The sequence below is a fragment of the Pseudomonas baltica genome (assembly GCF_014235765.1).
Taxonomy (GTDB): Bacteria; Pseudomonadota; Gammaproteobacteria; order Pseudomonadales; family Pseudomonadaceae; genus Aquipseudomonas; species Aquipseudomonas baltica.
Genome location: NZ_JACMYH010000001.1, coordinates 1,427,677 through 1,542,088 on the forward strand (window position 1 = coordinate 1,427,677; position 114,412 = coordinate 1,542,088).

General features: G+C 64.0%; 105 protein-coding genes and 1 pseudogene (1 of these 106 cut by a window edge). 48 read left to right on the forward strand and 58 right to left on the reverse strand.

From position 1 onward, the window contains the following. A protein-coding gene (gene ppnP, locus H7993_RS06320) for a pyrimidine/purine nucleoside phosphorylase (protein WP_185793816.1) crosses the window boundary here: on the forward strand, positions 1–169 show its 3' portion. It extends 113 nt beyond the left edge of the window; the window shows 169 of its 282 coding nt (coding positions 114–282); its start codon lies off the left edge, out of view; the stop codon is at positions 167–169. 34 nt (positions 170–203) lie between these two features. Here ppnP and H7993_RS06325 read toward each other — a convergent pair whose 3' ends face one another. Beyond that, positions 204–1,961 carry an ABC transporter ATP-binding protein/permease gene (locus H7993_RS06325; RefSeq protein WP_280517399.1) on the reverse strand — a complete coding sequence of 586 codons (1,758 nt, stop codon included), beginning with the start codon at positions 1,959–1,961 and terminating at the stop codon, positions 204–206. Positions 1,962–2,102: 141 nt separating this feature from the next. Between H7993_RS06325 and H7993_RS06330 the strand changes: the two genes are divergently transcribed. Next, on the forward strand, positions 2,103–2,282 hold the full coding sequence (locus H7993_RS06330; RefSeq protein WP_122479095.1) for a PA1571 family protein: 180 nt from the start codon (positions 2,103–2,105) through the stop codon (positions 2,280–2,282). 70 nt (positions 2,283–2,352) lie between these two features. On the opposite strand, the gene pdxB is transcribed toward H7993_RS06330, so the two are convergent. Next, on the reverse strand, positions 2,353–3,537 hold the full coding sequence (gene pdxB, locus H7993_RS06335) for a 4-phosphoerythronate dehydrogenase PdxB (protein WP_185793817.1): 1,185 nt from the start codon (positions 3,535–3,537) through the stop codon (positions 2,353–2,355). A 70-nt stretch (positions 3,538–3,607) separates the two neighbouring features. Beyond that, positions 3,608–4,087: a DUF1289 domain-containing protein gene (locus H7993_RS06340; protein ID WP_122479098.1), complete on the reverse strand. Its 480-nt coding sequence runs from the start codon at positions 4,085–4,087 to the stop codon at positions 3,608–3,610. A gap of 381 nt (positions 4,088–4,468) precedes the next feature. Here H7993_RS06340 and acnB point away from each other — a divergent pair, with 381 nt between their 5' ends. Next, the gene (acnB, locus tag H7993_RS06345) at positions 4,469–7,078 is read left to right on the forward strand and encodes a bifunctional aconitate hydratase 2/2-methylisocitrate dehydratase (protein ID WP_163007619.1); all 2,610 of its coding nucleotides are present in this window, start codon (positions 4,469–4,471) and stop codon (positions 7,076–7,078) included. 144 nt (positions 7,079–7,222) lie between these two features. Here acnB and H7993_RS06350 read toward each other — a convergent pair whose 3' ends face one another. Beyond that, positions 7,223–12,082 (reverse strand): NAD-glutamate dehydrogenase, encoded by a 4,860-nt coding sequence (locus H7993_RS06350; protein ID WP_185793818.1) that lies wholly within the window; start codon positions 12,080–12,082, stop codon positions 7,223–7,225. A 268-nt stretch (positions 12,083–12,350) separates the two neighbouring features. On the opposite strand from H7993_RS06350, the gene H7993_RS06355 reads away from it, so the two are divergent. The 7 genes from H7993_RS06355 to H7993_RS06385 all read left to right on the forward strand — a co-directional run bounded on the left by H7993_RS06355 (position 12,351) and on the right by H7993_RS06385 (position 19,794). After that, the gene (locus tag H7993_RS06355; protein ID WP_185793819.1) at positions 12,351–12,701 is read left to right on the forward strand and encodes a hypothetical protein; all 351 of its coding nucleotides are present in this window, start codon (positions 12,351–12,353) and stop codon (positions 12,699–12,701) included. Positions 12,702–12,952: 251 nt separating this feature from the next. Continuing rightward, on the forward strand, positions 12,953–13,912 hold the full coding sequence (locus H7993_RS06360; RefSeq protein ID WP_122479105.1) for an AAA family ATPase: 960 nt from the start codon (positions 12,953–12,955) through the stop codon (positions 13,910–13,912). 4 nt (positions 13,913–13,916) lie between these two features. Further along, positions 13,917–14,861, forward strand: coding sequence for a DUF58 domain-containing protein (locus H7993_RS06365; protein ID WP_185793820.1), 945 nt, complete (start codon positions 13,917–13,919; stop codon positions 14,859–14,861). Then, positions 14,858–15,355 (forward strand): DUF4381 domain-containing protein, encoded by a 498-nt coding sequence (locus H7993_RS06370; protein WP_122479108.1) that lies wholly within the window; start codon positions 14,858–14,860, stop codon positions 15,353–15,355. Before H7993_RS06365 ends, H7993_RS06370 begins: the two co-directional genes overlap by 4 nt. Next, positions 15,348–16,424 carry a vWA domain-containing protein gene (locus H7993_RS06375; protein ID WP_122713125.1) on the forward strand — a complete coding sequence of 359 codons (1,077 nt, stop codon included), beginning with the start codon at positions 15,348–15,350 and terminating at the stop codon, positions 16,422–16,424. Before H7993_RS06370 ends, H7993_RS06375 begins: the two co-directional genes overlap by 8 nt. Then, positions 16,421–18,163, forward strand: coding sequence for a VWA domain-containing protein (locus H7993_RS06380; RefSeq protein WP_185793821.1), 1,743 nt, complete (start codon positions 16,421–16,423; stop codon positions 18,161–18,163). The genes H7993_RS06375 and H7993_RS06380 overlap by 4 nt, the downstream gene beginning before the upstream one ends. Then, on the forward strand, positions 18,160–19,794 hold the full coding sequence (locus H7993_RS06385; RefSeq protein ID WP_185793822.1) for a BatD family protein: 1,635 nt from the start codon (positions 18,160–18,162) through the stop codon (positions 19,792–19,794). Before H7993_RS06380 ends, H7993_RS06385 begins: the two co-directional genes overlap by 4 nt. Positions 19,795–19,812: 18 nt before the next feature. Here the strand turns inward: H7993_RS06385 and H7993_RS06390 are convergent, their stop codons facing one another. From H7993_RS06390 to H7993_RS06420, 7 genes are all read right to left on the reverse strand, one after another. After that, positions 19,813–20,856, reverse strand: coding sequence for an AI-2E family transporter (locus tag H7993_RS06390; RefSeq protein ID WP_122797370.1), 1,044 nt, complete (start codon positions 20,854–20,856; stop codon positions 19,813–19,815). Positions 20,857–20,880: 24 nt separating this feature from the next. Continuing rightward, positions 20,881–21,693 carry a DUF4892 domain-containing protein gene (locus tag H7993_RS06395; RefSeq protein WP_185793823.1) on the reverse strand — a complete coding sequence of 271 codons (813 nt, stop codon included), beginning with the start codon at positions 21,691–21,693 and terminating at the stop codon, positions 20,881–20,883. A 112-nt stretch (positions 21,694–21,805) separates the two neighbouring features. Beyond that, positions 21,806–22,660, reverse strand: a complete 855-nt coding sequence (locus H7993_RS06400) for an alpha/beta fold hydrolase (RefSeq protein ID WP_185793824.1) — start codon at positions 22,658–22,660, stop codon at positions 21,806–21,808. Between the two features lie 3 nt (positions 22,661–22,663). Then, positions 22,664–23,107, reverse strand: a complete 444-nt coding sequence (locus H7993_RS06405; protein ID WP_185793825.1) for a hotdog fold thioesterase — start codon at positions 23,105–23,107, stop codon at positions 22,664–22,666. 18 nt (positions 23,108–23,125) lie between these two features. Next, a complete protein-coding gene (sixA, locus tag H7993_RS06410; protein WP_185793826.1) occupies positions 23,126–23,581 on the reverse strand; it encodes a phosphohistidine phosphatase SixA in 456 nt (151 codons plus the stop codon). Beyond that, a complete protein-coding gene (locus tag H7993_RS06415) occupies positions 23,578–23,919 on the reverse strand; it encodes a DUF4389 domain-containing protein (RefSeq protein WP_185793827.1) in 342 nt (113 codons plus the stop codon). Before H7993_RS06415 ends, sixA begins: the two co-directional genes overlap by 4 nt. A 10-nt stretch (positions 23,920–23,929) precedes the next feature. After that, positions 23,930–24,955 carry an NAD(P)H-dependent glycerol-3-phosphate dehydrogenase gene (locus H7993_RS06420; protein ID WP_185793828.1) on the reverse strand — a complete coding sequence of 342 codons (1,026 nt, stop codon included), beginning with the start codon at positions 24,953–24,955 and terminating at the stop codon, positions 23,930–23,932. A 192-nt stretch (positions 24,956–25,147) separates the two neighbouring features. Here H7993_RS06420 and H7993_RS06425 point away from each other — a divergent pair, with 192 nt between their 5' ends. The 4 genes from H7993_RS06425 to H7993_RS06440 all read left to right on the forward strand — a co-directional run bounded on the left by H7993_RS06425 (position 25,148) and on the right by H7993_RS06440 (position 29,619). Then, complete coding sequence (locus H7993_RS06425) at positions 25,148–27,052, forward strand: ATP-binding protein (RefSeq protein WP_185793829.1); 1,905 nt, start codon at positions 25,148–25,150, stop codon at positions 27,050–27,052. Positions 27,053–27,323: 271 nt separating this feature from the next. Then, entirely contained in the window at positions 27,324–27,839 is a 516-nt protein-coding gene (gene fabA / locus H7993_RS06430; protein WP_122479130.1) for a 3-hydroxyacyl-[acyl-carrier-protein] dehydratase FabA, read from the forward strand. An 11-nt stretch (positions 27,840–27,850) separates the two neighbouring features. Beyond that, positions 27,851–29,071, forward strand: a complete 1,221-nt coding sequence (fabB, locus tag H7993_RS06435; protein WP_122479131.1) for a beta-ketoacyl-ACP synthase I — start codon at positions 27,851–27,853, stop codon at positions 29,069–29,071. A 140-nt stretch (positions 29,072–29,211) separates the two neighbouring features. After that, complete coding sequence (locus H7993_RS06440) at positions 29,212–29,619, forward strand: OsmC family protein (protein WP_122479132.1); 408 nt, start codon at positions 29,212–29,214, stop codon at positions 29,617–29,619. Positions 29,620–29,686: 67 nt separating this feature from the next. On the opposite strand, the gene H7993_RS06445 is transcribed toward H7993_RS06440, so the two are convergent. The 3 genes from H7993_RS06445 to H7993_RS06455 all read right to left on the reverse strand — a co-directional run bounded on the left by H7993_RS06445 (position 29,687) and on the right by H7993_RS06455 (position 32,577). Next, positions 29,687–30,415: a dienelactone hydrolase family protein gene (locus H7993_RS06445; RefSeq protein WP_185793830.1), complete on the reverse strand. Its 729-nt coding sequence runs from the start codon at positions 30,413–30,415 to the stop codon at positions 29,687–29,689. 70 nt (positions 30,416–30,485) lie between these two features. Next, positions 30,486–32,390 carry a molecular chaperone HtpG gene (gene htpG / locus H7993_RS06450; protein ID WP_185793831.1) on the reverse strand — a complete coding sequence of 635 codons (1,905 nt, stop codon included), beginning with the start codon at positions 32,388–32,390 and terminating at the stop codon, positions 30,486–30,488. A gap of 16 nt (positions 32,391–32,406) precedes the next feature. Next, positions 32,407–32,577 carry a hypothetical protein gene (locus H7993_RS06455; RefSeq protein ID WP_163007602.1) on the reverse strand — a complete coding sequence of 57 codons (171 nt, stop codon included), beginning with the start codon at positions 32,575–32,577 and terminating at the stop codon, positions 32,407–32,409. 106 nt (positions 32,578–32,683) lie between these two features. Here H7993_RS06455 and H7993_RS06460 point away from each other — a divergent pair, with 106 nt between their 5' ends. Continuing rightward, positions 32,684–32,980: a hypothetical protein gene (locus tag H7993_RS06460; protein ID WP_122479134.1), complete on the forward strand. Its 297-nt coding sequence runs from the start codon at positions 32,684–32,686 to the stop codon at positions 32,978–32,980. Between the two features lie 138 nt (positions 32,981–33,118). Here H7993_RS06460 and H7993_RS06465 read toward each other — a convergent pair whose 3' ends face one another. Next, entirely contained in the window at positions 33,119–34,786 is a 1,668-nt protein-coding gene (locus H7993_RS06465; RefSeq protein ID WP_185793832.1) for a DEAD/DEAH box helicase, read from the reverse strand. A 387-nt stretch (positions 34,787–35,173) separates the two neighbouring features. Between H7993_RS06465 and H7993_RS06470 the strand changes: the two genes are divergently transcribed. After that, positions 35,174–35,965, forward strand: coding sequence for a crotonase/enoyl-CoA hydratase family protein (locus tag H7993_RS06470; RefSeq protein ID WP_185793833.1), 792 nt, complete (start codon positions 35,174–35,176; stop codon positions 35,963–35,965). A gap of 26 nt (positions 35,966–35,991) precedes the next feature. Here H7993_RS06470 and H7993_RS06475 read toward each other — a convergent pair whose 3' ends face one another. Together H7993_RS06475 and H7993_RS06480 are read right to left on the reverse strand one after the other, a co-directional pair. Next, entirely contained in the window at positions 35,992–36,693 is a 702-nt protein-coding gene (locus H7993_RS06475) for a spermidine synthase (protein WP_192057782.1), read from the reverse strand. Positions 36,694–36,850: 157 nt separating this feature from the next. Continuing rightward, positions 36,851–37,600: a sulfite exporter TauE/SafE family protein gene (locus H7993_RS06480; protein ID WP_185793834.1), complete on the reverse strand. Its 750-nt coding sequence runs from the start codon at positions 37,598–37,600 to the stop codon at positions 36,851–36,853. Between the two features lie 216 nt (positions 37,601–37,816). Between H7993_RS06480 and H7993_RS06485 the strand changes: the two genes are divergently transcribed. Together H7993_RS06485 and H7993_RS06490 are read left to right on the forward strand one after the other, a co-directional pair. Further along, positions 37,817–38,287 carry a MarR family winged helix-turn-helix transcriptional regulator gene (locus H7993_RS06485; RefSeq protein ID WP_185793835.1) on the forward strand — a complete coding sequence of 157 codons (471 nt, stop codon included), beginning with the start codon at positions 37,817–37,819 and terminating at the stop codon, positions 38,285–38,287. Positions 38,288–38,359: 72 nt separating this feature from the next. Next, the gene (locus tag H7993_RS06490) at positions 38,360–39,082 is read left to right on the forward strand and encodes a FadR/GntR family transcriptional regulator (RefSeq protein ID WP_122479140.1); all 723 of its coding nucleotides are present in this window, start codon (positions 38,360–38,362) and stop codon (positions 39,080–39,082) included. A 44-nt stretch (positions 39,083–39,126) separates the two neighbouring features. On the opposite strand, the pseudogene H7993_RS06495 reads toward H7993_RS06490, so the two are convergent. After that, positions 39,127–40,431: pseudogene (locus tag H7993_RS06495) on the reverse strand (MFS transporter); the annotation flags it as partial. A 226-nt stretch (positions 40,432–40,657) separates the two neighbouring features. On the opposite strand from H7993_RS06495, the gene H7993_RS06500 reads away from it, so the two are divergent. Continuing rightward, a complete protein-coding gene (locus H7993_RS06500; protein WP_185793836.1) occupies positions 40,658–44,128 on the forward strand; it encodes a hybrid sensor histidine kinase/response regulator in 3,471 nt (1,156 codons plus the stop codon). On the opposite strand, the gene H7993_RS06505 is transcribed toward H7993_RS06500, so the two are convergent. From H7993_RS06505 to H7993_RS06555, 11 genes are all read right to left on the reverse strand, one after another. Further along, the gene (locus tag H7993_RS06505) at positions 44,099–45,505 is read right to left on the reverse strand and encodes a DNA recombination protein RmuC (protein WP_185794194.1); all 1,407 of its coding nucleotides are present in this window, start codon (positions 45,503–45,505) and stop codon (positions 44,099–44,101) included. The genes H7993_RS06500 and H7993_RS06505 overlap by 30 nt on opposite strands. Positions 45,506–45,687: 182 nt before the next feature. Continuing rightward, positions 45,688–45,981, reverse strand: a complete 294-nt coding sequence (locus H7993_RS06510; RefSeq protein ID WP_122479144.1) for an SEL1-like repeat protein — start codon at positions 45,979–45,981, stop codon at positions 45,688–45,690. 261 nt (positions 45,982–46,242) lie between these two features. Next, positions 46,243–46,989 (reverse strand): fumarylacetoacetate hydrolase family protein, encoded by a 747-nt coding sequence (locus H7993_RS06515; protein ID WP_185793837.1) that lies wholly within the window; start codon positions 46,987–46,989, stop codon positions 46,243–46,245. Continuing rightward, complete coding sequence (gene hydA / locus H7993_RS06520; RefSeq protein ID WP_185793838.1) at positions 46,986–48,422, reverse strand: dihydropyrimidinase; 1,437 nt, start codon at positions 48,420–48,422, stop codon at positions 46,986–46,988. The genes H7993_RS06515 and hydA overlap by 4 nt, the downstream gene beginning before the upstream one ends. A gap of 1 nt (position 48,423) precedes the next feature. Further along, a complete protein-coding gene (locus H7993_RS06525) occupies positions 48,424–49,152 on the reverse strand; it encodes a maleate cis-trans isomerase family protein (RefSeq protein ID WP_185793839.1) in 729 nt (242 codons plus the stop codon). After that, positions 49,149–50,531 (reverse strand): amidohydrolase family protein, encoded by a 1,383-nt coding sequence (locus H7993_RS06530; RefSeq protein WP_185793840.1) that lies wholly within the window; start codon positions 50,529–50,531, stop codon positions 49,149–49,151. The genes H7993_RS06525 and H7993_RS06530 overlap by 4 nt, the downstream gene beginning before the upstream one ends. After that, a complete protein-coding gene (locus H7993_RS06535; protein ID WP_206682968.1) occupies positions 50,528–51,325 on the reverse strand; it encodes an SDR family NAD(P)-dependent oxidoreductase in 798 nt (265 codons plus the stop codon). The genes H7993_RS06530 and H7993_RS06535 overlap by 4 nt, the downstream gene beginning before the upstream one ends. After that, on the reverse strand, positions 51,322–52,320 hold the full coding sequence (locus H7993_RS06540; RefSeq protein ID WP_185793841.1) for an NAD-dependent epimerase/dehydratase family protein: 999 nt from the start codon (positions 52,318–52,320) through the stop codon (positions 51,322–51,324). The genes H7993_RS06535 and H7993_RS06540 overlap by 4 nt, the downstream gene beginning before the upstream one ends. Before the next feature lies 1 nt (position 52,321). Continuing rightward, positions 52,322–53,092, reverse strand: a complete 771-nt coding sequence (locus H7993_RS06545; protein WP_185793842.1) for an ABC transporter ATP-binding protein — start codon at positions 53,090–53,092, stop codon at positions 52,322–52,324. Positions 53,093–53,095: 3 nt separating this feature from the next. Then, positions 53,096–53,956, reverse strand: coding sequence for an ABC transporter permease (locus tag H7993_RS06550; protein WP_122479152.1), 861 nt, complete (start codon positions 53,954–53,956; stop codon positions 53,096–53,098). A gap of 1 nt (position 53,957) precedes the next feature. Then, positions 53,958–54,983: an ABC transporter substrate-binding protein gene (locus H7993_RS06555; protein ID WP_185793843.1), complete on the reverse strand. Its 1,026-nt coding sequence runs from the start codon at positions 54,981–54,983 to the stop codon at positions 53,958–53,960. A gap of 320 nt (positions 54,984–55,303) precedes the next feature. On the opposite strand from H7993_RS06555, the gene H7993_RS06560 reads away from it, so the two are divergent. Both H7993_RS06560 and H7993_RS06565 read left to right on the forward strand, forming a co-directional pair. After that, positions 55,304–56,035, forward strand: a complete 732-nt coding sequence (locus tag H7993_RS06560; protein ID WP_342345034.1) for a GntR family transcriptional regulator — start codon at positions 55,304–55,306, stop codon at positions 56,033–56,035. Between the two features lie 25 nt (positions 56,036–56,060). Then, positions 56,061–56,795, forward strand: a complete 735-nt coding sequence (locus tag H7993_RS06565; RefSeq protein ID WP_185793845.1) for an aspartate/glutamate racemase family protein — start codon at positions 56,061–56,063, stop codon at positions 56,793–56,795. 79 nt (positions 56,796–56,874) lie between these two features. Here H7993_RS06565 and H7993_RS06570 read toward each other — a convergent pair whose 3' ends face one another. Next, entirely contained in the window at positions 56,875–58,311 is a 1,437-nt protein-coding gene (locus H7993_RS06570; RefSeq protein WP_206682969.1) for an amidase, read from the reverse strand. A gap of 322 nt (positions 58,312–58,633) precedes the next feature. Here H7993_RS06570 and H7993_RS06575 point away from each other — a divergent pair, with 322 nt between their 5' ends. The 5 genes from H7993_RS06575 to H7993_RS06595 are packed head-to-tail and all read left to right on the forward strand — an operon-like array spanning position 58,634 to position 63,230. After that, positions 58,634–59,728 carry an ABC transporter ATP-binding protein gene (locus H7993_RS06575; protein ID WP_185793846.1) on the forward strand — a complete coding sequence of 365 codons (1,095 nt, stop codon included), beginning with the start codon at positions 58,634–58,636 and terminating at the stop codon, positions 59,726–59,728. 30 nt (positions 59,729–59,758) lie between these two features. Further along, entirely contained in the window at positions 59,759–60,805 is a 1,047-nt protein-coding gene (locus H7993_RS06580) for an ABC transporter substrate-binding protein (RefSeq protein ID WP_185793847.1), read from the forward strand. A 44-nt stretch (positions 60,806–60,849) separates the two neighbouring features. Further along, positions 60,850–61,707, forward strand: coding sequence for an ABC transporter permease subunit (locus tag H7993_RS06585; RefSeq protein WP_185793848.1), 858 nt, complete (start codon positions 60,850–60,852; stop codon positions 61,705–61,707). After that, on the forward strand, positions 61,704–62,522 hold the full coding sequence (locus H7993_RS06590) for an ABC transporter permease (protein ID WP_185793849.1): 819 nt from the start codon (positions 61,704–61,706) through the stop codon (positions 62,520–62,522). The genes H7993_RS06585 and H7993_RS06590 overlap by 4 nt, the downstream gene beginning before the upstream one ends. Positions 62,523–62,552: 30 nt before the next feature. Next, positions 62,553–63,230: a GntR family transcriptional regulator gene (locus H7993_RS06595; protein ID WP_185793850.1), complete on the forward strand. Its 678-nt coding sequence runs from the start codon at positions 62,553–62,555 to the stop codon at positions 63,228–63,230. A 12-nt stretch (positions 63,231–63,242) separates the two neighbouring features. Here H7993_RS06595 and H7993_RS06600 read toward each other — a convergent pair whose 3' ends face one another. The 10 genes from H7993_RS06600 to H7993_RS06645 form a co-directional block, all read right to left on the reverse strand. Beyond that, positions 63,243–64,151, reverse strand: coding sequence for a polysaccharide deacetylase family protein (locus tag H7993_RS06600; RefSeq protein ID WP_185793851.1), 909 nt, complete (start codon positions 64,149–64,151; stop codon positions 63,243–63,245). 45 nt (positions 64,152–64,196) lie between these two features. Beyond that, complete coding sequence (locus H7993_RS06605; RefSeq protein WP_185793852.1) at positions 64,197–65,069, reverse strand: MurR/RpiR family transcriptional regulator; 873 nt, start codon at positions 65,067–65,069, stop codon at positions 64,197–64,199. 21 nt (positions 65,070–65,090) lie between these two features. Continuing rightward, positions 65,091–66,338 carry a cysteine desulfurase-like protein gene (locus H7993_RS06610; RefSeq protein WP_185793853.1) on the reverse strand — a complete coding sequence of 416 codons (1,248 nt, stop codon included), beginning with the start codon at positions 66,336–66,338 and terminating at the stop codon, positions 65,091–65,093. 37 nt (positions 66,339–66,375) lie between these two features. Then, complete coding sequence (locus tag H7993_RS06615) at positions 66,376–67,110, reverse strand: amino acid ABC transporter ATP-binding protein (RefSeq protein ID WP_122479163.1); 735 nt, start codon at positions 67,108–67,110, stop codon at positions 66,376–66,378. Continuing rightward, positions 67,107–67,784, reverse strand: coding sequence for an amino acid ABC transporter permease (locus H7993_RS06620; RefSeq protein ID WP_122479164.1), 678 nt, complete (start codon positions 67,782–67,784; stop codon positions 67,107–67,109). The genes H7993_RS06615 and H7993_RS06620 overlap by 4 nt, the downstream gene beginning before the upstream one ends. 51 nt (positions 67,785–67,835) lie before the next feature. Further along, positions 67,836–68,612, reverse strand: a complete 777-nt coding sequence (locus tag H7993_RS06625; protein ID WP_185793854.1) for a transporter substrate-binding domain-containing protein — start codon at positions 68,610–68,612, stop codon at positions 67,836–67,838. A 354-nt stretch (positions 68,613–68,966) separates the two neighbouring features. Further along, positions 68,967–69,716: an SMC-Scp complex subunit ScpB gene (gene scpB, locus H7993_RS06630; RefSeq protein ID WP_185793855.1), complete on the reverse strand. Its 750-nt coding sequence runs from the start codon at positions 69,714–69,716 to the stop codon at positions 68,967–68,969. After that, positions 69,713–70,414, reverse strand: coding sequence for a segregation and condensation protein A (locus tag H7993_RS06635; protein ID WP_163007620.1), 702 nt, complete (start codon positions 70,412–70,414; stop codon positions 69,713–69,715). The genes scpB and H7993_RS06635 overlap by 4 nt, the downstream gene beginning before the upstream one ends. A gap of 131 nt (positions 70,415–70,545) precedes the next feature. After that, positions 70,546–71,175, reverse strand: a complete 630-nt coding sequence (locus H7993_RS06640; RefSeq protein ID WP_122479167.1) for an L-threonylcarbamoyladenylate synthase — start codon at positions 71,173–71,175, stop codon at positions 70,546–70,548. Positions 71,176–71,188: 13 nt separating this feature from the next. After that, positions 71,189–72,049, reverse strand: coding sequence for a PHP domain-containing protein (locus H7993_RS06645; protein WP_122479168.1), 861 nt, complete (start codon positions 72,047–72,049; stop codon positions 71,189–71,191). Positions 72,050–72,114: 65 nt separating this feature from the next. Here H7993_RS06645 and H7993_RS06650 point away from each other — a divergent pair, with 65 nt between their 5' ends. The 5 genes from H7993_RS06650 to H7993_RS06670 all read left to right on the forward strand — a co-directional run bounded on the left by H7993_RS06650 (position 72,115) and on the right by H7993_RS06670 (position 75,699). Beyond that, positions 72,115–72,711, forward strand: a complete 597-nt coding sequence (locus tag H7993_RS06650) for a septation protein A (protein ID WP_122479169.1) — start codon at positions 72,115–72,117, stop codon at positions 72,709–72,711. A gap of 1 nt (position 72,712) precedes the next feature. After that, a complete protein-coding gene (locus H7993_RS06655; RefSeq protein WP_122479170.1) occupies positions 72,713–73,021 on the forward strand; it encodes a YciI family protein in 309 nt (102 codons plus the stop codon). 8 nt (positions 73,022–73,029) lie between these two features. Next, positions 73,030–73,707, forward strand: coding sequence for a response regulator transcription factor (locus H7993_RS06660; RefSeq protein ID WP_122479171.1), 678 nt, complete (start codon positions 73,030–73,032; stop codon positions 73,705–73,707). A 153-nt stretch (positions 73,708–73,860) separates the two neighbouring features. Continuing rightward, a complete protein-coding gene (locus H7993_RS06665) occupies positions 73,861–74,298 on the forward strand; it encodes a Spy/CpxP family protein refolding chaperone (RefSeq protein WP_122479172.1) in 438 nt (145 codons plus the stop codon). Positions 74,299–74,364: 66 nt separating this feature from the next. Continuing rightward, on the forward strand, positions 74,365–75,699 hold the full coding sequence (locus H7993_RS06670) for a sensor histidine kinase (RefSeq protein ID WP_185793856.1): 1,335 nt from the start codon (positions 74,365–74,367) through the stop codon (positions 75,697–75,699). A 34-nt stretch (positions 75,700–75,733) separates the two neighbouring features. Here H7993_RS06670 and H7993_RS06675 read toward each other — a convergent pair whose 3' ends face one another. Next, a complete protein-coding gene (locus H7993_RS06675; protein ID WP_122479174.1) occupies positions 75,734–76,297 on the reverse strand; it encodes an NAD(P)H nitroreductase in 564 nt (187 codons plus the stop codon). A 124-nt stretch (positions 76,298–76,421) separates the two neighbouring features. Between H7993_RS06675 and H7993_RS06680 the strand changes: the two genes are divergently transcribed. Then, complete coding sequence (locus H7993_RS06680) at positions 76,422–77,876, forward strand: TrkH family potassium uptake protein (protein ID WP_185793857.1); 1,455 nt, start codon at positions 76,422–76,424, stop codon at positions 77,874–77,876. Positions 77,877–77,894: 18 nt separating this feature from the next. Here H7993_RS06680 and H7993_RS06685 read toward each other — a convergent pair whose 3' ends face one another. The 4 genes from H7993_RS06685 to recQ all read right to left on the reverse strand — a co-directional run bounded on the left by H7993_RS06685 (position 77,895) and on the right by recQ (position 83,107). Beyond that, entirely contained in the window at positions 77,895–78,203 is a 309-nt protein-coding gene (locus tag H7993_RS06685) for an Rdx family protein (protein ID WP_185793858.1), read from the reverse strand. Further along, complete coding sequence (locus tag H7993_RS06690; protein ID WP_185793859.1) at positions 78,200–80,326, reverse strand: FimV/HubP family polar landmark protein; 2,127 nt, start codon at positions 80,324–80,326, stop codon at positions 78,200–78,202. The genes H7993_RS06685 and H7993_RS06690 overlap by 4 nt, the downstream gene beginning before the upstream one ends. Positions 80,327–80,408: 82 nt before the next feature. Next, the gene (locus H7993_RS06695) at positions 80,409–80,846 is read right to left on the reverse strand and encodes a MarR family transcriptional regulator (RefSeq protein ID WP_185793860.1); all 438 of its coding nucleotides are present in this window, start codon (positions 80,844–80,846) and stop codon (positions 80,409–80,411) included. 122 nt (positions 80,847–80,968) lie between these two features. Beyond that, a complete protein-coding gene (gene recQ, locus H7993_RS06700; protein WP_185793861.1) occupies positions 80,969–83,107 on the reverse strand; it encodes a DNA helicase RecQ in 2,139 nt (712 codons plus the stop codon). Positions 83,108–83,365: 258 nt separating this feature from the next. Between recQ and H7993_RS06705 the strand changes: the two genes are divergently transcribed. The 3 genes from H7993_RS06705 to H7993_RS06715 all read left to right on the forward strand — a co-directional run bounded on the left by H7993_RS06705 (position 83,366) and on the right by H7993_RS06715 (position 86,155). Beyond that, positions 83,366–83,953: a UPF0149 family protein gene (locus tag H7993_RS06705; protein ID WP_090356978.1), complete on the forward strand. Its 588-nt coding sequence runs from the start codon at positions 83,366–83,368 to the stop codon at positions 83,951–83,953. Between the two features lie 10 nt (positions 83,954–83,963). Beyond that, positions 83,964–84,404, forward strand: coding sequence for a YbaN family protein (locus H7993_RS06710; protein ID WP_185793862.1), 441 nt, complete (start codon positions 83,964–83,966; stop codon positions 84,402–84,404). 392 nt (positions 84,405–84,796) lie between these two features. After that, positions 84,797–86,155, forward strand: a complete 1,359-nt coding sequence (locus H7993_RS06715; protein ID WP_185793863.1) for a TolC family outer membrane protein — start codon at positions 84,797–84,799, stop codon at positions 86,153–86,155. A 73-nt stretch (positions 86,156–86,228) separates the two neighbouring features. On the opposite strand, the gene H7993_RS06720 is transcribed toward H7993_RS06715, so the two are convergent. After that, positions 86,229–87,191 (reverse strand): zinc-binding dehydrogenase, encoded by a 963-nt coding sequence (locus H7993_RS06720; RefSeq protein WP_185793864.1) that lies wholly within the window; start codon positions 87,189–87,191, stop codon positions 86,229–86,231. A gap of 139 nt (positions 87,192–87,330) precedes the next feature. Here H7993_RS06720 and H7993_RS06725 point away from each other — a divergent pair, with 139 nt between their 5' ends. Both H7993_RS06725 and H7993_RS06730 read left to right on the forward strand, forming a co-directional pair. Beyond that, a complete protein-coding gene (locus H7993_RS06725; RefSeq protein ID WP_185793865.1) occupies positions 87,331–89,412 on the forward strand; it encodes a carboxy terminal-processing peptidase in 2,082 nt (693 codons plus the stop codon). A 175-nt stretch (positions 89,413–89,587) separates the two neighbouring features. Continuing rightward, on the forward strand, positions 89,588–91,351 hold the full coding sequence (locus H7993_RS06730) for a bifunctional diguanylate cyclase/phosphodiesterase (RefSeq protein ID WP_185793866.1): 1,764 nt from the start codon (positions 89,588–89,590) through the stop codon (positions 91,349–91,351). A 4-nt stretch (positions 91,352–91,355) separates the two neighbouring features. On the opposite strand, the gene H7993_RS06735 is transcribed toward H7993_RS06730, so the two are convergent. The 9 genes from H7993_RS06735 to H7993_RS06775 all read right to left on the reverse strand — a co-directional run bounded on the left by H7993_RS06735 (position 91,356) and on the right by H7993_RS06775 (position 102,577). Next, entirely contained in the window at positions 91,356–91,727 is a 372-nt protein-coding gene (locus H7993_RS06735) for a hypothetical protein (protein ID WP_122479186.1), read from the reverse strand. Further along, positions 91,724–92,086, reverse strand: a complete 363-nt coding sequence (locus H7993_RS06740) for a helix-turn-helix domain-containing protein (protein ID WP_185793867.1) — start codon at positions 92,084–92,086, stop codon at positions 91,724–91,726. The genes H7993_RS06735 and H7993_RS06740 overlap by 4 nt, the downstream gene beginning before the upstream one ends. A gap of 117 nt (positions 92,087–92,203) precedes the next feature. Further along, complete coding sequence (locus H7993_RS06745) at positions 92,204–92,650, reverse strand: YkvA family protein (RefSeq protein ID WP_185793868.1); 447 nt, start codon at positions 92,648–92,650, stop codon at positions 92,204–92,206. A gap of 269 nt (positions 92,651–92,919) precedes the next feature. After that, positions 92,920–93,681, reverse strand: coding sequence for a BamJ family beta-barrel-assembly machinery protein (gene bamJ, locus H7993_RS06750; RefSeq protein WP_122479189.1), 762 nt, complete (start codon positions 93,679–93,681; stop codon positions 92,920–92,922). A 158-nt stretch (positions 93,682–93,839) separates the two neighbouring features. Beyond that, on the reverse strand, positions 93,840–94,775 hold the full coding sequence (gene pcaQ / locus H7993_RS06755; RefSeq protein ID WP_185793869.1) for a pca operon transcription factor PcaQ: 936 nt from the start codon (positions 94,773–94,775) through the stop codon (positions 93,840–93,842). An 80-nt stretch (positions 94,776–94,855) separates the two neighbouring features. Next, positions 94,856–95,218 (reverse strand): nitrite reductase small subunit NirD, encoded by a 363-nt coding sequence (nirD, locus tag H7993_RS06760; protein ID WP_122713184.1) that lies wholly within the window; start codon positions 95,216–95,218, stop codon positions 94,856–94,858. Continuing rightward, the gene (gene nirB / locus H7993_RS06765; protein ID WP_185793870.1) at positions 95,218–97,779 is read right to left on the reverse strand and encodes a nitrite reductase large subunit NirB; all 2,562 of its coding nucleotides are present in this window, start codon (positions 97,777–97,779) and stop codon (positions 95,218–95,220) included. Before nirB ends, nirD begins: the two co-directional genes overlap by 1 nt. Positions 97,780–98,048: 269 nt before the next feature. Continuing rightward, positions 98,049–101,828, reverse strand: a complete 3,780-nt coding sequence (locus H7993_RS06770) for a bifunctional nitrate reductase/sulfite reductase flavoprotein subunit alpha (RefSeq protein ID WP_185793871.1) — start codon at positions 101,826–101,828, stop codon at positions 98,049–98,051. Positions 101,829–102,091: 263 nt separating this feature from the next. Continuing rightward, complete coding sequence (locus H7993_RS06775) at positions 102,092–102,577, reverse strand: TlpA disulfide reductase family protein (RefSeq protein ID WP_185793872.1); 486 nt, start codon at positions 102,575–102,577, stop codon at positions 102,092–102,094. A gap of 101 nt (positions 102,578–102,678) precedes the next feature. Between H7993_RS06775 and arsC the strand changes: the two genes are divergently transcribed. The 9 genes from arsC to H7993_RS06820 all read left to right on the forward strand — a co-directional run bounded on the left by arsC (position 102,679) and on the right by H7993_RS06820 (position 109,961). Beyond that, positions 102,679–103,032 carry an arsenate reductase (glutaredoxin) gene (gene arsC, locus H7993_RS06780; RefSeq protein WP_185793873.1) on the forward strand — a complete coding sequence of 118 codons (354 nt, stop codon included), beginning with the start codon at positions 102,679–102,681 and terminating at the stop codon, positions 103,030–103,032. Beyond that, positions 103,029–103,634, forward strand: coding sequence for an NAD(P)H:quinone oxidoreductase (gene wrbA / locus H7993_RS06785; protein WP_185793874.1), 606 nt, complete (start codon positions 103,029–103,031; stop codon positions 103,632–103,634). The genes arsC and wrbA overlap by 4 nt, the downstream gene beginning before the upstream one ends. Before the next feature lie 51 nt (positions 103,635–103,685). Continuing rightward, a complete protein-coding gene (locus H7993_RS06790) occupies positions 103,686–104,426 on the forward strand; it encodes a type I pantothenate kinase (RefSeq protein WP_185793875.1) in 741 nt (246 codons plus the stop codon). Between the two features lie 13 nt (positions 104,427–104,439). Then, complete coding sequence (locus H7993_RS06795) at positions 104,440–105,111, forward strand: DNA-3-methyladenine glycosylase I (RefSeq protein ID WP_122479199.1); 672 nt, start codon at positions 104,440–104,442, stop codon at positions 105,109–105,111. Between the two features lie 322 nt (positions 105,112–105,433). Then, on the forward strand, positions 105,434–106,498 hold the full coding sequence (locus tag H7993_RS06800) for an ABC transporter substrate-binding protein (protein ID WP_122479200.1): 1,065 nt from the start codon (positions 105,434–105,436) through the stop codon (positions 106,496–106,498). A gap of 167 nt (positions 106,499–106,665) precedes the next feature. Next, positions 106,666–107,508 carry an ABC transporter permease subunit gene (locus H7993_RS06805; RefSeq protein ID WP_122479201.1) on the forward strand — a complete coding sequence of 281 codons (843 nt, stop codon included), beginning with the start codon at positions 106,666–106,668 and terminating at the stop codon, positions 107,506–107,508. Continuing rightward, a complete protein-coding gene (locus tag H7993_RS06810; protein ID WP_122479202.1) occupies positions 107,495–108,292 on the forward strand; it encodes an ABC transporter permease in 798 nt (265 codons plus the stop codon). The genes H7993_RS06805 and H7993_RS06810 overlap by 14 nt, the downstream gene beginning before the upstream one ends. Before the next feature lies 1 nt (position 108,293). Then, positions 108,294–109,283, forward strand: coding sequence for an ABC transporter ATP-binding protein (locus H7993_RS06815; RefSeq protein WP_185793876.1), 990 nt, complete (start codon positions 108,294–108,296; stop codon positions 109,281–109,283). A gap of 24 nt (positions 109,284–109,307) precedes the next feature. Next, positions 109,308–109,961: an HAD family hydrolase gene (locus H7993_RS06820; protein ID WP_122479204.1), complete on the forward strand. Its 654-nt coding sequence runs from the start codon at positions 109,308–109,310 to the stop codon at positions 109,959–109,961. On the opposite strand, the gene H7993_RS06825 is transcribed toward H7993_RS06820, so the two are convergent. Then, positions 109,949–110,545 carry a tRNA-uridine aminocarboxypropyltransferase gene (locus H7993_RS06825; RefSeq protein ID WP_185793877.1) on the reverse strand — a complete coding sequence of 199 codons (597 nt, stop codon included), beginning with the start codon at positions 110,543–110,545 and terminating at the stop codon, positions 109,949–109,951. The genes H7993_RS06820 and H7993_RS06825 overlap by 13 nt on opposite strands. A 147-nt stretch (positions 110,546–110,692) precedes the next feature. Here H7993_RS06825 and H7993_RS06830 point away from each other — a divergent pair, with 147 nt between their 5' ends. Next, a complete protein-coding gene (locus H7993_RS06830; protein ID WP_185793878.1) occupies positions 110,693–111,151 on the forward strand; it encodes an FAD/FMN-containing dehydrogenase in 459 nt (152 codons plus the stop codon). A gap of 11 nt (positions 111,152–111,162) precedes the next feature. On the opposite strand, the gene H7993_RS06835 is transcribed toward H7993_RS06830, so the two are convergent. Further along, positions 111,163–112,488 carry an ATP-binding protein gene (locus H7993_RS06835; RefSeq protein ID WP_185793879.1) on the reverse strand — a complete coding sequence of 442 codons (1,326 nt, stop codon included), beginning with the start codon at positions 112,486–112,488 and terminating at the stop codon, positions 111,163–111,165. Beyond that, complete coding sequence (locus tag H7993_RS06840; protein ID WP_122479207.1) at positions 112,485–113,168, reverse strand: response regulator; 684 nt, start codon at positions 113,166–113,168, stop codon at positions 112,485–112,487. Before H7993_RS06840 ends, H7993_RS06835 begins: the two co-directional genes overlap by 4 nt. 374 nt (positions 113,169–113,542) lie before the next feature. On the opposite strand from H7993_RS06840, the gene H7993_RS06845 reads away from it, so the two are divergent. Next, positions 113,543–114,358 (forward strand): TlpA disulfide reductase family protein, encoded by an 816-nt coding sequence (locus H7993_RS06845; protein WP_185793880.1) that lies wholly within the window; start codon positions 113,543–113,545, stop codon positions 114,356–114,358. Positions 114,359–114,412: the final 54 nt, after the last annotated feature.

Sequence of the window (114,412 nt, forward strand, 5' to 3'; positions counted from 1 at the left end):
AGCCCAGAGCGAAATCATGCACGTGGTTTCCGGCGCCCTCACGGTCAAGCTGCCCGATGCCAGCGAATGGACAACCTTCACTGCCGGCAGCCAGTTCAACGTGCCTGCCAACAGCAAATTCCAACTGACCGTGGAAGTGGAAACCGCCTACCTCTGCCAATACCGTTGATGATCGCGGCCCCCAGCCTTGGGGGCCGCTTGCGCTAGCGACCGAACTGCAAGTGGGCCAGGCGCGCGTAGAGCGCATTGCTGGCCACCAGCTCGGCGTGGGTTCCCAGCGCCACCAGACACCCCTCATCCATGACTGCAATACGGTCGGCGTTCTGTACCGTGGCCAGGCGGTGGGCGATGACCAGCGTGGTGCGACCCTGCATCAGCGTCGGCATGGCCTGCTGGATGAGGTGTTCGCTTTGCGCGTCCAGGGCGCTGGTGGCCTCGTCCAGGAGCAGGATCGGGGCATCGACCAGCAAGGCGCGGGCAATCGCCAGGCGTTGACGCTGGCCTCCCGAAAGCCCCAGGCCAGCATCGCCGAGCGGCGTCTGGTAGCCCTGCGGCAGTTGCATGATGAAGTCGTGGGCATGGGCGATGCGCGCGGCGTCCTCGACCTGCTCGGTCGTGGCGTCGGCCCGGCCATAGCGGATATTGTCCTCGACGCTGCCGAAGAACAGCGCCGGGGTCTGCGACACCGTGGCGAACTGCCGACGCACGTCCTGCGGATCCAACTGGCGCAGGTCGATCCCATCGATGAGAATGCGGCCCTGCTGCGGGTCGTAGAAACGCAGCAGCAGATCGAACAGCGTCGACTTGCCTGCGCCCGAGGGCCCGACCAGGGCCAGGGTCTCGCCCGGCCTGACCTGCAGGCTCAGGCCGCGAATGGCGGGTGCCGCGTCGCGCGCAGGGTAGGCAAATATCACCTCGTCGAGCGCCAGCGCCCCGGTGACCCGCGGCGGCAGTTGCTGCAGACCGACGCTGGGCGGCTGGATATCGCTGCGCGCCTGCAGCAGCTCGGCAATGCGCTGCGCGGCACCGGCGGCGCGCTGCAGCTCACCGACCACTTCGCTCAAGGTGCCGAAGGCACTGCCCACGATCAGGCTGTAGAACACGAACGCGGCCAGTTCGCCTGCGGAAATGCGCCCGCCGATCACGTCCATGCCACCGACCCAGAGCATCACTGCGACGGCACCCAGCACCAGCACGATCACCAGTGCAATCAGCCATGCACGCTGGACGATGCGTTGCCGGGCCGTGTCGAACGCCTGCTCCACGGTGACGGCGAAGCGTTTCTGGTCTTCGGCCTGGTGGTTGTAGGCCTGCACGGTCTTGATCTGGGTCAGGGTTTCGGCCACGTAGCTGCCGACATTGGCGATGCGGTCCTGGCTCTGCCGCGACAGACGCCGCACCTGACGCCCGAACATCAGGATCGGCGCCAGTACCAGCGGCAGGGCGACCACCACGATACTGGTGAGCTTGGGGTTGGTGACGAACAACAGCACCACCCCGCCGATCACCATCAACAGGTTGCGCAGGAACATCGACAGCGACGAGCCGATCACCGATTGCAGCAACGCCGTGTCGGTAGTCAGCCTTGACTGGATTTCCGAACTGCGGTTGTTTTCGTAGAACGCCGGATGCAAGTGGACCAAATGGTCGAACACCTGCTTGCGGATATCGGCGACGCAGCGCTCGCCGATCCAGGACACCAGATAGAAGCGCGCGAACGTTCCCGTGGCCAGGGCCAGTACCAGCACCATGAACACGGCGATGGAACGATTGAGCAGGTGTGCCGACTGGGTCATGAAGCCCTGGTCGACCAGCATGCGAATGCCTTGGCCCATGGACAGGGTGATGCCGGCGGTTACCAGCAATGCCAGCAGCGCGCCGATGGCCTGCCAGCGATAAGGGCGCATGAAGCGCCAGGCCAGGCGCAAACCGCGACGCTGACCCGAAGACAATAGCTGCAAGGGAGGTGATCCGTTTTCAGATGATCTGCAAGCCTACACCCAGACGCCCGATCGACTACAGTGGAACTCCAGCAAACGGACAAAGTCAGCTAGGAAGCAGCCCGAAACAGACGGCGCACACATCTGAAGAGGAGACAGGCCATGAGCTCGCATGACGACACGCCTAAACGCATCGACGTGCTACGTGTGAAACCCCAGGAGCCCGTTGGGGGCGCGATCATCGATGAACAGGGGCGTGAAGTACCCATCACCGAAAACATGGTGCAGGACGCCTGCCGCGAACTGGAAGGGCATGTGGTCAAGCCGGTCGGCAAAGACTGATCGACCCAACCGCCCTGCTGCCCACGAGACCCGGCCCTGATGCCGGGTTTCGACGTTCTGGCACCCAGTCTCAGGTGTCGGTCCGGACCAGCACCGCCCCCAGAGCTACGACGATGCGTTCGAGCTCCGGTGCAGGACCGTCGATGCGCACGCGCAGCCCTTCGATTTCGCGACGCGGCGGGTAGTGCTTGCGCAATTGGTCGAAGGCCAGCCGCTGCCGGGCATCGTCGGCTTCATGAGGAAGGTCTTGCGGGCTGTCGACGGCCAGGCTGCGACGCAAATCGGCATCGTCGCGTCGCGGGTCGTAGACACCGCGACAGAGCATGGCCAGCGCCCAGGCCGGATCGCTGTCGGCACTCAGGCTGACCTCGCCGAGCCAGGGCCTGGGCAGCAGGTCACCCAGCTGGACGTCAACACTGCGTCGCAGAAAGTCGCACAACGCCTGATGGATCTGCGCCGTGCCACGACGGCGACCGTCGAGGCTGTAGCCGGCGATGTGCGGAGTGCCGATCACGCAGCAGTCCGCCAGCGCACGGTCGACTGCGGGTTCGTGCTCCCAGACGTCGAGCACCGCCTGCAGGTCTTCGCGTTCGAGCAGCACTTCAAGCAATGCAGCGTTGTCGATCACCGGGCCGCGCGCGGCATTGATCAGCCAGGTACCCGGCTTGAGCGCGCGCAGGCGCGGGCTGTCGAACAGGTGCCAGGTGGGGTGGTCGCCGTCGCGGGTCAGGGGCGTGTGCAGGCTGATCACGTCGCAGTGCTCGACGATGTGTTCCAGGCTGACGAAGTCGCCGCCCTCCCTTGCCGCACGCAATGGGTCGCACACCCGCACATCCCAGCCCAGGCCGCGCAGTACCTGTACCAGCCGCCCGCCCACCTGGCCGCCGCCGACGATGCCGTAGCAGCGTTGGGGCAACGCCAGCCCTTCGATTTCGCTCAGGGTGAGCAGGCTGCCGAGCACGTAGTCGACCACGCCTCGGGCATTGCATCCCGGGGCGCTGGCCCAGTGGATACCGGCTGCGGCGAAGTAATCGAGGTCGAGGTGGTCGGTGCCGATGGTGCAGGTGCCAACGAAGCGTACATTGCTGCCTTCGAGCAGGGTGCGATCGACCTGGGTTACCGAGCGCACCAGCAGGACATCGGCATCGGCGACAGCCGTCCGGTCGATCGCTCGGCCCGGGTAGCGGCGGATTTCACCGAAGCCTTCGAAGAATGCGTCGAGCAGCGGGATGTTTTCGTCGGCGACTATGAGCATGGGGGTGTCCGGGGTTGTGAGGGTGTCAGGGCGGGTCTCTGCCCGCGAAGGCCTCAGCGCAGGGTCAACTTCAGATAATGCGCTGTTCGGTCAGCTCGCGCACGAACGCCGGCGCGATATAACGTTGGTAATGCGCCTCGGACAGAATGAAGAACTCCCGATCGATGGCATCGCGCAGCTGCGGCAGATCCCAGTCGCGGAACTCGGGCAGCAGCACCAGACCGTAAGCCTCCAGGTTGTTGATCACGCGGGCGCCGCGGGCGATCAACTGGTAGGCCCAGCAGTACTCCGACTGGCGCTCGACGAAACGGATCTTGCGTTGTTCCAGTTGTTGGCGCAGTTTCGACGGGTCGAACACTTCCACCTTGGCCACCATCACCTGCACCAGCAACTGCTCCAGACGGATCCACACTGCGCGTTTCTGCGCTTCGTCATAGCCGTTCCAGTGGATGACTTCATGGTGATAGCGCTTGCAGCCCCGGCATACCAGGTCACCGTAGACGGTGGAGCACAGGCCCACGCAGGGCGTCTTGATGGAATGGTTGGACATGGTGGATCGGCACGCTGGACGGTGGAACACCGGGCGCATGTTAGTCCTTTGTCTAACAGGGGTCACCCCAGAAATCGTGGGGCTTAACTTAACTTCCTGCGCGAAATAAAGTAGAATCATGCAGCCTTTTTAGGCGCCAATGTCCATTGGAAGCTGTTTTCAAAGCGTCACGAGCACAGTTGATCCAGTAGAAGGGTGTTGGCACCGCTCGTCCGGTGCCAGCCCTCATCAGATTTCCCTTCTACCGGCGTAAAACTTTGAAAACAGCTTCTGCATGGAACACCTGCCCTCCTGACTGAACGGCCGAAAAGACCGTGCGCATGGATGCAGGCGTTCTCTGGATGAGCGTCCCTTCCGGGACCACTGATGAGGGTAATAACTGTGCTTGAAGCCTATCGCAAACACATCGAAGAGCGTGCCGCCCAGGGTATCGTGCCCCAGCCGCTTAACGCCGAACAAACCGCAGGCCTGGTCGAGCTGCTGAAAAACCCTCCCGCCGGCGAAGAGTCTTTCCTGGTCGACCTGATCACCAACCGCGTGCCACCGGGCGTCGACGAAGCCGCCTACGTCAAGGCCGGTTTTCTTTCTGCCCTGGCCAAGGGCGAAGTCACTTCGCCGCTGATCGACAGCAAGCGTGCCGTTGAACTGCTCGGCACCATGCAGGGTGGCTACAACATCGCCACCATGGTCGAACTGCTCGACGACGCCACCCTGGCGCCGGTGGCTGCCGAACAGCTCAAGTTCACCCTGCTGATGTTCGATGCCTTCCACGACGTTGCGGAAAAAGCCAAGAACGGCAATGCCCACGCTCAAGGCGTACTGCAATCCTGGGCCGACGGCGAATGGTTCAAGAAGCGTCCGACCCTGGCCGACAAGATCAGCCTGCGCGTCTTCAAGGTCACCGGCGAAACCAACACCGACGACCTTTCGCCTGCGCCTGACGCCTGGTCGCGCCCGGACATCCCGTTGCACGCCCTGGCCATGCTGAAGATGGCCCGCGAAGGCATCGTGCCCGACGTGCAGGGCTCGATCGGCCCGATGAAGCAGATTGCCCAGATGTACGCCGACGGTTACCCGGTTGCCTACGTGGGCGACGTGGTCGGTACCGGTTCGTCGCGCAAGTCGGCGACCAACTCGGTGCTGTGGTTCTTCGGTACCGACATCCCGTACGTGCCGAACAAGCGCGCTGGTGGTTTCTGCTTCGGCACCAAGATCGCCCCGATCTTCTACAACACCATGGAAGACGCCGGCGCCCTGCCGATCGAGTTCGACGTGTCGAACATCAACATGGGTGACGTGATCGACCTGTACCCGCACCAGGGCAAGGTCTGCAAGCACGACAGCGAGGAAGTGATCACCACGTTCGAGCTCAAGACCCCGGTACTGCTCGACGAAGTCCGCGCAGGCGGCCGTATCCCGCTGATCGTCGGCCGCGGCCTGACCGACAAGGCGCGTACCGAACTCGGCCTGGGCCCAACCGATCTGTTCAAGCTGCCCGAAGCCCCGGTCGACACCGGCAAGGGCTTTACCCTGGCGCAGAAGATGGTTGGCAAGGCCTGCGGCCTGCCCGAGAACCAGGGCGTGCGTCCCGGCACCTACTGCGAACCGAAGATGACTACCGTCGGTTCCCAGGACACCACTGGCCCGATGACCCGCGACGAGCTGAAAGACCTGGCATGCCTGGGCTTCTCCGCCGACCTGGTCATGCAGTCGTTCTGCCACACCGCGGCCTATCCGAAGCCGATCGACGTGACCACCCACCACACCCTGCCGGATTTCATCCGCACCCGTGGTGGCGTATCCCTGCGTCCAGGCGACGGCATCATCCACAGCTGGTTGAACCGCATGCTGCTGCCGGACACCGTCGGCACCGGTGGTGACTCGCACACCCGCTTCCCGATCGGCATCTCGTTCCCGGCCGGTTCCGGCCTGGTGGCCTTCGCGGCCGCTACCGGCGTCATGCCGCTGGACATGCCCGAGTCGGTGCTGGTGCGCTTCAAGGGCACCATGCAGCCAGGCATCACCCTGCGCGACCTGGTCCATGCGATTCCGTACTACGCCATTCAGAAAGGCCTGCTGACCGTCGAGAAGAAAGGCAAGATCAACGCCTTCTCGGGCCGCATCCTGGAAATCGAAGGCTTGAACGAGCTGACCGTGGAACAGGCGTTCGAGCTGTCCGACGCCTCGGCCGAGCGCTCCGCCGCCGGTTGCACCATCAAGCTGCCGGAAAAGGCCATTGCCGAATACCTGAAGTCCAACATCACCCTGCTGCGCTGGATGATCAGCGAAGGCTACGGCGATGCGCGGACCATGGAACGTCGTGCCCAGGCCATGGAAGCGTGGCTGGCCAACCCGGAACTGCTGAGTGCCGATGCCGACGCTGAATACGCCGAGATCATCGAGATCGACCTGAGCGACTTGAAAGAGCCGGTCCTGTGTGCACCGAACGATCCGGACGATGCACGTCTGCTGTCCACCGTTCAGGGCGAGAAGATCGACGAGGTGTTCATCGGTTCGTGCATGACCAACATCGGCCACTTCCGCGCTGCCGGCAAGTTGCTCGACAAGGTCAAGGGCCAACTGCCGACGCGCCTGTGGCTGTCGCCGCCGACCAAGATGGATGCCCATCAGCTGACCGAAGAAGGCTACTACGGCATCTACGGCAAGGCTGGCGCACGCATGGAGATGCCGGGCTGCTCGCTGTGCATGGGTAACCAGGCACGCGTGGAACCCAACTCCACCGTGGTGTCCACCTCGACCCGTAACTTCCCGAATCGCCTGGGCGATGGTGCCAACGTGTACCTGGCCTCCGCCGAGCTGGCCGCTGTTGCGTCCATTCTGGGCAAGCTGCCGACGGTCGAAGAGTACATGGGCTACGCGGCCAGCATCGACAGCATGGCTGCCGATGTGTACCGCTACCTGAGCTTCGACCAGATCGCCGAGTTCCGCGATGCTGCGGCCAACGCGAACATTCCGGTGGTTCAGGCTTGATGCCACGCTGAAATGAGCTGAACGAAAAAACCCGTCGAATGACGGGTTTTTTTGTGGGCGGTGATCGGGTCAGAGATGGCCGATGACCGCTCCTACAAGCTATCCGTAGGAGCGGTCATCGGCCGCGAAAAAGCCAACCTCGCCTCAGCTGACTTGCACGCCCCCACTCAATGCCAGGTCCATCAGTTCGCGATTCGCCACTGCGTACATGGCGTAGTCGGTACCCGTGGCGGCCTTGATCTCGTCGAGCATGGCACGCCAGCGCTTGACCATCACCTCGTGCTGTTCCAGCCACAGGTCCAGACGCCCTTCGACGTCACCCGGCGCATCCTGCATTTTCAGCACGGAAATGGTGATTGCCCGCTGCTGCAGGTCGATGTCGTCGCGGAAGGCCTCGCGTGCCAGCGCTTGCCAGTTGTTCTCCACCGGCAGGCTGCTGATCTGCTGCAGGTACCAGGTCAGGTCCAGCTTGCTGCCCACGGCGAAGAACGCCTTGGCCACTTCGGCGGCATTCTGGCCGGTGACGTCCGACGCTTCGATGATCGGCAACAGCGTGTACAGGTGGCTGGTGCCGGCAACCATGCGCGCCAGCAGCTCCGGTACGCCAGACTCGACATAACCCTGGTAGCGGGTCTGCCAGCGCTCGCGGGTCGGACCCTCCAGCAGTTCGTCGAGCTTGAGCCCCAACGCCGCGATGTGCGGACCGAAATGCGCCACATCACGACCGGCGTCCAGCTCGTTGCGGCGGCTGCGCAGGAACCAGCGGGTGGCCCGTCGACCCAGGCGCATCAGCTCGTCCATCAGAGCCAGCTGGACATCGGCGGACACCTGGTAGTCCAGCGCCTCGATCTGGCGGAACCAGTGCGGCAGGTGGAAGATGTCGCGCACGATGGCGTAGGCCCCGACCACACTGGCCGGGGTCATGCCAGTGGACTCCTTCAAGCGCTGCACGAAGGTGATGCCCATATTGTTGACCAGGTCGTTGGCGATCTGGGTGCTGACGATCTCGCGCTTGAGGCGATGGCTGCGCATGGCCTCGGCGTACTTGCTGACCAGCGACGGCGGGAAGGCCGTCTCCATGTCGCGGGTCAGATAGACATCGTCGGGTACTGCCGAAGCCAGCAGCGCTTCGTTGAGGTCGATCTTGCTGTAGGAGATAAGCACCGACAGCTCGGCTCGGGTCAGGCCCTGCTTGTTCGCGACGCGCTCGTTGAGCTGCTCCTCGGTCGGCAGGAATTCGATGGCACGGTCCAGCTTGCCACGCGCCTCCAGGTCGGCCATCAGGCGGCGGTACTCGGCCAGTCGCTCGTAGGCCTTGCGCGCCGCCAGGGACAGCGCCTGGGTCTGCTTGTAGTTGTTGCCCAGCACCAGATGGCCGACTTCCTCGGTCATGCTGCCCAGCAGCAGGTTGCGCTGCTTCTCGGTCATGTCCCCGGCCTGCACGGCTTCGTTGAGCAGGATCTTGATGTTGACTTCGTGGTCGGAGCAATCCACCCCGGCCGCGTTGTCGATGAAGTCAGTGTTGGTCGCGCCGCCGTTGAGGCCGAACTCGACACGGCCCAGCTGGGTCATGCCCAGGTTGCCGCCCTCGCCCACCACTTTGCAGCGCAGTTCGTTGCCATTCACGCGCAGGGCGTCGTTGGCCTTGTCGCCGACATCGGCGTGGCTCTCGTCACTGGACTTGACGTAGGTACCGATACCGCCGTTCCACAGCAGGTCGACCGGCGCCTTGAGCAGCGCGTTGAGCAGCTCGGTCGGGGTCAGCTTGTCGGCCTTGATGTCGAAGCGCTCTTTCATCTGCACGCTGATGGAAATGCTCTTGGCACTGCGCGAGAAGATGCCGCCACCGGCGGACATGATCGAGGTGTCGTAGTCGCTCCACGCCGAACGAGGCAGGTCATACAGGCGCTGACGCTCGGCGAAGCTGCTGGCCGGCTCGGGGTTGGGATCGATGAAGATGTGCAGGTGGTTGAATGCCGCCACCAGTTGCAGCTTGTCGGACATCAACAAGCCATTGCCGAACACGTCGCCGGCCATGTCGCCGATGCCGATGACGGTGATGCTGTCTTTCTGCACGTTGATGCCGCGTTCGCGGAAGTGGCGCTGCACGCCGACCCAGGCACCCTTGGCGGTGATGCCCATCTTCTTGTGGTCGTAGCCCGCCGAGCCGCCGGAGGCGAACGCATCGCCAAGCCAGAAGCCGTAGTCGATGGCAATGCCGTTGGCGATGTCGGAAAAGGTCGCGGTGCCCTTGTCCGCAGCCACCACCAGGTACGGGTCGTCATCGTCGTGACGCACGACATTGGCCGGCGGCACCACGCTGCCATCCTTGAGGTTGTCGGTGATATCGAGCAGACCGGAGATGAAGATGCGGTAGCAGGCCACCGCCTCGTTCTGCACCTCGTCGCGGCTGCCGCCCAGCGGCAACCGGCGCGGGACGAACCCGCCCTTGGCGCCCACCGGCACGATCACCGAGTTCTTCACGTGCTGCGCCTTGACCAGGCCCAGTACTTCGGTGCGGAAGTCTTCCTCGCGATCCGACCAGCGCAGACCGCCGCGGGCGACGTTGCCGAAGCGCAGGTGAACGCCTTCGACCCGCGGCGAGTAGACGAAGATCTCGAACTTGGGCACCGGCTTGGGCAGTTCTGGAATCAGCTTGGGGTTGAACTTGAAGCTGAAGTACGACTTGACCTGGCCGTTGGCATCGGGCTGGTAGAAGTTGGTACGCAGGGTCGCCTTGATCAGGTCCAGATAGCGACGCAGGATGCGGTCTTCGTTGAGCACCTGAACATCGTCCAGGGCACTCAGGATGGCCTGTTCCAGGCGTTGCTGCTTGTCGTCCAGATCATCGCCGGCCAGCTTGCGCGCCAGGTAGAAGCGGGTCTTGAACAGCCGCGTCAGTTCCCGGGCGATATCGGTGTGGTTGTTCAGGGTGCTGGCGATGTAGCCGAGGTCGAAGCCCAGGCGGATCTGCTTGAGATAGCGCGCATAGGCGCGCAGCAAGGCGACGTCGCGCCATGGCAGGCCTGCGGTGAGCACCAGGCGGTTGAACGCGTCGTTCTCGGCGTCGCCGCGCACGATGTGCACGAACGCATCCTGCAGCGTGTCGTTGAGCTGCTGGATGTCCAGATTCAGGCCTTCGCTGTAGGTAAAGGCGAAGTCGTGGATCCAATACTCGCGACCACTGCGATGACGCAGGCGGTAGGGGAATTCGCCCAGTACGCGCAGGCCCAGGTTCTCGAGGATCGGCAACACGTCGGACAGCGCCAGTGGCGTGTCGGCGTGGTACAGCTTGCAATGCAGCTGGCGTTCGCCGCCCTGCGCCAGTGGCTGGTAGAAACTCATGACCAGCGGGCGCGATTCGGACAGCGCCAGCAGGTGCTGCATGTCGACCACTGCGGAATGCGCGGCGAAGCGCTCGCGGAAACCGGCCGGGAAGCCTTTCGGGAAATCGGCCAGCACATTGGTGCCGGCGGCCTCGCCGAAGCTTTCGATGGTCAGGCTGGCGTAGTCGTCCTGCCACGAACGGCAGGCCTGGATCACTTCGTTTTCCAGTTGCTGTGGGTCGATGTCCAGACGGCTCTTGGGGTCCACGCGCAGGATCAACTGCACGCGGGCCAGCACGGACTCGGAGAAGAACGTCCAGAACTCGCAGTCGCTGGCCTTGAGGCGCTCCATGAGCACCTGCTGGATCTTCTGCCGTACTTCGGTGGAGTACACGTCGCGCGGCACGTAGGCCAGGCAGTAGCAGAAGCGCCCGTAGGGGTCCTTGCGCAGGAACACGCGGATCTTGTTGCGTTCCTGGATCTGCACGATCGACATGACGGTGCTGAACAACTCGTCGATCGGGGTCTGGAACAGGTCGTCGCGCGGCAGCACCTCGACCACCTGGGCCAGTTCCTTGCCCAGGTGCGCCTTGGCATGGAAACCGGAGCGGCGTTCGATCTCGGCGACCTTGCGCCGGATGTAGGGGATTTCGCGCACGCTCTCGCCATACACCGACGAGGTGTACAGGCCCATGAAGCGGCATTCCTTGAGTACCTTGCCATCGCTGTCGATCTGGCGGATCGACACGTAGTCGGGATACGCCGGGCGATGCACACGGCTGGGGTGCGCAGCCTTGGCGAAGGACAGCAGCATTGGCTCGTGCAGGTACTGCACGGCGTAGTCTTCGATATGCAGGTCTTCGCTGCTCAGGCCGGCACGCAGCAGCCGGGTCAGGCCCAGGAACGACTGCGGGTCGTAGCGCAGCTGGCCACCCTGCGCATCGGCATCGACCACGAACTCTTCGTAGCCCAGGAAGGTGAAGTGGTTGTCGGTCAACCATTCGAGGAACGCCGTGATCTCGGCTTTTTCCTGCTCGTCGCTGGCGAACGCGGTCTGTTCCACCAACGTGATCATTTCGCGAACCTTGGCCTTCATCGGCTCGAAGTCCTGCACCGCCATCCGCACTTCGCCCAGCACCTGCTCCAGCTCCCGGGCCAGCACGCTGAGCTCGGCGGCGTTGGCGCAACGGTCGATTTCCAGGTACATCAGCGATTCATGCAGGACGTCTTCGCCCTGGGCACCCTTGGCCAGCACTTCGAGCAGCTCGCCCTGGCTGCCGCGGCGCACGCTGAGCACGGTGGTCTGCAGGGTGTGGATGCTGTAGCCGCGCCGGTTGAGCTCGGTGCGCACCGAGTCCACCAGGAACGGCAGGTCGTGATGCAGCACTTCGACGGCAGTGTGGGTGGACTGCCAGCCGTGACGTTCGTAATCGGGGTTGTAGACGCGCACCTCTGGCTTGGCATGATCGAAGCGCTGCAACAGGCGCCAGGCCGACAGGGTGCAACCGGCCAGGTCGCTGAGGCGCCGCTGGGTGAGCTCGTCCAACGAGATGATGCCGAAGAACTGATCGGCGAACAGCGCCACTTGTGGCAGTGCCTGTTCGCTGATGTGCTGAGCCAGGGCCGATTGCAGTTGATGCTGGAAGTCGGCTTTGCTGGCTGCGGTGAAGAACGCCATCTGTGGTACTCCGCTTGGGCTTTGTTATTGGGTGAAGCGTCGCAAGTCACCCCGGTTCGGATCAACCATAGCCAATCCGGCGCTGCGGGGCGACATTTCAAGAGGTCCAACGACCTAGCTTACCCAGAGCCCGGCATGCACTCTTGCGGTGCGGCGACATATTCGGTCATGCAGGAGTTGTCGTACGAGACCGCTGGTACGGGCGTTCCAGCCGATCGGACAGTAGTCGGGTATAATCATGGCATATTCATATGACAGGTTCCCCCGTATGCGCATCACCGCCACTCTGCTGCTGGCCAACCCCCGTGACGAGGAAGAAGACGACATGGCGCTGCTGTGCTGCCAAGGCAGCGCAGACGAAATGTTTCTGATGACGCGCTTTCCGGACGAAGAAGAGCTGGAGATCACCCTCGACGACAACCCTTACCTGCTGCGCGACCTCAAGGTCACCTTGAGCGCCGACCGCCTGCTGGTGGCCGTGGCAGCCGGGGATGCCAAGGTGTTCGGTGGGGATGACCTATTGGAGATCGTGCATGCCAGCGACGCGGTAGAGCTGGCGCAGATCGAAGAGACGTTGAGGATTCTGCTGGAGGGTGTGGGTACGCTGGAAATCAGCTGACCCCGCTCTCCGCAGCTCTGTATATCTGTATACGTGTAGGAGCGGCCAGTGGCCGCGAAATGGCCGGCCGACCCAACCGATCTCTCTGGCCGTGCAAGCTTCTTCGCGGCCACTGGCCGCTCCTACGGGACACAGAGGTGCCCGATCGAACACACCGATTTCTCTGCCACCCGCCAATGCATTAAAGTAGTGACCCCCGGCCAAGACGCCCTCACCTGCGTACTCGGTCCCTTTTTCAGGAACCGTCGACGATGGAACATCGTGAAGCGCTGATGGCGCTGCGAACCTTTCTTTCAACGCAGATCCTTGGCCAGGAGAAACTGGTCGAGCGTCTGCTGATCGTGCTGCTGGCGGACGGTCACATGCTGGTCGAGGGCGCGCCGGGGCTGGCCAAGACCAAAGCCATCAAGGAACTGGCCGAAGGCGTCGAGGCTCAGTTCCACCGTATCCAGTTCACCCCGGACCTGCTGCCGGCCGACATCACCGGCACCGAGATCTATCGACCCGAGACCGGCAGCTTCGTGTTCCAGCAGGGGCCGATCTTCCACAACCTTGTGCTGGCCGACGAGATCAACCGTGCGCCGGCCAAGGTGCAGTCGGCCCTGCTCGAGGCCATGGCCGAACGTCAGGTCAGTGTCGGTCGCAGTACCTACGACCTGTCGCCGTTGTTTCTGGTGATGGCGACGCAGAACCCGATCGAGCAGGAAGGCACCTACCCGCTGCCCGAGGCACAGCTCGATCGGTTCCTGATGCACGTCAAGATCGGCTTCCCGGATGCAGCCGTGGAACGGCGCATCCTGCAGCAGGCTCGCGGTGAGGCGCTCAATGGCGAAACCAAGCCCGAGCGGCGTGTCAGCCAGCAGGCCATCTTTGCCGCACGCAAGGAGATCCTCGGGCTGTACATGGCCGACGCGGTGGAGGAATACCTGGTGCAGCTGGTCATGGCGACGCGCACCCCGAGCAAATTCGACGCCGAGCTCGGCGAATGGCTGGCCTATGGCGCCAGCCCGCGGGGCTCCATTTCCCTGGATCGCTGCGCACGCGCCCATGCCTGGCTGGCGGGGCGCGATTTCGTCAGCCCGGAAGACATCCAGGCGGTGCTGTTCGATGTGCTGCGTCATCGCATCATCCTGTCGTTCGAGGCGGAAGCCGCCGGGGTCGATCAGGACCGCGTGATCCAGCGCATCCTCGACGTCGTGGCCGTCGCCTAGCCCCATGACCCAGGAGCCGCGGCCAGAGCCTGGCATTCGCATCAGCCTGGCCGAGCTGATCGAAATGCGCCATCGGGTGCGCGAAGTGCAGCTGTTCTCCACCCCGGCCCAGCGCAGCCCGTTGATCGGCCTGCACCACTCCAAACTGCGCGGCCGCGGCGTGGACTTCGACCAGGTGCGCGTGTATCAGGCAGGTGACGATGTGCGCAGCATCGACTGGCGGGTCACGGCGCGCACCCAGGAGCCGCACACCAAGCTGTTCCACGAGGAGCGCGAGCGGCCCATCTTCATTCTCGTCGAGCAGAGCCGGCGGTTGTTCTTCGGTTCGGGCCAGATGTTCAAGTCGGTGCTCGCTGCCCAGGCCGCGGCGTTGATCGGCTGGGCCGCGCTGGGGCACAACGATCGAGTCGGCGGGCTGGTATTCGGCGACGGCGAGCACTACGAGATCAAGCCCCGACGCAGCAAGCAAAGCCTGCTGCAGTTGCTCAACCGCCTGGTGCGGGTGAACCAGTCGCTGCACACCGAAGCGCTGCCGGAAAAGGACGCGCTGGGCATGGCCCTGCGTCGGGCGCGCGAAGTGTTGCGCCCCGGCAGCCTGGCCATCGTCATCTGTGATGAGCGCGCGCTGACCGATGGCGCCGAGCAGCAGCTCAGCCTGCTGTCGCGCCACTGCGACCTGCTGTTGCTGCCGGTTTCCGACCCGCTCGATCATGCGCTGCCGGCCGCCGGGCTGTTGCGTTTCGCCCAGCGCGGCAGGCAGATGGAAATCAATACACTGAACCCGGAGATGCGCCTGGCCTACCGCGCGTTGAGCGAGGCGCGCATCGCCCGATGGGAACGTCTGGGGCAAAAACTGCGTGTACTGTTGATGCCCCTGAGCACGCAGAGCGAGATGATCGAGCAGCTGCGCGAGTACCTCAACCCGCAGCGGCCGGGCAAACTCAAATGAGTACCCTTGAGCAGTTGCAGCCATTGATCGCGCCGCCGCCTATCGGCCTGTGGCCACCGGCGCCTGGCTGGTGGCTGCTGGTCGTGCTGCTGCCGACCTTGGGCTGGGCTGCCTGGCACTGGCGTCACCGCTGGCGGCGCAAGGCCGTGATGCCGGCCACCGTCGAGCAACCCCTGGATCCGGTGCGCCAAGGCGCGCTGGAAGAGCTGGCGCGCTTGCCCAGACCCTACGATGGCGCCCCTGCCGGAGCCTGGCTGCAGCAGATCAACGGCCTGCTCAAGCGCCTGTGCCGCAACCACTACCCGAACGCCAACAGCCATGTACTCAATGGCCGCCAGTGGCTGGCCTTCCTCGACAACCGCTGCCCGGCTGCCGGTCTGACGCGCTGGATGGTACTGGTCGAAGGGGTCTACAAGCCTGAGTGCAAGCTGGACGACAAGGCCATCGCCGGCCTGCAGCAGTCGGTCGAAACCTGGATACGCAAGCATGTTTGAGTTCGCCTGGCTGTGGGTCTTCGCCCTGCTGCCGCTGCCGTGGCTGCTGCGCGTGCTGCTGCCGGCCGCCGACAGCGGCGAGGCGGCGCTCAAGGTCAGCTTCCTCGATGAACTCGAGGGGCTGGCCGGGCGCCGGGCACGCATCAGCCTGCCGACCTGGCAGCAACAGGCGCCGTACGTGCTGCTGTGGCTGCTGCTGCTGATCGCGGCGGCGCGTCCGCAGTGGCTGGGCGACCCCCTGCCCATCGCTGCCAGCGGGCGCGACCTGCTGGTGGCCGTGGATGTATCCGGATCCATGGACTACCCCGACATGCGTTGGCAGAACGAAGACATCAGTCGGCTGGAGCTGGTGCAGCGCCTGCTCGGTGACTTTCTCGAACATCGCCAGGGCGACCGGGTCGGGCTGATCCTGTTCGGCAGCAAGGCCTACGTGCAGGCACCGCTGACCTTCGATCGACGCACCGTGCGTACCTGGCTCGACGAAGCACGCATCGGCATTGCCGGGAAGAATACCGCCATCGGCGACGCCATCGGCCTGGCGCTCAAACGTCTGCGCCTGCGCCCGGCGCAAAGCCGGGTGCTCATTCTGGTCACCGACGGCGCCAACAACGGCGGTCAGATCCATCCCATCACCGCCGCCCGCCTGGCGGCTCAGGAGCATGTGCGCATCCATACCATCGGCATCGGTGCCGACCCCAGTGCCGATGGCGCGCTGAGCATGCTCGGCCTCAATCCCAGCCTGGATCTGGACGAGCCCTCGTTGCGCGAGATCGCGCAGATCACCGGCGGCCAGTACTTCCGTGCTCGCGACGGCGACCAGCTGCAAGCCATCGGCGCCAGCCTCGACACCCTCGAACCGGTCGACCAGAAGCCCACCCAGGCGCGACCGGCGCAAGCGCTGTATAGCTGGCCGCTGAGCGCGGCATTGCTGCTCAGTGTGTTGCTGGTCGTGCGCCAGAACTGGCCGAACAACCCGCTGCAGCTGTTCCTGCGCAAGCGTCGCTTTCTGCCGACAGCTCCGCAGTGGCGCGAGCGCCTGCAGCGGCTGCAATTGCGGAGGCGCAAATGATCGACGCATGGCCGCACTGGTTCCGCCCCTGGTGGCTGCTGGCCTGGCCAGCTTTGGTCTGGCTGCTGTGGCAATTGTGGCACCGGCAGAAACGCGCGGGGCGCTGGCAATTGCTGCTGCCCCGCCACTTTCACGGAGTCCTGCTGGACGGGGGCAGCGGTCGGCAGAGCAAGGCGCCCTGGATAGTACTGGGCCTGGCCTGGCTGTTGACCGCGGTGGCCCTGCTCGGACCCAGCTGGCAGCGTATCGAACAGCCGGGCAGGACCGTCGTCGACCCGTTGGTGGTGGTGCTCGCCCTGAGCCCGGAGATGCTGGCCACCGATGTCGCACCCAATCGCCTGGAGCAGGCGCGGCGCAAGCTGCTGGACCTGCTCGACGCACGCCGCGATGCGCAGACGGCCATTATCGTCTATGCCGGCAGCGCGCACGTGCTGGTGCCGCTGTCCGACGACCTGGGAACCAGTCGCAACCTGCTGGAGGCGATCAAGCCCTCGATCATGCCAGTCGAAGGCCAGCGCGCCGACCTCGGCGTGCAGCGCGCACTGGAACTGCTCGACCAGGCCGAACAGGGCCAGGGCCGCATCCTGCTGCTGGCATCGCAGCTGTCCGAAGCGGAACGCCGCGGGATTTCCCAGCGACTGGACAATCACTCGCCACAGTTGTTGATCCTGGGTATCGGCACCCGTGACGGGGCGCCAGTGAAGCAGGAAGACGGTGAGTTTCTCAAGGACGAGCAAGGCGCGATTCGCTTGCCGCGCCTGGACAGTGTCGGCCTGCGCAGCTTCGCTGCCGATGTCGGCGGCCTGTACCGACAAGCACGTCTGGATGATCTGGACCTGCGCAACCTCGGCTTGCTCGATCGCCCCACGCTGTTGCGCGGCAACGGCACGACGCAGCAGTTGGACAGCTGGGCCGATCAAGGTCATTGGCTGTTGCTGCCTCTGCTGTTGCTGGCGGCGCTCGCTGGCCGCCGCGGCTGGCTGTTCTGTTTGCCGTTATGCCTGCTGATCGTGCCGCAGCCAGGTTATGCCTTCGATGTTCAGGACCTTTGGCTGCGCCGCGATCAGCAAGGCCAGGCCCTGCTCGAACAGCAGCGTCCTGCCCAGGCCGCACGGCGCTTCGCCGATGCGCAGTGGCAAGGCATGGCGCTGTACGAAGCGGGCGACTACGAAGCGGCCGCCGAGCGGTTCGCCCAGGGCGACAGCGCCCGCGACCACTACAACCGCGGCAACGCCCTGGCGCGCAGCGGCGAACTGGAAGCTGCCCTCGACGCCTATGAGCAGGCGCTGGAGCGCCAGCCGGACCTGCAGCCGGCACTGGACAACCGCACGCTGGTGGAACAGCTTCTGCGCCAGGCCCCGGCCGAAGCTCCCGCCGCTTCCGCAGAACGGCCCGCCCAGCCCCGCGCACCAGGTGCCACGGCGCCGGACGCCGAAGATCCGAACGCGTCCGCGGCGGCCGACGCTTCCCCAGGCAACAACGACGCGCAGAGCAGCCGGGAAAACCCCTCGGGTCAGGCGGGGGGAGAACAGAATCAGGCACAATCCTCGGCACCGGCGCAGCCACCGAGCGACGAATCCACGACCCGGCCACCGTCACGACCAACCCAGGCCACCCTGGATGCCGAACAGCGTCAGGCCCTGGAGCAGTGGCTGCGACAGATCCCGGACGACCCGGCCGAGCTGTTGCGGCGCAAATTCTGGTATGAACAGCAACAACATCAGGACAAGATTCGATGAGTCGCTTCAGCGCCCTCTGCATCAGTGCAACCCTGGCCGTGCTTGGCCAATGTGCGCATGCCGCCACGTTGGTGGCCAGCGTCGATCGCTCGCGTCTCAACTCGGGGGAAACGGTCGAGCTGACCCTGGAAACCAACGACGTCACGCAGTTCGGCAAGCCCGACCTGACGCCACTCGAAGGCTCGTTCGATGTGCGCGACACGCGCCAGGTCAATCGCCTGACCAGCCTGGACGGCGACCGCCAGGCCACCACCCGCTGGATTATCACCCTGCTCCCGCGACAGACCGGCAGCGTTACCATCGCTGCGCTGCAACTGGGCGAACTGCGCAGCCAGCCGATCGTCCTGCAGGTGCTGCACAGCGACCCGCCGTTGCGCGCGAACATGGCCCCGGTGTTCATCGACGCCAGCCTGGATGAAGACAGTGTCTATGTGCAGGCCCAGGCAGTATTGACCTTGCGCATCTATCACTCGGTGCCCCTGTACGACGACAGCAGCCTCACACCTCTGCAACTGGCCGAGGCGCGCATCGAGCCGCTGGGCGGATCACGCACCTTCGAGAAGATCATCGACGGCGTCCGCCACGGGGTCATCGAGATGCGTTATGCAATCTATCCGCAACGCAGTGGCGAATTGATTATTCCCGCCCTGGCATTCACCGCCACCACCGTCGAGCCACCCGCAGCTGGCGACAGCGCCAACAGCACGCCGCGGCCCGGCAAGCTGATGAAGGTGACGTCCGCGCAGATGTCCCTGACGGTCAAGGGCGTCCCAGCGGCCTACCCCGCCGACACGCCGTGGTTGCCGGCACGCAGCCTGAGCCTGAGTGAAAGCTGGAACCCCGACCCGCCGAGCAGCCAGGTTGGTGATTCTCTGACTCGCACACTGGAGGTAAAGGCCGAGGGGCTGTCCAGTGCGCAACTGCCGGCGTTGCCCGGTACCGAAGTGGAAGGCTTGCGACGCTACCCGGATCAGCCCCAGTTGAACAACCAGATCGGTGAACGAGGTTTGATCGGCAGCCGCCAGGAACGCGAGGCGCTGGTGCCGGCGCGCAGTGGCACCCTGCAGTTGCCGAGCGTCGAGATGGTCTGGTGGAACACCCATGAGGACCATCTGGAGCGTACCGGTCTGCCGGCGCGCAGTCTGGAGGTTGCCGGCAACGCCGGGCTGATGGTCGATGCGCCGGTCGGTAACCGTGATGCCGAGCCGGACGTGGCCTGGCCGTGGAAGCTGGTCAGCGTCATGCTGGCGTTCACCACGATGATCGGCTTCGCCCTGTGGTGGCGCGCCCGCGGGCAGCCGGCGGTCCTGCGCGCGGCCCAAAGCGGACCAAGCCCGCGCACTTTGCTCGATGACCTCAAGCGCGCCTGTCAAGCCAACGACCCCCAGGCCACCCGCCAGGCTTTGGATGCCTGGGCCCGGCAGCAGCCGGAGACGCTGGCCGACATGACGGCGCGCTTCGTGCCTTTGTCCGACGCTCTGGATGGGCTCAATGGCGCGCTCTACAGCGAAAGCGGCCAATACTGGCAAGGCGAAGAGCTGTGGCGCGCCATCGGCAGCCTCCTGCGCACCGACCCGCCCCTGGAGCCCTCCGCAGAAAACGCCGGGTTGCCGCCGCTGTATCCAAAATGATCCCTACAGGGTGGGTATCTAGAGTGGCTTGTGTTCGGTATGGGTCCAGTCGTGCAGCAGGCTGTAGGCCACTGCCAGCAGGGTCGGACCGATGAACAGGCCGATGAAGCCGAAAGCCAGCAGCCCGCCGAACACCCCCAGCAGCACGATCACCAACGGCAAGTTGCCGCCGCGGCTGATCAGGTAGGGCTTGAGCACGTTGTCCACGCCACTGATGACGAAGGTGCCCCAGATACCGAGGAATATCGCGTAGCCATAGTCGCCCTGCCACACCAGCCAGGCGGTGGCCGGAATCCACGCCAGCGGCGGCCCCATGGGAATCAGGCTGAGCAGGAAGGTGACGATGCCGAGGACCAATGCCCCAGGCACGCCGGCGATCAGGAAGCCGATCAAGGCCAGGATCGCCTGGGCGGCGGCGGTACCGATCACCCCGTTGACCACCCGCTGCACCGTACCCGCCACCAGATCGATGTAGTACCCGGCACGCTCTCCGATCAGACGTTCCAGCAGCCGCAGCACGAAGGCTGCCATGCGCGGCCCGTCGCGATAGAAGAAGAACACGAAGACCAGGCTCAGCGTGAGTTCGAGGATCCCGCCGCCGATCTGCGCGCTGCGCGCCAGCAGGAAATTGCCGACTTGCCCCAGGTACGGCCTTACGCTGGCCAGGAACGCCGCGCCCTGCTCGTCGAGGGTGTCCCAGATACCGACCAGGCTCGCACCGACCAGAGGAATGCCGGCCAGCCAGTCAGGCGCATCGGGCAGCCCGTCGACCTGCACGTCGCGAATGAACGCCGTCGCATCGCGCACGTGATCGGCCAGGTTGAAGCCCAACCAGACCAGCGGCAAGACCACCAGCAGCATCCAGCAGCCGGTGAGAATACCGGCTGCCAGCGACTCGCGGCCATTGAGCCAGCGGGTCAGCAGCCGCATCAGCGGCCAACTGGCGTAGGCCAGGATCGCACCCCACAGCAGGGCTGAACAAAACGGCGCCAGTACCCATAGGCAGGCGCCAAGCAGTGCCAGCAAGACAATCTGTACCAGCAGGCGATCGTTACTCGGCATCAATGCTCCAAAGGCGACGCAGGCTCAACGAATGATTTCCAGATGCAGCCCCTTGACGCTTTCGGTACCGGTTTCCAAGCGAGCCGCGCGCACACCCTTGGCGACCAGCGCATCGCGCCATGCAGCGGCCGCAGCGTTCGATACACCGGATACGCTCACCCGAATCGAGCTATCGAGTTGCAGGCTGCGGGCCAGCAAGGCCACCCAGGTCTCATCGGGCGTTTCGCCCATGGCTGGGTAATCGAGATCGCCGGTGCTGCGCAATTCGTGCAGCACCGTGGCCGGGGTGGGCAACAACTCGCCCAGTGGCGCATCGGCAACGAAGTTTTCGACGTGCAGATAGGCGCGACGGTTGCCACGGGTAATGGCATAGATGGCTGTGAGGGTGTTGTCGTCTGGAGCGGCCTGGCGCAGCAGCACGAACGCCTGCTGATCGTCGGCCCCCGACAGCCGCGCGCCGTCGAAGACATCGTTGACCCACAGGCTGCTTTCACCGCAGTCGCGCGCCTGGCACCAGTACAGCGTGTGCGCGCCCCCCTGCTGCAGCGCCTCGCGGGCATCGTTGAAGGCTTGTCGCGCGGTCTGGGTTTCGGGAAGTTCATACGTGGTAGCGCTGACCTGGCCTCTGGCGTTGACCTGGCCGTCCATGCGCAGCTTGCCGCTGATCTTGCGCAGCGACCCCAGCGGATAGATGCGCTCCTTGTCGACCGCAGGACGTTGGTCGACGACCTTGGCGTCCGGCGGCGCGGGCAGCTCGGCGGCCATGGCTGAGGTGCTCAGGACGGCGCTGCCCAGCAGAGCGGCGAGTACCGGTAGCAGCCGCTTCGAGGCATTCATGAGGGCAGCAAGGCGTGGTGGCCCGGAGGGCTGTAAACGAGCGTAGCAGCGAGTTCCATCAAGGTCTTCTCCTGTTTCAACCTGACAAGCCTCGGCAGTTGCCTGCTGCAAGTCAAGGTATCGCAAAAAAGCGATTGAAACAGTCTGCGACAAGCCTGGCCCCGGTGTCGTCATTCAGGTGCAGGTGATGGCCTCCGGGCAGCGCCTGCAGGGGGAGCCCCAATCGGGCCAGCAGCGCAGTATTTTTCACCAGCAGGCCCTGCTCGGCGAGGATCAACAGGCTCGGGCAGCGAATCGCCTGCACGTACGCCAGTGCCTGTTCTTCGCTCAAGCGCACCGGCGATGGCAGCGTCAGACGGCTGTCGCTACGCCAGCTGAATCCACCTGCCACCCTTTCAAGCCCTCGCGACGCCAATAATTCGGCAGCCTCGTGGCTGACGGCGATACGACCATGCATGCGCGCAAGCACGGCCCGATTGATGTCGGCATACACTGATTTGCGCTTATGACCCAACGCCTGCTGCGCATGCAGGGCTTCGCCCAGGCGCTGTGGCCCCTCCTCGGCAGCGCCCAGCGGCGGTACCACGCCGTCAATCAGCGCCAGGCGCTCTATTCGCTCGGGCAAGGCACTCGCTAGCAAGGTGGCGACGATCCCGCCCAGCGAGTGCCCCAGCAGGGAAAAGCGCTGCCACCCCAGCTGGTCGGCCGCCTGCAGCACATCGTGGGCGTAATCCCACAGGGCATAACCGGCGCCAACCGGACGATGCCCGGAGTGTCCATGCCCGGCCAGGTCGAGGGCGACGATGCGCAGCCCGGTCAGCTTCGGCGCCAGGCGGGCAAAGCTGTTGGCGTTGTCCAGCCAGCCGTGCAGCGCCAGCACCGGCCTGCCGTCTTCGGATCCGTAGACCTGGGCGGCCAGCTCGATATGAGGCAGCGACAGGCGGATTTCGCGGACCGGCGCAGTCATGACTCAGCGGGCCGGCGGGTTCTGCCCCAGCGGCACCACGGCCACTGTCAGGCGCGAAATGCAGCTGGCTTTGCCGTCGTCGCCCTGCAGGCGAATGTCCCAGACGTGAGTGCTGCGGCCAATGTGCACCGCACGGGCCACGCCCGTCACTCGGCCGCTGCGCAACCCGCGCAGATGGTTGGCGTTCACCTCAAGGCCCACACAGTAGAAACGCTCGGTGTCGATGCACAGAAAACTGGCCAAGGAGCCCAGGCTTTCTGCCAGCACCACCGAGGCGCCACCGTGCAGCAGACCGAACGGCTGGTGGGTCCGGGCATCAACGGCCATGCTGGCGGTCAGGGAGTGCGCATCGAAGCTTTCGAAGCGGATATCCAGCAACTCGCCGATGGTATTTTTCTGCGCCGCATTCAAGCGTTCGAGATCCGGTTCGGTGCGCCACAGGCTCATGGGAGTATTCCTGACAGGTTAGGGATGGTTAACGGCGTGCAGGGACATCAGCCCGGCCAGGGGCCAGTCGCCGTGCAGTTCGGCCAAGCTGGCGGTCTGCATGGGTTCCGGCTCGCGCAAGTTGCCGTGAACCAGCAGGCTCAGCAGATTGCCCACCAGCGGCTGGTGGCTGACCAGCAGCACGTTCTCCAGACCCAGCGCCTGCAAGTGCCCGGCCACCTCCAGCGGATCGCTTTCAGGCGTCAGCCACGGCACGGTCTGCACCGCCGGGGCGCCGTGCAGCACGCCGTGGACCAGAGCGGCGGTCTGCTGCGCGCGTACATACGGGCTGGCGAGAATGGCATCCAGAGGTTGATCGTGCAGGCGCGCCGCGCTGGCCAGCGCCTGTCGTTCGCCCACCGAGGTCAAGGCCCGCTCGGCATCGCTGCGGGCATGGCTGACGGCTTCGCCGTGGCGCAGTACCCAGAGCTTCATGGCTTGGGCTCCTCAGCCACGGGACGAGCCGCGCCTGCGTCATAGGCTGCTTCGCCGTCGGCAGGACGCGCCTGTGGCCAATCGGAAAACGGCCAGGGTTTCTGCTCGGTGTGAAAGCTGCCGAAGCGACCGATCTGGGCCAGGTAGCGGCTCAAGCTGTCGCCGAAGGTCATCATGGCAGCGTTCGGCGCGCCCTGGACCAGGCGATGGATGAGTTGCACCAGCACCAGCGCGCCGAGCAGGAACTGGGCAACCTGCCAGACCAGCACGAACACCAGCATCCAGAGCACGCGCAAAAGGATGGCCTCGCGGCCCGGGTCGTTGAAAGGACGGTTCATGACGTGTTCCTCAGTTGAAGCCACTGGTGGAAATGAAATCGACATCGGTCTTGGGTTCGGCCCGCATCAGCAGCTCGATCACCTGGTTCAGCGTACGCCCTTCGAACAGGATTGCGTGCAAGCCCGCCACCAGCGGCATGTACACCTGAAGCTCCTGAGCCTTGGCCTTGAGCACCTTGAGCGTGTTGACCCCTTCGGCCACCTCGCCCAGGCGCGACACGGCGTCCTCCAGGCTCAGGCCTTCGCCCAGGGCAAACCCTACCTGATAGTTGCGGCTCTTGGGCGACGAGCAGGTCACGATCAGGTCGCCCACACCGGCCAGACCGAGAAAGGTCATGGGGTTGGCGCCCTGGCTGACGGCAAAACGCGTCATCTCGGCCAGGGCACGGGTAATCAGCATGCTTTTGGTGTTCTCGCCCATGCCCAATGCCACAGCCATGCCGGCGATGATCGCATAGACGTTCTTCAGCGCGCCGCCCAACTCGACGCCGAAGCGGTCGCCGCTGGCATAGACGCGGAACGTACGCCCATGCAGCACGGCCTGAACGCGCTCGCAGAGGGCTTCGTCGGCGCTCGCCACCACCGTGGCGGTCAGGGCATGTTCGGCGATCTCGCGAGCCAGGTTGGGGCCGGACAACACGCCGATACGCGCGTCTGGCGCAACCTCTTCGAGAATCTCGCTCATCAGCTTGAAGGTCTGCGCCTCGATGCCCTTGGTCAGGCTGACCAGCATCTTGCCGCTCAGTTGATCGGCATGCTGGGCCAGCACGCTGCGCAAGGCGCTCGAGGGCAGCGCGACGAAGATCAGCGCACTGCCGGCGATGGTCGCGGGCAGGTCGGTGACCGGGATCACCCCCGGCAGGATCTTGATGCCTTTGAGGTAGCGCGGATTTTCCCGGTTCAGGCGAATCGACTCGGCCTGCTCCGGGTCGCGCATCCACTGACGGACCGAATGGCCGTTCTCGGCCAGCAGGTTGGCCACGGCGGTGCCGAAACTACCTCCTCCCAGCACGGCTATCGGCTGCTCTTGAGTCATATCCCATCCATTTGGTCGAGTTGAGGGCGATGAGGGGCATTATACGGAGCCACCTCGACACGACCAGTCCCGGCCTGCGCCCCGGTAACAATACGACTGGAATTGTCGCTCTGACCGGTTAACATGCCTGACTGTTCAACTCGATTCAGGCCCTGTCGTGTCCGCCACTTTCCCATTGCCCTGCGCCCCGACATGAAGTTGCGCCTGAACCGCGACATTCATACACGCACCCAGATCATCAGCGTCGGGCCGGCCCTGCTGTTGACCCTGCTACTGATCGGTTTCTTTACCTTCGTGCGTTTGCAGGACCTGCGCCAGGAACTCAATCACACCGGCCAGTTGATCGCCAACCAACTCGCCCCCGCCGCGGAATACGGCGTGGTCACCGACAATGCCGCGGTACTCGAAGGGCTGCTCGGCGCAACCCTGGCTACCCCTCACGTACGTTTCCTGGAGATTCAGGACCAGACCGACCGGCGTCTGGCCTATGTCGAACAGCGGGTCAGGAACGAGCACCGGTCGGCCCATGTCGAAGTGTTCCAGGCACCGATCCAGATCCGTGGGGCCTTCCTGGAAGACCATCAGGCTCAGGTGCAGCAGCACATGGGCAGTGCCAGCAGCGGCGATTACCTGGGCCGGGTGATCGTCGGCATGTCCGACGACGCCTTCAGCGAGCGCCAGCAGGAAATTGTCCTCAAGGCCGCCGTGCTGGCACTGTTCGCACTGTTGTTCACCTATCTGCTGGCCCGGCGGCTGGCGCGCAGCCTGGCCCAGCCCATCAGTGAAATGAGCCGCGTGGTCAAGGCCATAGGCCAGGGCGAGTTCGACCGGCCGCTGCCCATCGTCGACGACAGCGAGCTGGGGCATCTGGCCGGGCATATCAACAACCTTGCCAGCGCCCTGGCCAAGGCCAGCCACGAACAGCATCAAGCCATGCAGCAACTGATCCAGACCCGCGAGGAGGCCGAGCGCGCCAACAGCGCCAAGTCGGATTTCCTGGCGATGATGAGCCACGAGCTGCGCACCCCCATGAATGGCGTGCTGGGCATGCTGCAGCTGCTCGAAACCACCGTGCTGAGCCATGAACAGCGCGATTACGCTCAGGTGGCCACCGAGTCCACCGAACACCTGCTCAAGGTCATCAACGACATTCTGGATTTTTCCCGCATCGAGCGGGCGGCGATGGAGCTGGAGCACATCGGTTTCGGCCTGCACGAGCTGATCACCAGTTGCGTGCAGGCCTTCCAGCACACCGCCAGGCAACGCAAGCTGGCGCTGGAATTGACGCTGGCCGAGGGCATCGAGGGATTGCAGGTCGAGGGCGATCCGACGCGCATCCGGCAGATCCTGGTCAATCTGATCGGCAATGCGCTGAAATTCACCGATGAAGGCGGTGTGGACATCGGTGTGCGCTGGCAGGTGCTGGATCATCAATTGATCTGGCTGACCTGCACCGTGCGCGATACTGGCATCGGCATCGGCGAAGATCGACTGGAAAGCATGTTCGACGCGTTCGCCCAGGCCGACAGTTCGATTTCGCGCCGTTACGGCGGCACCGGCCTGGGGCTGCCGATCGCGCGTACGCTGGCCGAACGCATGGGGGGTACGCTGCGTGCGCAAAGCAAGGAAAGGCACGGCTCGCTGTTCACCCTGGAAATGCCGCTGGCGCTGAGCCAGCAGAGCCTGGCCCGCCCGGCAGCGGTGCCCAACCTGTCCGGCAACGACGACGGCGTCGGTCACAGTGTCTTGCTGGTGGAAGACAACGCGGTCAACCAGACCGTGATCGAAGCCATGCTGCGCAGCCTGGGCTACGCCGTCGATGTCGTCAGCGACGGCGCAGCAGCGGTCAGCCAGGTGCGTGCGCACCTCTATTCGGCGGTGCTGATGGACTGTCGCCTGCCGGTCCTCGACGGCTACGAGGCGTCGCGGCAGATTCGCCAGATTGCTGGCCGCGCAGAGCTGCCGATCATCGCCCTGACCGCCAACGCGCTGCTGGGCGACCGCGACACCTGCCTGGATGCCGGAATGAACGATTACCTGGCAAAACCGTTCAAACGCGCAGATCTGCAACAGGTTCTGCTGCGCTGGACGAGCTGAACGCGCGCTGTGGAATGGAGGCCGGATGTCCTCGTGACAGCGCCCGTTGCTGGCAAGAAATGCTAAAGTGCGGCAGTCTTGTACATCCATTCGGACAAAGCCTGCTGTCTGGCATTATAATTTCAGTGAACAAGTGTACTTCCGTATCGCTTGCGCTGTGACTTTCACTACAACGCAATAGTCTATGTGTAGGCTGCCGACCCAGGCGTTGATTCTTCTGGTCGGTCGGGAAGATCTGCCCCCTGCCACCAGGGACTATTGAGGAGCTCGCATGACCAAACAAAACGCCTTTACTCGGGAAGATCTGCTGCGCTGCAGTCGTGGCGAGCTGTTCGGCCCAGGTAACGCGCAACTGCCCGCCCCGAATATGCTGATGGTGGACCGCATCACCCATATCAGCGCCGAAGGTGGCAAGTACGGCAAGGGTGAATTGGTCGCCGAGCTGGATATCAATCCGGACCTGTGGTTCTTCGCTTGCCACTTCGAGGGCGATCCGGTGATGCCGGGCTGCCTCGGCCTGGATGCCATGTGGCAGCTGGTGGGTTTCTTCCTCGGCTGGCAGGACCTGCCCGGCCGTGGCCGTGCGCTGGGTTCGGGTGAAGTGAAGTTCTTCGGCCAGGTGCTGCCGACGGCCAAGAAGGTCACGTACAACATTCATATCAAGCGCGTGCTCAAGGGCAAGCTGAACATGGCCATCGCCGATGGCTCGGTCAGCGTCGACGGCCGCGAGATCTACACCGCCGACGGCCTTCGGGTCGGCGTCTTTACATCCACCGAAAATTTCTAAGGGTTATCCGCATGCGCCGCGTTGTTATCACTGGTCTGGGCATCGTTTCGTGCCTGGGCAATGACAAAGACACCGTCTCCGCAAACCTGCGTGCAAGCCGCCCTGGCATCCGCTTCAACCCGGAATATGCCGAAATGGGTCTGCGTAGCCAGGTTTCCGGTTCCATCGACCTCAACCTGGAAGAGCTGATCGACCGCAAGGTGTACCGCTTCGTCGGCCATGCCGCCGCCTACGCGTACCTTGCAATGCAGGATGCCATCAAGGATTCCGGCCTCACCGACGAGCAGGTTTCCAACCCGCGTACCGGCCTGATCGCCGGTTCGGGCGGCGCCTCTACCTTGAACCAGATGGAAGCGCTGGACATCCTGCGCGAGAAAGGCGTCAAGCGCGTCGGTCCGTACCGGGTCACCCGCACCATGAGCAGCACCGTCTCGGCCTGCCTGGCCACCCCTTTCAAGATCAAGGGCCTGAACTACTCCATCGCCTCGGCGTGTGCCACCAGCGCGCACTGCATCGGTACGGCCATGGAGCAGATCCAGATGGGCAAGCAGGACGTGGTGTTCGCCGGCGGCGGCGAAGAGGAGCACTGGAGCCAGTCGTTCCTGTTCGACGCCATGGGCGCCCTTTCCAGCAAGCGCAACGACACGCCTGAAAAAGCGTCGCGTGCCTACGACAGCGACCGCGATGGCTTCGTCATCGCCGGCGGCGGCGGCATGGTCGTGGTCGAGGAGCTGGAACACGCTCTGGCCCGCGGTGCCCACATCTATGCCGAGATCGTTGGCTACGGTGCCACATCGGATGGCTACGACATGGTCGCGCCAAGCGGCGAAGGCGCCATCCGCTGCATGCAGCAGGCGCTGTCCACCGTCGATACCCCGATCGACTACCTGAACACTCACGGCACCTCCACACCGGTGGGCGACGTGGCCGAGATGAAGGGTGTGCGGGAAGTCTTCGCCGGCAAGTATCCGGCCATCAGCTCGACCAAGAGCCTGTCCGGGCACTCGCTGGGCGCCGCTGGCGTGCACGAAGCCATCTACTGCATGCTGATGATGGAAGGCAACTTCATTGCCGGGTCAGCCAACATCGACGAACTGGACCCTGCCGTGGCCGATCTGCCAGTGCAGACCGTCACCCAGGAAAACGTCGAAATCAATACGGTGATGAGCAACAGCTTCGGCTTCGGCGGTACCAATGCCACGCTGGTACTCAAGCGTTGGCAGGGTCAGTAAGGCTCGCAGCCCTACTGAAGGACGGCGCCTGCGGGCGCCGTTTTTTTTGCCTGAAATCGGTCGATTGACTGCGGTTGAACCCCCCGGATGGCGCAACCCTCTATACAGTGTGACTCGAGCACACCAACGAAGGGATTTCCATGGCTATCACCGTGACTACCGAACCTGGCGACGGATTTCGCCACAGCATCGACATCGATGGCCGCCACTCTTTTCACACCGACTTGCCGGAAGCCCTGGGTGGGGCAGGTTCGGCGCCCTCTCCCCATGACTATTTCGACGCCGCACTGGGTGCCTGCAAGGCCCTGACCCTGAAGCTCTATGCCCAGCGCAAGAACATCCCGCTCACGGGTGTGAATGTGGAGGTCAAACGCGATGCGAGCGAGGAGCCCACCGGCAAATACCGCCTGCAGGTTAAGCTCACCTTGCTCGGCAACCTGACGGAAGCGCAGCGTCATGACCTGGACCGCGTGGCCGATCACTGCCCGGTGCACAAGCTGATGACCAGTGCAGTGATCGATATCGAGACGTACCTGGCCGAGGCTTAGCAGCCAGGCACCTGGGTGGCGGTTCGACCCTCTTCGCGGCCACGTACCGCCCCCATGGGCCTGCGAATCAGGCCTGAAACACTTCCTCGAGCAGGTTGTGCATGGCCTGAAAGGCGCGCGCCGAGACCTTGGCATCGTACATCTGCACACCCGGGTTGTTGGCCTCGGTGTCGGTGAACGAATGGTAGGCTCCGCCGTAGCTAATCAACTGCCAATCCACACCCGCCGAGTTCATCTCGGAACGGAAGGCCGGCAGCTGTTCGGCAGGCACCAGGGGATCGGCGTCACCGTGCAGCACCAGGACCGAACCCTTGATGTCATGGGCATCGGCCGGGTTGGGCGTGTCGAGTGTGCCATGGAACGAGACGGTTGCCTTGAGCGCCGCGCCCGTACGTGCCAGCTCCAGCGCACAGCACCCGCCAAAGCAGAAACCGAAGGCCGCCGATTGCGCCGGATCGACAGCGGCATGCGTCTGCTCGTGCAGTTGCTGCAGCGCAACCTGCATGCGCTTGCGCAGCAAGGCACGGTCGTTCTTCAGCGGCATCATGGCAGCCGCTGCTTCATCGTTGTTGCCCGGGTGCACGCCCTGACCATACAAGTCGACCAGCAACACCACATAGCCCTTGGCAGCCACCGACTGGGCAATGCGTTCGGCACCTTCGCTGACGCCCATCCAGTTCGGCGCCATCACCAGGCCCGGACGTGGCGACACGATATCGGTGTCGTAGACCAGGCGGCTTTCGTACGCCTGCCCGTCGATTTGGTAGACAACGGATTGAACGGTCAATGTGCTCACGCTTGCATCTCCAAAAGGTCATGACTGAAAACGAAAAAGCCCGCCGAAGCGGGCTTTTTACCTGGACTGTTTAAACGGACAACTCGACCAGCAGCTTGTTCAGGCGTCGAACGTAACCGGCAGGATCCTTGAGGCTGTCACCGGCCGCCAGGGCCGCCTGATCGAACAGGATATGGGAGAAGTCGGCGAAACGATCTTCGCTCTGCTCCACATCCAGCTTGGCGATCAGCGGGTGGTTGGGGTTGAATTCGAAGATCGGCTTGGAGTCCGGCACCTTCTGCCCACTGGCTTCGAGGATCTGGCGCATCTGCATGCCCAGGTCCTGCTCGCCGATGGCCAGGATCGCCGGCGAATCGGTGAGGCGATGGGAAACCCGCACTTCACTGACCGAATCGCCCAGCGCCGCTTTCAGGCGCTCGACCAGGCCTTCCTTGTCCTTGGCGATTTCTTCCTGGGCTTTCTTGTCTTCCTCGGAATCCAGCTTGCCCAGGTCGAGGTCGCCACGGGCAACGTCGACGAAGCCCTTGCCGTCGAATTCGGTCAGGTAGCTCATCAGCCACTCGTCGATACGATCAGTCAACAGCAGCACTTCGATGCCTTTCTTGCGGAAGACTTCCAGGTGCGGGCTGTTCTTGACTTGTGCGTAGGACTCGCCGGACAGGTAGTAGACCTTGTCCTGACCTTCCTTGACCCGTGCCAGGTAGTCAGCCAGGCCAACGCTCTGCTCGCCGCTGTCGTCGCTGGTGGAAGCGAAGCGCAGCAGGCCGGCGATCTTTTCCTTGTTGGCGAAATCTTCCGCAGGACCTTCCTTGAGGACCTGGCCGAAGTTCTTCCAGAAGCCCTTGTACTGCTCGGGTTCGTTCTTGGCCAACTTCTCGAGCATGTCGAGCACACGCTTGGTCAGCGCCGTCTTCATCGAGTCGATGATCGGATCTTTCTGCAGGATCTCGCGCGAAACGTTCAGGGACAGGTCGTTGGAGTCGACCACACCCTTGATGAAGCGCAGGTACAGCGGCAGGAAGGATTCGGCCTGGTCCATGACGAACACGCGCTGCACGTACAGCTTGAGGCCACGCGGTGCTTCGCGCTGGTACAGATCGAACGGCGCGCGCGCAGGTACGTACAACAGCGATGTGTATTCCAGCTTGCCTTCGACCTTGTTGTGGCTCCAGCTCAGCGGGTTCTCGTAGTCGTGACCGACGTGCTTGTAGAACTCCTGGTATTCCTCGTCCTTGATGTCGGTACGCGGACGGGTCCACAGGGCGCTGGCGCGGTTGACGGTTTCCCACTCCTGCGCCGGTGCCTCGTCGCCTTCGACGGGCGAGCTTTCCTGGGGCAGCTCGATCGGCAGGGCGATGTGGTCGGAGTACTTCTTGATGATGTTGCGCAGACGGTAACCGTCGGCGAATTCGTCTTCGGCGCTTTTCAGGTGCAGAACGATGCGCGTGCCGCGTTCGGCCTTCTCGACGTTGGCAACCTCGAAGTCGCCCTCGCCCTTGGAGGACCAATGCACGCCTTCGCTGGCAGGGCTGCCGGCGCGGCGGCTGTACACGTCAACCTGGTCGGCGACGATGAAGGCCGAATAGAAGCCCACGCCGAACTGACCGATCAGGTGCGAGTCCTTCTTCTGGTCGCCGGTGAGGTTCTTCATGAAGTCGGCAGTGCCGGACTTGGCGATGGTGCCCAGGTGGGTCACTACATCGTCACGGTTCATGCCGATACCGTTGTCTTCCAGGGTGACGGTCTTGGCGTCCTTGTCGAAGCTGATGCGAATTTTCAGCTCGCCGCCACCTTCGAGCAGCTCAGGCTTGGCCAGCGCTTCGAAACGCAGCTTGTCGACAGCGTCGGAGGCGTTCGAGATCAATTCGCGAAGGAAGATTTCCTTGTTGGAATACAGCGAATGGATCATGAGGTGCAGCAGTTGCTTCACCTCGGTCTGGAAGCCCAGGGTTTCCTTTTGAGTTTCCACACTCATGGTCATCAAACTCCAATCAGATGGCAGGTGCCGCCGATGAGCGGCGGGATGACAAGGAGATGGGGCCGCCGATCGGGATTTCAAGGGTGGCTTCGACAGGCGAGCCAGCCAGGGCTCGTGCATCGACCTTTTCACCCAAGACCGCCGTGAAAACCGGGTGGATGCTTGAACGGTACAGCAAGGTCATGGAAAAACCTCATTGCGATCCGATACTTATATATAACCGCAGTGACGGAACTTATATCCGGCGCACACCCTCTTAGCCTCGTAGATACCCAATAAGGAGAAACATCATGCGCAAGACACTCGCTTACTCCCTGATGCTGGCTGCCACCCTTGGTCTGGCTGCATGCGACAAGAAATCCGAAGACAAGGCCCAGGACGCTGCCGAGCACCGTCAGGAAGCGCAAGAGAAAATGGATTCGGCTCAAGACAAGATGAATGACGCCGCCAAGGAAAACGCCAAGGCCAACGAAGCGGCCATGGAATCGAACAAGGCTGCAGCTCAGGAAGCTACCAAGTCCGATTCGAGCATGCCGGTCGCACCAGGTACCACTCCGGCTACCCAAGTGCCGCCAGCCAAGAACTGATTGATCGGCGGTGTCCGCTTCGCGGGCAGGGCCCGCTCCCACAGGAGCGAGCTCGAGCTGGCGATGTACGAGCCGCGATCAAGACAAAAAAATCCCCGAACCAGTCGGGGATTTTTTATGCCTGAAGACTATGGGCAATCAGTCTTCGCGATAGCGACGCAGTTTCAGCTGCTTGCCAGCGACACGGGTGTCCTTGAGCTTGCTCAACAGATTCTCCAGGCCATCTTCCGGCAGCTCGACCAGGCTGAAGCTGTCGCGCACCTGAATGCGACCGATGGCTTCACGGGCCAGCCCGCCTTCGTTGAGGATGGCGCCAAGCAGGTTCTTCGCGGCGATGCCGTCGCGAGCACCTAGGGCCGTACGGCAGCGTGCGCGGCCTTCGCCCAGGGGCATTGGCGCGCGGCGCTCACGGTCACTGCGCTCAGGACGATCACCGCTGCTGGTGCGTTCGCGCGGAGCGCTGGTCGGAACCAGAGGCTGCTCCTTCTCGACCGCATCCAGGGTCAACGCCTGGCCATTGGTGGCCTTGCGCAGCAGGGCTGCGGCCAGGGCGCGCGGGGTGCAACCGATGTCGGCGGTCAGGCGATCGAGCAACTCGCCATGGGTGCTTTCGGCGTCTGCGACCAGCGGAGCGAGGCTGTTGGTCAGCTTCTTGATGCGCGCATCCAGCACGGCCTGGCCGTTGGGCAGGCGAACCTCGGCAACCTTCTGCCCGGTCACGCGCTCGATCACCTGCAGCATGCGGCGTTCACGCGGGGTGACCAGCAGCAGCGCACGGCCTTCGCGACCGGCACGGCCGGTACGACCGATACGGTGCACGTAGGACTCGGGGTCGTACGGCATGTCGACGTTGAACACGTGAGTGATGCGCGGTACGTCCAGGCCACGAGCAGCGACGTCGGTGGCGACGACGATATCCAGGCGGCCATCCTTGAGCGACTCGATGACGCGCTCACGCTGGTTCTGGGCAATGTCACCGTTGAGTGCCGCGGCTTTGTAGCCTTTGGCTTCCAGGGCGCTGGCCAGGTCGAGCGTGGCTTGCTTGGTGCGCACGAAGGCGATCAGGGCGTCGAACTCTTCGACTTCCAGCAGGCGCAGGACAGCCGAGGTCTTCTGGTCGGCGTGAACCAGCAGGTGAGCCTGCTCGATCGCGGTGACGGTCTGAGTCTTGGTCTGGATCTTGACGTGCTTGGGGTCACGCAGGTGACGCTCGGCGATCGCGCGGATCGACTGCGGCAAGGTGGCCGAGAACAGTACGGTCTGGCGAGTCTCGGGCATGGCCTTGAAGATGACTTCCAGGTCATCCATGAAGCCCAGCTTGAGCATTTCGTCGGCTTCGTCGAGCACCAGGTGGTTCACGGTGGCGAGGACTTTCTCGTCACGACGCAGGTGGTCGCACAGACGGCCGGGGGTGGCGACGACGATTTGCGCGCCGTTGCGGATTGCTTTCAACTGCGGGCCCATCGGGGCACCGCCGTACACGGCCACTACGGTAACGCCAGGCATCTGCTTGGCGTAGGTTTCGAATGCAGTGGCTACTTGTAGCGCCAACTCACGGGTTGGCGCCAGGATCAGGGCTTGCGGCTCGCGCTTGCTCGGGTCGATACGATGCAGGATCGGCAGAGCGAAGGCCGCGGTCTTGCCGGTGCCTGTCTGCGCCTGGCCGATCATGTCATGACCGGCGAGAATGATCGGGATCGATTGTTGCTGGATAGCCGAAGGCTCTTCGTAGCCGGTAGCGACTACAGCAGCAACAATGTTCGGATGAAGTTCGAGAGCGGCGAAGCCGCCGATTTCCTGGGTCATGGGTCTGCCTCTAAGTGCATCCGCAAAGACCCATGCTCCAAAGCTGCGCATGCCTTGTAAGACTCGAGAGTCACCCTGGCAGCTTTGTCGGCGGGGATTTGCGAAAACGATTGAATGAAAGAATCGTTAGGGAGAGTCCGCGGAACGGACATGCAGCCGAAGCTGTCTTCGGGGGATTGCGCTACCTAAACGTGGCCTGGTTAAAGACCGGCGCGCACTATACCTGAAAATGGCCGCGACGTGAGACTTTTTTGAACCATCGTGCCGCGTGCACGCCTCAGCCACACGGGCTTTGCGCGAATCGGCGGCGCAGTCTATTTTAGCAGAGGCGCCTGCGCAGGTGCGGCAGCTGAAACCTTTCACTCAAACCATTCCGAGGATGCCGTCATGCCTACCCCCTGCCCCGGCAAGGTCAGCTGCGAGCTGCGCGAGCACGTCATGCTCATAGGCCTGGACCGTACTGCCAAGCGCAACGCCTTCGACCTGCCCATGCTCGACGCCCTGAGCCTGGCCTACGGCGCGTTCGAGCGCGAGCCGGCGGCACGCGTGGCCCTGGTGTTCAGCCATGGCGAGCACTTCACTGCGGGGCTGGACCTGGCCGAGGTGAGCACGCGCCTGAGCCAGGGCTGGCAGGTACCCCCTGGGGGCTGCGATCCCTGGCGAGTCTCGGGTGGGCCGGTGGTAAGCAAGCCGGTGATCGTCGCAGCCCAGGGTTATTGCCTGACCGTGGGCATCGAACTGATGCTCGCGGCCGATATCAACCTGTGCGCGAGCAACACCCGTTTTGCCCAGATGGAAGTGCAGCGCGGCTTGTTCCCGTTCGGCGGCGCCACGCTGCGCCTGCAGCAGATAGCCGGCTGGGGCAACGCCATGCGCTGGTTGCTGACCGGCGATGAGTTCGATGCCCATGAAGCCTTGCGCCTGGGTCTGGTGCAGGAAGTGATGGCCAGCGAAGACCTGCTGCCCAACGCCCTGCAGCTTGCTCAGCGGATTGCCCGACAGGCACCGCTGGGCGTGCAGGCGACCCTGGCGTCGGCACGCCTGGCCGTGAGCGAAGGTGAAGGCGCCGCCAGCCGCCAGTTGGCGGCAACCAGCGGGCGCCTATTCGCCAGCGAGGACGCGCGCGAAGGTCTGGCGGCCATGCAGCAGCAGCGCCCTGCCCTGTTCCAGGGCCAGTAGCGTCGCCAGTGGTGCGGCGCACTGCCTCAGCTGGCCGGGCGCACCAGGTCGATCAGGCCCTGCAGCGAGTAACCCAGCCGGGGCGCGAGGGCCTCGGCACGCTGGCACAGGCCGGCCATGTCCAATACCTGCTCGACATCGGCCGGCACCATGACGATCACGTTGCCCTCCTTGACTGGCAATTCCCAGTAGTGACGCTGGTAGAGCCCGCGCAGCAAGGCGGCCCCGAGCGGCTTGCCGTCGTCACCGGCCCACTGGTTGATGATCAGCCAGCCATCGGGGTTCAGGCGTTGCTGGCACTGTTCCAGGAACCGCCAGGCCAGGTGTGCGGGGGCCGGGCCGTGGTCGGTGTACAGGTCGACGAAGATCAGGTCGGCGGTTTCGGCAGTGGGCAGCAGTTCAAGCGCGTCGCCGACGCGGATGTACAGCCTCGGATCGTCTTCCAGGCCCATGTATTCGATGGCCAGGCGAGGCACGTCCGGGCGCAGTTCGATGCACTCGACGTCTTCCAGGGGCAGGAACTTCAGGCAGGCCTGGGTCAGGGTACCGGCACCCAGACCCAGGAACAGGGCACTTTCAGGTTGCGCATGGCAAAGCGCGCCCACCAGCATGGCACGGGTGTAGTCGTATTCCAGCCAGCTGGGGTCGGCCGTGAACGTGCAGCTCTGTTCGATGGCATCGCCGAATTCGAGGAAGCGGTAGTCGGCGACTTCCAGCACGCGGATCATGCCCCAGGCGTCGTGCACCTCGGCCAATATGCGCTCGGTGCGTTCGCGGGGTTGCAGGGTGTCTTGGTCTTCCACCTGGAGGCTCGTCACGACGTATGAAAGCGCCGATTGTGGCATTAATCCACCCGAGCCGGCACCTTGTGTGGTGGGCCAGGCCTCAGACCTTGAACAGCAGCAGGATGGCGCACAGCAGCAGAAACACGCAGAAGCTGCCGCGCAGGACCGTTTCCGACAGGCTATAGGCGATCTTCACCCCCCAGCTGATGCTCAACAGGCCGCCAATGGCCATCGGCACGCCCATGGCCCAATCGACATGATCGTGCACGGCATAGGTCAGGAGTGTCACACTGGTACTGGGCGCGGCCAGGGCCAGCGACAGGCCCTGAGCCATGATCTGGGTGGTCCCGAAGACGCTGGTCAGCACGGGCGTGGCCAGCACGGCGCCGCCGACCCCGAAAAAACCGCCGATCACCCCGGAAAAGCCACCCAGTACGCCCAGCCACGGCCAGGAATGGCGCATCGCCCCCGTGCCGCTCGCCGGCCGCAGGAACATCTGCGCAAGGTTGTAGATCACCAGTGCCAACAGGAAGGCCACGAAGCCCACCCGCATCGACGCCGGGTCCAGCCCTGCCGCGAGCACCGAGGCAAGCCAGGCGAACACCAGTCCGCCGCTGGCCAATGGCAAGGCATTGCGCCAGGGTATGGGACGACGCTGGTGATAGCGCCATAATGCCAGGAGCACATTGGGCACGACCATCACCAGCGACGTGCCCTGGGCCAGTTGCTGGTCCACGCCGAACAGCACGCCGAGTGCCGGGATCGCGATCAAGCCCCCGCCGATGCCGAACACCCCACCCAGCGTGCCCATCACCGCACCCAAGGCAATGTAGAGCAATGTTTCGAACATACTGTCTCTCTCTATCCGCCGCGCCTCATCCAGCCGTGCATCCTACCAGTGTGACCGCCGCCGAAGGATGTAGAAGTGCTGCACAACCTCGAACGAACTATGCACGGTGTTTGTAGCTCGAAATCAACACCAGCTTCACGAAGGAACGAGCGAAGCGCCGAAACCTGCGAACGGCGGATCGCCTAATGCACTTGCACCATTGGAAAAAGGATCAGCATGAACACCGAATCCACTCACGACGAGGCAGTCAGCGCCGACGACAGCCTGCTGCTGGATAATCAGCTGTGCTTCTCGCTGTACTCGACATCGCTGCTGATGACCAAGGTGTACAAGCCCTTGTTGCAGGCACTGGGCCTGACCTACCCGCAATACCTGACCATGATGGTGTTGTGGGAAAAGAACGGCATGACCGTGGGCGAAATCAGTACTCGCCTGCTGACCGACCCCGGCTCGCTGACGCCGCTGCTCAAGCGCCTGGAAGCCGAAGGCTTGCTCAGCCGTACCCGCAGCAAGGACGACGAGCGCGTGGTCATCGTCGAGCTCACGCCGCAGGGTCGTGCGCTGCGCGAGAAGGCCGAGTCGGTGCCGCTCAACATCGTCAAGGCCAGCTGCCACAGCAGTGCCGAACTGCGCGCGCTGCAGACCAGCCTGCTGTCGCTGCGCAAGAACCTGCAGCAAGGGCTCTGACACCCCGTCCGAAGACTTGGCGCGCAGGTGCTATCATCGCGCATTACCTGCCACAAGGACCGAATGCACCCCATGGATTATCGCAAGCCTTCAGATCGCAAAAGCATGCACTCGCGGATCGTCCAGGAGTTGGGGATGCAGATCGTCTCCGGCCGCTTCAAGCCTGACGATCGGCTGCCCGCCGAAGCCCTGCTGTGTGAAGAATACGCGGTCAGTCGTCCGGTGCTGCGCGAGGCGACCCGTGTGTTGGTGGCCAAGGGCCTGGTGTACTCCCGGCCGCGGGTGGGTTCGGTGGTCAAGCCGCGCCGTGAGTGGCACATGCTCGACCCCGATGTCTTGCACTGGGTGATGCAGAGCACGCCGCAGAACGAATTCTTCGCCCTGTTGACTAGCGTGCGCAGCATCATCGAGCCGGCAGCGGCGGCGCTGGCCGCCCAGCACGCCACCGAGGCCGAGGTGGCTTCGATCGGCGAGGCCTACCAGCGCATGGAGGCGGCCGGGTCGGTCGATGACGTGCTGCAGCCGGACCTGGATTTCCACAGCCGGATCGCCGATGCCACGCATAATGACCTGCTCGCGCACCTGTGCAACATGCTGTCGCTGGCCTTGCGTGAGGCCTTGCGGCATTCCAACCAGCGGCCCAATCTGCATGAGTTGGCCCTGCCGCGGCACAAGGCAATTCTGACGGCCATCGAGAACGGTGATGCCCTGGGTGCCCGGCATGCCACGCTGGTCCAGCTCGACGACGCACGCAACGCGCTCAGCGTGGTGCTGGGACGGCCCGAATCGCTGTAGGCCTGCTCGGTACAGCGGCGGCGCCGCAGCGATCAACCACCCCGCAGCCAGAGCAGGAAGCGCGAAGCGAACTCGGGCACCGCGCTGAAGATGTACGCATTGACGGCCAGATTGGCCAGCGACACCACCAGGAACAGCTGGGGAATGCTCAGCTTCGCCACGCTGAGCAAGAGGATGGACACGATGGCCGACACCACCATGAACAGCGAATTGAGGATGTTGTTGGCAGCGATGACCCGCGCGCGCTGCTCGGTGGCGGTACGTGACTGGATCAGCGCGTACAGCGGCACGATGTAGAACCCGCCAAAGACGCCCAGGCCGAGGATGTCCAACAATACCCACCAGGTCTGATCATGACCCAGCACCGTCAGCCAGCCTTGTGGCTGCGCGGCCTGCACGACGCCGTTGGAATGCCACCACAGCAGCAGCCCGAACAGCGTCAGGCCGAGCGCACCCAGCGGCACCAGGCCCATCTCGACCTTGTGCCGAGACAGCCGCTCGCACAGCATCGAACCCAGCGCGATGCCCACCGAGAACACGGTGAGGATCAAGGTGACCACGGTTTCGTCGCCGTCCAGCCACTGCTGGGCATAGGCGGGAATCTGGGTCAGGTAGACCGCGCCGACGAACCAGAACCAGGAGTTGCCGACCAGCGAGCGCGACACCGCTCGGGTCTGGCCCAGGCCCAGGCGCAGGGTGAACCAGGTTTGCCGGGCGATGTTCCAGTCCAGTACCAGCCCCGGATTGGCAGCGCTGACTGGCGGGATGCTGCGGCTGGCGACATAGCCCAGCACGGCGACCGACAGCACGGCGGTGGCGACGACGCCGGCGTGGTTGGCGGACGACATCATCATGCCCGCTCCGATGGTGCCGGCCAGGATCGCCAGAAACGTGCCCATCTCCACCAGGCCATTGCCCCCTACCAGCTCTTCGGGTCGCAGGGCCTGAGGCATGATCGAGTACTTGACCGGGCCGAACAGCGCCGAGTGGGTCCCCATGGCGAACAGCGCGACCAGCATCAACCACAGTTGGTCGAATGCCAACCCTACTGCCCCCACCGCCATGATGACGATCTCGGCCAGCTTGATGGCGCGGATCAGGCGGTGCTTGGCGAACTTTTCGCCGAACTGACCGGCCAGCGCCGAGAACAGAAAGAACGGCAGGATGAACAGCAGCGCGCAGAGGTTGACCCAGACGCTGCGGTCGCCCTCGATGGCAAGCTTGTAGAGGATCGTCAGGATCAGCGATTGCTTGAAGATGTTGTCGTTGAAAGCACCCAGGGCCTGGGTCACGAAAAACGGCAGGAAACGGCGCTTGCCGAGCAAGGCGAACTGCGACTGCTGACTCATCGATCCTGTACCTGAATGATGCCGCGTGGACTGGGCTCTGGGGAGGGGACGAGGCCGCGGGCAGCGGCGGCATCGTCGGCGCACAGCATAACGCTATACCGCCTATCGCCCAACTCGATGACAGTGGCTGCGACCATGGTCGGCGCTGACGCCATCGCATGCGCCGTGCGAGACTGGCGGGTGCCCGCTTCGCCGGGCTTGCGCCTGCCCCGTTCCGGAGTCACCGATGTCGTTGTCCAGCGGATTGATCGCCACCGTCGCCCTGGCCTACATGGCCGTGATGTTCGCCATCGCCTTCTATGGCGACCGCCGCAGCACGCCGCTGCCGCCCCGTGTGCGGGCCTGGGTCTACAGCCTGTCGCTGGCGGTGTACTGCACCAGCTGGACGTTCTTCGGCGCGGTGGGCCAGGCGGCCGAGCAGTTGTGGGCGTTCCTGCCGATCTACCTGGGGCCGGTGCTGCTGATGCTGCTGGCCCCCTGGGTGCAGCAGAAAATGGTGATGATCAGCAAGCAGGAGAACATCACCTCCATTGCCGACTTCATCGCGGCGCGCTATGGCAAGTCGCAGAGCCTGGCGGTGGTCGTGGCACTGATCTGCCTGATCGGTGTGCTGCCCTACATCGCCTTGCAGCTCAAGGGCATCGTGCTGGGCGTGAACCTGCTGATCGGTGCCGGTGCCGACGCCACCGGCACCCGCGTGCAGGACACCGCCATGGTGGTAACGCTGGTGCTGGCGCTGTTCACCATCCTGTTCGGCACACGCACGCTGGACGTTACCGAGCACCACCGCGGCATGGTCCTGGCGATCGCCTTCGAGGCGCTGGTCAAGCTGTTCGCGTTCCTCGCCGTGGGCATCTTCGTCACCTATGGACTGTACGACGGTTTCGAGGACCTGCTCGACCAGGCCATGCTGGCGCCGCGCCTGGAAGCGTACTGGCAAGAGACGATCAATTGGCCCTCGATGGTGGTGCAGACCGGCGTGGCGATGATGGCCATTCTCTGCTTGCCGCGGCAGTTCCACGTGACCGTGGTGGAGAACACCGACCCGCAGGACCTGCGCCTGGCACGCTGGGTGTTTCCCGCCTACCTGATCCTGGCCGGGCTGTTCGTGGTGCCGATCGCCCTGGCCGGGCAGATGCTGCTGCCCAGCTCGGTGATTCCCGACTCGTTCGTCATCAGCCTGCCGCTGGCCGAAGCCCACCCGGCCCTGGCCTTGCTGGCCTTCATCGGCGGTGCTTCGGCGGCGACCGGCATGGTCATCGTCGCCAGCGTAGCGCTGTCGACCATGGTTTCCAACGACATGCTGCTGCCCTGGCTGCTGCGTCGGCAAAGCGCGGAACGGCCCTTCGAAGTGTTTCGCCAGTGGATGCTCAGCGTCCGCCGAGTGAGCATCGTGGTGATCCTGCTGCTGGCCTACGTCAGCTACCGTCTGCTCGGTTCCACCGCCAGCCTCGCCACCATCGGCCAGATTGCCTTTGCCGCCGTGACCCAGCTGACCCCGGCAATGCTCGGTGCGCTGTACTGGAAGCAGGCCAACCGTCGCGGGGTTTTCGCCGGGTTGGCGGTGGGCATCTTTCTCTGGTTCTACACCTTGGTGCTGCCGGTGGCAGCGCACAGCTTGAACCTGCCGCTGGACGTGTTCCCCGGCCTGGCCTGGATCCACGGCAACCCGTTCGGCCTGCCCATCAGCCCCATGACCCAAGGGGTGGTGCTGTCGCTGGCCGGCAATTTCATTCTGTTCGGCTGGGTTTCGGTGCTGTCGCGTACCCGCGTCAGCGAACACTGGCAAGCCGGGCGATTCATCGGCCAGGAGATCAATGCCGGGCCCCATGGCCGCTCGCTGCTGGCGGTGCAGATCAATGACCTGCTCAACCTGGCGGCACGCTTCGTCGGCGAGGAGCGCGCACGGCAAAGCTTTCTGCGCTACGCCTATCGGCAAGGCAAGGGTTTCAACCCCAACCAGAATGCCGATGGCCAGTGGATAGCCCATACCGAACGGCTGCTGGCAGGCGTGCTGGGCAGCTCGTCGACGCGCGCGGTGGTGAAGGCGGCCATCGAAGGCCGCGACATGCAGCTCGAAGACGTGGTGCGTATTGCCGACGAAGCCAGCGAAGTGCTGCAGTTCAACCGTGCCCTGCTGCAGGGCGCGATCGAGAACATCACCCAGGGCATCAGCGTGATCGACCAGTCGCTGCGCCTGGTGGCCTGGAATCACCGCTACCTGGAGCTGTTCAATTACCCGGAAGGCTTGATCAGCGTGGGCCGGCCGATTGCCGACATCATCCGCTACAACGCCGAGCGCGGCCTGTGCGGGCCCGGCGAGGCGCAGGTACACGTTGCCCGGCGCCTGCACTGGATGCGTCAGGGTCGCGCGCACACCTCCGAGCGCCTGTTTCCCAACGGGCGGGTCATCGAGCTGATCGGCAACCCGATGCCGGGCGGTGGCTTCGTCATGAGTTTCACCGACATCACCGCCTACCGCGAAGCCGCGCAGGCGCTCAAGGACGCCAACGAAGGCCTGGAACAACGGGTGACCGAGCGCACCCATGAGCTGTCCCAGCTGAATCAGGCGCTGACCGAAGCCAAGGGCCATGCCGAGTCGGCGAACCAGTCCAAGACGCGCTTCCTGGCAGCGGTCAGCCACGACCTGATGCAGCCGCTCAACGCGGCGCGGCTGTTCTCCGCAGCGCTGTCCCATCAGCCGGGCCTGTCGGCCGAAGCCAGCCAGCTGGTGCAGCACATGGACAACTCCTTGCGTTCGGCCGAAGACCTGATCAGCGACCTGCTGGATATTTCCCGCCTGGAGAACGGCAAGATCAGCCCGGACCGCAAGGGCTTCGCGCTCAACGAACTGTTCGACGCGTTGGGCCCTGAGTTCAAGGCCCAGGCTCGGGAACAGGGCCTGGACTTTCGCCTGCGGGGCAGCGCGCTGCGGGTGGACAGCGATATCAAGCTGTTGCGCCGTGTATTGCAGAACTTCCTCACCAACGCCTTCCGCTATGGGCGCGGTCCGATCCTGCTGGGTGTGCGGCGCAAGCCAGGTGCGCTGAGCCTGGAGGTGTGGGACCGAGGCCCGGGCATTGCCCGCGACAAGCTGGAAATGATTTTCGAAGAATTCAAGCGCCTGGACAGTCACCAGACCCGTGCCGAAAAAGGGCTGGGGCTGGGCCTGGCGATTGCCGACGGCCTGTGCCGGGTGCTCGGCCATCCGCTGCAGGTGCGCTCATGGCCTGGCCATGGCAGCGTGTTCAGTGTGACCGTGCCCCTGGCCGGCGCAGACACGGCAACCGCCCTGCCCGCCCCGACGCCCATGAGCCAACCGCTGGGTGGTGCACGGGTGCTCTGCGTCGACAACGAAGACAGCATCCTGCTGGGCATGCACAGCTTGCTCAGCCGCTGGGGGTGCGAGGTGTGGACCGCACGCAATCGCCAGGAGTGCGCAGCACTGCTGGCCGCCGGCAAGCGGCCGCAATTGACGCTGGTGGATTTCCACCTGGACGAGGGCGAAACCGGTACGCAACTGATGGCCTGGCTGCGCACCGCGCTGGCCGAGCCGGTGCCGGGCGTGGTGATCAGCGCCGACGCGCGCCCCGAAACCGTCGCCCTGGTGCACGCCGCAGGCCTGGACTACCTGGCCAAACCGGTGAAGCCTGCGGCCTTGCGGGCGCTACTCAACCGGCACCTGGGCCGGCACTGACACGCCGTCGGCGTCGGCCTCGGCGCCGCTGTCCTGATGGGCCTCGGTCATGGCGCGCTCGAGCAGGTCAGGCGGCAGGCTCTTGCTGGCGCGGGCGCCCAGCAGTTTGAGCTGCTCGCTGCGGCTGACCAGGTTGCCACGTCCTTCGGTGAGCTTGTTGCGCGCCGCGCCGTAGGCCTTGTCCAACTGCTGCAGGCGGTTACCGACTTCGTCGAGGTCCTGGATGAACAACACAAACTTGTCATACAGCCATCCGGCGCGCTCGGCGATCTCGCGGGCGTTCTGGCTTTGCCGCTCCTGCTTCCACAGGCTGTCGATGACGCGCAGAGTAGCCAGCAGGGTGGTCGGGCTGACGATGACGATCTGCCGGTCGAAGGCCTCCTGGAACAGGTTGGGCTCGGCCTGCAACGCGGCCGAGAATGCCGCCTCGATGGGCACGAAGAGCAGGACGAAATCCAGGCTGTGCAAACCGTCCAGGCGACTGTAGTCCTTGCCGGAAAGGCCCTTGACGTGATTGCGCAGCGACAGCACGTGCTGCTTCAAGGCCGCCTGGGCAATGGCACCGTCTTCGGCGGCGATGTATTGCTGATAGGCAGTGAGGCTGACCTTGGAATCGACCACCACCTGCTTGTCGCCGGGCAGCATGATCAGCACGTCGGGCTGGAAGCGCTCGCCATCCGGGCCCTTGAGGCTGACCTGGGTCTGGTACTCGCGGCCCTTCTCCAGCCCGGCATGCTCGAGCACCCGCTCCAGAATCAGCTCGCCCCAGTTGCCCTGGGTTTTCTGACCCTTGAGGGCCTGGGTCAGGTTGGTGGCTTCGGTACTCAGGCGCTGGTTGAGCTGTTGCAGGCGCTCCAGTTCCTTGCCCAGGGAAAAGCGCTCGCGGGCCTCGTTCTGGTAGCTCTCTTCAACGCGCTTTTCGAACGACTGGATACGCTCCTTGAGGGGATCGAGCAACTGGCCCAGGCGTTGCTGGCTGTTCTCGGCGAAACGTTGCTCGCGCTCGTCGAAGATTTTGCCTGCGAGTTCGGCGAACTGCGCGCGCAGTTCGTCCCGTGAACCCTGCAGGTCGTTCAGGCGTTGCTGGTGGCTGTCCTGCTGTTCGCGCAATTCGGCTGATAGTCCAGCGCACTGGGCATCGAGGCGACGCAACTCGGTTTCCCGGGTGCTGCGCTCCAGGCTCCAGGCGTGGGCGGCATCGCGGGCATTGTCGCGTTCGTTCTGCAGCAGTTCGACCTCGCGGCGCAGGCCGGCCAGTTCGGCTTGCTTGGCCGAGTTGGCCTGGCTCAGATCGCTGACCTCATCGCGGCAGGCGTCGAGCTGCGCGCTCAGGCCGTCCTGAGCCAATTGGGCGTTACTCAGGCGCTCGTCGAGCAAGGCGACCTGGGCCAGGGCGGCGGTGCTCCTGCGCTGCAGCTGCCAGGCCAGCGCCAGGCACGGCAAGGCGGCAGCCAGCAGGCCGATCAACAGGCTGGTCACGTCCAGGGCCATGGTGTGCTCTCATGCGAATTCGATGAGCGGCAGTCTGAGGCCATTGGCCGCCTGGGGCAAACCGAGTGTCAGTCGCGACGCAGATCGCTCAGTGCGTTCTGTGCGCCCGCATCGCCGGCGCGGGCGGCCTGCCGCAGGAGTTGCTGACCGATGCGCTGGTCACGGGCGTTGCCACAATCGCGGCACATCAACTGGCCGAGGCGGCTCTGCGCGACCACCACGCCTTCGCGCGCGGGCTGCTTGAGCATGCGCCCGGCCAGGTGCTTGACGTTGACCTTGTGGCCCAGGCGGGGGCTGTCGAGCAGCCAGAGGGCGACCTTGAGGGTGAAGCGCTTGGGTGCAGCGGGTGCGGAACTTTTCATGGAAAAACTTTGGGCAGATCGGAAAAGCGCGCCACTCTACTCTTTTTTCCCGGCGAATGCGCGGGGGCAACGACCGGCGCCACACCCCCTCCCCGCAGGAGCGGTCCGTGGCCGCGAAGGGGCCAGCGCAGGCGGCAAGCATACCGCGGCGCAACTTTCGCGGCCGATGACCGCTCCTACGGGAGATGGCGCTCGATCCCCGTGGCAGCGCATGACCACTGTAGGAGCGGTCCGTGGCCGCGAAGGGCGCAACGCGGTGGGTCAGGTGGCGAGGGTTACGGTGCCGATGCCGGGGAAGTCGACTTCGATGCTGGCGCCTGGGGGCGCCCAGTGGATGCCGGTCCAGCTTCCGGTGGCGATCAGATCGCCCGCGCGCAGCGGGTTGCCCAGTGCGACAGCGTGTCGCGCCAGCCACGGCAGGGAGTTCAACGGTTCGCGGAACGGGTGGCTACCCAGCCCACGTACCACTTGTTCGCCGTCGACGCGCAGCGTGGCGGCCTGGGCCGACCAGTCGGGGATGGACGCCAGCGTTACAGGCAGGCCAACGATCAACTCACGGTTGAGCTGCTGGTCGGCCAGTCGCAGCAGGGCATCGGCCTGGATGCCGTCGACCCAGCGCGTATCGCACAACTCGATGCCCGGCATCCAGGCGTCGATGGCCGCATAGGCGGCGGCCAGGTCGGTGTGTTCGTCCAGATCCCGGGACAAGCGCACGAACAGCTCGCCTTCGATACCCAACGCGTGGCAGTGCCCGGGCGGCACCTGCCAACCGGATGCGCGCACGGTACCGGCCGGCACGCCTGCGGCACTGATGAGGCTGCCCGGCGCACCTCCCAGTTTCCAGGCCCGCGCGGGCGCGTGGGCAAACCAGCCCATCGCCTCGGCCACCCGCCGCTGCACGTCATACGCCTGCGCCTCGCTGTCCAGACGCAAACCTTCGACCGGCTGCCGCCGACCCTCGCGCCAGGCGCGAATGAGCCGCTGCGCCACCTGCTCGACCGCGCTCACAGCGGCAACTCGGTGTTGCGCCGACGCACCTGCGCCGGTGCCGGACGCTCGCAGGGCAAAAACTGGCCCCGCCCCGCTTCGCCGCGAGGCTCACCGTCCCATACCACTTCGCCGCGCGACAGGGTGATGGCCGGCCAGGCGCTCAGCTGCATGCCGGCGTAAGGGGTGTAGTCGACGTTGTGGTGCAGCATCTCGTTGCTGATCGACACCGGCTGCCCTTCGTCCCAGATCACCAGATCGGCATCGGCGCCGATGGCGATACTGCCCTTGCGCGGGTACAGCCCGTACATCTTCGCAGCGTTGGTCGACGTCAGCGCGACGAAACTTTGCGCCGTGATGCGCCCGGTGCGCACGCCTTCGGACCACAACAGCGCCATGCGTGTTTCCACACCGGGAATGCCGTTGGCGATCTGGTCGAACGACACGTCTTCGCCGTGGGCCTTCTTGCCATCAGGGCCGTCGTAACGAAACGGCGCGTGGTCGGACGAGAAGATCTCGAACGAGCCGTTTTCCAGCCCGTCCCAGATCACCTGCTGGTTTGCGGCGTCCCGAGGCGGTGGGCTGCAGATGCATTTGGCGCCTTCGAAGCTGTCGTCGCAGCCCAGCGAGTCGGCGGTCAGAAACAGGTATTGCGGGCAGGTTTCGGCATACACCTTCAAACCGTGGCTCTGCGCCCAGCGAATCTGCTCCACGGCCTCGCGACCCGACACGTGGACGATGAGAATGGGCACATCCACCAGTTCGGCCAAGGCAATGGCGCGGTGCGTGGCCTCGCGTTCCACCAGCATGGGTCGCGAGCTGGCGTGGTAGCGCGGCGCGCTGAGCCCGGCCGCCAGCAGCCGCTCGGTGAGCCAGGCGATGCAGTCGCTGTTCTCGGCATGCAACATGACCATGGCGCCTTCGCGACGGGCCACGGACAGGGTTTCGAGAATCTCTCGGTCACCCAGTTTCAGCGCGTCGTAGGTCATGTAGATCTTGAACGAGGTATAGCCCTCGGCGATCAGTGCCGGCAATTCCTCACGCAGGACCTGCGGCGTGGGGTCGGTGACGATCAGGTGAAACGCGTAGTCGATGACCGGCTTGTTGCCTGCCCGGCGATGGTAGTCATCCACTGCTGCACGCAGGGTTTCACCCTTCTGCTGACAGGCGAAAGGAATCACCGTGGTGGTCCCGCCGCAGGCCGCCGACACCGTGCCGCTGAAAAAGTCGTCGGCCATGACCGAGCCGTCGCCGGTGGGTTGGTCCAGGTGCACATGGCTGTCGATGCCGCCGGGGGTCACGTGCCGGCCGGCCGCGTCGATTTCCGCAAGGCCTGGGGGCAGCTCCAGGGCCAGGGCAACGATGCGCCCGTCGCGAATGCCGATGTCACTGGTGAAGGTGTCTGCGGCAGTGACCACGCGAGCGTTGCGAATAACCGTATCGAAAGGTTGCATATCAAGCCTCTTCAAGCAGTAGCCGGCCCCAGCCGGTCAAGCGACGTGTGTCCACGCCGGTCATGTTCAACATGTCCCAGAGCACCGTCGTCACCGTGTCGAACACCGGTACCCCGTGCTGGCGCTCCCAGGGCTCGGCGCGGTGGGCGGCGTGCAGGTTGGTGCAGAAGGTGGAGATGGCCTCGGCACCGGCCGCGACCACCTCGGCCACCTGACGATCCAGGGTGGCCTCGTCCACTTCGGCAAAGGAGAAATTGTCCTGCAGCGACAGGTGGCTTTCGGCGCTGGCATCGATACCCAGAGCGGCATAGTTGGCAACGATCCTTGCCTGTACATTCGCCAGATACGGCGAGACCAGGCCCAGGCGGCGAATGCCGAAGCGCTGCAGCGCCTTGTTCAGTGCCAGCACCGAGGTCGTCGCCGGTATCGCCGTGGCCTCGGTAATGGCCTGGCACAGCGCCACGTCGGTCTCGAAACCCAGCCATCCGGCAGAGGTACCGCTCCAGCCGATGACATCGACATGGGCATCGGCCAGCAAGCGCGCCGCGTCCAGAATCCGCTCGCGCTGGAACTGGCCCAGCGCGTCGGCGCTGAGGGCGATCTGGGTGACACTGAAGCGTGAGAAATGCACGCTGACTTCCGGGAGGCTGGCTATCAACGCCTGGGTCAGCGGCTCCAGTGCAGTGTTCGAGGAAGGCGTAAGCACGCCCAGGCGAATACGGCGGGTCATGCTGGACCTCCAGTGATCGCGTGCGAGGAAGGATAGGCGCGCAGAGGGTTTTCGCAACGTTGCCACAGGTCGCGGCACACGGTGTCGGCTGCGGCACGTACACAGGCTTCGTCGACCTGGGTCGAGCGGCCTTGGTCGATCACCACCCGACCGTCGACGATCACGGTTTCGACGTCGGCTCCGGTGGCGTTGTGCACCAAACTGCCCAACGCATCGATGCAGGGAGTGAGGTGGAGCTGTCGATAGTCGATGATGGCCAGGTCAGCCAACTGGCCGACCGCCAATCGACCCAGATGGTCGCCCCAACCCAGCGCCGCGGCGCCGTTGACGGTGGCCATGCGCAGCACGTCGCGCGGTTGCCAGTCGTCGGCTACCCGCCCGGCACTCAACCGCCCTACCGCCAGCGCCCAGCGCATCACCTCGATCATGTCGCCGTGCATGGTGTCGGTCGCCAGGCACAGGCGCGCGCCGGCCTGCAGCAGGCGACGCGTGGGCGCTACCCGTCCGGACATGGCGTTGCCGACCGGGATGTGCACGACATGGGCACCGGAGGCGCCGATGCGGGCGATGTCCTCGTCATCCACGTGAATGCAGTGACCGGCCAGCAGGCGCGAATCGAGCATGCCCAGCTCATCGAGCAGTTGCACCGGCGAGCGGCCGTGGGTAGCACGCACCCAATCCAGTTCGTCCTGGCTCTGCGCCAGGTGCGTGCTGATCTGCAGACCATGGCGGCGGGCCAAGGCATCGATCTGGCGCAGGAAGTCCAGCGAGCAGGTGTCGGGTGCGTGAGCGGTCAGGTGGGCCTGGATACGTCCGTCGGCCTGCCCTGCCCAGCGTTCGACGAAGGCCTCGGCGTGATCCAGCTGGGCCAGGCCACGCTTCAGGTCGAAGCGCCGCGTGCCCTGCAGCACCGAAGCGAAATCGACATCGGCCAGACGTTGGCTGGCAAACAGCCGCATACCCGTTTCGGCCATGCCTGCCACGGTGCGCTCGGCATGCACGAAGCTGTCCACAAGCGTGGTGCAACCCGCCCGCAGCGCTTCGAGTGCACCGAGGCGGGACAACGCCAGTGCTTCTTCCGGGCTGAGCCATGAAGCCTGTGGCAGGCCGGGGGTGTAGGACGGCGCGAAGCCGCAGTCCGGCGCCACCCCCCGGACGAAATTCAGGCCGGCATGGTAATGGGTATTGACGAAGCCGGGCACCACCACTCGGCCCGGCAAGTGCAGATGCCGCACGGCTTTGGGCGCAGCCTGGTCGGCTGGCCCGACGTGGGCGATGCGTTGGCCACGGATGCCCAGGCTTGCGGACTGCGCAAGGCCGTCGACCGGATCCAGCAGCACGGCGCCGGTAATCAGTAGATCCAGTGGGTTGTCGATCATGCGGCCATCCACCCGCCGTCCACCATCAACGTGGTGCCGGTGATGAAGCTGGCCTCGGCGCTGGCCAGAAACAGCACGGCCTTGGCGACATCGTCGGGATGGCCCAACCGCGGCCAGGGGGTACGCCGCGTGGCCCGCTCCATCACCGCCGGGTCGACTGCCCGGCCACCGGCGCCGGTCTGGATCTTGCCGGGCGCCACCGCGTTGCAGACGATGCGCTGCCCGGCATAGTCGCTGGCGACCTGCCGGGTGAGGTAATCCACAGCCGCCTTGCTCACGCCATAGGCCAAGTCGTGGGGCGCGGCAATCATGCCGTGTTGCGAAGACAGGTTGACGATGCGCCCGCGGGTTTCGCCCACCAGCGCCTGGCCGGCCATTTGCCGCACGGCAGCCCGGCAACAGCGGTAGACACCCCCCAGATTGACGTCCAGGACACGCTGCCAGTCGGCCTCGTCGAGTTCGAGCAAAGGCCGGGCGTGGCGGATGCAGGCGTTGTTGACCAGCACATCGAGGCGCCCGAAGCGCGCCACCGTGGTAGCGAACAGCGTCTCGACCTGCGCGCTGTCGGCGACGTCGGTCTGCACGAACAGGGCCTGGTGGCCAGCGGCGCGAATCAGGTCGGCGGTTGGCTCGCCGCCCTCGATGACAGCCGTGGTGACATCGGCGATGACCACGCAGGCACCGTGGCTTGCCAGGTGCCAGGCAATGGCGCGGCCGATGCCGGAGGCCGCACCGGTGACGATGCACACCTGGCCCGCCATGCTCGATGAGTTCGCCAAAGGGGTGGGGGTCATGGGTTCACCGTTGTCTGGGGGCCTGCCACGTGGGCAAGCCAGTGATGAAAGTCGTGATCGGCAGCGTCGATGTCGAATCGCGGAACGAAACCGCAGTCTTCGCGCAGACGGTCGAGCGCCATGCTCGCCCGGTCGTAGTCGGCGTACAGCTCGATGTTCGGTGTTTCACCCGGCGCCGCCAGACGCCAGCGAAAGTCCGGGAAGCGTGTGGCCAGACGCGTGCACCATTGACTGAGCGGCCATTGGAAACCCGCCGCCAGGTTGTAGAGGGGATATCGCCACTGCGGCTGGTCCAGCAGGCAGCCGATAGCCCGCGCGGCGTCGCGGACATACAGCCAGTCGCGCAGGCTGTCGCGCGCCAGGATCGCCGTGCCGCCACGGCGGGCCACTTGCAACAACTGCAGCGGTGCGCTGAGGGTGTCGCGCACGCCGGTGTCGGCTTCCCAGGGCCCGAAGCAAGTGCCCAGGCGGCCGATGACCAAGGGCAACCCATGCAGTTGGGCAAGGCGCCGCGCCGCGTCCTCGGCGCTGCGCTTGGATTGGCCGTACAGGCCCTCAGGGGCCAGGGCGGAACGTGCTTCGTCGAGCAACGGCGCGTGACGCCCGGTGGTGCCGTAGACCGAGCCCGAGCTGATGTGCACCAGCCGCGACACGCCGCACTCGGCGCTCGCGCCGATGGCCGCAAGCACCCCGCCCACGTTCACTTCGAAGATCGCCTGGGGCGCCAATCGCTCGCGCTCGGCATCGGCGGTGATGGCGGCCAGGGTCACCACTCGCTGGGGGCGATGACGACCCATGACCATGCGCAGGTCCGTCGCGTCACGCACATCACCTCGATGCTCGGTGAACCGCCCCGGCAGTCTGGCGAACGCAGCCTGCGCCTGCGCAGGTATCGGCCCCAGGTCGAAGCCGATCACGTCCTCACCCGCCGCCAGCAAGTGCTCGCTCAACGCCAGGCCGACGAAGCCACTGCTGCCGGTGATCAGCGTCTTCATCTCAGACGCTTTCCCGCACAGGTTCCGGCCGCAGCAGCGACAGGATATGCCGCTTGTAGTCATTGAAGGCCTTGCTGGTCGGGTCGCGCGGACGTTCGAGCTCGATCGGCAGCAGCTCGCGAATGCGTCCCGGACGTGCCGACATCACGGCGACATGGGTACCCAGGGCCAGCGACTCATCGATACCATGGGTGACGAACACGATGGTGCTCTGACTTTCGCGCCAGATCCGGATCAGCTCGGCGTGCATGTCCATCTTGGTCTGCTCGTCCAACGCACCGAAGGGCTCGTCCATGAGGATCACCTCAGGGTTCATCAGCAAGGCTCGGGCAATACCCACGCGCTGATTCATGCCGCCGGACAGCTCGCTGGGGAAGTGATTCTCGAAGCCGGCCAGGCCCACCATTTCGATGAATTTCTGCGCCTTCTCCCGGCGTATCTCCTTGCCCACACCGCGCATCTTCAAGTGGAACGCAACGTTCTCCCAGACCGGCAACCAAGGCATCAGGTTGGCCTGCTGGAACACCACGCCACGGTCTGCCCCCGGTGCGGTGATCGACTGCCCGCCGACACTGACCGTGCCGTGGGTGGGGTGGTCGAAGCCGGCGATCATGTTCAGCAGGGTCGACTTGCCGCAGCCACTGGGGCCCAGCAGGCAGAGAAATTCGTTGCGTGCCACGGTCAGGCTGACATCGTCCAGGGCCACGATGCCGGTGGGTCGCTTGGGGTCTTCGAACACGCGCGAGACGCGGTCGATGGTGATCAGTGCCATGCCTCAGCCCTCCTTCTGCAAAGTGGAACCACGTTGCCAGCGCAGCAGGTACGCACCCACGCGCTTGATCGCATAGTCGCTGAGAAAGCCCAGCAGGCCGATGCTGACCATGGAAGCGATGACGATGTCGTAGCGCAGGAAGTAATAGGAATCCCACAGCACGTAGCCGACGCCGCTTTTAACCGCGACCATTTCGGCGGTGACGGTGAGCATCCACGCCGAGCCGATGGCGATGCGCAGGCCGGAGAAGATGCTCGGCAGCGCCGCCGGGAAGACGATGTAGAGCAATAGCCTACTTGGCGTACCACCGGTCATGGCGCCTGCCCGCAACAGGTTGCGGTCGCAGTTCTTGACGCCGTGAATGGTGCTCAACAGCACCGGGAAGAATGCGCCCATGAACACCAGGAAGATCGCCGGCTTGTCGGCAATGCCGAACCAGATGATCGCCAGGGGAATCCAGGACACCGGCGGGATCGGGCGCAGAATCTGCAGCACCGGCTCGAACAGGTTTTCTGCGGTGCGCGACCAACCGATGGCCATGCCCGCGCCGATGCCCAGCAAGGCGGCCAGGGCAAAGCCTGCGAACACCCGGAACGAACTGGCCGCCACATCGAGAATCCAGTGGCCGCTGTAGCTTTGCGTATTGCCATCGGTGGCAAAGACCCAGTCTGCCCAGGCGATGATGACTTGGGACGGCGCCGGCAGGAGCGCGCGCGGCAAAATCCCGGAGCGGGAAAAGATCTCCCAGCCGACCAGCAGCAACACCGGCACGATGCCGCGTTCGATGCGTTTGTACAGGCGCCGGGCCAGGGACGGGCCATGCCCTCGCCCGACCCCGTGCGCCTTGATGGCGGTACTTTTCATCTCAATACCCCAGCTCGGTTTTCGGCTTGCCGGTCACCGCTTCCAGAAAGCTGTAGTCCAGGTTCTTCTCTACCTGCTCGCTGACATCGGTGCTGATGTACTTGAGGTCGCGCATCATTTGCGCAATGGCTACGGCAGAAGCGCGGTGCATGGCGTAGTCGGGGTAGAGGTTGTCGACTGCGCCGGTGGCGATGGCCTTGTCCAGGCCGGTGACTTTCTGGATGGTGTCGATGAACAGCGGCTTGTCGCTGGCCATCAGGTCATTGACCTTGACGATGGAACGCACGGTTTCCTCGACGCCCTTGCGGTTGTCCTCGATCACATCGGAGCGGGTAACGATCAGGTTGGTCAACTTGCCAGCCGCCTGGTCGTAGGGAAAGTCGAAGAACTTGGCCGCCTTGACCTCGCGGATCTGGGTGGCGAACGGGTCCACCGAAGTGATCAGCTCCACTTCGCCGCGGCGCAGTGCCTGCACGTGGTCAGACGGGTTGGGGATGTTGATGAATTGCACATCCTTGTTGATATCGATGCCGTGCTTGAGGAACGCCCCACGCATATGGATATCCTGCGCATTGCCGCGCGAGGCGGCGACCCGGAACGGCTTGTCTTCGGCCTTGTACTTGTCGATGAGCGCCTTCAAGCCGACCCAGTCGCCTGGCTGCAGCGGCAGGTCGTTGCCCACCAGAATCTGCGAGCCGCCGTTGATCTGCCCGGACACGGCCACCACGTCGAACCCCTTGTCCAGCGCCGTGGCGTAATGCAGGTAGGTGACCTGCGCCACGTCGATGCTCTTGGACAGCAGCGCTGTGAGCACATCGTTGCCGGTGTTGAAGGCAATGGCGTCGAGTTTCACCCCGGTGGCGTTTTGCGGCGTCAGGGACAACGGCGTGCAGTGGGCGCATTTGGCATAACCGAGCTTGACCGGCTTGGCTTCGTCGGCGTGGGACATGGCCATCATGCCGAGGCTCAACAACAAGGCCGAAACGGCACGCTTGAGCAAGGTAGTGGACGAACGAATAGCTGGCATCGGGCTTCTCCAATTGTCACTAAAGGCTGAGGCTTTGTGGCAAAGAGTTTGCAACGGCTATGCCATGTTTGTGGCACCGCTTGAAAACCGCATGGTTTTCCATGGGCGCCCATGGGGTCCAGGCCCTGTACGGCGGGGCTTGTGTGATCGCGCGGTGGCGCTTTCACGTTCGGCGGCGGCTCCCGTGGTGACGAGATGAGCAGGCTCAATAAAGCAGTCCGTAGCGGCGAATGAGTTGCGACGGTGCATGTTTGGACAATCGCTCACCATTTTGTGACAATCCACCATTGACCGTAATCAGGCTGACGAGGATCGCGCACGTGCTCAACTCGGAAACACTTTCTCCTGCACCTCGCAAGGCCCGCAGCACTGGGCAGATCCTGGGCACCGGCAGTACCCGCGATGGAATCTACGAGCGCATCCTCAACGCCGTGATGGAACATCGCCTGATCCCCGGCACCAAGCTGGTGGAAGAGAAGTTGGCCGGGGTGTTCCAGGTCAATCGCACACGCATCCGCGAGGTGCTCGCGCGGTTGGCCCACGAAGGGATCGTCACCACTATCCCCAATCGCGGCGCCTTCATTGCCAGCCCCTCGGTGGAAGAAGCCCGGCATATTTTCCAGGCCAGACGCATTCTCGAGCCCGCGCTGATCCGCAGCCTGGTGGCCAAGGCCGACAGCCAGCAGTTTCGTCGCCTGCACGCCCATGTGGCCGAAGAACGCGCCGCGCGCGAGACAGGCGACAAGCGCGCGGTGATTCGCCTGTCCGGCGAGTTTCATCTGCTGATCGCGCAGATGGTCGACAGCCCGCCCCTGGTCAAACTGATGCGCGAGCTGTCCTCGCTGACCTGCTTGATCATTCTGCTGTACGACTCGCCGAACGTGCCTGCCTGCCCCAACCATGAGCACACCGAAATCGTCGAGGCCATGGAACAGGGTGAGGTCGAGGCAGCCATCGGCTTGATGCTGGGCCACCTCGACCATATCGAGGCCACGCTCGACCTGTCGCTGGAAGATGAGGCCGAGGTCGACCTGCACGCTATTTTCGGCTAACGCCACCCGACCGCCCGGAGTCGCCATGAGACTGCTGATCATCAACCCCAATATCTCCCAGAGCGTCACCGACCTGATCGAGACGGAAGCGCGCCGCACCGCAGCAACGGACACGCAGATCCAGATGGCCACGGCACCCAGTGGCGTGGCCTACATCGAAACCCGCTTCGAAGCCTTGCTCGGCGCCCACGCGGCCGCCGTTATCGCCGGAGAACGTCAGGGCAGCTATGACGCCGTGCTGGTGGCGGCGTTCGGCGATCCGGGCCTGCTCGCACTCAAGGAAGTGCTGGACGTGCCGGTGGTGGGCATGACCGAGGCGGCCCTGATGACGGCCGCGCAGCTGGGCCAGCGGATCTCGATCATCGCCATCTCCCGGCGCATCACCAGTTGGTACCGCGAGTGCGTGGCACAGAATGGCATGCTCGACCGCCTGGCCAGCATTCGTCACCTGGACCGTCCACTGCGTGATGCCGGCAGCGTGCAAGAGGATCATGCCGCGCGTCTTTTGGAGTTAAGTCATCTGGCGGTGAACGAAGACGGCGCCGATGTTCTGATTCTTGCCGGTGCCCCGTTGGCCGGGCTGGCACGGGGGTTGGCCGGACGATTGCCGGTTCCGGTGGTGGATGGAGTCTCGTGCGGCGTGGCCCAGGCGCAGTTGTTGCACCGCCTGCAGGCCGGTCGGGCCACCCAAGGCAGCTTCGCCCGCCCACCCGCCAAACCCAACCAAGGCTTGCCAGCGGGCTTGCAGGCCCTCCTGTAGCAGCGGCGCAAGCCGCGTCCGGGTTCACCGCGGTGTGCCTGCCAAACCGCATGTGCCGCCGACGCGGCTTGCGCCGCTGCTACAGGGGTTGGGGGATACCTTGGTTGCGCAGCATGGGCGCCTCGAACGACAGGCCCAGCACCCGCTCCATTTCCGCGGCGGCCTGAAGCACGCGCCCGTCCATGTAGCGCGGTGCGATCACCTGCAGGCCTACCGGAAGTCCCTGCTTGCCGAACCCGCAGGGCAACGACAGTGCGGGTACCCCGCAGTAGTTGAACACCGGGGTATAGCCGGCATGTCCGCGCGGCCCCGCCGGCTGGCCGCCGATGGTGGCGGGCCCCAGCTGCCCCACGGCCCAGGCTTCTACCGGTGCGGTCGGGCACAACAGCAGATCGTAGTCATCGAAAAACGCGGCCAGGGTTATCGACAACCCATTGCGCAACGCTAGCAGACGCGCGGTTTGCACCCCGGACAACGCTCTGCCCAGCTCTATCTGCGCCAGAATATCCGGATCCAGCTGCTGCAACTGCTCATCCGCCAGCGCACCGAATTGCGCAGCCAGCGCCGTGTGCTGCAAGCCCAGCAGCGCATAGCCTTCCAGGCCGCCTGGCCAGCACGGGCTGGCCAGCTCGATGGACCAGCCATCGCGCTCCAGCGTTGCCAGCGCGGCAACCATCGCACTGGCAACATCGCTGTCCAGTGGCAGGCCCAGCCCCAGATCCGGCGACCAGGCAATGCGCAGCGAGCGCGGCGCTCGCGGCGTCGGGGCTAGCGACTGAGCGCTAAAATGTGGCTGCGACAAGGGGTCGGAGGGGCACCAGGCGAACAAACTGCGGGCCATGAGTGCAACGTCCTCGACATCGCGTCCCAGTTGACCGATCACCGAGAGCAGATGGTTCGGGTCGGCGAACCCCCAGGGATTGGGCACGGCACCCAGGCTCGGCTTGAAGCCGACCAGCCCGGTGTGCGCGGCCGGTCGCCGGGTGGAGCCGCCGGCGTCGGTGGCCAGGGCCAATGGTCCCAACCCGGCCGCCACTGCAGCCACCGCGCCGCCCGACGACCCGCCGGGGGTCAGCTCGAGGTTCCACGGGTTGCGGGTAGTGCCGTGCAGCGGATTGGTGGTGATGCCCTTGCAGGCAAACTCGGAGCAGTTGGTCATCCCGAGCGCCACGCCGCCCAGTTCGCCAAGGCGTTGCACGCACCACGAATCGCGCGGCGCCACGAAGTCGGCAAACACCCTGGAACCGAAAGTCGCCGGTCGGCCGCCCAACCAGAGGTTGTCCTTGACGCTGAACGGTACGCCGGCCAAAGGCAGGTATTGCTTGGCGGCGACCCGCTGGTCGCTGGTACGCGCTCGAGCCAGCACGTCAGCCCGCTGGTAATCGATGAACGCATTGAGCGACGGATTCAACCGCTCGAGACGATCGCACACCGCTGTCGCCACCTCGACCGCGCTCAGCTGGCGGGTGTTGACCAGGTGAGCGATCTGCTGCGCCTTGAGACGATGAATATCCATGGGTTACTCCACTGCGAAAGGCTGATACCGCTGTTTCAGCAAGATCCGCGCCGCCGGACGCAGGGCCCGTAACAGCGGGTGCGGGCAAGCAGGTCAAGGCGGCTGGCGAGCGACATAATGGTGAACATGATTAGATTTAGCACTGATTCAGTGCAATATTTAGTTAACTATTTTGTGCACAATCCTGATACCAAGGTAACCCGTATCCAGCTATCGGTTCATTTAAAACAACGAGTTAAACCGTGGGATGACCGGCTTTATCCTGCTTGGCACATGCATTGCTTCGAGCCAGATAACCTAGTTCAGCACTGCGAGCCACCGCATGACGACTGCAACCGCCGGTTTCGACCTCACCCTGGACGACATCTTCCATCAGTACGCCGGTGCAGCTCCGGCGGTCGACCACATCACCCTGGAAGTAGCCGCCGGCGAACTGGTGGCGCTGCTGGGCCCCTCCGGCTGTGGCAAAACCACCCTGCTGCGCATCATCGGCGGGTTCCAGCCGCAGACCTCGGGCAAGGTGGTGATCGGCGGCAAGCTCATCGACCACCTGCCCCCGCATCACCGCGACATCGGCATCGTGTTCCAGAACTACGCCTTGTTTCCCCACCTGAGCGTGGCCGAAAACATCGCCTACGGTCTGGATGCGCGCGGCGTGCCACGCTCGCGGCGCAAGCAGCGCATCGATGAAATGCTCGAGATGATCCAGCTGGGTCATCTGGCCGACCGCTATCCGCGCCAGCTTTCCGGTGGCCAGCAGCAGCGCGTGGCGCTGGCCCGGGCATTGGCCGTGGAACCGCGCATCCTGTTGCTCGACGAACCGTTCTCGGCCCTGGACAAAAGCCTGCGCATGGACATGCAGATCGAGATCAAGCGGCTCCAGCGCCAGTCGGGCGTGACCTGCGTGATGGTCACCCACGACCAGGAGGAAGCGCTGTCGATGGCCGACCGCGTGGCGGTGCTCAACGCCGGCCGGCTGGAGCAGTTCGCCGCGCCTTCGAAAATCTACGATTCGCCCAGCAGCCTGTTCGTCAATACCTTCGTCGGCAGCGCCAACGTGCTGCCCGGGACCCTGGAAAGCTACGCCGGGGAGTCGGCTCGGATACGCCTGGCCGACGGCAGCCTGCTGGCCTGCCGTACGCCGCGCGACGCCCGGCCCGGCAGCGCCGTGGTGGCGTGCATTCGTCCGGAGAATCTGGAGCTGACAGAGGCAGGCGACGGATTTCCCGCACAGGTCGAACTCGGCCTGCCGCTGGGCCCTTCGATCGTCCACGAAATGCTCACGCCCGGCGGACAGCGGATCAAGATCGCTTCGCCACGCGGCCTGGGTGCCGAGCCATTGAAGCCCGGCACTCAGGTAAGCCTGAGGCCTATCAGCGCCCACGCGATCACTACGTTTACCGCGCCCAGCCTGTAGCCCTGAACTGACCCGCACGAGGAATCGACGATGGATATATCCCGCAGACGCATCATGCAATCCGCCCTGGCCCTGGGTGCACTGCAGCTTTTCCCGCAGTTGACCATGGCCCAGGCGCGCAATCTGGTGTTCGCGACGTTTACCGGCAGCTGGGAAGAAGCACACAAGGCCGTGCTGGTGCCTGCCGCGCTGGAACACATGAAAGACGGAAACATCATTCTCGACCCGATGATCTCTGTCGACCAGATCTCCAAGGTCATGGCCTCCCGTGAACATCCGCCCATCGACGTCATGCTGCACGATCCGGGCCCTGCCCTGACCGCCATCGAACAGGGCTTGATCGAGCCCTACCCGGTGGCGGACAGCGCCTACTACCAGCAGCTGATGCCCGAAGCCCAAGACCCGATGGGGCCGAGCATCTTCTATCAGATCGTCGGCCTGACCTATAACCCGGACACTATCCAGACCCCTCCCGACTCCTGGATGGACCTGTGGAAGCCCGAGTACAAGGGCCGGGTAGGCATCACCAACATGAACTCCTCCCTGGGCACCGGCTTCATGGTCGAGCTGGCCAAACTGCATGGCGGCTCGGACAGCAACATCGAACCGGCCTTTGAACTGCTGGCCAAACTCAAGCCCAACCTGGCCGCCGTCGCCGCCAACCCCGGTCAACTGGCGTCGCTGTTCCAGCAAGGCCAGATCGACATCAGCCCAGGCAACTTCAACGCCATCCAGATCCTCAAGGCCCGTGGCGTACCGGTGGAATGGGTGGCGCCCAAGGAAGGCGCGATCGCGTTCAAGACCAGTATCCATATCGTCAAGAACTCACCGAATCGCGATCTGGCTTTCGCCTTGATCGAGGCGTCGATGTCGCCCCAGGTGCAATCGCAGCTGATGGAAGCGCCGTACCTGGTAGTGCCGACCAACATGCAGGTGAAGATGTCTGGCGAGATAGCCGAATCACTGGCCAAGGATCAGGCAGAAATGAAGTCGCGGTTTCGCTTTCAGGACTGGAAGGTGATCAATCCGAACCGGGCGGCCTGGATCGAGCGCTTCAACAAGGACATCCAGGTCTGAGCCATGCCTGAAGCCATCCCTTCCCGCTGTAAGGAGTGCGGCACGTGAGCGCCCGAAACCATGACGTCACCGTGTACAGCCTGCGCTACGGCCTGCCGTTGGCAGCATTCTTCGTGCTGTTCTTCATCACGCCGCTGTTGTTGCTGGTGCTGGTCAGCCTGCACGACGACACCGCCGTCAGCGTCTGGGGCGTGGCGCAATACGTGAAGATCTTCGGCGAAGGCCTGGCCCTGCGCGTGCTTGGCGATACCTTGTGGCTCGGCGTGCAGGTTACCGTGCTGTGCCTGGCCCTGGGCTACGCTCTGGCCTGGGCCTACGTGCGCAGTTCGCCGACCACCCAGAAGGTGCTGATGATGATCATCGTCATGCCCCTGCTGACCAGCGTGGTGGTGCGCACCTTCGCCTGGGTAGTGATCCTCGGGCGCCAGGGCATCGTCAACGAACTGCTGCTGGGCTGGGCATGGATCGACAAGCCACTGCGCCTGCTCTACTCCCGCGAAGGATTGATCTGGGCCCTGGCCAATGTGCAGTTGCCGCTGATGACCCTGCCCCTGATCACTACCTTGCAACGCCTGGAAAGCAATCTGGAGGATGCCTCCGCCGCCTTGGGCGCCAATGCCTGGCGCACCTTCCGGCGGATCACCGTGCCGCTGTCGCTACCGGGCATCATCGCTGGCAGCCTGCTGACCTTCTCGGCAACCATCACCGCCTTCATCACGCAGTCTCTGGTAGGTGGCGGGCAGATGCTGTTCATGCCGATGTACATCTACCAGCAGGCGTCGGCCCTGCAGAACTGGCCATACGCTGCAGCCATCTCGCTGGTGTTCCTGGTGGCCGTGATCGGCTGCGTGACGCTGTTGAGCTATTTGGGCCGCCTCAGCAAGGGGTACGCGACCACATGAGCATGGGACGTCGAAACGACCTGTCGGACATCGCCCTCAAGGGCATCCTCTATCTGGTGGCCTGGGCCGCCCTTATCCTGTTGCTGGCACCGACGCTGATCGTGCTGATCGTCTCGTTCACCGACAGCTACTCGCTGCGCTTTCCGCCTCAGGGCTTCTCGACACGCTGGTATGTCGCCCTGCTCAAGGCGTTCACCCTGCATTTCGCGGCGTGGAACAGCTTTCTGGTGGCGTCGATGACCACGCTTTTGTGTGTGGTCATGGGCACTGCCGCCTCGCTGGCCATCGCCCGTTCCACGAGCAAGACAGCGCGCTGCCTCGATGCGCTGTTCATGTCACCGTTGATTCTGCCGGGGCTGGCGTTCGGCCTGTCGGCATTGATCTTTTTCAGCGAGCTGGGCGTGCCGGTATCGATGACGACGCTAGTGATCGGTCACACCGTGGTCTGCGTACCCTACGTCATCCGTACCACCTCTTCGGCGCTGATGCAGTTGCCGCCGGCGCTGCTGGAAAGCGCTGCCAGCCTGGGTGCTTCGAGAGCGCACGCGTTGCGGCGTATTACCTTGCCGCTGATTGCGCCAGGCATCGCGGCCGGGGCATTCATTGCGTTCATGTCGTCGTTCGATAACACTGCCGTCTCGCTGTTCCTGCGCGATGCACGCACCGACATGCTGCCGATCCGCATGTGGCAGGACCTGGAGAGCAAACTGGACGTCACCATTGCCGCTCTGTCCAGCGTGCTGGTCATTGTCACCCTGGTGATGATGGTAGTGATGGAAAAATTGACCGGCATCAGTCGGCGCATCCGCGGCTGACCGCGGGCAAGGGTACGTCAGGAAACGGATATGGATCTGAACACACCACAGGATGCCGATGGCATCGCCGAACACATTACCATCGCCATCATGGAGCACCGCCTGCCGCCGGGTATCAAGCTGGCCGAGGAGAAACTTGCGATCGCGTTTGGCGTGGGCCGCAACAAGATTCGCCAGGCGCTCATGGCGCTGGCCAAGGAAGGCTTGGTCAAGCTGCACCCCAACCGAGGCGCGTTCGTCACCAGCCCCACCGTGCAGGAAACCCGTGACCTGTTCGCCACCCGCCGGTTGCTTGAACCGGAGATCATTCGCAATGTCATCCACCGCTCGACCAAGGCCCAGCGCAAGCCTTTACATGCCCACCTGAAAAAGGAGGCCCTGGCGCGCAAGAACCAGGATCGGCGCGCCTTGATCAAGCTGTCCGGGGATTTCCACAGCCTGCTGGCCGAGATCGGTGGCAACAGCTTCATCACTCGCATCATGCGCCAGCTGTGTCCGGTGACGTCGCTGATGCACGCGCTCTACGACGGTCCGCAGATGCATGCCTGCCCCGAGGACGAACACAGCGCGATCGTCGCCGCCATCGAAGCCCAGGACGAAAAACGTGCCATTGCCCTGATGCTGCATCACCTCGCCCACGTGGAAAGCGTGCTGGACCTGAGCCAGGAACAGCACAGCGCGATCAGGTGGGAGAGTGTCTTCGGGTAAAGAGAGCCGCTTTCACACTGCGGCAGCGTCACGCTCCAGCCACGCCTGGGCGATCTGCTCGCGAGTGGCGAACCACACGCCTTCGTGGCCCTGTGCGTACTCGATGAACTTCTGCAAGGCGCGTATCCGGCCCGGGCGTCCGACCATGCGCGGGTGCAGGCCGACGGACATCATGCGCAGGCCGTCTGCAGATTCTTCGTGCAGCACCTCGAAGCTTTCCTTCATGTACTCGAGAAAGTCGGAAGCCTGGGACAAGCCCGGCGAATTCCAGTAGCGGAAATCATTGACGTCACTGGTGTACGGCACCACCAGGCGGCGTTTGCCTTCGACGTCGACGAAGTACGGCACGTCATCGTTGTAGGCATCGGAGTCATAGAGGAAACCGCCCTCCTCGGCCACCAGGCGACGGGTGCGCACGCTGGCGCCATAGCGGCAGTACCAGCCTACCGGGCGCTTGCCGCAGGTGCGCTGGAAGGACTCGATGGCCAGGCGAATGTGCTCGCGCTCCTGCTCCTCGGTGAGGCGGAACACTTCCTCCCAACGGTAGCCATGGCTGCATACTTCATGGCCCAGCTCGACCGCCGCGCGCGCCACGTCGGGGTTCTGCTCGAAGGCCACCGCGCAGGCATGAAACGTGGCCGGCACGTTGGCCTTCTGCAGAATCTGCAGGATGCGCCAGATACCGACCCGCGAGCCGTATTCGTACATCGATTCCATGGCCAGGTTGCGTACGCCATCGGGAAACTGATAGCTGCCCCACTCGGTCATGCTTTCCTGATCGGGATCGCCCATGGCCAGGGACCGTTCGGAGCCTTCCTCGTAGTTGATGACCAGGCTGATCGCCAGCCGGGCGCCATTGGGCCAGGTACCCTGGGGACGTTGCTGGCCATAGCCGACCAGATCTCTTAGGGGTGATGTCACGGTACGGCTCTCCAGCAGGTTGGGCAAAATGCCGGGCCTGGGGCCTCAGCAGTCGATATCTTTCAAAGCGTCGTGGTCGATGCCGCCAAAGGTTTCACCTGCGGCGAAGGCCAGGCCCATGGCCAGTGTCTGGGCCACGCAGAACGCGGCGGTCAACGAGCGAAAGCCAAGCAGTTCGGCGTCGTCGACTTCGATCATCACCGAAGCGCATTGGCCGATGGGGCTGAGCAAGCTGTCGGTGATGGCAACGATCGGCGTACCGGCCGCCACCGCCTGGGTGCAGGCGTCGATGGTTTCCTGGGAATAAGGAGGGAAGCTCACCGCCACCAGCACGTCGTCACCGTGCAGTGCGCCGACCTGCTCGCGCAGGCTGCCGCCCAGGCCGCTGATGTGTACGGCGCGCCGGCCGACACGGCTCAGGGCATAGCTGAGGTAGGCAGCCATCGGAAACGAACGGCGCATGCCCACCACGAACGTGGTGCGCGCCTGTTGCAGCAAGCCGATGGCCTGTTCCAGCGCCTGCACCTGCTGCCCTTCGGCAAGGTGTTCGAGGGAGACGATGTTGGCCCGGCTGAAGGCGCCGAGCATGGCGCCCACATCGGTCGGGTCGTCGAGCAACTGTTCGCCTCGATAGTGGCGAATACGTTCCTTGAAGCTGCCCTGCCCGGCTTTCTCCAGCGGCGCCTTGCACACCCGCTGCAGGTCGCTGAAACCGCCAAAGCCCAAGGCCTGGGCCAGACGAATGAACGCCGAAGCGGGGATCTGCGAACGCGCGGCCAGGGCCGCGACCGTGTTGAGCGCTACATCATGGGGGTGCTCGATCACGTACTGGGCGGCATCGCGCATGCGCGCAGTGAGTTTGTCCTGCCCCACCGCAATAGCGCTGCGCAGTTCTTCAAGGGTGTGCGGTAATGGCATGGTTCAGTGGCTCGATGGCGGTCAGCTGGGACGCAGGTCTGCGATGGCTCGGGCCAGGCATTCCACCAGCCGCGTCATTTCATCGACGGTGTTGTAGTGCGCAATGGAAACGCGTACCACCCCTCCCTGAGGTGCCAGGCCCAGTTCTTCGATCAAGTGACGGGCATAGAAGTCACCAAAACGAATGCCGATGCGTGCCGCGTCCACCTGTCGCACGATGGCCTCGGACTGCACGCCCTCGACGACGAAGCTGATGGTCGGTACCCGGTCGCCCGCGGTCACCCGTGGTTTGCCGATGATGCGTACGCCGTCGGCCTCGCGCAGATAGCCCAGGAGAATCTCGGCCAGGAGGTTTTCCTGCACCTCGAACGCATCGAAGGCCGCCTGCATGATCTGCCGCTCGCTGCCTGCGGTGCCCAGGCGCCGGCCGATGTCCAGCAGGTAGTCACTGATGCCCATGCAACCGTAGGACAGTTCGTAGTTGACGTTGCCCGGCTGCAGCTTGTACGGCAGCACGTCCTGGCCGATGAAGAAATGGTTGAGGCTGGGCAGTTCCAGCAGCAGTTCGCGCTTGCCCCACAGCACCGCGAAATGCGGGCCGAACACTTTGTAGAAGCTGAACACGTAATAGTCGGCGCCGCTGGCCTGCACATCGACCAGACGGTGCGGTGCGTACGCCACCGCGTCCACCACCAGCTTGGCACCGCAGGCGTGCACGCGCTCGGCGACCTGCGCGACCGGGTTGACGCTGCCCAGAATGTTCGACGCGTGGGTCATCGCCACGTAACGCGTGCGCGGCCCGAGAAGTTGCTCGAGGTCGCGCAGCTCCAGCTCCAGGCTCGACGGATCCACCGACCATACGCGCAGGGTGGCCCCGCGCTCTTGGCACAGGCGCTGCCAGGGGCCGATGTTGGCTTCGTGGTCGCTGTGCGTGACGATGATCTCGTCGCCCGCGCTGATCGACGGCGCAATCGCCCGAGCCAGCAGCTGCAGCAACAAGGTGGTCGAACCGGCCATCACACACTCTTCAGAGTGGCGGGCGTTGATCAGCTGGGCCACCGAGGCGCGTGCTTCCAGCACTTTCTCACCGGCCTTGACCGATGGCGCGTACGAGGCGCCCAGTTGCACCGCGTGGTTGAGCAGGTACTCGGTGATGCGCTCGGCCACCGGCTTGAGCACCGCCGAGCCGCCGGCGTTGTCCAGGTAGCCGTAGCCGTCGGCGAGTGCGGGAAATTGGCGACGGACGTAGTCGATATCGAGGGCAGTCAAAGTGAGTCTCCCGTTTGCTTGTTAGGGGTAGAGCCTGTCAGTGGTGCAGGATGGCCTGCAGGAATGCCTGGGTACGGGGTTCCTGGGGCGCGGTGAAGAAGGCCTGGGGATGGTTCTGTTCGATGATGCGCCCGGTTTCCATGAAGATCACCCGGTCGGCGACCTTGCGCGCGAAGCCCATCTCGTGGGTCACCACGATCATAGTCACCCCGGAACGGGCAAGGTTCTGCATCACGTCGAGCACTTCGCCGACCATTTCCGGGTCCAGCGCCGAGGTCGGCTCGTCGAACAGGATCACCCGTGGCTCCATGGCCATGGTCCGGGCGATCGCGACCCGTTGCTGCTGACCCCCGGACAGTTGGCTGGGGTACTTGTCGGCATGCGCGGACATGCCGACCTTTTCCAGCAACAGCCGCGCGCGCTCCTGGGCATCACGTCGGTTCATGCCGCGCACGCGCACCGGCGCCAGGGCCACGTTGGCGAGCACGGTGAGGTGGGGGTAGAGATTGAAGTTCTGAAACACCATGCCCACTTCGCAGCGGATGCCGGCAAGCTTGGGGCCGGTTTCCACGCGCTGCCCGGACACCCGGATGTCGCCACCCTGGTAGGGCTCGAGCAGGTTGATGCAGCGAATCAGGGTGGACTTGCCCGACCCCGAAGGCCCCAGGATCACCACCACTTCGCCCTGGGCGACAGTCAGGTTGATGTCGCTGAGGGCCTGGAATGGCCCGTAGAACTTGTCCAGTCGTTCGATTTCGATGACGTTGCTCATGCGCGCTTGCCTCCGCTGCCGTTGCGACGCTCTACCCAGCTGACCAACTGCACCAGTGGCAGCAGCAACAGGAGGTACATGATCGCCGCCCCCACCAGCGGCGTTGGATTGGCCGACAGCGCCTGGGCCTGGGTGGCCTGCTTGAGCAGGTCGGGCATGGCGACCACTGACGCCAGTGCCGTGTCCTTCATGACGTTGATGCAGTTGCTGGTCATGGGCGGCAAGACGATGCGCATGGCCTGGGGCAGGATCACGTCGCGCATGGTGTTGAAGAAGCTCATGCCCTGGGAAGCCGCCGCTTCGAACTGACCCTTGGGGATAGCCTCGATGCCGGAACGGAAGATCTCCGCCGAATAGGCGCACGACACCAGGGACAGCGCGGCCGTGGCAGCAGCGAAGGACGACAGGCGAATGCCGACGAAGGGCAAGGCGTAGTAGATCAACACCAGCAGGACCAGCAGCGGTATGGACCGCAGCACATCGATGTACACCCGTGCCAGCCAGCGCACGGGGGTGTAGCCGTACAATCTGAGCATGGCCAGCAGCAGACCGCCGGCCAGGCCCAGCACGATACTCACCACGCCGAGCAATATGGTCACGCCAAGGCCGCGCAGCATCAAAGGCAGCGCGTCGACGAACACGTCCCAGTTGAAGAAAGTCTGTAGCAACTCCATGAACGGTTACCTTGGTCGTGGGCCGGTAGCGGGCGGGCCGAAGCGCGGTGCTTATTGCGGAACGTCGACGACTTTCACGGTGCTGGAGTCGTCTGCGGCGGCCGCACCGAACCACTTCTTGTGCAGGTCGGCGATCACGCCGTCTTTTTTCATCTCGCTGATGATCGTGTTCACTCGCGCGCCTTCGGCCCAGCCCTTGGCGTGCATCAGCGAGTATTTCTCGCCGGTGGGAATGCGCGCGACCACGGCATACTGTGGCTTGTCCTTGATGTAATAGAGCACGGCCGGAATGTCGCTGATGTAGCCATCCATGCGCCCGGACGCCAGGTCGAGCATGGCCGGCGACAGCCCTTCGTAGCGCGAGATGTCCTTGAACTTGTACTCGCCCTGATGCTTGGCGGCCCACATGTCCCCGGTCGAACCGGTGTCGACGCCGACCACTTTGCCGCTCATGTCATCCAGGCCCTTGATGCCGGACTTGGTCAGCACCGACAGCGACTGGTCGCTGTCGTAGTACGGCTGCGCGAACCCTACCGATTCCAGACGCTTGGGCGTGATGGTGATGGAAGAAATGGCGATGTCGGCGCGCTTGGACTGCACGGCGCTGAACAGGCCATTGAACGGGATGTTGACGAACTCCACGGTCTTGCCGGCGCGCTTGGCGACTTCCTTCACCACGTCGACTTCAAAGCCGACGATGTCGCCCTTGGCGTCCTGGAACTCCCAGGGCACATTGCCCACGTTGGCACCGACGGTCCAATCGGCAGCCAGTGCCGAGGCCGAAAACGCAGTGGCCACAGCCATGCTCAAAAGTAATTTCACGCTCATGTCCAGCTCCCCGATTCACGTCAGTGCCAATGGCGGCCTGGGTGCTTGCGCAGGCCTGTCGAGAACGAGACTAGGGCCAAGGATCAAATACTTCAAGAAATAAATTTAATGAATTAAATGCTCCACAGGAGGGCAGTACGTGCCCGCATTGGTGCATCTGGCAAACGCAGGAAGCGTACGGTATGGCGGCTGCCGGACGCAGCACACAGGCCAAGGGCGCACCTTGGCAGAGCATGTTCACCCCCCTCCCCCGTAGGAGCGGTCAGTGGCCGCGAAAGCCTCGATGCGGTCCACCTGCCCCACCGCGCCGGCCTTTTCGCGGGCAGAGCCCGCTCCCGCAGGTCTACCTTGCAATCAGCGGTCGTCGTCGGTCGGCGCGGGGTTCTGGAGCAGGTCGTCGAAGTCGATCTTGAGGCCCTGTTCCATGGAATCAAGCTCCACCAGCAACGATCGAAAGCTGGTCTCGTCCTTGGCCGGGGCCTCGCCCTCGGCGCTGGCATCGGCCAGCGCCTGCAGATGAGCAGGCACTGGCGCATCGTCGTCGTGGTCTTCGAGGATGGTTTCAGGTTCCATCTCGCGCAGCACTGCCAATGGCGGCAGCTCATCGAGGCTCTTGAGGTTGAAATGGTCGAGAAAGGCCTTGGTGGTGGCGAACATCGCCGGCCGGCCCGGCACGTCGCGATAGCCCACCACGCGGATCCACTCGCGTTCCACCAGCGTCTTGACGATATTGCTGTTGACCGCCACGCCACGCACGTCCTCGATCTCGCCACGGGTGATGGGCTGGCGATAGGCAATCAGGGCCATGGTTTCCAGCAGCGCACGGGAATAGCGCTGCGGCCGTTCTTCCCAGAGCCGGCCCACCCAGGGCGCGTACTTCTCGCGAATCTGCAGGCGGTACCCCGAGGCGACCTCGACCAGTTCGAAAGCGCGCTTTTCGCAGGACTTGCCCAGCACCTCCAGGGCCTTCTTGAACACCGCCGGCTCCGGCCGCTCGGCTTCCTCGAACAGCTCATGGAGGCGTTCCAGAGACTGCGGCTTTCCGGAGGCCAGCAGAAAGGCTTCGAGCAGTGGCGCCAGATCGCGCGGGTCAGTCAGATTCATTGTTCGGCTCGGGCGCGCACATGGATAGCGGCAAAGGCGTCATTCTGCACCAGTTCGATCAACTGCTCCTTGACCAGTTCGAGAATGGCCATGAAGGTTACCACCACGCCCAGCTTGCCCTCCTCGGCACCGAACAGCTCGACGAAAGGCACGAAGCCACCGCCGCGCAGGCGTTCGAGCACCTGGCTCATGCGTTCGCGGGTCGACAGGGCCTCGCGGCTGACCTGATGGCTTTCGAACATGTCGCTGCGCCGTAACACGTCGGCCATCGACATCAGCAGCTCGTCCAGGCTGACCTCGGGCAGCAGCTTGCGTACCTTGGCCAGAGGTGCATCGAGCTTGGGCACGTAGAGGTCGCGGCCTACCCGCTTGAGGGTATCGATACCTTCGGCGGCGGCCTTGAAGCGCTCGTATTCCTGCAGGCGGCGAATCAGCTCGGCCCGCGGGTCGTGCTCGTCATCCTCGACCACGGCGCTGCGCGGCAACAGCATGCGCGATTTGATCTCCGCAAGCATGGCGGCCATCACCAGATATTCGGCGGCCAACTCCAGGCGTACGGTTTTCATCAGCTCGACGTAGCCCATGTACTGACGGGTGATCTCCGCCACGGGAATGTCGAGGATGTCGATGTTCTGCTTGCGGATCAGGTACAGCAGCAGGTCGAGCGGGCCTTCGAACGCTTCGAGGAACACCTCCAGCGCATCCGGCGGGATGTACAGGTCCTGCGGCATCTGGGTGAACGCCTGGCCGTAGACCAGCGCCAGTTGCAGCTGCTCGGGCGAGCCCTGGGCGAGATTCGCCGGCGGATTGTCGACCGCGCTCAGATCACTCACGCCATGGCCGCGAATGGTGCCGGATCGCCACAGCCCACGCGCACCACTTGCGGATCGCCATCGGCGAGGTTGATGACGGTGGACGCCTCGGTGCCGCCGAAACCGCCATCGATGATCAGGTCGACCTGCTTTTCCAGCAACTGGCGCATTTCGTAAGGGTCGCTGAGCGGCTCCTTGGCGCCGGGCATGATCAGGCTCACGCTCATCAGCGGCTCACCCAACTCTTCCAGCAAGGCCAAGGCGATCGGATGGCTGGGCACGCGCAAACCGATGGTCCGGCGCTTGGGATGCAGCAGCAGGCGCGGGACTTCACGGGTGGCGCTCAGAATGAAGGTGTAGGGCCCCGGCGTGTGCGCCTTGAGCAGACGAAACGCCGCGGTGTCGACTTTGGCGAACAGCCCCAGTTGCGAGAGGTCGCAGCAGATGATCGCGAAATTGTGCTTGTCGTCCAGCTGACGCAGCCGGCGCACCCGTTCCACGGCGTTCTTGTCGCCGATCTGGCAACCGATGGCGTAGGAAGAGTCGGTGGGGTAGATCACGATGCCACCGCCGCGAATGATCTCGACCGCTTGCTTGATCAGCCGCGGCTGCGGGTTCTGCGGATGGATCTGAAAGAATTGACTCACGTTGGCATCCTGTTCAGGCGGAGGTTGACGGGTCGTGCTTGAACCGCGCGGACAACGGCGGCAGGTCGACGGGCAATGGCCGATAGACACCGATTTCACCCCACGTGCCCGGGCCGTGGAAGTCGCTGCCGCCACTGACCATCAAGCCGAATTCGCGGGCCAGGATGGACAGCGTGCCGACCTGTTCGGCGGCCTGCATGCCGTTGACCACCTCGATCGCATGGCCACCGGCCTGGATGTAGTCGCCGATCAGCTTGCGCCGCTTGCTGCGCGTGAAATCGTAGTGCAGCGGATGAGCCAGGCTGATCCAGGCCTTCGCCTCGCGCAATGTGCGCACGGTGTCCTCGAGGGTGGGCCAGTGTTGCTTGACGTCACCCAGCTTGCCCGCCCCCAGCCACTTGCGGAACGCTTCCTGGCGGTCCTTGACGTGGCCCTGCTGCACGAGGAAATCGGCGAAGTGCGGTCGCGCCGGCGCATTGCCGCTGTCGCCCAGACCCTTCTGGATGGCCCGAGCACCGTCCAGCGCACCCGGCATGCCCTTGAGCGCCAGGCGTCGGTCGATTTCCTCGGCACGCAGCCAGCGACCGTGGTGCAGGCTGTCGAGCGCGGCCACCAGCGGCGGTGCATCCAGAGCGAAATTGTAACCGAGCACGTGGATGGTGGCACCGCCCCAGGTGCACGACATTTCGACACCACTGACCCACTGCATGTTCAGTGCTGTGGCCGCCGCACGGGCCTCTGGCAGGCCTTCCAGGGTGTCGTGGTCGGTCAGGGCCAGGGTCTGCACGCCATGATCGAACGCTCGCTGCACCAGAACGGCAGGCGCGAGGGCGCCATCGGAGGCGGTGCTGTGGCAGTGCAGGTCAACATTCATAGTGGCGCTTTCGCAGTCATTGATGTTTGTTATTATGCCGTCACATCCTGCTTCTGGCTGCCATTGTGAAACAATTGATCGATTTCATCCCGCTGCTCCTGTTCCTCATCGTCTACAAGACCGACCCGCACATGGTCGACCTGGCGGGGTACAGCTTCGAACTGGGCGGCATCTTCAGTGCTACCAAGGTGCTCATCGCCAGTTCGGTGATCGTCTATGGCCTGCTGTTCCTCAAGCAGCGCAAGCTGGAAAAGGGCCAGTGGCTGACCCTGATCGCCTGCCTGGTGTTCGGCAGCCTGACCCTGGCCTTCCATAGCGAGACCTTCCTCAAGTGGAAGGCGCCGGTGGTCAACTGGCTGTTCGCCCTGGCGTTCGCCGGCAGTCATTTCATCGGCAAGCAACTGCTGATCAAGCGCATGATGGGCCACGCGCTGACCCTGCCGGACCCGATCTGGGCGAAACTCAACGTTGCGTGGGTGGTCTTCTTCCTGTTCTGCGGCGCCGCCAACCTGTTCGTGGCTTTCACTTTCGAGCAGTTCTGGGTCGACTTCAAAGTGTTCGGCAGCCTGGCCATGACCTTGCTGTTCCTGGTGGGCCAAGGTATCTACCTGTCCCGTCACCTGCATGATTCCGATCGTACAACACCTAAAACCGAGGATTGACATGCTCTACGCCATCATTGCCACCGACACGCCCAACTCCCTGGAAAAGCGCCTGGCCGCACGGCCCGAGCACCTGGAGCGGCTGAAACAGCTGGAAGCCGCCGGGCAACTGGTACTCGCCGGGCCACACCCGGCCATCGACAGCAACGACCCAGGCGAGAGCGGCTTCAGCGGCAGCCTCATCGTGGCCCGCTTCGAGTCCCTGGACGAAGCCCAGGCCTGGGCCGGCGCCGACCCGTTCGTTGCCGCCGGGGTGTACAAGGACGTGCTGGTCAAACCCTTCAAGCAGACTTTGCCTGCGCCCGAATGAAGGTCTAGATGAGCGATCTGCTACTGATCGACGATGACGTCGAGCTGTGTGAACTGCTGAACAGCTGGTTGAGCCAGGAAGGGTTCCAGGTCCGCGCCTGCCACGATGGCAGCAGCGCACGCAAGGCCCTGGCCGAGCTGGCACCGGCGGCCGTGGTGCTCGACGTGATGCTGCCCGACGGCAGCGGCCTGGAACTGCTCAAGCAGCTGCGCAGCGAACACGCCGAGTTGCCAGTGCTGATGCTCTCGGCGCGGGGCGAACCGCTTGATCGCATCCTGGGCCTGGAGCTGGGCGCCGACGACTACCTGGCCAAACCCTGTGATCCGCGCGAACTGACCGCCCGCCTGCGCGCGGTACTGCGCCGCAGCCACCCGGTTGCCGTGGCGGGGCAGATGGAGCTGGGCGACCTGTGCTTCAGTCCGGCGCGCGGCGTGGTCAGCATCGATCAACACGACATCAACCTGACCGTGTCCGAAAGCCGCCTGCTCGAGGCACTCATGCGCCAGCCGGGCGAGCCCCTGGAGAAACAGGAGCTGGCGCAGATCGCACTGGGCCGCAAGCTCACCCTCTACGACCGCAGCCTGGACATGCACGTCAGCAATCTGCGCAAGAAGATCGGCCCGCATGCCGACGGACGCCCGCGGATCATGGCCCTGCGCAGCCGTGGCTATTTCTATGCGCAATAGCTGCCGCCGCGTGCGGCGCGAACGGCCTGGTTTGTAAATGCCACCCGCGTCATGTCTTTACACAAGCCTTACGCGGCATTGACCGCGCCTGACCTTGATCTCCATAAACTGGGCACATCCGGTAAACACCGGGAACCAGACAGGAGATTCACCATGCGCAAGACGACACTCGCAATGCTGTTCGCCGCTACCCTGCCGACCCTGGCCATGGCCATGCCGCAGGGCGGCCCTGACGGTTTCGGCCCAGGCCCAGGCAAGGGCGGCCCAGGCCCTCGTGGCGGCGAGCCATTCGCCCAGCTCGACCTGACCCACGAGCAACGCACCCAGGTGGGCAAACTGATGGGCGAAGAACGCCATCAGCAGCGCGACATCACCAAGAAGTACCTGGACAAGCTGCCGGCGGCCGATCGCAAGGCCATGGAAGATGAAATCAAGGCCAACCACGACAAGGCCCAGGCCGACGTACGTGCAGTGCTCAAGCCCGAACAGCAGAAGCAGTTCGACGAAATGAAAAAGAAGCAGGACGAGCGCCGCGCCGAATGGGCCGAATTCCAGGCCTGGAAAGCCCAGCAAGGCAAGAAAACCCAGTAATATCGGCGCAAGCCCCCAGCCCGGTCCGCGCATGCGTACCGGGCTTCTTTCATTGAGGAATTTGCCTTGCGTTCACTGTTCTGGCGCATCCTGGCCAGCTTCTGGCTGGCCATCGCCCTGGTAGCCGGCCTGTCGGTACTGCTGGGCCACATGTTGAACCAGGACACCTGGATCCTCAGTCGGCACCCGGCGGTGAAGCATTTTGCCCAGGACTGGGTGGAGCGTTACGAAAGCAAAGGCGCCGAGGCGGCCCAGGAACTGCTCGAACAGCGCAAGCGCCGCTATCGCATCGACACTCAAGTGCTCAACGAAGCTGGCGAGGCTGTGGTACCGGGGACCTTCCCGCGTCGCGCCGAAGCCTTCGAGGCGCGCCACAACGAAGCCGATCGCGACCTGCCGTGGCGCCGACTGACGGCGGACTACACCAGCCCCACCACGGGCGACACCTACTTGCTGATCTACCGCATCCCGCACCCCGAACTCGACTCGTGGCACCGCGACTCCCTGCTCATGCCGATCAGCGCACTGGTGATCGCATTGGTCGTACTGACGCTGTTCAGCCTGATGGTGACGTTGTCCATCACGCGCCCATTGAGCAGGCTGCGCGGTGCCGTGCACGAATTGGGGCAGACCACCTATCAGCAGAACAGCCTGGCGCAGCTGGCCAGTCGTCGCGACGAATTCGGCGTGCTGGCGCGCGACTTCAACCGCATGGGTGCGCGCCTGCAGAGCCTGATCGGCAGCCAGCGACAGCTGTTGCGCGACGTGTCCCACGAGTTGCGTTCGCCCCTGGCGCGGCTGCGCATCGCCCTGGCCTTGGCGGAACGGGCCGAGCCTGCCCAGCGCGACCTGTTGTGGCCGCGCCTGACGCGCGAATGCGATCGTCTTGAAGCCTTGATCAGCGAGATCCTGGTGCTGGCGCGGGTCGATGCGGAGCAAGCCACGGCCGAAGACGTGGACCTGCCGGCACTCCTGCAGGCGGTGCGAAAGGACGCCTTGATCGCCGTGCCGGAGCGGGCCATCGAGCTGGACGTTGCCGCGCACCTATCGCTGCAGGGCTGGCCGACCATGATCGAACGGGCCGTGGACAACCTGCTGCGCAACGCCCTGCGCTTCAACCCTGGGCCCGCACCGGTCGTGCTGTCGGCGCAACAGGTGCAAGGGCGGGTGCGCATCAGCGTGCGCGATCACGGCCAGGGCGTGGCGGAGGAACACCTGGCGCGCCTGAGCGAGCCATTCTTCCGCGCACCGGGCCAGAGCGCTGCAGGCCATGGCCTGGGCCTGGCCATCGCCCGCCGCGCCGCCGAGCGACACGGCGGCAGCCTGCAGCTGGAAAACCACCCTGAAGGCGGCTTGATCGCGACCCTGGACCTGCCGCCGGTACCGGTGGTGGTGGCCTAGACCGCCGCGATCGGTTGGCTCGAACCTGAACGCTTCAGGCCTCGACGCCCCATGCTTGCACGAAGTCGGCGGTAGCCAGCGCCGGCGCTTCGCGCAAATCTCGCGCCGGCGTGCCCAGGTACAGGAAGCCGATGATCTGTTCGCCTTCGATCAGGCCCAGCTTGCCGGCCACATAAGGCGCATAGGACAGCTCGCCGGTGCGCCATACCCCACCCAGCCCTTGAGCATTCGCCGCAAGCAGGATGCCATGGGCGGCGCAGCCAGCCGCCAGCAGTTGCTCGCTCTGCGGCACTTTTCGATGCTCCTGCAAGCGGGCGATCACTACCACCACCAGGGGCGCGCGCAACGGCATGTTGCGGGCTTTTTCCAACGCCGCTTCGCCAGCCTCGGGGTTGAGCGCAGTGGCCTCGGCCAGGACTTCGCCGAGCTGCTGCAAGCCTTCCCCTTCGACGGTGAGAAAACGCCATGGCCGCAGCTGGCCGTGGTCGGGCGCGCGCAGCGCGGCCTGGAACAGCACTTCACGCTGCGCGGCCGTCGGCGCGGGCGCCATGAGCCGGGGAGCTGAAACACGATTGAGCAAAACCTCGAGCGCCTCCATGGGCAACCTCCTGTCGAACGATAAGCCGCTATTCTAGACCCAAGCGGCCTTCGCCTGCCGGGTTTACATGCTGTGGCCCGCAGGTAGAATGGCGGCCCTTTCCTTCATGGCCAGAGCTGACCCCATGGCGTTGCCGACCCTGCGCATCATCGGTTTCATTATCGGCATCTTCCTGATCACCCTGGCCGTGAGCATGGTCGTGCCCATGGGCACGCTGGTGGTGTTCGAACGCACCGAGGACATCCAGTCGTTCCTCTGGGCCAGCCTGATCACCTTCGTCGCCGGCCTGCTGCTGGTGCTGCCCGGCCGCCCCGACAACGTCAACCTGCGGCCGCGCGACATGTACCTGCTCACGGTCAGCAGCTGGGTGGTGGTGTGCGTGTTCGCCGCCCTGCCCTTCCTGCTGACTCAGCACATCAGCTACACCGACGCCTTTTTCGAAAGCATGTCGGGCATTACCGCCACGGGTTCCACGGTGCTCAGTCATCTGGACGAGATGTCACCGGGCATCCTCATGTGGCGCTCGATGCTGCACTGGCTGGGCGGCATCGGCTTCATCGGCATGGCCGTGGCCATTCTGCCGCTGTTGCGCATTGGTGGCATGCGGCTGTTCCAGACCGAATCCAGCGATCGCTCCGAAAAAGTCATGCCGCGCTCGCATATGGTCGCCAAGTACATCGTGCTGGTGTATGTCGGCTTCACCGCCCTGGGCACCCTGGGGTTCTGGTTGGCAGGGATGAGCCCGTTCGACGCGGTCAACCACGCGATGTCGGCCATTTCCACTGGCGGCTTCTCGACGTCCGACCTGTCTCTGGGCAAATGGCAGCAACCGGCCGTGCACTGGGTGGCCATCGTGGTGATGATTCTGGGCAGCCTGCCGTTCGCGCTCTACGTCTCGACCCTGCGCGGCAACCGCCAGGCGCTGCTGCGCGACCAGCAGGTGCAAGGCATGCTGATACTGTTGATCGCCACCTGGCTGGTGCTGGGTACCTGGTACTGGGCCACCACCGAGCTGCCGTGGTGGACGGCCTTTCGTCACGTAGCCCTGAACGTCACCTCGGTGGTGACTACCACGGGCTTCGCCCTGGGCGACTACAGCCTGTGGGGCAATTTCTCGCTGATGCTGTTTTTCTACCTGGGCTTCATCGGCGGCTGCTCGGGCTCGACCGCAGGCGGGATCAAGATATTCCGCTTTCAGGTCGCCTATATCCTGCTCAAGTCCAACCTCAACCAGCTGATTCATCCGCGCGCGGTGATCAAACAGAAATACAACGGCCATCGCCTCGATGAGGAAATCGTCCGGTCGATCCTGACGTTCTCGTTCTTCTTCGGCTTCACCGTCGGCATCATCGCCCTGGCATTGTCACTGCTGGGGTTGGACTGGATGACCGCCCTGACCGGTGCCGCCAGCACGGTTTCCGGTGTAGGGCCGGGGCTGGGCGAGGTGATAGGGCCGGCCGGCAATTTCGCCACGCTGCCCGATGCGGCGAAGTGGATCCTGGCCCTGGGCATGCTGCTGGGCCGACTGGAAATCATCACCGTGCTGATCCTGTGCATGCCGGCTTTCTGGCGACACTGAGCATGAGCCGGCAGAGGCTTACTCGGCTGCCGGACTTCTGGATTCGTTATGGCCCAGGTCGCGCTCGGGATCGATCAGGTCACGGATGCGCTGCTTGAGCACCTTGGCCTCGGGAAAACCACCGTCGGCCTTGCGCTCCCAGACCTGCACGCCGTCGCAGGTGATGAGAAAGCGACCGCCACTGGCGGGCGCCAACGCCACCTGCCCCAGGTCCTCGCCAAAAGTGCTGAGCAGCTCCTGGGCCAGCCACGCGGCGCGCAGCAGCCATTGGCACTGTGTGCAATAGGTAATCACCACCTGAGGCTTGGATGCGATGGCTTCGCTCATGCTTCGTCCATCCGATTCAGCAACTGCCGGGCCGCCTGCTTGCAGGAGTCATCGCCTTCGCGCAGCAGTTCGTGCAAGAGCACGCTGGCTTCGCTGGTATCGCCGTCGTCGAGCAACTGCTGGGCCTGATCGAGTTTCTCCGCCGAAGCGTGCTGCAGTTCCAGGTCGTCGAAATCCACGGTCAGAGCATCCAGCTCGGGCAGGTCGCTGTCGGCGATGAAGCTGTCGAGGAAATCGTTGTCGATGTCGTCCTGAGTCTTCCCGGCCGGGGCCTCGTCCTGCTGGAGGAACGGCTCGTCTTCGACATCGGCGAAGTCGCTGAGGAACTGCTCGTCGGGCATCTCGAAGACTTCCGGCAGTTCGTTCAGATTGCTGGTGAACGACGGGTCCATCTCGACCTCGGGCGGTGTCTCGACGACCACCGGCTTGCCTTTGGGCGACGGCGCATCATCGAATGGGCTGACCAACGCCCAATCGGCGTCCATGGACAGGTCATCGAGGTTGAGCTGGAATTCGTCTTCCTGGTCGCGCCGCGGGGTTGACCGAGCTGATGGCCCAGGCGCTGCCAGGTCGAGGTCGGGCAGCTCGAATTCCGGCTCGGGGTCCGGCTCAGGCTCAGGCTTCGGAGCGGGCTGCACCGACACTGCGGCTGCTGCAGTGGACGCCAGCGTCACTGCAGGCGCTGCCACTGCCAGTGATAGACCCGCGGTAGCGGTTGGCGTCGAAGCTGCTGGCGCGGGTTCGAGATTGGCGAAGCGGCTGCGTATCTCGGCCAGCGTCGCCGCGCTGAAGCCTGCAGCCAGCAACAGGCTTTCCTGTTCGGCAAATCCCTTGGCATTACCCTGCTGGCCCAGCACTTCGAGCATACGCACGCGCAGGTCGGTACGTTCTGGCTGCTTGGCCAGCCCGTCGCGCAGAATACCCAGCGCTTCGTTGAAGCGGCCGTAGGCGATATAGATGCTTGCACCATCGAGGGCGTCGGTGGCTGTCGGTGTTTCACGGCGTACCACCGGCGCCGGCTCGGCACGCAGCGGCGCGGTGGCGGCCGCCACTGCAGCGGCCGGCACAGTGGCGACCGGCGCCGCGCGGACCGGCTGGGTAGCGACCGGCTCGAAGGCGTCCTGCAGCGCGGCCGACTTGCGCTGTCGCTGGCGGCGCAACAGCAGCAACAAGGCAATGATCAGCAGCAGTGCCGCAACCAGCGCCAGGATGTTCAACCAGCCACTGCCATCCTCCACCGGAGCCGGAGCCGGAGCCGGAGCCAGGGCCAGGGCCGGGGCCGGTGCTGGCGTGGCAACCGCTGCGGGTGGGGCAGATACAGGCGAAGGCGCAGGCGTTGCCGCAGCGGGTGCGGTTGCGGGAGCGACGGACGAATCGGCCTCGGCCGCAGGGGTTTCGGCCATGCGTGCCTGCAGCTGGGCAACCTGCTTGTCCTTGTCGGCTACCTGCGCCTCCAGGCTCTGCAGGCGCGCCTGCACCTCGTCGAAGCTCTTCTGCAGTTGCTGGTTCTCCAGGGCGGCGGCAGCCAGTTGCGCAGCGTCCTGCGCAGCGGCCTTGGCCGGCGCCTGTTTCGCAGGCTCACTGGCGCTCGGCGTGGGTGCACTCGCGGCTTTGGGCCTAGTGGGCGCTGCTGCAGGCTGCGCGCTGGCCTGCGTCGACTGTATGCGCTGCGGCGCGCGGTCGGCGAGGCCCGGCCCCATCCCCGGCGGGTCGAGCAATACCGTGAAGGCACGCAGCAGCTGCCCATTCGGCCGGCCGACCTGAATCACGAAACTCATGAAGGGCTCGGTGACCACTTTGCTGGAGCTGACATGAATGACCTTGCGCCCGCCGCTGAAATCGGGCGAGAACTTGAGGTCGTTGAGGAAGAAACTGCGTTCCACCCCCGCCCTGGCGAACTCTTCGGCCGTCGCCAGGCTGGCACGGATGTCGTCCTGCTCCAGCCCTGCGGTGTCGAGCAAGGCGATATCGGCGCGAAACGGCTGGTTGAGCGATGAGCGCAGGGTCAGCTCGCCAAGGCCCAGCGCGGAGGCGGCTGTGGAATAGCACAGCGCCATGGCCCACACCGATGCCAGCAGACGACGTGAAGCAAACCTGGTACGCGACGGTATACGCACTTGCATGGGAATCCCTTGAAGACCGACATCCAATAACTTTATAGCCCGTACGGCCCACTTGCTCCAAGCGGGTGACGGCCCGTTGACTTCAGGATTTCTTTTCCAGATTCGCCAGGATGCGGCTGTGTACCCGCATGGCGGTGCTCAGTTCTTCTTCGTCGACCCCCATGAACAGCTCGGCACGCAAGGCGTTGGCGATGGTTTCGATCTGCTCGATGAGCGGCCGTGCGGGCGCGCACAGCGTGATCTTCTTGGCTCGACGGTCTTCGACCACGGCCTGGCGCTCGACCAGGCCCTGGGCTTCGAGACTGTCCAGCAAGCGTGCCAGGGTCGGCCCCTCGACGCCCACGCTCTGCGCCAGCTCGCGCTGGGTCGGCGCTTCGCCGAACCGCGCCAGGTGCAGCAGGACCAGCCAGCGCGCCTGCGACAATCCCAGGCCCGCCAGCCGACGGTCCAGTTCGGCCCGCCAGCCACGGGACATGTGCGCCAGCTGCATTCCGAAGCGATGTTGATCAGTTAACGGCATAGATCTCTCTTGAAAAAACAGCCTTGCACAAGCAGCACATGCGTGAAGGTCGGAGCTGATGATTAGTCAGCTAATCATGACCTTAGCCCACAGGCAAGACTCATGCCGAGTGGCAGCCTCGTTCACACCTCGAATTCGGACTGCAACGCCGCACGTATGCAATACAGGACGCCTTCGGGCACACGGCCGGTGAACTGCCCCGCAATCTCGGCGACGCCGGGCAATTCCCCTTCGCCGTCGAGAAAGGCGTCCTGGATTTCACTGAGCAGTTCCTCGGGAAGATCCAGCGCCTGCTCCAGCGACAGCTGCTGCTGGCCGATGGCTTCGGCCAGCAGGCTGTAGACATTCTTCTCACTGCACTGTAACTGGCCAGCGATCTGCAGCGGCGTCATGCCTGCGCGGGCAAGGCTGATGAGCTCGTGGCGGATATCGGCCACCTCGCGTGGCGCCTCTGCCCCGCCCGACCCAGCCAGTACCTGCAGGAACGCTTCACCGTAACGCTCGAGCTTGCGAGCGCCGACGCCACTGACCCGCCCCATATCGGCCATGCTGGTCGGCTGGCTGCGGAGCATTTCGAGCAGGGTCGAGTCCGGGAAGATGACGTAGGGCGGTACCGCATGTTCCTGCGCCAGGTTGCGCCGCAGAGTGCGCAGTGCTTCCCACTGTTCACGCTCCTCGTCGCGCACCAACTGGCTGGCGGGGCTTGCCGAGCCGCTGCCGCGGGCAGAGGTCTGCGGCTTGATTTCCTTGCGCAGCGCAAGCGTCACCTCGCCGCGCAGCAGCGGTCGGCAGCTGTCGCTCAAACGCAGGCCGCCGTAGCCCTCCAGGTCGATATCGGCCAGACCGCGCGCGACCACCTGGCGATACAGCGACCGCCACTCGCCTTCCGAGCGGCCCTTGCCGACACCGAACACTGCCAGTTTGTCGTGGCCGAAACTACGTACCTTTTCGGTGTCCTTGCCCAGCAGCACGTCCACCAGATGGCCGACGCCGTAGCGTTGCCCGGTGCGGTAGATGGCCGACAGCGCCTGGCGCGCTGGCTCGGTGGCATCCCAGGTCTGCACGCCGTCGACGCAGTTGTCGCAGTGACCGCAGGGGTTGGGCATCTCTTCATCGAAATAGGCCAGCAGCGATTGACGGCGGCAGCGGGTTTCTTCGCACAGCGCCAGCATGGCGTCGAGCTTGTGCTGTTCAAGACGCTTGTGGCGCTCGTCACCTTCGGAATTCTGCAGCATCTGCTTGAGCATCAGCACATCCTGCAGCCCGTAGGCCATCCAGGCGTCTGCCGGCAGACCATCGCGGCCAGCGCGGCCGGTTTCCTGGTAGTAGGCTTCCAGCGACTTGGGCAGGTCCAGGTGCGCGACGAAACGCACGTTGGGCTTGTCGATGCCCATGCCGAAGGCGATGGTGGCCACCATGATCAGGCCTTCCTCGTTGAGGAAGCGCTTCTGGTTGGCGGCCCGCGTCGCAGCAGGCAGACCGGCGTGGTACGGCAAGGCCGGAAAGTTGTTTTCGCACAGGAACGCGGCGACTTCGTCGACTTTCTTGCGCGACAGGCAGTAAACGATGCCGGCATCGCTGCGCCGCTCGGCGAGGAACGCCAGCAACTGTTTGCGCGGGCTTTCCTTGGGTACGATGCGGTAGAAGATGTTGGGCCGGTCGAAGCTGGACAGGAATCGCTCGGCGTCCTGCAGGTGCAGACGGGTGACGATTTCCTCGCGCGTGCGCTTGTCGGCAGTGGCGGTCAGGGCGATTCGCGGCACCTGGGGAAACTGTTCGGCCAACTGGCCCAGCTGCAGGTATTCGGGACGGAAGTCGTGCCCCCATTGGGAAACGCAGTGGGCCTCGTCGATGGCGAACAAGGCGATGTCCAGGCCGCGGAGGAAATCCAGCATGCGCGGCTGCACCAGGCGCTCCGGCGCCAGGTACAGCATCTTGATTTCGCCCCGGCGGATGCGCGCGGCCAACTCGCGCTGCTCATCGGAACTGAGCGTGGAGTTCAGGGCCGCTGCCGCCACGCCCAGTTCCTCGAGGGTGGCGACCTGGTCGTCCATCAAGGCGATCAGCGGCGAAACCACCACCGCCAGGCCGTCGCGCAGCAAGGCCGGGACTTGAAAACACAGCGATTTGCCACCGCCGGTGGGCATCAATACCAAGGCATCGCCACCGCGGGCCACACGCTCGATAATGGCACCCTGGCGACCGCGGAAGCTGTCATAGCCGAAGATGTCCTTAAGAACGCGTTGAGCCTGTTCGAGCATGGGTCACTCCAGAAATCGTAAAACCACCCGGGCCGCACAGGCTGGATGAAAAGCGCTTTTGCCGCATCCGCCTTTGCGTAAGCGGGGGTTACCGCCCCGTGAACTCGGGGCCTGAGCGAAAGACCGCGGCAGTATACCCCAGTGCCAGCACCGCGGCGCAGCACCCGCCTATCCTGCCATTTCACCCCTTGGGTGGCGCACAGGGCCTAACAAGGCCTAGAATTCAGTATCCGCATAGTCTTCCAAGGTAACCTGTTAATGTCCTTCGCCGAGCAACTGACCCGCCTGCAAGCCTTCCTCGACGCCGATGAGCTGCATGACGAGGCGCTGGACTACGTCGCCGCCCATGGCTACCTGACCGCCCTCTCCATCTGTTCCGAAGAGGTGCCCGAGCGCGAGTGGATCGACGCCTTGTTCGCCGAGCCGCCGCACTACAGCGACGATGCCCAGCGCGAAGAGATCGAAGGCACGCTGATCCAGCTCAAGGCACATATCGCGCGCCAACTGGCCAGCGACGAGGAATTCGAGCTGCCATGCGACCTCGACCTCGGCGACGAGCCGGATGACTCCGACCTGCGCGGCTGGTGCATCGGCTTCATGGAAGGGGTATTCCTGCGCGAGGCCGCCTGGTTCGAAACCGCCGAAGACGAAGTCAGCGAGATGCTTCTGCCGATCATGGTCGGTTCCGGCCTGTTCGACGAGCAGCCGGAGTTTTCCGACATTGCCGCCGATGCCAATCTCATGGATGACATGATCGTGCAGATCCCCGAAGCGCTCACCGCCCTCTACCTGCTGTGCAACGCTCCGGACGAGAAACCGGCCATCCTCAAGCCCCGTCATCACTAAGTCCTGCGCCATGCGGCCGGCTCGGTCCGCCTGGCTGCGTTACCTGCTGTTGGGCATCGGCTGCATCAGCGTTGCACTCGGTGTCATCGGCATCTTCCTGCCGGTGATGCCCACTACCCCCTTTCTGCTCCTCGCCGCAGCGTGCTTCGCGCGAAGCTCGCCGCGCTTCCATGCGTGGCTGCTCGGCCATCCGCAACTCGGCCCTTTGCTCAAGACCTACCTGGGCGGCGAAGGCATTCCGCGCAAAGCCAAGGTGCTGGCCATTGGTTCCACGTGGGTCAGCATCGCAGTGTCCTGCTGGCTGGTGCCTTGGCCGTGGCTACGTGTGCTGCTCGTGGGCATCGCACTGGCAGTGACTGTCTATATTGCTCGTCTGAAGACAAGTGCCGTAAAGGGTCAGCGTCAGTTGGGCAATGATGTCGACGAACGGTCGACACTCGACAAAACCTGAATGAAATCAAATGACTAATCTCATCTCCCGGAATGGATCAACGGTGATACACCCCGTATTCACTGTGACAATTTTCCGTCACTAACCGACTGCAATTTTCCGTCTTCTCTCGCCTATGCCCCGCGACCCCCGAAAACGCTGGCGTTGCGCCTTCTTTATCGCCGAACCCCGCTCACACCGCGCGCCTCAGGAGCAGTGAAATCTATTTGCCATCATCGAAACGAATGATGGCATAAGTGTTTTTTGCTCTATATCATGTGAAAATTCCGTTGAACGCGCTGCTTTCGGCGCCTCGGTTGCGCTTGTTACAAACCCGAAACGGACTTTTAAACGAGTTATTCGCCAACATTCTGGCGTCTGCACGACTTCACACATCACGGAGAAGCACCCGAATGCGCGTTTTCACCCCCATCTGCAGCGCGATTTTGTTGGCCATGGCGTGCTCGCACGCGCAAGCCATGTCGCTCACCGAGGCGATCCAGAGCACCGTGGATAACCACCCTGAGTTGGCATCCAACATCAACAGTCGCCTCGCCGCGGATGAGGACGTGAAGATCGCCCAGGGTGCCTACCGCCCCAGCGTCGATTTCGTTGCAGGCTACGGTCGCGAGCGTTCGGACAACCTGAACACCCGCGCGCGCGGCAATCACAACAAGGAGACGCTGAACTACACCCAGTCCGAGTTGCGCCTGCGCCAGATGCTGTTCGACGGTTCCAGCGCCTCCAGTGAAGTCAGCCGGACCCGCTCCACCGCCACGTCGCGTGCCTACTATGTCCAGGCCACCGCCCAGGACCTGGCCCTGCGCGCCGTGCAGGTCTACCTCGACGTACTGCGCAACCGTGAACTGGTCACTCTGGCCAAGAACAACCTGCAGGCGCACCTGCGCGTCAACGACCAGATCGGCCTGCGCAGCGAGCGCGGCGTGGGCAGCACCGCCGACGTCGACCAGTCGCGTGCTCGTCGCGCCCTGGCCGAGAACAACTACAACACCGCTCAGGTCAACCTGGCCGATGCCGAAGCTGCCTTCTTCAGCGCCGTGGGCCGCATGCCCGACGAACTGGAACCCCTGCCTTCGATGCGTGGCGAACTGCCGGCCGACCTGAACGCCGCCCGCCAGTCGATGATGGAAAACAATCCGTACCTCAAATCGGCCCAGGCCGACGTACAGGCTGCCGAAAGCCAGTACGCAGGCGCCAAGTCGGCGTTCTACCCACGGATCGACGCTGAACTGGCCACCGGTGCCAACAACAACCTGTCGGGCGAGCGCGGTCACAACAACACCGACTGGCGTGCCGGCGTGAGCATGAGCTACAACCTGTACCGTGGCGGCAGCGACAAGGCTCGTCTGCAGGGCGATGCACATCGCATCAACCAGGCCATGGACATCCGCAACAATGCCCTGCGTCAGTTGAACGAGAACATGGCGCTGTCGTGGAACGCGATGAAAAACGCCAGCACGCAGATTCCGTACGCCCGTGAATACGCCGAGACCACCACCCGCGTGCGAGCGGCCTACCAGGACCAGTTCGGCCTGGGCCAGCGTACCCTGCTCGACGTACTCGACAGCGAGAACGAGCTGTACACCGCCAACACCCGCTACGCCGAAGTGCGCTACACCGAGGAATACTCGATGTACCGCGTGCTCTCGAGCATGGGTGAGCTGCTGGCCAAGACCCGCGTCGTGCTGCCAGCCGAAGCCGTTGCCCTGAGCGAAGTGAAGAGCGAAGCGCGCCTGCCAGACATGCGCTGATTGCCGCTCCGCCGAACCCCGTGCCCGCTCGTTCGCAGCCGGTCACGGGGTTCGCATGACGAAAGCCCTGGGCTCAGCTCAGGGTTTCGTCGATCACCAGTACCACCTTCCCGGAAATCTGATTGCTCGCCAGCGCTTCGAACGCCGCTTCGGCGTCGGCGATCGGAAACGTCTTGGCCAACTGCGACTTCAAACGCCCTTCGGTGAACAATGGCCATACATGCTGGCCCAGGTCACTGAGCAGGTCGGCCTTGAACTGATCGTCACGGCTGCGCAAGGTGGAACCCTGCAGGCGCACCCGTTTGGTCAGCACCTTGGCCAGGTCGAACTGCGCCTCGCGACCGCCCATCAGGCCGATCATCACCCAGCGCCCGTCCAGTGCCACCACGTCCAGATTCAGCTCGCTGTAGTTGGCGCCGACCGGGTCGAGGATCACATTGAAGGGCCCCAGGTCCTTCAGCGCTTCAAGCCCGTCGCCGCGTACCACACCGCCCTGGGCGCCCAGCGCTTCGCAATAGGCCAGGCGCTCGGCGGAACCGACGCTGACCCAGGTCGGGTTGCCGAACGCCTTGCACAGCTGGATCGCCGCCGAGCCAATGCCACTGGCACCGGCATGCAGCAGGACCTTCTCGCCCGGCTGCAGGTCGGCCAGCTGGAACAGGTTCAGCCACACCGTCGCGTAGACCTCGACGATGCCCGCGGCTTCGTGCAGGCTCAGCCCCTCGGGCACAGGCAGCACATGGCGGCCATCGACCACCACTTCTTCAGCCATGCCGCCACCAGCCAGCAAGGTGCAGACACGGTCGCCGACCTGCCAGGACGATCCCACGCCGACTTCGCTGATGACGCCCGCACATTCCAGGCCGAGGATATCGCTGGCACCCGGCGGCGGCGGGTACAAGCCTGCGCGCTGCATCAGGTCGGCCCGATTGAGGCCGGCCGCGGCTACCCGAATCTTCACTTGACCCACGTCACACGTCGGGCTCGGTTGTTCGAGCCACTCCACATGTCCTTCCACGCCTTGCAATGCCTTCACGGTGCCTCCATAGTTGAGTCATGACTGAGCCCGACGCCTTGGCGTCGGGCTTTTCGCATTATGCGTCCGGCTTCAACGGAACCGGCGAATTCAAAGACGGCCTAATATGCGTGATCAATTGCCCCCACGTCGAATCAGCATGAAGCATTTCATTCCCGGCAGTGCCCTGGCGCTGTGTATCGGCCTCGGCACCCTGTCGATGTCCGCCAATACCTTCGCTGCCAACAGCTGGGACAAACTTCAGCCGGATCGCGACGAAGTGGTGGCCAGCCTCAATGTCGTCGAGCTGCTCAAGCGTCATCATTACAGCAAGCCGCCGCTCAACGATGCGCGCTCGGTCATCATCTACGACAGCTACATCAAGCTGCTCGATCCCTCGCACAGTTATTTCACTGCGGCCGACATCGCCGAATTCGACAAGTGGAAGACCCAGTTCGACGACTTCCTGAAGAACGGCAACCTGGATCCCGGTTTCGTCATCTACAAGCGCTATCTGGACCGGGTCAAGGCACGCCTGGACTTCGCCCTGGCCGAACTGAACAAGGGCGTCGACAAGTTCGACTTCACCACCAAGGAAACCCTGCTGGTAGACCGCAAGGATGCCCCTTGGTTGAAAAACGAGGCCGAACTCGACGACTTGTGGCGCAAGCGCGTGAAAGATGAAGTGCTGCGCCAGAAGATCGCCGGGAAGGACGCAGCGCAGATCCAGGACACCTTGTCCAAGCGCTACAAGAATCAACTCGCGCGCCTGGACCAGACCCGCGCCGAGGACATCTTCCAGGCCTACATCAATACCTTCGCCCAGTCCTACGATCCGCACACCAACTACCTGTCCCCGGACAACGCGGAAAACTTCGACATCAACATGAGTCTGTCGCTCGAAGGTATCGGTGCGGTCCTGCAAAGCGACAACGACCAGGTCAAGATCGTCCGCCTGGTACCCGCGGGCCCGGCCGACAAGACCAAGCAGGTCGCCCCTGCCGACAAGATCATCGGTGTCGCCCAGGGCGACAAGGAAATGGTGGACGTGGTCGGCTGGCGCCTGGATGAGGTGGTCAAGCTGATTCGCGGCCCGAAAGGCTCCACCGTGCGCCTGGAAGTCATTCCGCACACCAATGCGCCCAACGACCAGACCAGCAAGATCGTCTCGATCACCCGCGAAGCGGTCAAGCTCGAAGAGCAGGCGGCGAAAAAGTCGATCCTCAACCTCAAGGAAAACGGCCGCGACTACAAGCTGGGCGTGATCGAGATCCCTGCGTTCTACCTGGACTTCAAAGCATTCCGCGCCGGTGACCCGGACTACAAGTCGACCACCCGCGATGTGCGCAAGCTGCTTACCGAATTGCAGAAAGAGAAAGTCGACGGCGTGGTCATCGACCTGCGCAACAACGGCGGCGGCTCCCTGCAGGAAGCTACCGAGCTGACCAGCCTGTTCATCGAGAAAGGTCCGACCGTGCTGGTGCGCAACGCCGATGGCCGCGTCGATGTACTTGAAGATGAAAACCCCGGTGCGTTCTACAAGGGCCCGCTGGCGTTGCTGGTGAATCGCCTGTCGGCTTCGGCCTCGGAGATTTTCGCCGGCGCCATGCAGGACTACCACCGCGCGTTGATCGTCGGCGGCCAGACCTTCGGCAAGGGCACAGTGCAGACCATCCAGCCGCTCAACCATGGCGAGCTCAAGCTGACCCTGGCCAAGTTCTACCGCGTCTCCGGGCAGAGTACCCAGCACCAGGGTGTACTGCCGGACATCGCTTACCCGTCGATCATCGACACCAAGGAAATCGGTGAAAGTGCCCTGCCCGAAGCCATGCCCTGGGACACCATCCGCCCGGCCATCAAGCCGGCCAGCGATCCGTTCAAGCCCTACCTGGCCAAGCTGACCGCCGACCACGACGCCCGCACCGTCAAGGACCCGGAATTCATCTACATTCGCGATCGCCTGGCCCTGGCCGAGCAGTTGATGAAAGAGAAGACCGTCAGCCTGAACGAAGCCGATCGTCGCGCGCAGCACAGCGATATCGAAGCCAAGCAACTGGCTTTGGAGAACACCCGACGCAAGGCCAAAGGCGAAGAACCGCTGAAAGAGCTGAAGAAGGAAGACGAGGATGCCTTGGGTGCCGATCCGGACAAGACCAAGTCGGAAGATGACGCCTACCTCGCGGAAACCGGGCGCATTCTGCTCGACTACCTAAAGCTCAACACGTCGGTGGCCAAGCATTGACCGGAGCATGGCCCTGCATTGACGGATAGGTGACAGGACGGTCATCAAACCGACATGAAGCTGTCGTGAAATAGGGACCCGCTGCGCCTGCAGCGGGTCTTTTTTTGCGTCTGGCCCGCGGCTTTCGACCCGTTCGCGCGACCGGCCAGCACGACATTCAGCAAGGTAGGAACCGATGACCGTCATAGAACAGCTCAGCGCCCTGGACACCATTCTTGCCCAAAGCGGTGTGCACTGCTTGTTCCAGCCGATCGTGTCACTGTCGCAACGGCAGATACTGGGCTTCGAGGCATTGAGCCGGGGGCCTTCGAACAGCCCGTTGCATTCGCCCATCAATCTGTTCGCGGTGGCACGCCAGGCCGGTCGGCTCAACGAGCTGGAAGTGATGTGTCGGGAAACCGCCTGCCGCCGTTTCAGCGAACAGCGCCTGGACGGCAAGCTGTTTCTCAACGTCTCGCCCGAGTCGCTGCTCGAACCGCTGCACGAGGACGGCCGCACGTTGCAGCTGTTGCAGCGCTACGGCATCAGCCCGAGCCAGGTGGTCATCGAACTCACCGAGCAGACTCCTACCGACGATTTCCAACTGCTGTTCAACGCCCTGCATCACTACCGCGCCATGGGCTTTTCGATTGCCCTGGACGATCTGGGTGCAGGCTATTCAAGCCTGCGCCTGTGGTCCGAGCTGCGTCCGGACTACGTAAAGATCGACCGACACTTCATCGACGGTATTCACCAGGATGCGCTCAAGCGCGAATTCGTCGGTTCCATTCTGCAGATCGCCAAGGCTTCCCGGGCCCAGGTGATCGCCGAAGGCATCGAGCTGGTCGAGGAGTTGCTGGTATTGATCGAAATGGGTGTCGACCTGGTCCAGGGTTATCTGCTCTGCCGCCCTCAGGAACAGCCGCCACGGGACGCACGTGGGCTGGTCCCGCGGCTCGAGGACGGCAATCCGCCGCTTGGCGACAACGGCAGCGACCTCGCACCGTTGATCATCGAGCAGGCTGCGGTGCATCGCGATACGCCGACTCAGCAGGTCCTGGAAGCCTTCCGGCTGCAGGCCAACCTGAACACCCTCGCCGTCGTCGACGGCGAGCGGCGCCCGTGCGGCATCGTTCATCGGCACTCGCTGTCCGATGCATTGCTCAAGCCATTCGCCACCGAGCTGTTCGCGCGCAAGCCGATCAGTCGATTGATGAGCAATGATTTTCTGGCAGTGGACTGCAAGCAATCGCTGCAACAGGTCAGCCGTTTGCTCACCGGGCGTGCGCGGCAGCGCATCGAGGAAGACTTCATCGTCATCCAGGGTGGGTGCTACCTGGGGCTGGGCCGGGTCATCGACGTGCTCAAGCTGATCACCGAGCTGAAAATCCAGCAAGCCCGGCATGCCAACCCCTTGACCCTGTTGCCTGGCAACGTGCCGATCCAGCAGTGCCTGACCCGTGTGCTGGAACAGGGCCGCGAGGCGATCATCTGCTATGTGGACATCGACAACTTCAAGCCCTTCAACGACACCTATGGCTACGCACGTGGCGATGAGGTGCTGCTGTGCCTGGCCCAGTGCCTGAGCGAGCGCGTGGATCCGAGCCGGGACTTCGTCGGCCACATCGGTGGCGACGATTTCATCCTGGTCATCAGTCCGGCCGACTGGTGCCGGCGCCTGAGTCAGTTACAGGAAGACTTCCAGCACCAGTGCCGGCGCTTCTATCGCCCCGAGCATCTGCAAGCAGGCTGTTTTCTGGCCACGGATCGTCGCGGCGAGCAGCAACGATTTGCCCTGCTGTCGCTGTCTATCGGCGTGGTTCATTTGCGGGCCGAGGCCTGTAGCCTCATGGATGGCAGTCAACTGGCGGAAATGGCTTCGCAGGCCAAGCACCTGGCCAAAGAGGTCCTGGGGTCCAGTGTGCACGTGATCGACACGCAGCTCGCCGAGTCGGCCTGACGACTCAGGTCGTCGTAGTGGGCGGGTAGATGTATTCGAACACCCGCGCCACTTCCGAAGCGTGCCACGAGGCGGCGGCAACGCCATCCGACGGTCCACAGAAACGTCCGAGTTTTTCCGCACACTCGAAAAACCCGGTACGCGGCAGGCGGCTGGCGCCCTGGCTGATCACCAGCGAGCTGCGCAGTGGCTGATCGGCGCGGGCGTCGATCATGGCCAGGTATTCGAGTGCCGCCGTCAGTGTCTGCATAGCGGGCGTGGGCAATTCCAGGCGTTCGAGCAGCGCGCGGTAGGTGAGCAGGTGACGCTGGCGGCGAGCGTGGTCCAGCTCGCCGAGCAGGCCGTCCCATTGCTGCCGACTGATGCGCACGCTCACGAGCGGGTGCTCCAGCCCGGCACCCCCAACTCCCAGGCGAGGCTGCGGCGAATGGCGGCATCCGGCTCCCGCTCGCCGGTTTCGATCATCGACAGGTAGGAGGGACTGATGCCCACGGCGCGCGCCAGGCTTTCAAGCGGCAGGCCCTGCGCCTCGCGCAGTTCGCGCAGACGCTCGAAGCCAGGCGGGGGCGCGAGCGGCGCAGCGCCGACAGGGTCGGCAGCAGGCTGCGAGGCTGCGACGTCGGCAGAGGCGCCGACCGGGTTGACCGCAGCTGCAGCAATCAACCGCTGATACTCGTCCCATGGCACGACCGCATACTCCGGCTGGCCGTCGCGGCTGATCACTTGAACCCCCATTGCATCCTCCCGCCCGATGAGCGCGCACATCGGACGATGCGAGCGTAATGGCGGAATGTTAACAGGGGATTGCCGACTCCGGGGCGTTAACTGCGCGCCAAAGCCAGCGGGGCGGATTCAGCGGTGGGACTTTTCCAGTTCCAGATCCTTCTCCGAGGCTGGCAGGCATTCGAGCACGCGCAGTTTCTCCGGCGACTGACGCTGACGCCAGGCACGGAACGCATCGAGTTCCCCGGACAGGGTCTTCATTACCCAGGCCAATACGGCAATGTCGTCGAGCATGCCGACACCGATCAAAAAGTCGGGGATCGCATCGATGGGGCTGACGAAATAGACCAGTCCGGCAACGATGGACACCAGTGCCTTGGGGCTGATGCTGCGGTACTCGCCGCGCCAGTACGCAAGGCACAGGGCCTGCAGCAGTTGCACGTCCTCTTTCAAAGCGCCCAACCGGTAGCCCTTGCCCTTGCGTGCCACGGCGAAGATCAGGGCCGGCAGACGGCCTCGACTCAGGACACGTTCGGCGATGGGCAGGAAACGAGTGAAATTCCAAGGTGCTTTCATGAGCCCTCCGGTGCCGAATGATGGTTTGAGGTTATCCACAGTATTTGTGGATAACCTTGTGAACAGAGCCGCTTTTCGCGCCTGACCTGCCCGGTTTTCAAGGGCTGAGGTCAAATCGGGCGTTTTTTACTCACACAAAAAACCCACGAAAATCCTTGACGCAGCGTTCTGAAAACAGCTACTGCCGCTTCCTTTAAGACCCATTGGCACAGACCCGGTTCAAACGAAAACGCCCCGTCGAGACGGGGCGTTCCGGGAAACGAAACAGCTTACTTGGCGGGTGCTGCTTCTTCGACTTCGGCGTCGTCGGTTGCAGCTTCAGCGTCAGCGGCAGCCTTGGCTGCGTCCTTGATGGCGATCAGCTCGAGGTCGAACACCAGCACCGAGTTGGCTGGAATGGTCGGGCTCGGGCTCTGCGCGCCGTAGGCCAGATCAGCCGGAATGAACAACTTGACCTTCTCGCCCACGTGCATCAGTTGCAGGCCTTCGACCCAGCCCGGGATCACGCCGCTGACCGGCAGATCGATCGGCGCGCCGCGCTCGATGGAGCTGTCGAAGACCTTGCCGTCGATCAGCTTGCCTTCGTAATGAACGGTAACCACATCGGTCGGCTTGGGCTGGGCGCCTTCGGCCTTCTTGATGACCTGGTACTGCAGGCCGGAGGCGGTAGTGACCACGCCGTCTTTCTTGGCATTGTCCTCGAGGAACTTCTTGCCGGCGGTCTGCGCCTCGGCGTTCATCTTGGTCATGCGTTCTTCGGCGCGTTTCTGCAGATCGGCAAAGGCTGCGACCAGGTCGTCGTCCTTGATCTTCTGCTCTTTCTTGCCGACGGCGTCTTCGATACCCAGGGCAACGGCCTTGGAGTCGAGATCGTCCATGCCTTCCTGAGCCAGGCTCTTGCCCATGTTCAGGCCGATACCGTAGGAAGCTTTCTGCGCCGGGGTTTTGAGCTCGACGCTGGTCTGGGAATCGCAACCTGCGAGGACCAGGGTGACCAAGGCAACTGCCGCCGCCAACCGATGCTGTTTCATGCTATTTCCTTGTTCATGCGCCATAAGGGCAATCGAATGAGGCCGCGAGCTTATCAGGCGGCCACGACCAATGGCTACCGGCATGAGAGAGGCAAAAAGACGATAAGTTCAGGCCAGCAAAAGGAAAGTGGTGCGGCAGCGGCTGGATGAAACATGTGTCACGCAGGGCTGGGTGCCTGGCCGTAGTGCGCAGCCACTTCACGCACCACCTCGCACAGCCACTGCGCCGGCAAGGCCAGCGGCAGCGCGGCGTTGCGGCAGATACCCACCGAACCACCCGGCTCGTGCACGCCCAGATCCAGTTCGCACAGTTGGCCGGTGGCGATATCGCGCTGCACCGCATCGCGCGGGGCCACCCAGATGGCGTCACTGCTTGCAACGTAGCGTCGACTGAGGGTCGGTGAAAGCGTTTCTAGACGTTGCGCCGAGGGCGTGATGGCGCATTGCACGAACAAACTGTCGGCATGCTTGCGAATAGTCGTACCGGCCAGCGGCAGCACCCAGGGGTAGCTGCCGACCTGTTCGGCGCTCAGCGGGCGCATCTGCAGCAGCGGATGCGCCGGACGCACGACCAGCGTCATGGATTCGCTGTACAGGTGTTCGAACGACAGACCCTGGATCTGCGGGCTGTCGGTCATGCGGCCGATCACCAGGTCCAGTTCGCCGACGTGCAGTTGCGCCAGCAGATAGGCACCCGGCCCGGTCGCCACGCTGACCACCAAGGCGGCGTGGCGTTCGTGCAGGCGGCAGAGTACTTCGGGCAACAGCTGGCTTTCCACGGTCGACAGCACGCCGATGCGCACCTGGGGGGCTTCTTGGGGCTCGCCGCGCAGGCTGCTGACGCCGTCGCGCAAGGCCTGCACGCAGGGCCCGGCATAACGCATGAAGCGCACGCCAGCGGCGGTCAGTTCGACGCCGCTCTTGTCGCGGTCGAACAGGCGGGTCTGCAGCAGGTCTTCGAGTTCCTTGAGCGTCTTCGAAATCGCCGGCTGGCTGATGGACAGGCCATCGGCAGCCTTGGCGAAGCTGCCCTGGCGGGCAATTTCGAGAAAGCACAGCAGGTGGCGGAATTTGATGCGGCTGTCGAGGTTCATGGCGCCAATCGTAGCATTGGGCCATGGGGTTTGCTTTGGCAGTGAGGGCCCATTCGCAGGCAGAGGCCCGCAAGACCACCCTAGACCCTGCCAATCTCCACCCGATCACCATTGAAGCGCACCGGCCACACCCTGATGCCCTGCTCCGGCGCCTCCAGGCAGCGCCCGTCGCTGAAACAGTAATGCTGCTTGTACAGCGGCGCAGCCACCACCAGCTCGCCCTGCAGATACCCGACGATGCCACGCCCCAGCACATTGGCGCCCGAGCGCGGGTCATGGTTGTCGATGGCGTGCAGCACCCTGCCCTCGCCCGCGTCGGGAAGGTAGAAGACTGCCACCTGGTCGCCGTCCAGCCATACCACTACACCGGAATTGGCGATCAAGTCCGCTCGATCGCACACTGCTTGCCAGTCCATCGCTTGCACCGCCTTGGCCGCCTGCATCACAACACCTCCTCCATCACCGGGATCAAAGTGACCACATCGCCCGCCTGCGCTGGGCGACGCTGGCCACGTTCCTTGACGAACTGCACACCCGGGTCCGCGCGCTTGTCGTTGACGAAGGTGCGGAAGCGCTTGAGCTTTTCCGGATCCTTCAGGGCATTGGCCCATTCACATTCATAGTGATCGACCACCCGCTGCATCTGCGCTTCGAGTTCGGCGCCCAGGGCCAGGCTGTCCTCCAGCACGACCTGCTTGAGGAACTCCAGCCCGCCCTCCAGGCTTTCGCGCCACACCGAGGTGCGCTGCAGCTTGTCGGCGGTACGGATGTAGAACATGAGGACGCGGTCGATGTAGCGAATCAGCTGTTCATCGTCAAGATCGGTGGCGAACAGTTCGGCGTGCCGCGGACGCATGCCGCCGTTGCCGCACACGTAGAGGTTCCAGCCCTTCTCGGTGGCAATCACGCCGATATCCTTGCTCTGCGCCTCGGCACATTCGCGGGTGCAGCCGGAGACGGCGAACTTGAGCTTGTGCGGCGAGCGCAGGCCCTTGTAGCGATCCTCGATGCGCAAGGCCATGGCCACGCTGTCCTGCACGCCGTAGCGGCACCACGTGCTGCCCACACAGGATTTCACGGTACGGGTCGACTTGCCGTAGGCATGACCGGTCTCGAAGCCGGCTTCGATCAGCTCGCTCCAGATCTCCGGCAACTCGTGCAACTGTGCACCGAACAGGTCGATGCGCTGGCCGCCGGTGATCTTGGTGTAGAGGTCGTATTTCTTCGCCACCACACCGATGGCGATCAGCTTGTCCGGGGTTATCTCACCACCCGGAATGCGTGGCACCACCGAGTAGGTACCGTTCTTCTGCATGTTGGCCATGAACGTGTCGTTGGTGTCCTGCAGCGGCACCAGCGAGGGGTCCATGATTGGCTGGTTCCAGCAGGAGGCGAGGATGTTGCCGACAGTGGGCTTGCACACGTCGCAACCTACTGCGCCGCGACCATGGCGGGCGAGCATGTCTTCGAAGCTGGCGATGCCCTCGACACGGGCCAGGGCATAAAGCTCGGCGCGGGTGTAGGCGAAATGCTCGCACAGGCTCTTGTCGACGCTGACGCCGCGGGCAATCAGCTCATGTTCGAACACCTGCTTGAGCAGCGCGGCGCAGCCGCCGCAACCGGTGCAGGCCTTGGTCTGGGACTTGAGCGCCGACAGGTCGCCACAGCCTCCATCGATGGCAGAACAGATCGCCCCTTTGCTGACGTTTTGGCAGGAGCAGATCATGGCGGTGTCCGGCAACGCATCGGCGCCCAGCACGGGCGCACCGTCGGACAAGGGCAGGATCAGCGTCGAAGGGTCGGCCGGCAAGGCGATGCCGTTCTGGGCATATTGCAGCAAGGTGTCGTAGTAACTGTTGTCACCGACCAGCACAGCGCCCAGCACCTGCTTGCCGCTGGCGTCCACCACCAGACGACGGTAGCTGGCGTTGGCTTCGTCGATGAAACGGTAGCTCTTGGCGCCCGGCGTAATGGCATGGGCATCACCAATGGAGCCGACGTCGACGCCCAACAGCTTGAGTTTGGTCGACATGTCGGCGCCGCTGAACGCCACCGGTGCCTCCCCGGCCAGCTCACAGGCGACGTTGCGGGCCATGCTGTAGCCTGGCGCCACCAGGCCGAAGACGCTGCCGTTCCACGAAGCGCATTCGCCGATCGCATACACCGCCGGGTCGCTGCTGCGGCAGTGCGGGTCGATGACGATGCCGCCGCGGGCGGCGATCTCCAGCCCGCAGGCGCGGCCCAGCGTATCCTGGGGACGAATGCCGGCGGAGAACACGATCAGGTCGGTTTCCAGAAACTCGCCGCCGTCGAAGTTCATCCGGTAGCGATGGGTCTCGCCAGCCTCGACGTTCTGCGTGGCACGGGAGGTGTGCACGCCCACACCCAGTGCTTCGATGCGCGCACGCAAGGCAGCGCCGCCGTCGACGTCCAATTGCACGGGCATCAGACGCGAGGCGAATTCGACCACGTGAGCTTCCAGCCCGAGCGACTTCAAGGCATTCGCCGCTTCGAGGCCAAGCAGACCGCCGCCGACCACCACACCACGGCGCGCACCGCACGCGGCTGCACGAATGGCGTCCAGATCGTCCAGGGTGCGATAGACCAGCCGTGCGTTGCCTTCGCAACCTGGAATCGGTGGCACGAAGGGGAACGAGCCGGTGGCCAGTACCAGCACATCGTAGCCGTGCCGCCCAGTGGCGGTGACCACTTCGCGCGCCTGGCGGTCGATCTCGAGCACCGGCTGGCTCAGGTGCAGGGTGACGCCGTGCAGGCCATACAGCTGAGCATCGCCCAAGGCCAGGGTTTCGGCACACGAGCCGCCGAAGTATTCGGACAAGTGCACTCGATCGTAGGCGCGCTGGCGTTCTTCGCCGAAGACATGGATCTCGTAGCGATCGACCGCGCTGCGCTCGATCAGCTGCTCGACACAATGATGACCGACCATGCCGTTGCCGATAACGATGAGCTTCTGCCGGGGCCTGAGGTTCACGAGCGCATTCATAGGTATCTCCAAGCGGGTCACGGTGTCCTGACCCTCGGGCAAAAAAAAACGCCTGGAGCGAATGCTCCAGGCGCCTTTGCCTGATGGTCGAATTGAGGTTGTCCGGTAGGGTGATCGTCGTTGATCACCGGGACTTGGCCAAGGTGAAAGCAGATTGCGTGCCAGGGTGGTTTGGTGTGTGTCAGGTAGGGCCTTTCCGCGGGCAGAAGGCTCGCCGCGAAGAAGCCCTCACTGACAACAAGACCCATCCCAGTGCACCACGCACCGTTTCAGTACACATCCCGCACGTAGCGCTTGTCGCGACTGAGCTGCGCCATATAAGCCTCGGTCTGTACCTCGCTCATGCCGCCGTGCTCGGCCACTACCTGCCGCAGCACCGAATCGACATCCTTGGCCATCCGGCTGGCATCCCCGCAGACATAGAAATGGCCACCTTGCTGCAACCATTGCCAGACCTGGGCACCCTGCTGGCGCAGGCGGTCCTGGACGTAGATCTTTTCCGCCTGATCCCTGGAGAACGCTGTATCGAGCCGATGCAGATGGCCGCTGCGCAGCCAGGCGTGCAGCTCGTCGCGGTAGTAGAAGTCGCTGAGCTCGCGCTGCTCGCCGAACAGCAGCCAATTGCGTCCGCTGTGGCCGAGCGCCTGCCGCTCGTGGAGGAAGGCGCGAAACGGCGCTATGCCCGTCCCCGGCCCGACCATGATCATCGGCGTGTCGGCTTGGCTGGGTACGCGAAACCCGCTGGCCTTGTGCACGAAGATCGGTACCAGCGCGGCCGCCGAGCGATCTGCCAGAAAACCCGAACACACCCCGCTGCGCACGCGCTCGTTGCAGTGATAGCGCACCGTCGACAGGGTGATGTGCACCTGCTGCGGGTCGGTGCGGGCACTCGAGCTGATGGAATACAGCCGCGGCTGCAGCGGCTTGAGCAGGCCAAGCAGTTCCTGCGTGGTGAGTGTGACGGGAAAGGCGTCGAGCAGGTCGATCAGTTGCCGACCCCACAGCCATTGCTGGAGCTCACCGGCGCGGTCGGGCGTGAGCAGCGTGGCCAGCAGCGGGTCGGCGCAGCGCTGGCCAATGAACGCCAACCACTGCGGGGTGATGCGGGTAATGTCCAGATGCTTGTGCAACGCCACCGCCAGCGGCTGTTCGCCCTGCCCCTTGAGCATCACCCGCTCGCTGCTGTCCAGGCCCAGGCACGCCAGCAGTTCCTCGACCAGGCTCATGCAGTTGCTCGGCCACACCCCAAGCGCATCGCCCGCCTCGTACACCAGCCCGCTGTCCTTGAGGTCGAACACCACATGGCGAACTTCCTTCTCGGTGCCCGGCGCATTGAGCACCTGATTGTGCAGGACCCGCGCCAGCCATGGCCGCTTGCGGGTGTACAGCGGCGGGACCTGAGTCGCCAATGGGGTCGTTTCGCCAAGCGGGGCGCCCGCCAGCAGCAGGCCAACGGCCTGGGTCCACTGCTCGGCAAGCTCCTGATCGTCAGGTTCGCACTCGACGCGGGCCAGCAGGCGCTGCCCACCCAACTGCTGCAGGCGTGCGTCCAGCTTGCGGGCGAAGCCACAGAACTGTCCGTAACTCGAATCGCCCAGCGCCAGTACCGCGTAGCGCAGGTCCGAGCAGGGCTCGATGCCCTCGGCCTGCAGCTGCGCCCACAGGCGCACCGCGTTGTCGGGTGCGTCGCCGTCGCCGAAGGTGCTGGTCACCAGCAAGACGTCGCGCGCCGCCAGCAGGTCGGCGGTGGTGATCTCGTCCATGCCGCGCAGCAGCACCGGCGCGCCGCGCTCGCGCAGGGTCTGCACGCAGCGCTCGGCGATGGCTTGCGCGTTGCCGGTCTGCGAGGCCCAGAGCACCAGGGTCCCCGCTTGCCCGGCAAGCGGCGCAACCGCCTCGGCCAGCGCTGGGTCGAGGTCGTGCAGGGTGATCTTCGGCGAGCCGACCCGTTGCAGGGCCACGGCCGCGAATTTGAACGCGGGCTGTTGCGACAGCGGATCGCTGGCGTCGCTGGTCAAGGCATTGATGGCCAGGTCGCTGCCGTAGACATCGCTCCAGTGAAACGGCGCGAAGCAATTGCCTGGCCGCACTCGGTCGCTGATGCGTGCCGGCAATACCGCCTGGCCGCGCCGCGAGCGGACCTGCACTTGATCAGCCTCGCCGATGCTCAGGCGCTCGGCATCGTCGGGGTGGATTTCGATGAACGGGCCAGGGTCGAGCTTGTTCAGCGTAGCGACCTTGCCGGTCTTGGTCAGGGTATGCCACTGGTGCTGCAGACGGCCGGTATTGAGCACCATCGCGAACTGGCCGTCGGGCAGGTCGGCGGGCGGCAGATGCGGACGGGCGAAGAAGCGTCCGCGCCCGCTGGCGGTGGGAAAGCGCGGCCCGGCATCGGTCAGGTAGCGAATCGGGCTGCGCGGAGCGTCCTGGCCAGGCGCAGAGGGCCATTGCCTTGGCTGCTTGCGCAGTTGCGCATAGCTTGCGCCGCGGATGTCATAGCCGCTCTGCGGATTGTCGAACCGTTGCAGCTCTTCATAGACCTGCTCGGCGCTAGCGTAGTCGAAGCCTTCGGCGAAGCCCATGGCGCAGGCCACCCGGGCGATGATCTGCCAGTCGGCCAAGGCCTGTCCCGGTGCGTTCACGGCCTTGGGCATCAAGGTCATGTTGCGCTCGGAGTTGATCATCACCCCTTGCGCTTCGGCCCACAGCGCAGCCGGCAGCAGGACGTCGGCGTAGCGGTTGGTTTCGGTATCGAGAAACGCATCCTGGGTGATCACCAGTTCGGCGGCCTGCAAGCCCTCGATCACTTGCCGGCGGTTGGCGACACTGGCCACCGGGTTGGTGCAGATGATCCAGCAGGCCTTGATCGCGCCCTCGCCCATTTGCCGGAACAGGTCGATGGTACCGGCGTTGCCTTCCTTGCGCAGGCTGCCGGAAGGGATGTTCCAGAGCCGCTCGACATGGGCCCGGTCCGCGTCCACCAGCAATGAGCGCTGGCCGGGCAGACCAGGCCCCATGTAGCCCATTTCGCGTCCGCCCATGGCATTGGGCTGGCCGGTCAGGGAAAACGGCCCACTGCCCGGACGGCAGATGGCGCCCGTGGCCAAGTGCAGGTTGCACAGCGCATTGGTGTTCCAGGTGCCCTGGATACTCTGGTTCAGCCCCATGGTCCAGCAACTCATCCAGTTCGCCGCGCCACCGATCCACTGCGCGGCCTGACGGATCGCCCCTTCATCGAGGCCGGTGATCTCGGCGACCCGCGCCGGCGTGTAGTCGGCCAGAAACGCTGGCAATTCCTCCCAGCCTTCGGTGTGTGCCGCGATGAACGCAGGGTCGGTAGCGCCATCGGCATGCAACAGGTGCAGCAAGCCGTTGAGCAAGGCCAGATCGGTGCCCGGCTCGATCTGCAGAAAGAGGTCGGCTTTGTCGGCAGTGGCAGTACGTCGCGGGTCGACCACGATCAGCCTGGCCCCTGCCTTGAGACGGTCCAGCAGGCGCAGGAACAGAATTGGATGACAGTCGGCCATGTTCGCGCCGATCACCAGGAACACGTCGGCGTGGTCGAAATCATCATAGGAGCCGGGCGGGCCATCGGCACCCAACGACAGCTTGTAGCCGCTCCCCGCACTGGCCATGCACAGCCGCGAGTTGGACTCGATGTGCCGAGTGCGAACGTAGCCCTTGGCAAGCTTGTTGACCAGGTACTGGGCTTCCAGCGACATCTGCCCGGAAACATAGAAAGCCACTGCATCCGGGCCATGCTCATCGAGGATCTGCCGCAAACGGCCACCGGCGTCCGCAATGGCCGCGTCCATGCTCGATTGCACCGGCTCGTGGTCGCGCCCGTGGCGCACGTAGGCATGCTGCATCCGGCCCGGGTCAGTCAGCGGCTGGGCACAGCTGCTGCCCTTGGTGCACAGACGCCCGGCGTTGGCCGGGTGCTGCTTGTCACCGCTGACCTTGACCACCCGATCGTTCTCGACGGTCATGACGATACCGCAGCCCACCCCGCAGTACGGGCACACGCTACGGACAGAAGTGCGGGTCATCGGCGTTCCTCGCTGCTGGCTACAAAACAAAAACGGCGCCGGCTGCCTTCGCTCATCAGAGCGGGCAGCACGGCACCGTTGTCGTGTGGGGGCAATCGGCATCGATTGCATTGTGTGCGAGGGTGCTTGCAATCCATGCGCCACAATCAATGGCGCGCTTCAGGGCTGAGATTCAGGAGATTGCCCTGTGCAACGGACCATAGAGGAAACCGCAAAATGCACTTTTACCGAGCGCGTCGCACCAGCGGTGGGCGATCGGCGTGTCAGCCTTCGCCGCGCTGCAGGGCTATCAGGCGCGCCTTGATGCCGGCGGCGGTCTGCTCACCGAGCAACTGGTCGCGCACCTTGCCTTGGGCGTCGATGATATAGGTTACGGGCAAGGCCTGGCTGCGGGGCAGCTCGAAGCGCGGTGCCGGATCCTGAGCCAGCACCGTGAAGTCGATTCCCAGGGTCTTGGCAGCGGCGCTTAATTCGTCGCCCTGCAGGTTGTCGAAGTTCACCCCGATCACGCGCACGCCCTGCCCTTCCAGGCTCTGCGACAGTGCATTGAGTTCGGGGATCTCGCGGCGGCACGGCCCGCACCATACGGCCCAGTAGTTGATCACCAGCCATTGTTTGTCCAGCGTCTTGGCGCCGACCTGCGTGCCATGCTGATCGGGCCCGTAGTCGCCGCCGCAACCGCCCAGCAGCAGGGCGCCCAGCAACAGGCCAGCCAGCGGCGCGATGTGGGTCTTGATACGCCAGTTCATGGGTCTATCCTTCCTTATTCCTGAGGCCATGCGAAAAAGGCGACCGAATACCGCCACGTGGTTAGAATACCCGCCACTGGATGCCGGAGGCGACTTTTCCCATGACCCAACTGACCCTTTACCACAATCCGCGCTGCTCCAAATCACGCGCGGCGCTGGAGCTGCTGCACGCCCGCGGGCTTGCGCCCGTCGTGGTGCTCTATCTGGAAACGCCTCCCGATGCGGCCACCTTGCACGCCCTGCTGGGCAAGCTGGGCGTCAGCGCCCGGGCCTTGCTGCGCACCGGCGAAGAGGAATACAAGACCCTGGACCTGGCCGACGCGACGCTGGGCGAAGAACAACTGGTGCAAGCCATGGCCAGCCACCCGAAACTCATCGAGCGTCCGATTCTGGTCAACGGTGAGCGCGCGGTGATCGGCCGGCCACCGGAAAACGTACTGGAGATTCTGTCGTGAACACACCTTACATCCTGGTGCTCTATTACAGCCGCCACGGCGCGACCGCCGAGATGGCCCGACAGATCGCCCGCGGCGTCGAGGCCAGCGGTCTTGAGGCACGTCTGCGCTGCGTGCCGGCGATCTCCACCGAGTGCGAGGCCGTCGCACCGTCAATTCCCGAGCAAGGCGCGGTATACGCCAGCCTCGACGACCTGAAGAACTGCGCCGGCCTGGCCTTGGGCAGCCCGACGCGCTTCGGCAACATGGCCGCGCCGCTCAAGTACTTCCTCGACGGTACCAGCAGCCTGTGGCTCAGTGGCGATCTGGTCGGCAAGCCGGCCGGGGTATTCACTTCCACCGCGAGCCTGCACGGCGGCCAGGAAACCACCCTGCTGTCCATGCTGCTGCCCTTGCTGCACCACGGCATGCTCGTCACCGGGCTGCCCTATAGCGAGTCGGCACTGGTGGAAACCCAGGGCGGCGGCACCCCGTATGGCGCCAGCCACCACGCCGGTGCCGACGGCAAGCGCCTGCTCGACGAGCACGAAAAGACCCTTTGCCGGGCGCTGGGCAAGCGTCTGGGCCAGACCGCACAACTGTTGAGCACACCGCGTGGCTAAGTTGAATCTCGGGTTGAATCGCAGGTTGAATCGCACGATGGCGGGTCACGCTTGAGTATCCACACCTACACCAAGTACCCCGCCACGGCCCTCGGCGACGAGTCGCCGCTGGCCTGGATCAGTGAACACATCCACCAGCACTATCTGGGCCATCGGCACACCTTCGTGGTGGCCATCGCCGGCAGCGTCGCCGTGGGCAAGAGCACCCTGTCCACGCTGCTCAAGGAGCGGTTCGAGCGCTGGCCGCAAGCACCGCGGGTCGAGGTGGTCAGCACCGATGGTTTTCTGTATCCCAACCGGATTCTGGAACAGCGCCAGTTGATGCCACGCAAGGGCTTCCCGGAAAGCTATCGCACCGACGACTTGAAGGCGTTTCTGCATGACCTCAGGCAAGGTGCGCGCGGTTTGCAGGTGCCGGTCTATTCCCAGGTGCTCAAGGACATCGATACGCACTTCCACCTGATCGACCAGCCCGACATTCTCATTCTGGAAGGCCTGAACATCCTGCAGCTGGACCACGCCCACGACTTTTCCATCTACCTGGATGCGCCTACTGCGGACATTCGTCACTGGTACATGGAACGCTTCATGAGCCTGACCACTCTATCGGGCGACGCTGCACAGGCGCGCGCCGACTATTTGTGGGAAGAGGTCAACCTGAAGAACCTCACGGAAAACATCCTGGTGACCCGCGATCGGGCGCAGATGATTCTGCACAAGGCACCGGACCACCGCATCGACGAGGTCTGGCTGAGCGAAGGCGACCTGCCCGTGCATTCATCCAGCAGTTGAGGACACCGGTTCCATGCATGACTACAAGTGGCTGAACGAGTACTGCCTGAATCGCTTCGGCTCGCAGAAAGCGCTGGAAGCGCGTTTGCCGACGGCCAAGTCTGCGGCGCAGCTGCGCAAGATCAGCGCCGACCGCTACCTGTCCACCATGGCCCTGAGGGTCTTCCGCGCAGGCTTGAAGCACAGCCTGGTCGACTCGAAATGGCCTGCCTTCGAAGAGGTGTTCTTCGGCTTCGATCCGGAGAAAATCGTGCTGATGGGCGCCGAGCGCCTGGAACGGCTGATGCAGGACACGCGCATCATCCGCCATTTCGGCAAGCTCAAGAGCGTGCCGCGCAACGCCCAGATGATTCTCGACGTGGCCATGGAACACGGCAGTTTCGGTGACTTCATCGCCGATTGGCCGGTAGAGGACATCACCGGGCTATGGCAGTACATCGCCAAGCATGGCAACCAGATGGGCGGGTTGTCGGCGCCACGCTTCCTGCGCATGGTGGGCAAGGACACCTTCATTCCCAGTTGGGACGTGGTAGCGGCACTGAGCGCCCAGGAGATCGTCGACAAGGTGCCCAGTTCCAAACGCGATCAGGCGGCGGTCCAGGCGGCCTTCAATCAGTGGCATGCCGAAAGCGGTCGACCGATGTGCCAACTCTCGGCGATGCTCGCCTTTACCGTGAACCACTGATGCACTGATGCATCCGTTTGGTTGCAGGGCCCGGCTCGCGGTCCTGCTACCCTGCTCTCCTGCTTTCCTGCGGCCGCCTGTCCGTGCATACGCTTGTGTACATGTCCGCTTGCAACTGCCTTTCCTTAGCACCGATCGAAGCGGCAAATCTCGTCTACGCTTAGCCTCCAAGGGCACGACTGCCCTCGGCATGCCTGTGGCCGACGTGCTCGACGTCAAAATGTCATGAGCGTCACCTACGTTGGCTCGGGTATTGCTGAATCCAGATCAATCCAGTCGTCGACAGTCCCCTCGTTTCGATAGGCGCCCATAGGAGCACCGGATGAAAAAGCTTTTCCTGGCCACACTGTTAGGTTCGAGCATCGCGTTGTGCAACCTGGCTTCAGCCGCAGATACCGATCTGCAAACCCTTGAAGCCGCGGCCAAGACCGAAGGCATGGTCAACAGCGTCGGCATGCCCGACGCCTGGGCCAACTGGAAGGGCACCTGGGACGACCTGGCCAGCAAGTACGGCCTCAAGCACATGGACACCGACATGAGCTCGGCGCAAGAGGTGGCTAAGTTCGCTGCCGAGAAAGACAACGCCAGTGCCGATATCGGCGATGTCGGTGCAGCATTTGGCCCCATCGCCACGAAACAGGGCGTGACCCAGGCCTACAAGCCTTCCACCTGGGCGCAGATCCCCGATTGGGCCAAGGATGCCGATGGCCACTGGATGCTGGCGTACACCGGCACCATCGCGTTCATCGTCAACAAGCAACTGGTCAAACCCGAAGATGCCCCGAAAAGCTGGGCAGACCTGAAGAACGGCAAGTACAAGGTGGCCATCGGTGATGTAAGCACCGCGGCCCAGGCAGCCAATGGCGTGCTGGCGGCGGCAATCGCCTTCAAGGGCGATGAAAGCAACCTGGCGCCGGGCCTGCAACTGTTCACCGAACTGGCCAAGCAGAAACGCTTGTCCCTGGCCAACCCGACCATCCAGACCCTGGAAAAAGGCGAGATCGAAGTGGGTGTGGTCTGGGACTTCAATGGCCTGAGCTATCGCGACCAGATCGATCCGAAACGCTTCGATGTGCTGATCCCTTCGGATGGGTCGGTGATTTCCGGCTACACCACCATCATCAACAAGTACGCCAAGCACCCGAATGCCGCGAAGCTGGCCCGCGAGTACATCCTCAGCGATGCCGGGCAGATCAATCTGGCGCGCGGCTACGCCCGGCCGATCCGTGCCGACCACATCAAGCTGCCGGATGATGTCGCGGCCAAGCTGCTGCCGGCCGAGCAGTATCGCCATGTCACACCGATCAAGAATCCGGACGTCTGGGAAGCAAGCTCCAAGGCCCTGCCCCAGCAGTGGCAGGAACAGGTGATCTTCGAAATGCAGTGATCGCCTGAAGTGCATCAGGTAGGGCCTCTTCGCGGGCAGAGACCCGCTCCCACAGGGGCAAGAGCGTCAATCCCTGTGGGAGCGGGTCTCTGCCCGCGAAGAGGCCTCCTCCGATCCTCCTGACACCCTGACACGCTGACACCCCGCAACCCCGGAGCCATGCAATAGTGACCACCCCCACCCGCGGCAGAACCCTGGCCCTGCTCCTCCTAGTGCCCTTCGCCCTGTTCTTCTTCGTCTTCCAGATCGCTCCACTGGCGTGGGTGGCCATCCACAGCGTGCAAACCGACGCCGGTTGGAGCCTGGACAACTTCAGCAAGGCCTTCGGCTCGCGGTTCTATCGCCAGGCCATCCAGTTCAGCCTGGAAATCAGTTTCTGGTCGAGCCTGTTCGGCATCGTCATCGCCGTCATCGGCGCCAGCTCACTGCGCCGGGTCGACTCGCGGCTACGGGATTTCGTCAGCGCCTTCGCCAACATGACCAGCAACTTTTCCGGCGTACCGCTGGCGTTCGCCTTCATCATCCTGCTGGGTTTCAATGGCGCGATAACCATGATGCTCAAGCAAAGCGGCCTGATCGACGATTTCAACCTGTACTCCAAGACCGGCCTGATCATCACCTACACCTATTTCCAGATCCCGCTGGGCGTACTGCTGCTCTACCCCGCTTTCGACGCGTTGCGCGAAGACTGGCGCGAGTCCGCCGCCCTGCTCGGGGCCAACGGCTGGGCCTACTGGCGCCACATCGGCCTGCCGGTGCTGACCCCTGCGCTGCTGGGCACCTTCGTCATCCTGCTGGCCAATGCCCTGGGTGCCTACGCCACGGTGTACGCGCTGACCACCGGCAATTTCAACGTGCTGCCGATCCGCATCGCCGCCATGGTGGCCGGCGACATCAGTCTGGACCCCAACCTGGCCAGCGCCCTGGCCATGATTCTGGTGGGGCTGATGACCCTGGTCACCCTTGTCCATCAATGGCTGTTGCGCAGGAGCTACCATGTCGCGCGCTGAACTCGACGCACCCGGCCTCTACCACCGGGCCGTGGTCTGGCTGCTGTTCCTGATTCTGCTGCTGCCGTTGGCCGGTACCCTGCTGTACTCGGTCGCCACCAGCTGGTCGGCATCGATCCTGCCCAGCGGGCTGACCTTCAAGTGGTACCTGCAGCTGTGGGGCGACCCGCGATTCCTCCAGGCCTTTGGCCAGTCGCTGGTGGTCTGCGTCGGTGCGCTGGTGCTGTCGGTGCTGGTGATCCTGCCGCTGCTGTTCGTGGTGCACTACCACTTTCCGCGGCTGGATGCGCTGATGAACATTCTCATCCTGCTGCCCTTTGCCGTGCCCCCGGTGGTGTCTTCGGTAGGCCTGTTGAACCTGTACGGCTCGGGACCGCTGGCCATGGTCGGCACACCCTGGATCCTGATCGGCTGCTATTTCACCGTGGCCCTGCCGTTCATGTACCGCGCCATCACCAACAACCTGCAGGCGATCAACCTGCGCGACCTGATGGACGCAGCGCAGCTGTTGGGCGCCAGCACGTTCCAGGCGGCTGTTCTGGTGGTGCTGCCCAACCTGCGCAAGGGCCTGATGATCGCCCTGCTGCTCTCGTTCTCGTTCCTGTTCGGCGAGTTCGTGTTCGCCAACCTGCTGGTGGGCACCCGCTACGAAACCCTGCAGGTCTACCTGAACAACATGCGCAACAGCAGCGGCCACTTCAACAGTGCGCTGGTGATCTCCTATTTTCTTTTCGTGTTGCTGCTCACCTGGGGTGCCAATCGCTTGAACAAGGACAAAGACTGATATGAGCTTCGTCAGCGTCGAAAGACTGGATAAGCGCTACGGCACTACCGAAGTATTCAGCGATATCAGCTTCACCGTCGAGCGAGGGGAATTCATCACCCTGCTCGGGCCCTCCGGCTGCGGCAAGTCGACCCTGTTGCGCGCCATTGCCGGGCTGACCCCGATCAATGCCGGCACAATCCTGCTCAATGGCCAAAACCTTGCTCCGCTTGGCCCGCAGAAGCGCGATATCGGCATGGTCTTCCAGAGCTATGCCCTGTTTCCCAACATGAACGTGGAACAGAACGTCGCCTTCGGCTTGCGCATGCAAAAGGTCAAGGGCGCCGAAAGTACCCGCCGCGTGGCCGAGGTACTGGCGCTGGTGGAGCTGGGTGAGTTTGCCGGGCGCTATCCCCATCAGTTGTCCGGCGGCCAGTGCCAACGGGTCGCCCTGGCCCGCTCGCTGGTCACCCGCCCGCGCCTGTTGCTGCTCGACGAGCCCCTGTCGGCCCTGGATGCACGTATCCGCAAGCACCTGCGCGAGCAGATCCGGCAGATCCAGCGGGAACTGGGTCTGACCACGATTTTCGTCACCCACGACCAGGAAGAGGCGTTGACCATGAGCGACCGCATCTTCCTGATGAACAGGGGCCGCATCGTCCAGAGCGGCGATGCGCAAAGTCTGTACACGGCGCCGGTCGATGCGTTCGCTGCCGGTTTCATCGGCAACTACAACCTGCTCGATGCCGCCCAGGCCAGCGCCCTGCTGCAGCGGCCGATCCACACCCGCGTGGCGATTCGCCCGGAAGCCATCGAACTGGGGATTGACGGTGCCCTGGACGGCGAGATCCGCAGCCATAGCCTGCTGGGCAACGTGATCCGCTACCGGGTGCAGGCCCACGGCGTGCAGCTGCTGGTGGACGTGCTCAACCGCACGGCCGCCGACCTGCTGCCCGACGGCCAAAGGGTGTCCCTGACGATTGGGCCCGACGCACTTTGTGAGGTAGCCTGAGCGTCTTTCCACGGGAGGTTCCACATGGCTCTAGCGATTTTCGATCTCGACGAAACCCTCATCCACGGCGACTGTGCTTCGCTCTGGAGCGAGCAGATGGGTCGCCTCGGCTGGGTCGATCCCGAGTCCTTCATGCGCCGCGACCACGAGCTGATGCAGGCCTACAACGAGGGTCGGCTGGCCATGGAAGACTACATGGCGTTCAGCCTGGAGCCGATGCTCGGGCGCACGCCGGAAGAGGTCGAACACCTGGTCGAGCCGTGGGTGGAAGATTTCATCGAGCCGATCATTTTCAGCGACGCCACCCGCACCATCGCCGCCCACCGCGCGGCCGGTGACCGCATCCTGATCATTTCCGCCTCGGGCATTCACCTGGTCGGGCCAATCGCGGCGCGGCTGGGCGTCGACGATGTGCTGGCCATCGAGCTCGAGCTCAAGCACGGCACCTACAGTGGCAATACGGTGGGCGTACTGACCTACCGCGAGGGCAAGATCAAGCGCCTGCGCGAATGGATGCACGACGAGGGTGAAACCCTGCAAGGCGCAAGCTTCTATTCGGATTCACGCAACGACCTGCCGCTGCTGCTGGAAGTACCGTCGCCTCATGCGGTCAACCCCGACCCGGTGCTGCGCGAGCATGCCGAAAAGGCCGGCTGGCCGATCCATCAATGGCGCTGATGGTTGCGCCGATAGACCTCTTCGCCCATGGCAGCGATCTGCCCGTCGATGAGCGCGTCGAAGGGCTTGAGCAATGCCTGGAAGGATGCCGGTGATTCGAGCACTTCCAGCGCCTGGGTGATGGCTTCGAGGGTCGATAGCGCGCCGGGGCCGGGTGCCTTGCGCAAGCGATAGCGCGAAGGCTCGGCGCCTGCCAACTGAACCCTGGGCAAGGCGGCCAGTGGTGGATTGAGGTGCAGCAGTTTGCGCGCCTTGCGCCAGGTACCATCCGGTACCACCAGTAGCCTGGGCTGGGCGCAGGGCTGGTAAGCGCTCAATGCTTCGCTGTGTTCCCCGGGAAACAGCAGGCAGGGCTGATAGCCCGGCTGGGCCAGCCACCGGGGCAGGTCTTGGAACACCTCGCCGACCCTGATCTCACAGTTTTGCAGGCCCAGTGCGGCCAGACGCGCTGTGTTCAAGGCATGATCAACCTCGCTGGGGTGCTGCAGGATCAGCACCCGAGTGTGGCTGGGCAGGTTCGGGATCAGGGCGCACAGGCACTGTGCAAGGGGGCGATGGCAGCGAGAGCATTGGGGTCTGGACATGCGCAATTGTGCCACGGCGCCGCGAACAGGCAACACCTTGCTCGATCGACCAGCACGGAAAAAGTCACCCAGGGTGCCGCTAAACCTTTGTACCCACGTGGCCGATCCGCTCTAATGTAAACCCCACTGTCCCAGGACCTTGCCGCAATGAAATACTGCTGCGCATTACTTCTCAGCTTGCTTTCTCTTACTGCCCAGGCCACGGAGATCGGTGAACGCCTGGGTCCGTGGACCCTGCTCGACCAATTCGAACAACCCTACTCGCTCAGCGACCAGACCCAGTTGATCATCGTCGCACGCAGCATGGACGCCGCCCAGTTGATGGGGACTGCCATGGAGAAGCGGCCCAAGGAGTTTCTCGAATCACGGCATGCGGCCTACATCGCGGATATCGAGCACATGCCTTCGGTGGCCAAGTGGATCGCCATGCCGGGCATGAAGAAACTCAACTACCGCATCCTGCTGGACGAAGAAGGCCGGGTGGCGCCGCGCTACAACGGCGACCGCGAAACCGTGCAGTGGCTGGAACTCAAGGATGGCGTAGTGGTGGACATCAAGACCTTCAATGACCCGCAGCAACTGGCCAGCGCGCTCTCGGCGCGCTGAGCCACTGCCGCTCACACCGGCCGGACCGGAATCCTGAAGATGGCGCGCAGGCCGTCTTCGCCACTGTCGAAGTCCAGGCTACACCCGCAACGCTGGGCGATGGCCTGAACGATCGCCAGGCCCAGCCCGCAACCGGCACTGGCGCGGCTGCGCCAGAAACGCTGGGTAAGGTGTTGCAAATCTTCGGCACCGATGCCAGGGCCGAAGTCGCGCACCGTGAAGCAGACCCAGCCAGGCTCGGTGGCCAGTGTCAGCCAGACCGGCGCCCGGTCGGGGCTGTGCCGCAGGGCATTGTCGATCAAGTTGCGCAGCGCCTGTACCGCGAGGGTCGACGGCATGCCCAACGCAATCGACGGCAACTGCGGCGGCATGTGCAACTCGACCCGCCAACGATCCGTCTGGCTGGCATCGCCGATGGCCAGGCGCGCCACGTGTTCGGCACTGCACGGTGCCCCATCATCGAACGACAGACTGCCCTCGACTCGCGCCAGCAGCAGCAACTGCTCGAGCGTGCGCTGCAGCCGGTCGGCGCCTTCCTCGGCGTGCGCCAGAGCCTGCTCATGGGCAAGGCCGGTGGTCATGCGGGCCACCTGCAAGTGGGTCTTGATCGCGGTCAGCGGGCTGCGCAACTCATGCGCCGCATCGCCTGTCAGTTGTCGCTCGCGCTCGAGGGTGCGACCGATGCGCAGAAACAGCTGGTTCTGGGTGTCCAGCAACGGCTGCAGTTCGCTGGGCAGCGACTTCAGCACCAGCGGGTCGAGGGCATCGACATCGCGCTTGCGCAGCGCCTCGCACATCCGGTTGAGAGGCGCCAGGCCCTTGCCGATACCCAGCCAGAGCATCGCGATGCTGCCGAGCAGGGCCATGAGCACCGGCGCGGAGGCAGCCAGCATGACCGAACGGTTCAAGGCTTCGCGTTCCAGTTCGCGGTCGGCGGTGGTGATTCGCACATCGTCACGGGCCAGGGTGAAACTGCGCCAGTGCTCGCCATCGATGGCCTGATCGTGAAAACCGGTGCGCTGATCGTCCAGCACCTGGTCGGCATTGCTGTGGCTGCGGGCAAGGATTTCGCCGCGCAACGAGCTGATCTGGCAGGCGATGCCGTCAGGAATGCTCCATTGGTCGGCACTGAAGCGGGTGCCTTCGCCCTGTGCCGCAAGCGGTTGCGGCAAACGGTCGACCATGCCGGCGACCATGCGTGCCGAGGCCACCAGACGCTGGTCCAGAGAGAACATCATCTGGCTGCGCAGATCGCGGAACATCCAGGTGGCGGCGAGTGCCCAGATGACCACGAAGGCCGCGCCGAGGATCAGGCTCAAACGCAGACGCAGGCTCATGGGGCCTCTTTTGGTTCGGTGTGAGCCGGACCCAGGCGGTAGCCCAGCCCGCGGACGGTTTCGACGATGCCGTTACCCAGCTTTCGGCGCAGGTGGTGAATGTGCACGTTCAATGCATTGCTTTCCACTTCGTCACTGAAGCCGTAGACGCTGTCCTTGAGCTGTTCGCCGGAGAGGACGCGGCCGCGGTTCTGCAGCAGGGCGTACAACAGCGCCTGTTCGCGGCGGGACAGGTCGATGGCCTGGCCGGCCAGCCAGGTCTGCCGGGTGCTGGGATCATGCTGCAGCGGGCCATGTTCGATCATGTTCAAGGTGCGGCCAGCCACGCGGCGCTGCAGGGTGTGCAGCCGCGCGCACAGTTCGCGCAGGTCGAAGGGTTTGAGCAGGTAGTCGTCGGCACCTGCCTGCAACCCGGCGACCCGGTCGCTGACGCTGTCGCGGGCGGTCAATACCAGCACCGGCAGAGCCACCCCACGCTGGCGCAGGCGGTGGAGCAGTTTGATGCCGTCTTCGTCGGGCAGGCCCAGATCCAGCACCAGCACATCGAAGCTGGCTGCCTGCAGCATGGCCTGCGCGGCCGAGGCGGTGGCCACCCGGTCGACGTTCAGCCCCTGGGCATTGAGCCCGGCGACGATGCCGCTGGCGATCAGGTCGTCGTCTTCGCAAAGCAATACGTGCATGACAGCGCTCGAAGAATAAAGGCCGCACAGTGACGGGCCGTGATTAACACAACATTATGCCCCTGATACAAGGCAGGAGCGGTCATTGGCCGCGAAAAACGCACCGCGGTGCATCTGTGCGAACTGCACTGGGCCTTCGCGGCCACGGACCGCTCCTACAATGCGCTGAACAGCGCCCCCCTGTAGGAGCGGCCATCGGCCGCGAAGCTGGCGCTGCGGTCTGTCTGATATACCGCGCCGCCCTTTCGCGGCCACGGACCGCTCCTACAGGGAGATATCGAGTGCACACAGTGACAGTGGCCTGGAGCTGGTTAACCATCGGTTAACCTTGATGCAGCCATACTTGTCGGATCACTTCATCAGGATCTGTTGTCATGCTGAGCCTTGCCGTAGGGCCTTTCGCCCTTTCCCTGCATCACCTGCTGATATTGCTGGCGCTGGGCTTGGCCAGCCTCGTGGGCTGGCAGCTGGCGCGCAAGGGGTTTGGCAGCAATCCAGAAGCGCTGATATTTCGCCTGTTCCTGCTGTGCCTGGTGGTCGCGCGCGGGGCTTTCGTGCTGCGCTATTGGGCGCAGTATCGGCAGGATCTCTGGCAGATTCCCGATATACGCGACGGTGGCTTCCTGCTGTGGCCCGGCTTGCTGGTGAGTGCTCTGATGGCGTTGGTGTGTGCCTGGCGGCGCCCGTTAATACGCCGCACGCTGGGCTGGAGCCTGGCCAGCGGCCTGTTGTTCTGGACGCTCGCCAGCCTCGGCAGCCACGGGTATCAGCAGGCGCGGCACTCGCAGTTGCCCGAGGTCACCTTGCACACCGCCACAGGCCAACCCGTAGCGCTGCGCAGCTACGGGGGCAAACCTATGGTAATCAACCTCTGGGCAAGCTGGTGCCCACCCTGCAGACGAGAAATGCCTGTGCTGCTGGAAATGCAGAAACTTCACCCTGAAGTGCGTTTTCTGTTCGTGAACCATGGCGAAACCGCGCAGATCGTGGCGAGCTTCGCCGGGACGACGGGGCTGGATTTGACTCAGGTGCTATTCGACAGCCAGGGCGAACTGGGCCGCGCGCTGGGTTCGGTCGCGCTGCCGACCACGCTGTTCTACAGCAGCGAAGGAAAGCTGCTCGGCAGCCATCTCGGCGAATTGTCGAAAGCCAGCCTGCAGCATGCGCTGGAAACCTTCCCAGCCCAATAAGCACACCACCCCACCGCAACCCCGTAGCAGCGGCGCAAGCCGCGTCGGCGGTGG

Excerpts from the sequence above, each read along its gene's own strand:
- H7993_RS06620 (WP_122479164.1), bottom strand. The coding sequence starts at position 67,784 with ATGGAGTTGCTACAGACTTTCTTCAACTGGGACGTGTTCGTCGACGCG.
- fabA (WP_122479130.1), top strand. The coding sequence starts at position 27,324 with ATGACCAAACAAAACGCCTTTACTCGGGAAGATCTGCTGCGCTGCAGT.
- H7993_RS06615 (WP_122479163.1), bottom strand. The coding sequence starts at position 67,110 with ATGAGCAACGTCATCGAAATCGAACGACTGGACAAGTTCTACGGGCCA.
- H7993_RS06625 (WP_185793854.1), bottom strand. The coding sequence starts at position 68,612 with ATGAGCGTGAAATTACTTTTGAGCATGGCTGTGGCCACTGCGTTTTCG.
- H7993_RS06575 (WP_185793846.1), top strand. The coding sequence starts at position 58,634 with ATGACGACTGCAACCGCCGGTTTCGACCTCACCCTGGACGACATCTTC.
- H7993_RS06660 (WP_122479171.1), top strand. The coding sequence starts at position 73,030 with ATGAGCGATCTGCTACTGATCGACGATGACGTCGAGCTGTGTGAACTG.
- H7993_RS06675 (WP_122479174.1), bottom strand. The coding sequence starts at position 76,297 with ATGGAGGCGCTCGAGGTTTTGCTCAATCGTGTTTCAGCTCCCCGGCTC.
- H7993_RS06645 (WP_122479168.1), bottom strand. The coding sequence starts at position 72,049 with ATGAATGTTGACCTGCACTGCCACAGCACCGCCTCCGATGGCGCCCTC.
- H7993_RS06395 (WP_185793823.1), bottom strand. The coding sequence starts at position 21,693 with ATGAATGCCTCGAAGCGGCTGCTACCGGTACTCGCCGCTCTGCTGGGC.
- H7993_RS06800 (WP_122479200.1), top strand. The coding sequence starts at position 105,434 with ATGAAAAAGCTTTTCCTGGCCACACTGTTAGGTTCGAGCATCGCGTTG.
- H7993_RS06500 (WP_185793836.1), top strand. The coding sequence starts at position 40,658 with ATGTCGTTGTCCAGCGGATTGATCGCCACCGTCGCCCTGGCCTACATG.
- H7993_RS06385 (WP_185793822.1), top strand. The coding sequence starts at position 18,160 with ATGAGTCGCTTCAGCGCCCTCTGCATCAGTGCAACCCTGGCCGTGCTT.
- H7993_RS06525 (WP_185793839.1), bottom strand. The coding sequence starts at position 49,152 with ATGACCCGCCGTATTCGCCTGGGCGTGCTTACGCCTTCCTCGAACACT.
- arsC (WP_185793873.1), top strand. The coding sequence starts at position 102,679 with ATGACCCAACTGACCCTTTACCACAATCCGCGCTGCTCCAAATCACGC.
- recQ (WP_185793861.1), bottom strand. The coding sequence starts at position 83,107 with ATGCTCGAACAGGCTCAACGCGTTCTTAAGGACATCTTCGGCTATGAC.
- H7993_RS06715 (WP_185793863.1), top strand. The coding sequence starts at position 84,797 with ATGCGCGTTTTCACCCCCATCTGCAGCGCGATTTTGTTGGCCATGGCG.
- H7993_RS06590 (WP_185793849.1), top strand. The coding sequence starts at position 61,704 with ATGAGCATGGGACGTCGAAACGACCTGTCGGACATCGCCCTCAAGGGC.
- H7993_RS06545 (WP_185793842.1), bottom strand. The coding sequence starts at position 53,092 with ATGGCACTGATCACCATCGACCGCGTCTCGCGCGTGTTCGAAGACCCC.
- H7993_RS06705 (WP_090356978.1), top strand. The coding sequence starts at position 83,366 with ATGTCCTTCGCCGAGCAACTGACCCGCCTGCAAGCCTTCCTCGACGCC.
- H7993_RS06535 (WP_206682968.1), bottom strand. The coding sequence starts at position 51,325 with ATGACCCCCACCCCTTTGGCGAACTCATCGAGCATGGCGGGCCAGGTG.
- H7993_RS06530 (WP_185793840.1), bottom strand. The coding sequence starts at position 50,531 with ATGATCGACAACCCACTGGATCTACTGATTACCGGCGCCGTGCTGCTG.
- H7993_RS06815 (WP_185793876.1), top strand. The coding sequence starts at position 108,294 with ATGAGCTTCGTCAGCGTCGAAAGACTGGATAAGCGCTACGGCACTACC.
- H7993_RS06350 (WP_185793818.1), bottom strand. The coding sequence starts at position 12,082 with ATGGCGTTCTTCACCGCAGCCAGCAAAGCCGACTTCCAGCATCAACTG.
- H7993_RS06340 (WP_122479098.1), bottom strand. The coding sequence starts at position 4,087 with ATGTCCAACCATTCCATCAAGACGCCCTGCGTGGGCCTGTGCTCCACC.
- H7993_RS06770 (WP_185793871.1), bottom strand. The coding sequence starts at position 101,828 with ATGACCCGCACTTCTGTCCGTAGCGTGTGCCCGTACTGCGGGGTGGGC.
- H7993_RS06810 (WP_122479202.1), top strand. The coding sequence starts at position 107,495 with ATGTCGCGCGCTGAACTCGACGCACCCGGCCTCTACCACCGGGCCGTG.
- H7993_RS06740 (WP_185793867.1), bottom strand. The coding sequence starts at position 92,086 with ATGGGGGTTCAAGTGATCAGCCGCGACGGCCAGCCGGAGTATGCGGTC.
- H7993_RS06825 (WP_185793877.1), bottom strand. The coding sequence starts at position 110,545 with ATGTCCAGACCCCAATGCTCTCGCTGCCATCGCCCCCTTGCACAGTGC.
- H7993_RS06330 (WP_122479095.1), top strand. The coding sequence starts at position 2,103 with ATGAGCTCGCATGACGACACGCCTAAACGCATCGACGTGCTACGTGTG.
- pcaQ (WP_185793869.1), bottom strand. The coding sequence starts at position 94,775 with ATGAACCTCGACAGCCGCATCAAATTCCGCCACCTGCTGTGCTTTCTC.
- htpG (WP_185793831.1), bottom strand. The coding sequence starts at position 32,390 with ATGAGTGTGGAAACTCAAAAGGAAACCCTGGGCTTCCAGACCGAGGTG.
- H7993_RS06580 (WP_185793847.1), top strand. The coding sequence starts at position 59,759 with ATGGATATATCCCGCAGACGCATCATGCAATCCGCCCTGGCCCTGGGT.
- H7993_RS06415 (WP_185793827.1), bottom strand. The coding sequence starts at position 23,919 with ATGAACCGTCCTTTCAACGACCCGGGCCGCGAGGCCATCCTTTTGCGC.
- H7993_RS06795 (WP_122479199.1), top strand. The coding sequence starts at position 104,440 with ATGCATGACTACAAGTGGCTGAACGAGTACTGCCTGAATCGCTTCGGC.
- fabB (WP_122479131.1), top strand. The coding sequence starts at position 27,851 with ATGCGCCGCGTTGTTATCACTGGTCTGGGCATCGTTTCGTGCCTGGGC.
- H7993_RS06405 (WP_185793825.1), bottom strand. The coding sequence starts at position 23,107 with ATGAGCCTGTGGCGCACCGAACCGGATCTCGAACGCTTGAATGCGGCG.
- H7993_RS06540 (WP_185793841.1), bottom strand. The coding sequence starts at position 52,320 with ATGAAGACGCTGATCACCGGCAGCAGTGGCTTCGTCGGCCTGGCGTTG.
- H7993_RS06840 (WP_122479207.1), bottom strand. The coding sequence starts at position 113,168 with ATGCACGTATTGCTTTGCGAAGACGACGACCTGATCGCCAGCGGCATC.
- H7993_RS06475 (WP_192057782.1), bottom strand. The coding sequence starts at position 36,693 with ATGATCCGCGTGCTGGAAGTCGCCGACTACCGCTTCCTCGAATTCGGC.
- H7993_RS06680 (WP_185793857.1), top strand. The coding sequence starts at position 76,422 with ATGGCGTTGCCGACCCTGCGCATCATCGGTTTCATTATCGGCATCTTC.
- H7993_RS06555 (WP_185793843.1), bottom strand. The coding sequence starts at position 54,983 with ATGCCAGCTATTCGTTCGTCCACTACCTTGCTCAAGCGTGCCGTTTCG.
- H7993_RS06485 (WP_185793835.1), top strand. The coding sequence starts at position 37,817 with ATGAACACCGAATCCACTCACGACGAGGCAGTCAGCGCCGACGACAGC.
- hydA (WP_185793838.1), bottom strand. The coding sequence starts at position 48,422 with ATGCAACCTTTCGATACGGTTATTCGCAACGCTCGCGTGGTCACTGCC.
- H7993_RS06365 (WP_185793820.1), top strand. The coding sequence starts at position 13,917 with ATGACCCAGGAGCCGCGGCCAGAGCCTGGCATTCGCATCAGCCTGGCC.
- H7993_RS06420 (WP_185793828.1), bottom strand. The coding sequence starts at position 24,955 with ATGACTCAAGAGCAGCCGATAGCCGTGCTGGGAGGAGGTAGTTTCGGC.
- H7993_RS06775 (WP_185793872.1), bottom strand. The coding sequence starts at position 102,577 with ATGAACTGGCGTATCAAGACCCACATCGCGCCGCTGGCTGGCCTGTTG.
- H7993_RS06480 (WP_185793834.1), bottom strand. The coding sequence starts at position 37,600 with ATGTTCGAAACATTGCTCTACATTGCCTTGGGTGCGGTGATGGGCACG.
- nirB (WP_185793870.1), bottom strand. The coding sequence starts at position 97,779 with ATGAATGCGCTCGTGAACCTCAGGCCCCGGCAGAAGCTCATCGTTATC.
- H7993_RS06665 (WP_122479172.1), top strand. The coding sequence starts at position 73,861 with ATGCGCAAGACGACACTCGCAATGCTGTTCGCCGCTACCCTGCCGACC.
- H7993_RS06830 (WP_185793878.1), top strand. The coding sequence starts at position 110,693 with ATGAAATACTGCTGCGCATTACTTCTCAGCTTGCTTTCTCTTACTGCC.
- H7993_RS06455 (WP_163007602.1), bottom strand. The coding sequence starts at position 32,577 with ATGACCTTGCTGTACCGTTCAAGCATCCACCCGGTTTTCACGGCGGTC.
- H7993_RS06725 (WP_185793865.1), top strand. The coding sequence starts at position 87,331 with ATGAAGCATTTCATTCCCGGCAGTGCCCTGGCGCTGTGTATCGGCCTC.
- H7993_RS06440 (WP_122479132.1), top strand. The coding sequence starts at position 29,212 with ATGGCTATCACCGTGACTACCGAACCTGGCGACGGATTTCGCCACAGC.
- H7993_RS06465 (WP_185793832.1), bottom strand. The coding sequence starts at position 34,786 with ATGACCCAGGAAATCGGCGGCTTCGCCGCTCTCGAACTTCATCCGAAC.
- H7993_RS06425 (WP_185793829.1), top strand. The coding sequence starts at position 25,148 with ATGAAGTTGCGCCTGAACCGCGACATTCATACACGCACCCAGATCATC.
- H7993_RS06375 (WP_122713125.1), top strand. The coding sequence starts at position 15,348 with ATGTTTGAGTTCGCCTGGCTGTGGGTCTTCGCCCTGCTGCCGCTGCCG.
- H7993_RS06390 (WP_122797370.1), bottom strand. The coding sequence starts at position 20,856 with ATGCCGAGTAACGATCGCCTGCTGGTACAGATTGTCTTGCTGGCACTG.
- H7993_RS06710 (WP_185793862.1), top strand. The coding sequence starts at position 83,964 with ATGCGGCCGGCTCGGTCCGCCTGGCTGCGTTACCTGCTGTTGGGCATC.
- scpB (WP_185793855.1), bottom strand. The coding sequence starts at position 69,716 with ATGAATCTGACTGACCCGCGCGATCTGGCGCCACTGCTCGAAGCCTTT.
- nirD (WP_122713184.1), bottom strand. The coding sequence starts at position 95,218 with ATGCAGGCGGCCAAGGCGGTGCAAGCGATGGACTGGCAAGCAGTGTGC.
- H7993_RS06820 (WP_122479204.1), top strand. The coding sequence starts at position 109,308 with ATGGCTCTAGCGATTTTCGATCTCGACGAAACCCTCATCCACGGCGAC.
- H7993_RS06690 (WP_185793859.1), bottom strand. The coding sequence starts at position 80,326 with ATGCAAGTGCGTATACCGTCGCGTACCAGGTTTGCTTCACGTCGTCTG.
- H7993_RS06685 (WP_185793858.1), bottom strand. The coding sequence starts at position 78,203 with ATGAGCGAAGCCATCGCATCCAAGCCTCAGGTGGTGATTACCTATTGC.
- H7993_RS06730 (WP_185793866.1), top strand. The coding sequence starts at position 89,588 with ATGACCGTCATAGAACAGCTCAGCGCCCTGGACACCATTCTTGCCCAA.
- H7993_RS06360 (WP_122479105.1), top strand. The coding sequence starts at position 12,953 with ATGGAACATCGTGAAGCGCTGATGGCGCTGCGAACCTTTCTTTCAACG.
- H7993_RS06460 (WP_122479134.1), top strand. The coding sequence starts at position 32,684 with ATGCGCAAGACACTCGCTTACTCCCTGATGCTGGCTGCCACCCTTGGT.
- H7993_RS06380 (WP_185793821.1), top strand. The coding sequence starts at position 16,421 with ATGATCGACGCATGGCCGCACTGGTTCCGCCCCTGGTGGCTGCTGGCC.
- H7993_RS06695 (WP_185793860.1), bottom strand. The coding sequence starts at position 80,846 with ATGCCGTTAACTGATCAACATCGCTTCGGAATGCAGCTGGCGCACATG.
- sixA (WP_185793826.1), bottom strand. The coding sequence starts at position 23,581 with ATGAAGCTCTGGGTACTGCGCCACGGCGAAGCCGTCAGCCATGCCCGC.
- H7993_RS06400 (WP_185793824.1), bottom strand. The coding sequence starts at position 22,660 with ATGACTGCGCCGGTCCGCGAAATCCGCCTGTCGCTGCCTCATATCGAG.
- H7993_RS06565 (WP_185793845.1), top strand. The coding sequence starts at position 56,061 with ATGAGACTGCTGATCATCAACCCCAATATCTCCCAGAGCGTCACCGAC.
- H7993_RS06510 (WP_122479144.1), bottom strand. The coding sequence starts at position 45,981 with ATGAAAAGTTCCGCACCCGCTGCACCCAAGCGCTTCACCCTCAAGGTC.
- H7993_RS06655 (WP_122479170.1), top strand. The coding sequence starts at position 72,713 with ATGCTCTACGCCATCATTGCCACCGACACGCCCAACTCCCTGGAAAAG.
- H7993_RS06845 (WP_185793880.1), top strand. The coding sequence starts at position 113,543 with ATGCTGAGCCTTGCCGTAGGGCCTTTCGCCCTTTCCCTGCATCACCTG.
- H7993_RS06595 (WP_185793850.1), top strand. The coding sequence starts at position 62,553 with ATGGATCTGAACACACCACAGGATGCCGATGGCATCGCCGAACACATT.
- H7993_RS06355 (WP_185793819.1), top strand. The coding sequence starts at position 12,351 with ATGCGCATCACCGCCACTCTGCTGCTGGCCAACCCCCGTGACGAGGAA.
- bamJ (WP_122479189.1), bottom strand. The coding sequence starts at position 93,681 with ATGAAACAGCATCGGTTGGCGGCGGCAGTTGCCTTGGTCACCCTGGTC.
- H7993_RS06605 (WP_185793852.1), bottom strand. The coding sequence starts at position 65,069 with ATGCCATTACCGCACACCCTTGAAGAACTGCGCAGCGCTATTGCGGTG.
- H7993_RS06490 (WP_122479140.1), top strand. The coding sequence starts at position 38,360 with ATGGATTATCGCAAGCCTTCAGATCGCAAAAGCATGCACTCGCGGATC.
- H7993_RS06370 (WP_122479108.1), top strand. The coding sequence starts at position 14,858 with ATGAGTACCCTTGAGCAGTTGCAGCCATTGATCGCGCCGCCGCCTATC.
- H7993_RS06470 (WP_185793833.1), top strand. The coding sequence starts at position 35,174 with ATGCCTACCCCCTGCCCCGGCAAGGTCAGCTGCGAGCTGCGCGAGCAC.
- H7993_RS06745 (WP_185793868.1), bottom strand. The coding sequence starts at position 92,650 with ATGAAAGCACCTTGGAATTTCACTCGTTTCCTGCCCATCGCCGAACGT.
- H7993_RS06570 (WP_206682969.1), bottom strand. The coding sequence starts at position 58,311 with ATGGATATTCATCGTCTCAAGGCGCAGCAGATCGCTCACCTGGTCAAC.
- H7993_RS06835 (WP_185793879.1), bottom strand. The coding sequence starts at position 112,488 with ATGAGCCTGCGTCTGCGTTTGAGCCTGATCCTCGGCGCGGCCTTCGTG.
- pdxB (WP_185793817.1), bottom strand. The coding sequence starts at position 3,537 with ATGCTCATAGTCGCCGACGAAAACATCCCGCTGCTCGACGCATTCTTC.
- H7993_RS06550 (WP_122479152.1), bottom strand. The coding sequence starts at position 53,956 with ATGAAAAGTACCGCCATCAAGGCGCACGGGGTCGGGCGAGGGCATGGC.